General features: G+C 68.4%; 112 protein-coding genes and 1 pseudogene (2 of these 113 cut by a window edge). 53 read left to right on the forward strand and 60 right to left on the reverse strand.

From position 1 onward, the window contains the following. The 3 genes in view from gatB to gatC are tightly spaced (each overlapping or abutting the next) and all read right to left on the reverse strand, a layout consistent with a single transcriptional unit that may run on beyond the window. A protein-coding gene (gene gatB, locus ATK30_RS09795) for an Asp-tRNA(Asn)/Glu-tRNA(Gln) amidotransferase subunit GatB (RefSeq protein WP_101435308.1) crosses the window boundary here: on the reverse strand, positions 1-956 show its 5' portion. It extends 550 nt beyond the left edge of the window; the window shows 956 of its 1,506 coding nt (coding positions 1-956); it begins with the start codon at positions 954-956; its stop codon lies beyond the left edge, outside the window. Beyond that, the gene (gatA, locus tag ATK30_RS09800) at positions 953-2,470 is read right to left on the reverse strand and encodes an Asp-tRNA(Asn)/Glu-tRNA(Gln) amidotransferase subunit GatA (RefSeq protein WP_101435309.1); all 1,518 of its coding nucleotides are present in this window, start codon (positions 2,468-2,470) and stop codon (positions 953-955) included. The genes gatB and gatA overlap by 4 nt, the downstream gene beginning before the upstream one ends. Beyond that, the gene (gene gatC, locus ATK30_RS09805) at positions 2,467-2,766 is read right to left on the reverse strand and encodes an Asp-tRNA(Asn)/Glu-tRNA(Gln) amidotransferase subunit GatC (protein ID WP_009073996.1); all 300 of its coding nucleotides are present in this window, start codon (positions 2,764-2,766) and stop codon (positions 2,467-2,469) included. Before gatC ends, gatA begins: the two co-directional genes overlap by 4 nt. Positions 2,767-2,987: 221 nt before the next feature. Here gatC and ATK30_RS09810 point away from each other — a divergent pair, with 221 nt between their 5' ends. Next, the gene (locus ATK30_RS09810; RefSeq protein ID WP_167441874.1) at positions 2,988-3,641 is read left to right on the forward strand and encodes an ACT domain-containing protein; all 654 of its coding nucleotides are present in this window, start codon (positions 2,988-2,990) and stop codon (positions 3,639-3,641) included. 252 nt (positions 3,642-3,893) lie between these two features. Here the strand turns inward: ATK30_RS09810 and ATK30_RS09815 are convergent, their stop codons facing one another. From ATK30_RS09815 to ATK30_RS45580, 6 genes are all read right to left on the reverse strand, one after another. Then, a complete protein-coding gene (locus ATK30_RS09815; RefSeq protein ID WP_101435311.1) occupies positions 3,894-4,295 on the reverse strand; it encodes a PASTA domain-containing protein in 402 nt (133 codons plus the stop codon). A 322-nt stretch (positions 4,296-4,617) separates the two neighbouring features. Then, entirely contained in the window at positions 4,618-5,112 is a 495-nt protein-coding gene (locus ATK30_RS09820) for a GNAT family N-acetyltransferase (RefSeq protein WP_101435312.1), read from the reverse strand. Further along, on the reverse strand, positions 5,105-7,264 hold the full coding sequence (ligA, locus tag ATK30_RS09825; RefSeq protein WP_101435313.1) for an NAD-dependent DNA ligase LigA: 2,160 nt from the start codon (positions 7,262-7,264) through the stop codon (positions 5,105-5,107). Before ligA ends, ATK30_RS09820 begins: the two co-directional genes overlap by 8 nt. A gap of 11 nt (positions 7,265-7,275) precedes the next feature. Next, positions 7,276-7,986 (reverse strand): hypothetical protein, encoded by a 711-nt coding sequence (locus ATK30_RS09830; RefSeq protein WP_101435314.1) that lies wholly within the window; start codon positions 7,984-7,986, stop codon positions 7,276-7,278. Positions 7,987-8,059: 73 nt separating this feature from the next. Further along, the gene (locus tag ATK30_RS09835; protein ID WP_101435315.1) at positions 8,060-9,094 is read right to left on the reverse strand and encodes a methionine synthase; all 1,035 of its coding nucleotides are present in this window, start codon (positions 9,092-9,094) and stop codon (positions 8,060-8,062) included. After that, a complete protein-coding gene (locus ATK30_RS45580; protein ID WP_208637313.1) occupies positions 9,087-9,242 on the reverse strand; it encodes a hypothetical protein in 156 nt (51 codons plus the stop codon). The genes ATK30_RS09835 and ATK30_RS45580 overlap by 8 nt, the downstream gene beginning before the upstream one ends. Here ATK30_RS45580 and ATK30_RS09840 point away from each other — a divergent pair. The 4 genes from ATK30_RS09840 to ATK30_RS09855 all read left to right on the forward strand — a co-directional run bounded on the left by ATK30_RS09840 (position 9,241) and on the right by ATK30_RS09855 (position 13,009). Continuing rightward, positions 9,241-9,939, forward strand: a complete 699-nt coding sequence (locus ATK30_RS09840; RefSeq protein ID WP_244194571.1) for a hypothetical protein — start codon at positions 9,241-9,243, stop codon at positions 9,937-9,939. The genes ATK30_RS45580 and ATK30_RS09840 overlap by 2 nt on opposite strands. A gap of 104 nt (positions 9,940-10,043) precedes the next feature. Next, positions 10,044-11,087, forward strand: a complete 1,044-nt coding sequence (locus tag ATK30_RS09845; protein ID WP_101435317.1) for an MBL fold metallo-hydrolase — start codon at positions 10,044-10,046, stop codon at positions 11,085-11,087. Positions 11,088-11,139: 52 nt separating this feature from the next. Next, positions 11,140-11,583: a GNAT family N-acetyltransferase gene (locus tag ATK30_RS09850; protein WP_376772171.1), complete on the forward strand. Its 444-nt coding sequence runs from the start codon at positions 11,140-11,142 to the stop codon at positions 11,581-11,583. A 151-nt stretch (positions 11,584-11,734) separates the two neighbouring features. Continuing rightward, positions 11,735-13,009 carry a DUF222 domain-containing protein gene (locus tag ATK30_RS09855; protein ID WP_244194572.1) on the forward strand — a complete coding sequence of 425 codons (1,275 nt, stop codon included), beginning with the start codon at positions 11,735-11,737 and terminating at the stop codon, positions 13,007-13,009. 5 nt (positions 13,010-13,014) lie between these two features. On the opposite strand, the gene mnmA is transcribed toward ATK30_RS09855, so the two are convergent. The 3 genes from mnmA to ATK30_RS09870 form a co-directional block, all read right to left on the reverse strand. After that, entirely contained in the window at positions 13,015-14,109 is a 1,095-nt protein-coding gene (gene mnmA / locus ATK30_RS09860; protein WP_101435319.1) for a tRNA 2-thiouridine(34) synthase MnmA, read from the reverse strand. Positions 14,110-14,113: 4 nt separating this feature from the next. After that, positions 14,114-15,310, reverse strand: coding sequence for a cysteine desulfurase family protein (locus ATK30_RS09865; RefSeq protein ID WP_101435320.1), 1,197 nt, complete (start codon positions 15,308-15,310; stop codon positions 14,114-14,116). 64 nt (positions 15,311-15,374) lie between these two features. Further along, a complete protein-coding gene (locus ATK30_RS09870; RefSeq protein WP_101435321.1) occupies positions 15,375-16,739 on the reverse strand; it encodes an MFS transporter in 1,365 nt (454 codons plus the stop codon). 401 nt (positions 16,740-17,140) lie between these two features. Between ATK30_RS09870 and ATK30_RS09875 the strand changes: the two genes are divergently transcribed. After that, on the forward strand, positions 17,141-18,046 hold the full coding sequence (locus ATK30_RS09875) for an NADP-dependent oxidoreductase (protein WP_101435322.1): 906 nt from the start codon (positions 17,141-17,143) through the stop codon (positions 18,044-18,046). A 430-nt stretch (positions 18,047-18,476) separates the two neighbouring features. On the opposite strand, the gene ATK30_RS09880 is transcribed toward ATK30_RS09875, so the two are convergent. The 4 genes from ATK30_RS09880 to ATK30_RS09895 all read right to left on the reverse strand — a co-directional run bounded on the left by ATK30_RS09880 (position 18,477) and on the right by ATK30_RS09895 (position 22,090). Continuing rightward, the gene (locus ATK30_RS09880) at positions 18,477-19,361 is read right to left on the reverse strand and encodes a lysophospholipid acyltransferase family protein (RefSeq protein ID WP_101435323.1); all 885 of its coding nucleotides are present in this window, start codon (positions 19,359-19,361) and stop codon (positions 18,477-18,479) included. Further along, entirely contained in the window at positions 19,358-20,140 is a 783-nt protein-coding gene (locus ATK30_RS09885; RefSeq protein WP_101435324.1) for a GNAT family N-acetyltransferase, read from the reverse strand. The genes ATK30_RS09880 and ATK30_RS09885 overlap by 4 nt, the downstream gene beginning before the upstream one ends. A gap of 176 nt (positions 20,141-20,316) precedes the next feature. Further along, positions 20,317-21,276 carry an electron transfer flavoprotein subunit alpha/FixB family protein gene (locus ATK30_RS09890; protein ID WP_101435325.1) on the reverse strand — a complete coding sequence of 320 codons (960 nt, stop codon included), beginning with the start codon at positions 21,274-21,276 and terminating at the stop codon, positions 20,317-20,319. A 28-nt stretch (positions 21,277-21,304) separates the two neighbouring features. Continuing rightward, on the reverse strand, positions 21,305-22,090 hold the full coding sequence (locus ATK30_RS09895) for an electron transfer flavoprotein subunit beta/FixA family protein (RefSeq protein ID WP_101435326.1): 786 nt from the start codon (positions 22,088-22,090) through the stop codon (positions 21,305-21,307). A 243-nt stretch (positions 22,091-22,333) separates the two neighbouring features. Here ATK30_RS09895 and ATK30_RS09900 point away from each other — a divergent pair, with 243 nt between their 5' ends. Beyond that, entirely contained in the window at positions 22,334-23,173 is an 840-nt protein-coding gene (locus ATK30_RS09900) for a DegV family protein (protein WP_101435327.1), read from the forward strand. Here ATK30_RS09900 and ATK30_RS09905 read toward each other — a convergent pair. Further along, positions 23,151-23,582: a hypothetical protein gene (locus ATK30_RS09905; RefSeq protein ID WP_101435328.1), complete on the reverse strand. Its 432-nt coding sequence runs from the start codon at positions 23,580-23,582 to the stop codon at positions 23,151-23,153. The genes ATK30_RS09900 and ATK30_RS09905 overlap by 23 nt on opposite strands. 53 nt (positions 23,583-23,635) lie before the next feature. On the opposite strand from ATK30_RS09905, the gene ATK30_RS09910 reads away from it, so the two are divergent. Genes ATK30_RS09910 through ATK30_RS09920 form a run of 3 tightly spaced genes read left to right on the forward strand, consistent with a single transcriptional unit; the run spans position 23,636 to position 26,444 of the window. Next, positions 23,636-24,409 carry a class I SAM-dependent methyltransferase gene (locus tag ATK30_RS09910; RefSeq protein ID WP_101435329.1) on the forward strand — a complete coding sequence of 258 codons (774 nt, stop codon included), beginning with the start codon at positions 23,636-23,638 and terminating at the stop codon, positions 24,407-24,409. Then, the gene (locus ATK30_RS09915) at positions 24,406-25,935 is read left to right on the forward strand and encodes a 1,4-alpha-glucan branching protein domain-containing protein (RefSeq protein ID WP_101435330.1); all 1,530 of its coding nucleotides are present in this window, start codon (positions 24,406-24,408) and stop codon (positions 25,933-25,935) included. The genes ATK30_RS09910 and ATK30_RS09915 overlap by 4 nt, the downstream gene beginning before the upstream one ends. A gap of 17 nt (positions 25,936-25,952) precedes the next feature. After that, on the forward strand, positions 25,953-26,444 hold the full coding sequence (locus tag ATK30_RS09920) for a glutathione peroxidase (RefSeq protein WP_101435331.1): 492 nt from the start codon (positions 25,953-25,955) through the stop codon (positions 26,442-26,444). Between the two features lie 511 nt (positions 26,445-26,955). Here the strand turns inward: ATK30_RS09920 and ATK30_RS09925 are convergent. After that, the gene (locus ATK30_RS09925) at positions 26,956-28,770 is read right to left on the reverse strand and encodes a glycoside hydrolase family 2 protein (RefSeq protein WP_101435332.1); all 1,815 of its coding nucleotides are present in this window, start codon (positions 28,768-28,770) and stop codon (positions 26,956-26,958) included. Between the two features lie 514 nt (positions 28,771-29,284). Between ATK30_RS09925 and ATK30_RS09930 the strand changes: the two genes are divergently transcribed. Beyond that, positions 29,285-30,538: a glycosyltransferase family 4 protein gene (locus ATK30_RS09930; RefSeq protein ID WP_101435333.1), complete on the forward strand. Its 1,254-nt coding sequence runs from the start codon at positions 29,285-29,287 to the stop codon at positions 30,536-30,538. Between the two features lie 65 nt (positions 30,539-30,603). On the opposite strand, the gene ATK30_RS09935 is transcribed toward ATK30_RS09930, so the two are convergent. From ATK30_RS09935 to aceA, 6 genes are all read right to left on the reverse strand, one after another. Continuing rightward, positions 30,604-31,065 (reverse strand): MarR family winged helix-turn-helix transcriptional regulator, encoded by a 462-nt coding sequence (locus tag ATK30_RS09935; protein WP_101435334.1) that lies wholly within the window; start codon positions 31,063-31,065, stop codon positions 30,604-30,606. A 195-nt stretch (positions 31,066-31,260) separates the two neighbouring features. Further along, positions 31,261-32,052 carry an alpha/beta fold hydrolase gene (locus ATK30_RS09940; protein ID WP_101435335.1) on the reverse strand — a complete coding sequence of 264 codons (792 nt, stop codon included), beginning with the start codon at positions 32,050-32,052 and terminating at the stop codon, positions 31,261-31,263. 143 nt (positions 32,053-32,195) lie between these two features. Then, positions 32,196-32,600 (reverse strand): DMT family transporter, encoded by a 405-nt coding sequence (locus tag ATK30_RS09945; protein ID WP_279629987.1) that lies wholly within the window; start codon positions 32,598-32,600, stop codon positions 32,196-32,198. 34 nt (positions 32,601-32,634) lie between these two features. Continuing rightward, positions 32,635-32,952, reverse strand: coding sequence for a DMT family transporter (locus tag ATK30_RS09950; protein WP_101435336.1), 318 nt, complete (start codon positions 32,950-32,952; stop codon positions 32,635-32,637). Positions 32,953-33,790: 838 nt separating this feature from the next. Continuing rightward, positions 33,791-35,395, reverse strand: coding sequence for a malate synthase A (gene aceB, locus ATK30_RS09955; RefSeq protein ID WP_101435337.1), 1,605 nt, complete (start codon positions 35,393-35,395; stop codon positions 33,791-33,793). 68 nt (positions 35,396-35,463) lie between these two features. Then, entirely contained in the window at positions 35,464-36,753 is a 1,290-nt protein-coding gene (gene aceA, locus ATK30_RS09960; protein ID WP_100266719.1) for an isocitrate lyase, read from the reverse strand. A gap of 229 nt (positions 36,754-36,982) precedes the next feature. On the opposite strand from aceA, the gene ATK30_RS09965 reads away from it, so the two are divergent. Together ATK30_RS09965 and ilvA are read left to right on the forward strand one after the other, a co-directional pair. Beyond that, complete coding sequence (locus ATK30_RS09965; RefSeq protein WP_101435338.1) at positions 36,983-38,407, forward strand: short-chain fatty acyl-CoA regulator family protein; 1,425 nt, start codon at positions 36,983-36,985, stop codon at positions 38,405-38,407. A 61-nt stretch (positions 38,408-38,468) separates the two neighbouring features. Then, positions 38,469-39,725, forward strand: a complete 1,257-nt coding sequence (ilvA, locus tag ATK30_RS09970; RefSeq protein WP_101435339.1) for a threonine ammonia-lyase IlvA — start codon at positions 38,469-38,471, stop codon at positions 39,723-39,725. Between the two features lie 237 nt (positions 39,726-39,962). On the opposite strand, the gene ATK30_RS09975 is transcribed toward ilvA, so the two are convergent. After that, complete coding sequence (locus tag ATK30_RS09975; RefSeq protein ID WP_101435340.1) at positions 39,963-40,307, reverse strand: nuclear transport factor 2 family protein; 345 nt, start codon at positions 40,305-40,307, stop codon at positions 39,963-39,965. 65 nt (positions 40,308-40,372) lie between these two features. Continuing rightward, on the reverse strand, positions 40,373-41,128 hold the full coding sequence (locus tag ATK30_RS09980) for an acyltransferase (protein ID WP_101435341.1): 756 nt from the start codon (positions 41,126-41,128) through the stop codon (positions 40,373-40,375). A 52-nt stretch (positions 41,129-41,180) separates the two neighbouring features. Between ATK30_RS09980 and ATK30_RS09985 the strand changes: the two genes are divergently transcribed. Continuing rightward, entirely contained in the window at positions 41,181-42,128 is a 948-nt protein-coding gene (locus ATK30_RS09985; RefSeq protein ID WP_101435342.1) for a nucleoside hydrolase, read from the forward strand. Positions 42,129-42,981: 853 nt separating this feature from the next. After that, positions 42,982-44,070 (forward strand): C40 family peptidase, encoded by a 1,089-nt coding sequence (locus tag ATK30_RS47680; RefSeq protein WP_101435344.1) that lies wholly within the window; start codon positions 42,982-42,984, stop codon positions 44,068-44,070. Between the two features lie 165 nt (positions 44,071-44,235). On the opposite strand, the gene ATK30_RS10000 is transcribed toward ATK30_RS47680, so the two are convergent. After that, positions 44,236-45,228, reverse strand: a complete 993-nt coding sequence (locus tag ATK30_RS10000; protein ID WP_244194573.1) for an SDR family NAD(P)-dependent oxidoreductase — start codon at positions 45,226-45,228, stop codon at positions 44,236-44,238. 25 nt (positions 45,229-45,253) lie between these two features. Here ATK30_RS10000 and ATK30_RS10005 point away from each other — a divergent pair, with 25 nt between their 5' ends. Continuing rightward, complete coding sequence (locus ATK30_RS10005) at positions 45,254-45,778, forward strand: TetR/AcrR family transcriptional regulator (protein WP_101435346.1); 525 nt, start codon at positions 45,254-45,256, stop codon at positions 45,776-45,778. A 3-nt stretch (positions 45,779-45,781) separates the two neighbouring features. Here the strand turns inward: ATK30_RS10005 and ATK30_RS10010 are convergent, their stop codons facing one another. After that, a complete protein-coding gene (locus ATK30_RS10010) occupies positions 45,782-46,390 on the reverse strand; it encodes a TetR/AcrR family transcriptional regulator (RefSeq protein ID WP_101435347.1) in 609 nt (202 codons plus the stop codon). 92 nt (positions 46,391-46,482) lie between these two features. Here ATK30_RS10010 and ATK30_RS10015 point away from each other — a divergent pair, with 92 nt between their 5' ends. The 3 genes from ATK30_RS10015 (at position 46,483) to ATK30_RS10025 (ending at position 48,863) form a co-directional block, all read left to right on the forward strand. Next, positions 46,483-47,226, forward strand: coding sequence for an SDR family oxidoreductase (locus ATK30_RS10015; protein ID WP_101435348.1), 744 nt, complete (start codon positions 46,483-46,485; stop codon positions 47,224-47,226). Between the two features lie 103 nt (positions 47,227-47,329). Beyond that, complete coding sequence (locus ATK30_RS10020) at positions 47,330-47,956, forward strand: TetR/AcrR family transcriptional regulator (RefSeq protein WP_101435349.1); 627 nt, start codon at positions 47,330-47,332, stop codon at positions 47,954-47,956. Between the two features lies 1 nt (position 47,957). Continuing rightward, on the forward strand, positions 47,958-48,863 hold the full coding sequence (locus ATK30_RS10025; RefSeq protein ID WP_101435350.1) for a carboxymuconolactone decarboxylase family protein: 906 nt from the start codon (positions 47,958-47,960) through the stop codon (positions 48,861-48,863). Here the strand turns inward: ATK30_RS10025 and ATK30_RS46835 are convergent. Then, entirely contained in the window at positions 48,847-48,972 is a 126-nt protein-coding gene (locus ATK30_RS46835; RefSeq protein WP_279629988.1) for a hypothetical protein, read from the reverse strand. The genes ATK30_RS10025 and ATK30_RS46835 overlap by 17 nt on opposite strands. A 385-nt stretch (positions 48,973-49,357) precedes the next feature. Between ATK30_RS46835 and ATK30_RS10035 the strand changes: the two genes are divergently transcribed. Next, positions 49,358-50,221 carry a 3-hydroxyacyl-CoA dehydrogenase family protein gene (locus ATK30_RS10035; RefSeq protein WP_101435351.1) on the forward strand — a complete coding sequence of 288 codons (864 nt, stop codon included), beginning with the start codon at positions 49,358-49,360 and terminating at the stop codon, positions 50,219-50,221. Positions 50,222-50,289: 68 nt separating this feature from the next. Here ATK30_RS10035 and ATK30_RS10040 read toward each other — a convergent pair whose 3' ends face one another. From ATK30_RS10040 to ATK30_RS10050, 3 genes are read right to left on the reverse strand one after another with little or no spacing between them, the layout of a single operon-like run. Next, positions 50,290-50,784: an SRPBCC family protein gene (locus tag ATK30_RS10040; protein WP_101435352.1), complete on the reverse strand. Its 495-nt coding sequence runs from the start codon at positions 50,782-50,784 to the stop codon at positions 50,290-50,292. After that, positions 50,738-51,124: an ArsR/SmtB family transcription factor gene (locus ATK30_RS10045; RefSeq protein WP_101435353.1), complete on the reverse strand. Its 387-nt coding sequence runs from the start codon at positions 51,122-51,124 to the stop codon at positions 50,738-50,740. Before ATK30_RS10045 ends, ATK30_RS10040 begins: the two co-directional genes overlap by 47 nt. 30 nt (positions 51,125-51,154) lie before the next feature. Beyond that, positions 51,155-51,745 carry a helix-turn-helix domain-containing protein gene (locus ATK30_RS10050; RefSeq protein ID WP_183125498.1) on the reverse strand — a complete coding sequence of 197 codons (591 nt, stop codon included), beginning with the start codon at positions 51,743-51,745 and terminating at the stop codon, positions 51,155-51,157. Positions 51,746-51,835: 90 nt separating this feature from the next. Here ATK30_RS10050 and ATK30_RS10055 point away from each other — a divergent pair, with 90 nt between their 5' ends. Next, the gene (locus ATK30_RS10055; protein WP_101435355.1) at positions 51,836-53,419 is read left to right on the forward strand and encodes a bifunctional NAD(P)/FAD-dependent oxidoreductase/class I SAM-dependent methyltransferase; all 1,584 of its coding nucleotides are present in this window, start codon (positions 51,836-51,838) and stop codon (positions 53,417-53,419) included. A gap of 231 nt (positions 53,420-53,650) precedes the next feature. Then, positions 53,651-54,442 (forward strand): hypothetical protein, encoded by a 792-nt coding sequence (locus ATK30_RS10060; protein WP_101435356.1) that lies wholly within the window; start codon positions 53,651-53,653, stop codon positions 54,440-54,442. Positions 54,443-54,450: 8 nt separating this feature from the next. Here the strand turns inward: ATK30_RS10060 and ATK30_RS10065 are convergent, their stop codons facing one another. Next, the gene (locus ATK30_RS10065) at positions 54,451-54,636 is read right to left on the reverse strand and encodes a hypothetical protein (protein ID WP_183125499.1); all 186 of its coding nucleotides are present in this window, start codon (positions 54,634-54,636) and stop codon (positions 54,451-54,453) included. A 25-nt stretch (positions 54,637-54,661) separates the two neighbouring features. Between ATK30_RS10065 and ATK30_RS10070 the strand changes: the two genes are divergently transcribed. From ATK30_RS10070 to ATK30_RS10080, 3 genes are all read left to right on the forward strand, one after another. Continuing rightward, a complete protein-coding gene (locus ATK30_RS10070; protein ID WP_101435357.1) occupies positions 54,662-55,099 on the forward strand; it encodes a MarR family winged helix-turn-helix transcriptional regulator in 438 nt (145 codons plus the stop codon). Between the two features lie 51 nt (positions 55,100-55,150). Next, complete coding sequence (locus tag ATK30_RS10075; protein WP_101435358.1) at positions 55,151-55,705, forward strand: dihydrofolate reductase family protein; 555 nt, start codon at positions 55,151-55,153, stop codon at positions 55,703-55,705. A 119-nt stretch (positions 55,706-55,824) separates the two neighbouring features. Beyond that, entirely contained in the window at positions 55,825-56,802 is a 978-nt protein-coding gene (locus ATK30_RS10080; protein ID WP_167441875.1) for a chitinase, read from the forward strand. A 55-nt stretch (positions 56,803-56,857) separates the two neighbouring features. Here the strand turns inward: ATK30_RS10080 and ATK30_RS47685 are convergent. The 5 genes and pseudogenes from ATK30_RS47685 to ATK30_RS10105 form a co-directional block, all read right to left on the reverse strand. Next, positions 56,858-56,938, reverse strand: a pseudogene (locus ATK30_RS47685) (HAD family acid phosphatase); the annotation flags it as partial. Between the two features lie 46 nt (positions 56,939-56,984). After that, positions 56,985-58,193: a class I SAM-dependent methyltransferase gene (locus ATK30_RS10090; RefSeq protein ID WP_101435360.1), complete on the reverse strand. Its 1,209-nt coding sequence runs from the start codon at positions 58,191-58,193 to the stop codon at positions 56,985-56,987. A gap of 1 nt (position 58,194) precedes the next feature. Beyond that, positions 58,195-59,160, reverse strand: a complete 966-nt coding sequence (locus ATK30_RS10095) for a class I SAM-dependent methyltransferase (RefSeq protein ID WP_101435361.1) — start codon at positions 59,158-59,160, stop codon at positions 58,195-58,197. Further along, positions 59,157-59,936, reverse strand: a complete 780-nt coding sequence (locus tag ATK30_RS10100) for an enoyl-CoA hydratase/isomerase family protein (protein WP_101435362.1) — start codon at positions 59,934-59,936, stop codon at positions 59,157-59,159. Before ATK30_RS10100 ends, ATK30_RS10095 begins: the two co-directional genes overlap by 4 nt. A 72-nt stretch (positions 59,937-60,008) precedes the next feature. Further along, on the reverse strand, positions 60,009-60,821 hold the full coding sequence (locus ATK30_RS10105; protein WP_101435363.1) for an ABC transporter ATP-binding protein: 813 nt from the start codon (positions 60,819-60,821) through the stop codon (positions 60,009-60,011). A 282-nt stretch (positions 60,822-61,103) separates the two neighbouring features. On the opposite strand from ATK30_RS10105, the gene ATK30_RS10110 reads away from it, so the two are divergent. Then, complete coding sequence (locus tag ATK30_RS10110) at positions 61,104-61,649, forward strand: cysteine dioxygenase (protein WP_101435364.1); 546 nt, start codon at positions 61,104-61,106, stop codon at positions 61,647-61,649. Beyond that, positions 61,646-62,041 carry a rhodanese-like domain-containing protein gene (locus ATK30_RS10115; protein WP_101435365.1) on the forward strand — a complete coding sequence of 132 codons (396 nt, stop codon included), beginning with the start codon at positions 61,646-61,648 and terminating at the stop codon, positions 62,039-62,041. Before ATK30_RS10110 ends, ATK30_RS10115 begins: the two co-directional genes overlap by 4 nt. A gap of 96 nt (positions 62,042-62,137) precedes the next feature. On the opposite strand, the gene glgP is transcribed toward ATK30_RS10115, so the two are convergent. Continuing rightward, positions 62,138-64,681, reverse strand: a complete 2,544-nt coding sequence (glgP, locus tag ATK30_RS10120; RefSeq protein WP_101435366.1) for an alpha-glucan family phosphorylase — start codon at positions 64,679-64,681, stop codon at positions 62,138-62,140. Between the two features lie 128 nt (positions 64,682-64,809). On the opposite strand from glgP, the gene ATK30_RS10125 reads away from it, so the two are divergent. Then, positions 64,810-66,252: a neutral zinc metallopeptidase gene (locus ATK30_RS10125; protein ID WP_101435367.1), complete on the forward strand. Its 1,443-nt coding sequence runs from the start codon at positions 64,810-64,812 to the stop codon at positions 66,250-66,252. A gap of 95 nt (positions 66,253-66,347) precedes the next feature. On the opposite strand, the gene ATK30_RS10130 is transcribed toward ATK30_RS10125, so the two are convergent. After that, complete coding sequence (locus tag ATK30_RS10130; protein WP_220817566.1) at positions 66,348-67,283, reverse strand: tetratricopeptide repeat protein; 936 nt, start codon at positions 67,281-67,283, stop codon at positions 66,348-66,350. Positions 67,284-67,438: 155 nt separating this feature from the next. Between ATK30_RS10130 and ATK30_RS10135 the strand changes: the two genes are divergently transcribed. After that, positions 67,439-67,846, forward strand: a complete 408-nt coding sequence (locus ATK30_RS10135) for a hypothetical protein (protein ID WP_167441876.1) — start codon at positions 67,439-67,441, stop codon at positions 67,844-67,846. A 1-nt stretch (position 67,847) separates the two neighbouring features. Here the strand turns inward: ATK30_RS10135 and ATK30_RS10140 are convergent, their stop codons facing one another. Next, positions 67,848-68,153, reverse strand: a complete 306-nt coding sequence (locus ATK30_RS10140; protein WP_101435369.1) for a thiamine-binding protein — start codon at positions 68,151-68,153, stop codon at positions 67,848-67,850. Positions 68,154-68,225: 72 nt separating this feature from the next. On the opposite strand from ATK30_RS10140, the gene ATK30_RS10145 reads away from it, so the two are divergent. Then, positions 68,226-68,726 carry a MarR family winged helix-turn-helix transcriptional regulator gene (locus ATK30_RS10145; protein ID WP_101435370.1) on the forward strand — a complete coding sequence of 167 codons (501 nt, stop codon included), beginning with the start codon at positions 68,226-68,228 and terminating at the stop codon, positions 68,724-68,726. Positions 68,727-68,776: 50 nt separating this feature from the next. Here the strand turns inward: ATK30_RS10145 and ATK30_RS10150 are convergent, their stop codons facing one another. From ATK30_RS10150 to ATK30_RS10160, 3 genes are all read right to left on the reverse strand, one after another. Beyond that, positions 68,777-69,145 carry a DUF3817 domain-containing protein gene (locus ATK30_RS10150; protein ID WP_101435371.1) on the reverse strand — a complete coding sequence of 123 codons (369 nt, stop codon included), beginning with the start codon at positions 69,143-69,145 and terminating at the stop codon, positions 68,777-68,779. Positions 69,146-69,458: 313 nt separating this feature from the next. Continuing rightward, positions 69,459-71,846: a GH92 family glycosyl hydrolase gene (locus ATK30_RS10155; RefSeq protein WP_101435372.1), complete on the reverse strand. Its 2,388-nt coding sequence runs from the start codon at positions 71,844-71,846 to the stop codon at positions 69,459-69,461. Between the two features lie 81 nt (positions 71,847-71,927). After that, positions 71,928-75,185 carry a GH92 family glycosyl hydrolase gene (locus ATK30_RS10160; RefSeq protein WP_101435373.1) on the reverse strand — a complete coding sequence of 1,086 codons (3,258 nt, stop codon included), beginning with the start codon at positions 75,183-75,185 and terminating at the stop codon, positions 71,928-71,930. Between the two features lie 318 nt (positions 75,186-75,503). Between ATK30_RS10160 and ATK30_RS10165 the strand changes: the two genes are divergently transcribed. The 11 genes from ATK30_RS10165 to ATK30_RS10215 all read left to right on the forward strand — a co-directional run bounded on the left by ATK30_RS10165 (position 75,504) and on the right by ATK30_RS10215 (position 86,689). Next, complete coding sequence (locus ATK30_RS10165) at positions 75,504-76,487, forward strand: LacI family DNA-binding transcriptional regulator (protein ID WP_101435374.1); 984 nt, start codon at positions 75,504-75,506, stop codon at positions 76,485-76,487. Further along, on the forward strand, positions 76,484-77,530 hold the full coding sequence (locus ATK30_RS10170; RefSeq protein WP_101435375.1) for a class I mannose-6-phosphate isomerase: 1,047 nt from the start codon (positions 76,484-76,486) through the stop codon (positions 77,528-77,530). Before ATK30_RS10165 ends, ATK30_RS10170 begins: the two co-directional genes overlap by 4 nt. Then, complete coding sequence (locus ATK30_RS10175) at positions 77,527-78,291, forward strand: ATP-binding cassette domain-containing protein (protein ID WP_101435376.1); 765 nt, start codon at positions 77,527-77,529, stop codon at positions 78,289-78,291. Before ATK30_RS10170 ends, ATK30_RS10175 begins: the two co-directional genes overlap by 4 nt. A gap of 73 nt (positions 78,292-78,364) precedes the next feature. After that, positions 78,365-79,408 (forward strand): ABC transporter permease, encoded by a 1,044-nt coding sequence (locus tag ATK30_RS10180; RefSeq protein WP_101435377.1) that lies wholly within the window; start codon positions 78,365-78,367, stop codon positions 79,406-79,408. A 31-nt stretch (positions 79,409-79,439) separates the two neighbouring features. Then, entirely contained in the window at positions 79,440-80,441 is a 1,002-nt protein-coding gene (locus ATK30_RS10185; protein ID WP_101435378.1) for an ABC transporter substrate-binding protein, read from the forward strand. Between the two features lie 150 nt (positions 80,442-80,591). Beyond that, on the forward strand, positions 80,592-81,641 hold the full coding sequence (locus ATK30_RS10190) for a sensor histidine kinase (RefSeq protein ID WP_101435379.1): 1,050 nt from the start codon (positions 80,592-80,594) through the stop codon (positions 81,639-81,641). After that, positions 81,638-82,393 carry a LytR/AlgR family response regulator transcription factor gene (locus tag ATK30_RS10195; protein WP_101435380.1) on the forward strand — a complete coding sequence of 252 codons (756 nt, stop codon included), beginning with the start codon at positions 81,638-81,640 and terminating at the stop codon, positions 82,391-82,393. Before ATK30_RS10190 ends, ATK30_RS10195 begins: the two co-directional genes overlap by 4 nt. Before the next feature lie 106 nt (positions 82,394-82,499). Then, positions 82,500-82,850, forward strand: a complete 351-nt coding sequence (locus ATK30_RS10200) for a DUF485 domain-containing protein (RefSeq protein ID WP_101435381.1) — start codon at positions 82,500-82,502, stop codon at positions 82,848-82,850. Position 82,851: 1 nt separating this feature from the next. Next, positions 82,852-84,564 (forward strand): sodium/solute symporter, encoded by a 1,713-nt coding sequence (locus tag ATK30_RS10205; RefSeq protein ID WP_101435382.1) that lies wholly within the window; start codon positions 82,852-82,854, stop codon positions 84,562-84,564. Between the two features lie 72 nt (positions 84,565-84,636). Next, positions 84,637-84,987 (forward strand): DUF485 domain-containing protein, encoded by a 351-nt coding sequence (locus ATK30_RS10210; protein ID WP_101435383.1) that lies wholly within the window; start codon positions 84,637-84,639, stop codon positions 84,985-84,987. Between the two features lie 70 nt (positions 84,988-85,057). Beyond that, entirely contained in the window at positions 85,058-86,689 is a 1,632-nt protein-coding gene (locus tag ATK30_RS10215) for a solute symporter family protein (RefSeq protein WP_101435384.1), read from the forward strand. 56 nt (positions 86,690-86,745) lie between these two features. On the opposite strand, the gene ATK30_RS10220 is transcribed toward ATK30_RS10215, so the two are convergent. From ATK30_RS10220 to ATK30_RS10240, 5 genes are all read right to left on the reverse strand, one after another. Continuing rightward, positions 86,746-87,486 carry an isocitrate lyase/PEP mutase family protein gene (locus ATK30_RS10220; protein ID WP_101435385.1) on the reverse strand — a complete coding sequence of 247 codons (741 nt, stop codon included), beginning with the start codon at positions 87,484-87,486 and terminating at the stop codon, positions 86,746-86,748. Beyond that, positions 87,483-87,941, reverse strand: coding sequence for a carboxymuconolactone decarboxylase family protein (locus ATK30_RS10225; protein WP_101435386.1), 459 nt, complete (start codon positions 87,939-87,941; stop codon positions 87,483-87,485). Before ATK30_RS10225 ends, ATK30_RS10220 begins: the two co-directional genes overlap by 4 nt. Positions 87,942-88,007: 66 nt before the next feature. Continuing rightward, positions 88,008-88,748: a peptidylprolyl isomerase gene (locus tag ATK30_RS10230; RefSeq protein WP_101435387.1), complete on the reverse strand. Its 741-nt coding sequence runs from the start codon at positions 88,746-88,748 to the stop codon at positions 88,008-88,010. A gap of 127 nt (positions 88,749-88,875) precedes the next feature. Then, positions 88,876-89,838, reverse strand: coding sequence for a methylmalonyl Co-A mutase-associated GTPase MeaB (gene meaB, locus ATK30_RS10235; RefSeq protein WP_101435388.1), 963 nt, complete (start codon positions 89,836-89,838; stop codon positions 88,876-88,878). 1 nt (position 89,839) lies between these two features. Further along, positions 89,840-91,027: an acetyl-CoA C-acetyltransferase gene (locus ATK30_RS10240; protein WP_101440735.1), complete on the reverse strand. Its 1,188-nt coding sequence runs from the start codon at positions 91,025-91,027 to the stop codon at positions 89,840-89,842. 140 nt (positions 91,028-91,167) lie between these two features. Here ATK30_RS10240 and mce point away from each other — a divergent pair, with 140 nt between their 5' ends. After that, entirely contained in the window at positions 91,168-91,632 is a 465-nt protein-coding gene (mce, locus tag ATK30_RS10245) for a methylmalonyl-CoA epimerase (protein ID WP_101435389.1), read from the forward strand. Between the two features lie 226 nt (positions 91,633-91,858). Here the strand turns inward: mce and ATK30_RS10250 are convergent, their stop codons facing one another. Both ATK30_RS10250 and ATK30_RS10255 read right to left on the reverse strand, forming a co-directional pair. Beyond that, positions 91,859-92,452 carry a TetR/AcrR family transcriptional regulator gene (locus ATK30_RS10250; protein WP_101435390.1) on the reverse strand — a complete coding sequence of 198 codons (594 nt, stop codon included), beginning with the start codon at positions 92,450-92,452 and terminating at the stop codon, positions 91,859-91,861. Between the two features lie 33 nt (positions 92,453-92,485). Beyond that, the gene (locus ATK30_RS10255; protein ID WP_101435391.1) at positions 92,486-92,854 is read right to left on the reverse strand and encodes an SPW repeat domain-containing protein; all 369 of its coding nucleotides are present in this window, start codon (positions 92,852-92,854) and stop codon (positions 92,486-92,488) included. 199 nt (positions 92,855-93,053) lie between these two features. Between ATK30_RS10255 and ccrA the strand changes: the two genes are divergently transcribed. The 4 genes from ccrA to ATK30_RS10275 all read left to right on the forward strand — a co-directional run bounded on the left by ccrA (position 93,054) and on the right by ATK30_RS10275 (position 97,466). Then, positions 93,054-94,394, forward strand: coding sequence for a crotonyl-CoA carboxylase/reductase (gene ccrA, locus ATK30_RS10260; RefSeq protein ID WP_101435392.1), 1,341 nt, complete (start codon positions 93,054-93,056; stop codon positions 94,392-94,394). A 129-nt stretch (positions 94,395-94,523) separates the two neighbouring features. After that, positions 94,524-95,837, forward strand: coding sequence for a chromosome segregation protein (locus tag ATK30_RS10265; protein WP_312878235.1), 1,314 nt, complete (start codon positions 94,524-94,526; stop codon positions 95,835-95,837). A 56-nt stretch (positions 95,838-95,893) separates the two neighbouring features. Then, on the forward strand, positions 95,894-96,343 hold the full coding sequence (locus ATK30_RS10270) for a universal stress protein (protein ID WP_101435394.1): 450 nt from the start codon (positions 95,894-95,896) through the stop codon (positions 96,341-96,343). Between the two features lie 4 nt (positions 96,344-96,347). Next, positions 96,348-97,466: an adenylate/guanylate cyclase domain-containing protein gene (locus ATK30_RS10275; RefSeq protein ID WP_101435395.1), complete on the forward strand. Its 1,119-nt coding sequence runs from the start codon at positions 96,348-96,350 to the stop codon at positions 97,464-97,466. 629 nt (positions 97,467-98,095) lie between these two features. Here the strand turns inward: ATK30_RS10275 and paaE are convergent. From paaE to paaZ, 6 genes are read right to left on the reverse strand one after another with little or no spacing between them, the layout of a single operon-like run. Next, positions 98,096-99,172, reverse strand: coding sequence for a 1,2-phenylacetyl-CoA epoxidase subunit PaaE (paaE, locus tag ATK30_RS10280; protein WP_101435396.1), 1,077 nt, complete (start codon positions 99,170-99,172; stop codon positions 98,096-98,098). Then, a complete protein-coding gene (gene paaD / locus ATK30_RS10285; RefSeq protein ID WP_183124002.1) occupies positions 99,173-99,700 on the reverse strand; it encodes a 1,2-phenylacetyl-CoA epoxidase subunit PaaD in 528 nt (175 codons plus the stop codon). After that, on the reverse strand, positions 99,697-100,554 hold the full coding sequence (gene paaC, locus ATK30_RS10290) for a 1,2-phenylacetyl-CoA epoxidase subunit PaaC (RefSeq protein WP_101435397.1): 858 nt from the start codon (positions 100,552-100,554) through the stop codon (positions 99,697-99,699). The genes paaD and paaC overlap by 4 nt, the downstream gene beginning before the upstream one ends. 13 nt (positions 100,555-100,567) lie before the next feature. Next, a complete protein-coding gene (paaB, locus tag ATK30_RS10295) occupies positions 100,568-100,852 on the reverse strand; it encodes a 1,2-phenylacetyl-CoA epoxidase subunit PaaB (protein WP_009073848.1) in 285 nt (94 codons plus the stop codon). Beyond that, positions 100,849-101,874, reverse strand: coding sequence for a 1,2-phenylacetyl-CoA epoxidase subunit PaaA (gene paaA, locus ATK30_RS10300; RefSeq protein ID WP_244194574.1), 1,026 nt, complete (start codon positions 101,872-101,874; stop codon positions 100,849-100,851). The genes paaB and paaA overlap by 4 nt, the downstream gene beginning before the upstream one ends. After that, positions 101,871-103,898, reverse strand: coding sequence for a phenylacetic acid degradation bifunctional protein PaaZ (gene paaZ / locus ATK30_RS10305; protein ID WP_101435398.1), 2,028 nt, complete (start codon positions 103,896-103,898; stop codon positions 101,871-101,873). The genes paaA and paaZ overlap by 4 nt, the downstream gene beginning before the upstream one ends. Positions 103,899-104,098: 200 nt before the next feature. On the opposite strand from paaZ, the gene paaI reads away from it, so the two are divergent. The 3 genes from paaI to ATK30_RS10320 are packed head-to-tail and all read left to right on the forward strand — an operon-like array spanning position 104,099 to position 106,367. After that, positions 104,099-104,494, forward strand: coding sequence for a hydroxyphenylacetyl-CoA thioesterase PaaI (gene paaI / locus ATK30_RS10310; RefSeq protein WP_101440737.1), 396 nt, complete (start codon positions 104,099-104,101; stop codon positions 104,492-104,494). Beyond that, a complete protein-coding gene (paaK, locus tag ATK30_RS10315; protein WP_101435399.1) occupies positions 104,491-105,780 on the forward strand; it encodes a phenylacetate--CoA ligase PaaK in 1,290 nt (429 codons plus the stop codon). The genes paaI and paaK overlap by 4 nt, the downstream gene beginning before the upstream one ends. After that, positions 105,777-106,367 (forward strand): TetR/AcrR family transcriptional regulator, encoded by a 591-nt coding sequence (locus ATK30_RS10320; protein ID WP_101435400.1) that lies wholly within the window; start codon positions 105,777-105,779, stop codon positions 106,365-106,367. The genes paaK and ATK30_RS10320 overlap by 4 nt, the downstream gene beginning before the upstream one ends. Before the next feature lie 4 nt (positions 106,368-106,371). On the opposite strand, the gene ATK30_RS10325 is transcribed toward ATK30_RS10320, so the two are convergent. Next, complete coding sequence (locus ATK30_RS10325) at positions 106,372-107,376, reverse strand: saccharopine dehydrogenase family protein (RefSeq protein ID WP_101435401.1); 1,005 nt, start codon at positions 107,374-107,376, stop codon at positions 106,372-106,374. Between the two features lie 72 nt (positions 107,377-107,448). Here ATK30_RS10325 and ATK30_RS10330 point away from each other — a divergent pair, with 72 nt between their 5' ends. Continuing rightward, positions 107,449-108,396 carry a GlxA family transcriptional regulator gene (locus ATK30_RS10330; RefSeq protein WP_101435402.1) on the forward strand — a complete coding sequence of 316 codons (948 nt, stop codon included), beginning with the start codon at positions 107,449-107,451 and terminating at the stop codon, positions 108,394-108,396. Here ATK30_RS10330 and ATK30_RS10335 read toward each other — a convergent pair. Further along, positions 108,393-109,427: an Lrp/AsnC family transcriptional regulator gene (locus ATK30_RS10335; RefSeq protein WP_101435403.1), complete on the reverse strand. Its 1,035-nt coding sequence runs from the start codon at positions 109,425-109,427 to the stop codon at positions 108,393-108,395. The genes ATK30_RS10330 and ATK30_RS10335 overlap by 4 nt on opposite strands. A gap of 119 nt (positions 109,428-109,546) precedes the next feature. Here ATK30_RS10335 and ATK30_RS10340 point away from each other — a divergent pair, with 119 nt between their 5' ends. Next, positions 109,547-110,773, forward strand: a complete 1,227-nt coding sequence (locus ATK30_RS10340) for a M20 metallopeptidase family protein (protein WP_101435404.1) — start codon at positions 109,547-109,549, stop codon at positions 110,771-110,773. Further along, a complete protein-coding gene (locus tag ATK30_RS10345; protein WP_101435405.1) occupies positions 110,770-112,083 on the forward strand; it encodes an MFS transporter in 1,314 nt (437 codons plus the stop codon). The genes ATK30_RS10340 and ATK30_RS10345 overlap by 4 nt, the downstream gene beginning before the upstream one ends. A gap of 97 nt (positions 112,084-112,180) precedes the next feature. Here the strand turns inward: ATK30_RS10345 and ATK30_RS10350 are convergent, their stop codons facing one another. Next, positions 112,181-112,393, reverse strand: a complete 213-nt coding sequence (locus tag ATK30_RS10350) for a hypothetical protein (protein WP_416332643.1) — start codon at positions 112,391-112,393, stop codon at positions 112,181-112,183. A gap of 236 nt (positions 112,394-112,629) precedes the next feature. Here ATK30_RS10350 and ATK30_RS10355 point away from each other — a divergent pair, with 236 nt between their 5' ends. Further along, positions 112,630-112,680 carry the beginning of a TetR/AcrR family transcriptional regulator gene (locus ATK30_RS10355; protein WP_101435407.1) on the forward strand. 573 nt of this gene lie beyond the right edge of the window, so 51 of the gene's 624 nt are visible here — the first part of the coding sequence; it begins with the start codon at positions 112,630-112,632; its stop codon lies beyond the right edge, outside the window.

Below are 112,680 nucleotides of genomic sequence, written 5' to 3' on the forward strand. Positions count from 1 at the left end.
GTCGCGCGCAGTTCCTCGACCCACTCGCGCGACGGCGCGATCGGCACGAGGTCGGGCTCCGGGAAGTACCGGTAATCCTCCGCGGTTTCCTTGGCACGCCCGGACGACGTGGTGCCGTCGGCCTCCTGGAAGTGCCGCGTTTCCTGGCGGATCGACCCGCCTTCGGCGAGAATTGCCGCCTGGCGCGTCATCTCGTACCGCACCGCGCGCTCGACACTGCGCAGCGAGTTGACGTTCTTCGTCTCGGTGCGCGTGCCGAATTCCGTCGCGTCCTTGGCCATCAACGACACGTTCGCGTCACAGCGCAGCGAGCCCTGGTCCATGCGCACGTCGGACACGTCAAGCGCGCGCAGCAGGTCGCGCAGCGCGGTGACGTACGCGCGCGCCACCTCGGGCGCGCGTTCGCCGGTGCCGGTGATCGGCTTGGTGACGATCTCGATCAGCGGCACGCCGGCGCGGTTGTAGTCGAGCAGCGAGTGCTCGGCACCGTGGATCCGGCCGGTCGCGCCGCCGATGTGCAGCGACTTGCCGGTGTCCTCTTCCATGTGCGCGCGCTCGATCTCGACGCGCACGACCTCGCCGTCGTCCAGCGTCACGTCGAGGTAGCCGTCGAACGCGATCGGCTCGTCGTACTGCGACGTCTGGAAGTTCTTCGGCATGTCCGGGTAGAAGTAGTTCTTCCGGGCGAACCGGCACCACTCCGCGATCTGGCAGTTGAGCGCGAGACCGATCCGGATCGCGCCCTCGACCGCCTTGCCGTTCACGACCGGCAAGGAGCCGGGCAGGCCGAGGCAGGTCGGGCACGTCTTGGTGTTCGGCTCGCCGCCGAACTCGTTGACGCAGCCGCAGAACATCTTCGTGTTCGTGCTGAGCTCCACGTGGACCTCGAGCCCGAGCACGGGGTTGAACCGCTCGATGACCTCGGCGTAGTCCATCAACTCGGCCACGGCAGTCACTTCGTTCCTCCCAGCTCCGGAACCTGGTGCACGAGCGAGCCGCCGGCAGCGGCGTCGCGCGCGGCCTCGTACGCGGCGCCGACGCGGTACAGCCGGTCGTCGGCGAGCGCCGGGGCCATGATCTGCAGGCCGACCGGCAGCCCGTCCTCGTCGGACAGTCCGCTCGGGACGCTCATGGCGGCGTTGCCCGCGAGGTTCGACGGGATGGTGCACAGGTCGGCGAGGTACATCGCCATCGGGTCGTCCACGCGCTCGCCGAGCTTGAACGCCGTCGTCGGCGTCGTCGGCGACACGAGCACGTCGACCTTCTCGAAGGCCTGCGTGAAGTCGCGCGTGATGAGCGTGCGCACCTTCTGCGCGGAGCCGTAGTACGCGTCGTAGTAGCCCGACGAAAGCGCGTACGTGCCCAGCATGATGCGACGCTTCACTTCAGCGCCGAAGCCCTTCTCGCGGGTCAGCGACATGACTTCTTCGGCGCTGTGCTCGCCGTCGTCCGAGACGCGCAGGCCGTACCGCATCGCGTCGAAGCGCGCGAGGTTGGACGACGCTTCGCTCGGCGCGATCAGGTAGTAGGCAGGCAGCGCGTACGTGAAGTGCGGGCACGACACCTCGACCACTTCGGCGCCGAGAGCGCGAAGCTGCTCCACGGCGGCCTCGAATGACCGCAGCACGCCTGACTGGTAGCCGTCGCCGCCGAACTCCTTTACGACGCCGACGCGTACGCCGGACAGGTCGCCCTGCGCGCCTTCGCGCGCCGCAGCGACAACCGGCGGCACCGGTGCGTCGATGGACGTCGAGTCCATCGGGTCGTGGCCAGCGATCACTTCGTGCAGCAGTGCGGCGTCAAGCACCGTACGCGCACACGGCCCGGCCTGGTCGAGCGACGACGAGAACGCCACGAGCCCGTAGCGCGACACTCCGCCGTACGTCGGCTTCACGCCCACAGTGCCGGTGACAGCGCCGGGCTGACGGATCGAGCCGCCGGTGTCCGTACCGATCGCGAGAGCCGCCTCGAACGCCGAAATCGCCGCGGACGAGCCACCGCCCGAACCGCCCGGGATGCGCGCGTGGTCCCACGGGTTGTGCGTCGGCCCGTACGCCGAGTTCTCCGTGGAGGAGCCCATCGCGAACTCGTCCATGTTCGTCTTGCCGAGGATCACGACGCCGGCTTCGCGCAGCTTGCGCGTGACAGTCGCATCGTACGGCGGCAGCCACCCCTCGAGGGTGCGCGACCCGCAGGTCGTCGGCACGCCCTTCGTGGTCAGCACGTCCTTCAGCGCCAGCGGGACGCCCGCCAGCGGCGACGCCGGCTGCTCTCCCGCGGCCAGCTGCTCGTCGACCGCCTTGGCCGCGCCGAGCGCGCCTTCCGTGTCGACGTGCAGGAACGCGTGCACGTGGTCGTCCACCGCGGCGATGCGGTCCAGGTGCGCCTGCGCGACCTCGACCGCGGACACCTCGCGCGCGTGGATTTTCGCCGCCAGCTCGGCGGCAGTCAGCTTGACGAGTTCGCTCACTGTTCTTCTCCCAGGATCCGCGGCACCCGGAACCGGCCGTCCTCGGCGGCCGGCGCCGCGGCCAGCGCGTCCTGCTGTTCGAGGCTGGGCCGGACGGTGTCCTCGCGGAAGACGTTCGTCAGCGGCACGGCGTGCGAGGTCGGCGGGACGTCTTCCGCGGCGACTTCGCTGACCTTCGCCACCGAGTCCAGGATCTGGTCGAGCTGGCCGGCGAAAACGTCCAGCTCGTCGTCGGTCACGGCCAGCCTGGCCAGCCTGGCGAGGTGCGCGACCTCGTCTCGGGAAATGTTGGGCACGCGGGTGACTCCCGGGGTGTGCTGTGCGGGTGCTCTCGGAAGCTGCAAGTCTATGGTGACGGCGTCGGACGGTTCGACCGGGTTATCGGGCCGCGGGCGCCGGGCAGGGCGTCCCGCTTGCCGGACAGCGGGCCCCCGCGGGTACCCGGTCTGTCACAATCGGCGCCCGGCAAGCGCGTCCCACGACAGGGCTGGGACGCCTGAGGCGAGAGGGGCGCGTGGTGTCGTTCCTGATCCGGGTCCAGCTACCGGACTCCCCCGGCACGCTCGGCGCGGTCGCGACCGCGCTCGGCACGGTCGGGGCTGACATCCTGAGCGTGGACGTGGTGGAACGCGGCGGCGGGCTCGCGATCGACGACCTGGTGGTCGAACTCCCGTCGGGCCGGCTCCCGGACGCGCTGATCACCGCGGCCGAGAGCGTGGAAGGCGTCGAGGTCGACGCGGTGCGGCCGTACGCGGGCATCCTCGACACCCATCGCGAGCTCGAACTGGTCGAGGAGATCGCCGCGCAGCCGAAAGCCGGACTGGACTTGCTGGCCGAAGGTGTGCCGAAGATCATCCGCGCCGGGTGGGCGGTGATCGTCGAATATTCGGAATCGGGATCCCGGCGCTTGGCTTCGTCGAGTGCGGCGCCGGAGAACCCGTTCACGGACTTGCCCTGGCTGCCGCTGGAGCGCGCGACGGTCTTGGACGGCGAGGATTCGTGGGTCCCGGACACGTGGAAGGAACTCGGTACCGAGCTGGCCGCGACTCCGCTGGGCAAGCCGGGAAAGGCGATGCTGGTCGCGCGGCCGGGCGGGCCCAACTTCCGTGCCGCGGAGGTCGCCCGGCTGGCGCATTTCGCCGGGATTGTCGCGGTGGTTCTGGACGGGTGACCCCAGGTTTGGGTCAGCTGTCCTGACAGTTAGAGGGCGGCCGAGCTGAGCATCGGGCCGACCTCTCGGTTGCCGGTAATCGGCTAATCAGCCTGGCGAACGCCGTAGTCGCCAGCGGCCATGACTGGTCCACCGTTCTTTGCACCCGCCTCCAGCCGCCACCAGCGGTCCTCAAGTGCAGACAATCTCCCTCATGCAGGTGACTTTGCCCGTCATGGCGACCGGTTGCGCCGGCATGCCAGGCGTCGGTAATCAGCACTTGTCGGCATAGAGAGTCACGACCGTGCCAGCAGAAACCACGGTTCCGGGCTTGGGATCCTGCCCGGTCTGACACCAGTTCCGGTCGATGATCATCATCCGCTTCTTCCCGGACGAATCGACCTCGCGCAGGTTGTACAACCCAGCCGCCTGCATCGCGTCCTGTGCGTCCTGATGATTCATGCCGGACACGTCAGGGACCTTGACCGTCGCCGGCTGCGCAGCGCTGGCCGGCGCACTCACGGTCGCCGTCGCCGACTCGGTTGCCGTCGCGGTCACGGTCTCCGTCGCGACCGTCGTTGAGGTGCCACCGGGCTGTGGTGCTGCGTTGCACGCGACGGCAAGAAACGCGGCAACGCCAACGACCGGAACGGCAGTTTGAACGAACTTCGCCATGATCACGCTTCCTCGATCCGAGTCGGTACTTCACGCGTGACAACTTGAGTCGAAGCCAGACATCTAGCCGTTACAACCCATACACAGTTGAAGCTCGCCAAACAGACGCACCCCGCACAACCGTCCACCACCGACGGGCCTGACCGCCTCACACTCGGCCCGACGCTCACCGCCAGGCCCCTAAGCGCCCCATCAGTGCCCGGCGGGAGCCGGGACGAGATCCGCCGAACCGTCGCCGTTCAACGGCGAATACCGGAGGCGAACCCCGCCCAACGCTTTCGCCAAAAAACGGCAAAAGCCGCCGACCTGCAAGAATGGGGCGTCAGAAGCCGTATTCGTAGGCGATCAGGTTGACCCCCGGATGCGGATGCCAATCCCGCCCCGGCAAGCGCCGGAACCCGAGCCGCTCGTAGAGCCGGTGCGCCTTCCGCATCACGTCGAGGCTGCTCAGCACGACCCGCTCGACGCCGAGTTCCCGGCCACGGTCCAGCACTGCCTGGGTAAGCGCCTCGCCGACCCCTCGCCCGCGCGCCGCCTCCGCGACCGCCAACATGCGGAACTCCAACTCCCCCGGCTGGGAAATCTCGGACAGCTCGCTCCCCGGCTGAACGATCGCGACCGACCCCACGACCTGACCGTCCGGATCGACCGCGACCAGCAACTCGGCGTGCTCCGCCCGCCCCGAGACGTCACGAAGCTTCGCCTCGTACGCGGCATCAGTCTCGAAGAACCCCTCGATCCGGTAAGCCTCGACGGTCACCTCGCCAACCGCGTCGAACTCCTCGCGCCGCGCCGGCCGGATCTCCACCTCACTCATCGCCGCCCTCAGCTTCCTCGTCCGCACCGGTGTCGAGCGCCAGTTCCGCAGCCGCTTCCGGTCCGCGCTCCAGCAACGCGCGGAACCCGTTCTCGTCTAGCACCGGCACTTTCAACTGCACAGCCTTGTCGTACTTCGAGCCCGGCGAGTCGCCCACCACGACGAACGCCGTCTTCTTCGACACAGATCCCGCCGCCTTGCCACCGCGCGCCATGATGACTTCTTTCGCTTCATCACGGGAAAATCCTTCAAGGGAACCAGTCACGACGATCGACAGGCCTTCCAGGTTCCGCGGGATGGACTCGTCGCGCTCCTCCTCCATCCGCACCCCGGACCGTCGCCATTTTTCGACGATTTCCCGGTGCCAGTCGACCTCGAACCATTCCTGCACGGCGTGCGCGATGGTCGGCCCGACGCCGTCGACGTTCGCGAGTTCCTCCTCGCTCGCGTCCTCGATCCGTTGCAGCGAACCGAATTCCCGCGCGAGCGCCTGCGCCGCGGTCGGCCCGACATGCCGGATCGACAGGGCGACGATCACTTTCCACAGCGGACGGTCCTTCGCCGAGTCGAGGTTCGCCAGAAGCTTCCGCGCGTTCGCCGACAGGTCGCCCGCCTTGGTGCGGAACAACTCCACTTCGGCGAGCGACTCCTCGTTGAGGTCGAACACGTCGCCCTCGTCAGCGACCACCCTGGCGTCGAGCAGCGCGACCGCCGCCTCGTACCCGAGCACCTCGATGTCGAACGCACCGCGCCCGGCCAGGTGGAACAGCCGTTCCCGCAGCTGCGCGGGACAGAAGCGGGTGTTCGGACAGCGGATGTCCTTGTCGCCTTCCTTTTGGTAGGCGAGTTCCGTGCCGCATTCCGGACATTCGGTGGGCATCACGAATTCGCGCTCGTCGCCGGTCCGCGAGTCGACGACGGGACCGAGCACCTCGGGGATCACGTCGCCGGCCTTGCGGATGACGATCCGATCGCCGATCAGCACGCCTTTGCGCTTGACCTCTTCCTGGTTGTGCAGGGTCGCCCGCGCGACCGTCGAGCCCGCGACCTTGACCGGCTCGGTGACGGCGAACGGCGTGACCCGTCCCGTGCGGCCCACTCCGACCTGGATGTCGAGCAGCGTCGTGATCGCTTCTTCCGGCGGGTACTTGTATGCGATCGCCCACCGCGGCGCGCGCGAGGTGGTGCCGAGGCGTCGCTGCAAGGCGACCTGGTCGACCTTGATCACAACGCCGTCGATCTCGTGCTCGGCGTCGTGCCGATGTTCACCCCAGTAGGCGATGTGATCGGTGAGTTCCTTGCCGGTCCGCAGCACTCGCGTATGCGGCGACACCGGCAATCCCCAGGCCGCCAGGGCGTCGTAGGCATGCGACTGCGTGACCGGCTCGAAGCCGTCGCGCTTGCCGAGGCCGTGGCAGATCAGCCGCAGCCGGCGTTCCCTGGTGATTTTCGGGTCCTTCTGCCGCAGCGACCCGGCAGCTGTGTTGCGCGGATTCGCGTACGGCGGCTTGCCCGCCTCGACCATCTTCGCGTTGAGCTCGAGGAAGTCCTCGACGCGGAAGTAGACCTCGCCGCGCACCTCGACAAGCTTCGGAACCGGGAACTCGTCGGTGCCGGTGAGCTGGTCGGGCACCTGGTCGAGGGTCCGGATGTTGAGCGTGACGTCCTCACCCGTACGCCCGTCGCCGCGGGTGAGCCCCCTCGTGAGCTTGCCGTTTTCGTAGAGCAGGTTGATAGCCAGGCCGTCGATCTTCAGTTCGGCCAGGTACTCCGCGGACCCGATTTCCTTCTCGACGCGCTCGACCCAGGCGAGAAACTCGTCGGTGTCGAACACGTTGTCCAGGCTCAGCATGCGCTCGAGATGGTCGTGCGCGGTGAACTCGGTGGAGAACGTCCCGCCGACGTTCTGGGTCGGCGAATCCGGCGTGACCAGCGCCGGGTACTCGTCCTCGATCTGCTGGAGGTCGCTGAGGAGCGCGTCGAACTGGCCGTCGGAGATGATCGGCGAATCCAGCACGTAGTACCGGAACTGATGGCCGCGGATCTCCTCGGCGAGCGCGCCGTGCCGCTCGCGCACGTCGGCCGGTACGTCGGTCACGTCCTGGGCGGCCTCCACGGCCACCTCGTCTGGGGGAAGGTCGGTGCTGCTCACAGATGGTGAGCCTAGCCGGAGGCACCGACACTTTCGTCCGGTTGCTCCGTCAGCCCGCGGACCAGCTCTCGGAACTCCAGCAGATCGATCGTGCCCTCGGGCGCGGCCTCGGCGGTCTCGACCCGGCGCAGCCGCTCGGCGGCCAGACGCTCGCCCAGCGTCGCGTCGAGCGGCAGGAACGTCATCGTGGTGCGCGAATCCTCGTCCAGATCCGCGAACGCGGGATGGTGGACCGCGACGTCAACCACGCCGTCGTCCACCTGCGCCACAACCCGGACGTCAGCCAGGGAGATCCGATGCTCGCCCAGGTTCACCGTCACCTCGGTCGGATCCGGGACCGGAGGGACGGAATCGTGGTACTCCCAGATCGCGTCGTCTGGCGGTCCAGCCGCTTTCCACGCGTCCGTGTACGGGCGCAGCTCCGGGTCTTCCTGCCCGCTGACGACCAAGGCGTAGATGGCGGTCCGACCGCGTTCGAGCGAGAAGTGCAACCGCGGGTGCAGCGACTCGACGAGCACGCACAGGTCATGCTCGACGCGATGCGGCTCGCCTTCGCCCAGCGCAGCACTGACCTCGGGCAGGAGGTCATACCACCCTTCCCAGAACGCAGCGGCCGCAGCGGCCGCGTCGGACGGCACCTGCTGCTCAGGCCATGGCGTACGGGGATCTGGCGGCGCGGCTTCGGTATCTGCTTCCGAGCGGCGACGACGGAACAAGCGCATGATTCGGAATTTCCCCCGGTTGTTTCACTTCATCAGCCACGGTACTCGTCACAACAGCCGCACGTCCGCGGAATCACCAGTTCTCGGGTGGCTCCACGAACGCTTTGCCCAGGTCGCGACTAAGAGCGAGTGCGCGGCGCATCCACTCGTTCGTGGCACCGGCAAGACCACAGGCAGGCGTCGGAACAGCCCGCTCGGCCAGGATCGACCGATTGAACCCCAGCCGGTCCACGAGCCTGAGCGCCGGAGACGCGACCTCCTTCAGGCCCGGAGCTGTCACCGGGTCAGTGGCCGGCACGAGGCCCAAGAAGAACGAAATGCCGCTGTCCCAGGCCTCGCCGATCTCGTCCAGAAGCTCGGCGGACGCCCCGGCGAGCATGCTGATGTCGAACGCGACAGCCCCGGCGCCCGCCGCACGGAAGAGCGCGATCGGCGGCCGCGGAGCGCAGCAGTGGACGATGACCGGCTGACCGGTCATCGCGCCGATTCGTTCGATTGTCGTCGCAAGCAGCTCCCGAACCTCGGGCTCAGGCACTGCCGGGACGTTGCCGTATCCCGACGGAGTAGACAGACTTCCCGCGAGAACAGCGGGTAACGACGGCTCGTCGAGTTGCACGACGACCGGCGCGTCAGTCCTCGAAGTCAGCTCCGCGACATGCTGAGAAAGCCCGTCGAGCAGCGACGAGGTGAAGTCCCGCAAGGCCCCGCGGTCGGTGAGCACCCGATGTCCGCGGGCAAGCTCGATGCCCGCGCCGAGCGTCCAGGGTCCCGCGATCTGGGTCTTGAGGACCGTTGGCGCGCCAGTGTTCTCTCGGGCGGCTTGGACCGCGTCTAGGTCCCATTGGAGCAGGTCACGACCGCGACGATGGTCATGACCGGGCCGCCCGGCGACGCGGTAACCGCTGGGGACGACCTCGATCGCGAGGTCCACAAGCAACGCCGCGGTCCGGCCGACCATATCGGCACCCACGCCGCGCGCCGGCAATTCGGGCACATACGGGAAGCCGGGAAGCTCTCCGAACACCACGGCAGCGGCCTCGACGGGATCAGTCCCCGGCATAGACCCGATTCCCGTCGCCGCGCCCGCAGGCCAAGGTCGTTCACTCACAGGCCGGATTGTCGCGGAACCGGCGGGTGCCGTCTGCACCGCCCCTGCGGACAAGCTTCACCCGACCGCGCGGCAATAGCCGGACATTCGCCGCATATCCCTTTGCCCGCACCGAATTCGCGGTCACCGCGTTAGTCTGGATCGTCATGACCAGCTCCGCCCCGCCACCGCCCGGCAAAACACCCGGTGACGCATCCGCCCGGGAGCCGCGGCGGGGCAGCATGCCCGGAACACCGGGCCGCCGGGCCTCAAGCCGCTCCTTTGAGCGGACTCTCTTCACTGAGCCCGTCCTTTACGTCAGCCGGGAGGCGAAGCCGACCACCGCTGGCCAGGAGTACGGCGTGTTCGACCGCCACGGCATACAGATCGGCGGAGTTGCCGTCACAACGCCCAGTCTTCTGCGCAAGGTCATTCAGCTTCTGTGGAAATCCGACCAGTACGTCAGCCGCAGGTTCGAGGTCCACGACGCGAACCAGAGCATTGTCCTCAAGGTCGAGAAGCCATCGAAGGACCCGCTGGCCCGCTTCGTGGTCACCCGCGCGGACGGCACTCCGATCGGCGAAATCATCCCGACCGACGCCGGCCGCGTCCGTTTCACCCTGCGTGCCGAAGGCAAGACGATCGCGACCGTCGTCGCCAGCGGCCGGCAACGATGGGAAGTCACGGTCGAGGATCCGGTCGGCACCGAGGTCGCCCACGTCGGACCCCCATCGCCGGACCTTTCGCCGATCAGCGGCAACACCTGTCTCGTCGAAATCCCGCTGCAGGTCCCCGAGCCCCTGGCCAGCATGCTCGTCGCGACAACGTTGACTATCGACATCGCACTCACCGCGCAACGCGGCTGATCACGTGACCGGTGTCTCAGCCCCGCCAGGTGGACAGCGACCGGAATACGGCCCAATGTAAGGAAAGTCCGGGACGCCGAGGTCCCGCCTGGACGGAGGTCGCCGTGGAGCCGTTGCCCGAAGGCAGTAACCCGAACTGGGCCGATCCCGGGGTCTACGAAGTGGCCGCGGGCGTCTACCGGATCCCCTTGCCGTTGCCGAACGACGGGCTGCGTGCGGTCAACGTCTATGCCGTCACCGACGGCACGAATCTCGTGCTCGTCGACTCCGGGTGGTCCCTCACCGAATCTCGCCAGTTGCTGGCCGACGCGCTCAAGGCGATCAATGCAGAACTCGGCGATGTCCGCGAGTTCCTCATCACCCACGTCCACCGCGACCATTACACGCAGGCAGTGGCGCTTCGACGCGAATTCGGCAACCGGATCGCCCTAGGCAAGCTCGAGCAGCCTTCACTCGACGCGAGCGCCAACCCGAACCAGTTCCCCATGCAAGCCCAGCTCGACCTCCTTCGCCTCAGCGGCGGGCAAGAGGTCATCACCGCGCTCAGCAAGCTATTCGGTTCGGAGCCTCGCCACACCGAGGCGAATCTTTGGGAAGAGCCGGACGAATGGCTGACGCCTGGCAGACGAGCAGTGCTGCCCGAGCGCGAGTTCGATGTGGTCCACACCCCAGGACATACCAACGGCCACGTGGTTTTCGTCGACGGCGCGGCCGACCTGTTGTTCTCCGGCGACCACGTGCTTCCGCACATCACTCCGTCGATCGGCTTCCAACCGGTTCCGGCTGAGTTACCGCTGAACGACTATCTCGACTCCCTCCGTCTGGTTCGCGGCATGCCGGACAGGCGCATGTTGCCGGCTCACGGCCCAGTCACCGACAGCGTGCATGCCCGCATCGACGAACTTCTCGAACACCACCGGCAACGCCTCGAAACGATGGCGGCCCAGATCGAAGCCGGAGCAAGCACCGCTTTCGAAGCTGCCAACCGCCTCGGCTGGACCCGCCGCGGCCGCAAACTGTCCGAAATGGACGCGTTCAATCAGATGCTCGCTGTCCTGGAGACAGGAGCGCACCTGGATCTGCTGGTAGCGCAGAACAAGCTCGCAGCCGAAGACGTCGACGGCATTCGCCGCTACAAGGCCACGTAGCAGCCAACTGTCCGGCACTTGCTCGATGGCATACTGATCCGCCGTGCCTCCTATCACTGTGCGACGAGCTCGCGCTGACGACGTCGAAGCAATCGTCCAGATGCTCGCGGACGACCAGCTGGGCGCAACCCGCGACTCGCCGGCCGACCTGGAGCCCTACCTGCGAGCGTTCAAAGCCATTGAGGCAGACCCAAATCAGCTGCTGGTCGTCGCAACGTCGAATGACCGACCGGTAGCCACGCTTCAGCTGACGATCATCCCCGGCCTCGCACGGCGCGGGGCACTTCGCGGGCAAATCGAAGCTGTGCGCGTACACCGCGATCACCGTGGCTCAGGCATTGGCGCACAACTTGTGCAGTGGGCCATCGACGAATCGCGGCGACGCGGCTGCAACCTAGTCCAGCTCACGTCGGATACATCGAGGACTGCAGCGCACCGCTTCTACGAACGGTTGGGCTTCGTCGCGAGTCACACGGGTTTCAAGCTGCATCTCTGATCACCTCCTCCGCGCAGCTTCAGTCGTCATGCACTCGATCGCCCGGCTTTCACCGTGCCAGAGCTGTCACGCAAAAGCCAAGCGATTGCACGATGGGTCCCTTCGCGCAATTTAGCTGACTGTGCTCGAATCGATGCGTATCGTGACGATCATGAGCAAGTCGACCTCTCCGGCGGAGCACGCCGGACAGACCAACAACACCACCGAAACGGCAGATCTCGCTTTCCTGCTTCGCGCCATGCACGCGAACCTCAGCCTTTTCGATCGCCTGCAACCAGATCAGCTGATGGCGGCGGTGAAGGACGCGAACCGCCAGATCGCCCGCCTGCAGGCCTTGCAGCTGCATTGCATCGCGGGCATGCGAAGACGAAGATCAGACCCGCACGAACTGGCATGCGAGCTCGCGATTGCCTTGCACATCACCGATACCCGAGCCGGAACGATGATCGCCGCAGCTGAAGCCCTGTCTCAGCGGCTGCCTCGAACCTTCCGGCTGATGGATCAGGGCAAGTTCGATCTCTACCGCGCCATGAAGGTCACTGATGGCACCAGCCAGCTGTCCGACCGACATGCACGAATGGTCGACTGCCTGCTCGAACACCGGCTGGAAGACAAGAATCCAACCCAGGTCCGCAAGGCAACCGCTTACGCCGCAACGAAAATCGACCCAGACGGTGCGATGAACCGGCTAGCTCAGCGGAAAGCTGAGCGTCGCGTCGTCCTGCAGCACCAGAGCGAAGGCATCTCGCGGCTCTGCGTCGACAACGCGTCGGCTGACAAGGCTGCAGCGGCCTATCTCCGTGTCGACAAGATCGCTCGATCGCTCAAGACGGGTGACGAGAAGCGAACTCTCGACCAGCTGCGCGCTGACGTCGCGATCGATCTGCTGCTCAGCGGCAAGGGCGGCGTTCCAGAGCAAACCGAGGTGTACCTCTATGTCGACCTGAAGACATACCTGGGCCTCAACGACAATCCCGCCGAACTGGCTGGTCACGGTCATATCCCCGCCGAGCTCGCGCGCCACATCGCCACTGGTCCCGACACGATCGTCCGCCGGGTCATCACCGATCCGCTGACTGGGCAAGTGATCGAGGTCGGCAAGTTCCGGTATCGGCCGAGCATCGATGTCGAAGAGTTCGTGCGGGTCCGCGACCGTGAGTGCCGACAGCCCGGCTGCCCGCGGCCCGCGCAGAACTGCCTCACGGAACCCACCGGTCCTGATTCCGCGGACGCGGACTCGACGTTGAGCTACTGCCTACGCCACCGTCGGCTCAAGAATCGAGCTGACTGGAGCTACGAGGTCATGCAGGACGGAAAGCTGATCGTCACGACACCAACGGGTGAGAAAGCTGAGAGCGCACCTCCGCCGCTGCACGATCCCCAACCCACGCCGGATCAACCAGAGGAGGAACGTCTAGGCGCTTAAGGAGATCAGCGCGTGCCAGAAATCTTGGCGCTGCCGAGCACGAGGTCGCCAGCCTGGTCGTCTTGCCGATAAAGGACAACTACCTGACCAGGTGCCACACCGCGCAATGGCTCGCGCAACTGGATGGAGACTCGTCCGTCTTCATCCGCTTCGGCGACTGCATCGGCGATGCCTCCGTGCGCGCGGACCTGAACGGTGCATTCGGTCGGACCGTCCAAGGGTCGTCCGCTCGGCCAGATCGCCCGGTCCGCGTCGATCGCCTGGACACCGAGGTCTGCCGACGACCCGACCTTCACCGTGCCCGAAACAGGTTCGAGCGACAGGACGTACCGCGGTCGCCCATCAGCGGCCGGCGCATCGATACCGAGGCCCTTCCTCTGGCCGACGGTGAACCCGTGCACGCCGGTGTGGTGCCCGAGCACCGCTCCTGTCTCTGCGTCGACAAGTTCACCAGGACGCTCGCCGAGCCGCTTCTCCAAGAACTTCTTGGTGTCGCCGTCCGGGATGAAGCAGATGTCGTGGCTGTCCGGCTTCCGCGCGACGGAAAGTCCACGCTGCTCCGCCTCCGCACGCACGTCCGACTTCCAGGAGTCGCCCAGCGGAAACATCGCATGACGAAGCTGCTCTGGCTGCAGTGAAGCCAGAACGTACGACTGATCCTTACCCTCATCCGCGCTCCGGCGAAGTTCCAGCTCGCCGTCAACAGTCGCTAGGCGCGCATAGTGGCCGGTCGCAACAGCGTCGAAGCCGAGAGCGAGCGCCTTCTCCAGCAGCGCCTCGAACTTGATCTTCTCGTTGCAGGTCACGCAAGGGTTCGGCGTACGCCCGGCCGCGTACTCGCCGACGAAGGTCTCGACGACCTCCTCGGTGAAGCGCTCCGCGAAGTCCCAGATGTAGAACGGGATGCCAAGGATGTCAGCAGCCCGGCGAGCGTCGTGCGAATCCTCGATGGTGCAGCAGCCGCGGGAACCCGTCCGCAGCGTGCCAGGTTGAGCCGAGAGCGCCAGATGCACTCCGACGACGTCGTGGCCGGCGTCCACTGCGCGCGCCGCGGCGACGGCCGAGTCGACTCCTCCGCTCATTGCGGCCAAAACCCGCATTTCCTTACACCTCTTGCTTCTGAGTCTGCTTGCGCATGCCGGCGAGGCCGGCCTGTCGGGCACGGGTGACGACGCCGCCGATCTCGCGAGCCAGGGTGTGCACGTCATCCAGGGTCGACGTGTGGCCAAGCGAGAACCGGAGCGAACCGCGCGCTGCGGCGGCGTCTGCCCCCATCGCCAGGAGGACGTGACTTGGCTGCGCGACACCCGCCGTGCACGCCGAACCGGTGGAGCACTCGATGCCCTTGGCGTCCAGAAGCATCAGCAGGCTGTCACCCGCACAGCCGGGGAAAGTGAAGTGAGCGTGGCTCGGCAAACGCTCTCCGTCGCGACCGTTAAGAATCGCGTCCGGGACCTCGCGCAGAACCGCGGCGACAAGTTCATCGCGCAGCTTCTCGACCCGGTCGGCGTACTCCGCGCGCCCGCTGATCGCCGCTTGCACCGCAGCGGCGAAGCCAGCGATCGCCGGGACGTCGAGAGTGCCCGAGCGAACACTGCGCTCCTGGCCACCGCCGTGGAGGACAGGGACGCACGAGGTATCGCGGTCGAGGAGAAGTGCGCCGACGCCGTACGGGCCGCCGAGCTTGTGACCGGTCAGCGTGAGTGCGGCTGCGCCGGATGCGGTGAAGTCGACCGGAACTGCACCGACCGCCTGGACGGCATCGGTGTGCAGAGGAACCCCGTATTCGTTGCAGACTTCAGCGAGAGCGGCGACCGGATTGACAGTGCCGACCTCGTTGTTCGCCCACATCACCGTTGCCAGCGCAACGGTCTCCGGTGCCGACTCGATCGCAGCGCGGAGCGTTTCCGGCGCAACCCGGCCCTGGTCGTCTACTTCGAGCCAGGTGATCTCGGCGTCGGAGTGCTGCTCCAGCCACTCGACTGTGTCGAGGACCGCGTGATGCTCGACCGTGCTGCAAAGGATTCGACGTCGAGCCGAGTCCTCGCCGTGGCGGGCCCAGAAGATGCCTTTGACCGCGAGGTTGTCACTCTCCGTACCACCGCCGGTGAAGATAACCTCCGACGGCCGCGCGCCCAATGCGGCGGCGATCACTTCGCGTGCTTCCTCGACCGCGCGTCGAGCTCTGCGGCCCGAAGAATGCAACGCAGAGGCGTTGCCCACGGTGGACAAAGCCTCAGTCATCGCCGCAATGGCTTCGGGCAGCATCGGAGTCGTTGCCGCATGGTCGAGATAGGTCATCGCTCTATCAGGGTAGACCGATGCGGCCTGTGACGAAGCTCGCCCCAGGCCGCGGAGTGGCACGTCACACCTGTTTCGGCCACCTGCTCGTGAGGCGGACGCCGAGCAGCGCCAGCAGGACGAGGGCGATACTGAGCAGTCCCATCGCGGCAGAAGGCTGGGCAGCGGACGCGACGGCGGCCAGGAGCACCCCGCCGAGGCCGATGAGCAGCGCGGATCCGACCCAGTCGGCGAGCTGCATGGCGGAGGTGTTGAACCCCCGTTCCCCTTCCGGCGAGTAGCGCAGCAACAGGACCGAGATGGCGGGCATGGCGATTCCCATCCCGGCTCCTCCGACCGCGCAAACAGCGAAGGCCACCCAGGCGGGGAACCACGATTGGGCGACAAAACCGAAGCCGACCAGGCCAATCGCGACGAGCGCGAAGCCGGTGCGCAGCGATGCCTCGCGGGACCAGTCGAGGAACCGGCCTTGGAGGGCTGACGCGGCCGACCAGCCGAGCGCGGTGATGGTCAGCGGCAGGCCAGCGAGCGCAGGGCTGTAACCGTGAACGGTGGTCATGGTCAGCGGGAGGTAGGCCTCCATGCCCGCATATGCGCCGGCGATCAGGGCGCGAGAGGTAACCACCGTGGGCAGTCCGGGGCGAGAGGTCATAGTTCCGGCAGGCAGGAGCTTGCGCAATGCGACGGCTAGCCCGACCAGGCCCAAGGCCCCGTACGCGATCGCGGCGGGCGATGGGTGCTGAGCGGCCCAGCTCAGGGCAGCGACTCCAAGTGCCGCGACAACAGCGGCGACGACACCCGCGCGACGTCCGGCTGGCAGCGGCACATGGGCGGGCAAACGGCGAGTGATCTTGTAGAGGAGGACGACACCGATCCCGACCAGCGGAAGCAGCCCGAGGAAGACCCACCGCCAGCCCACGGTCACGGTCACCACGCCGGCGACCGACGGGCCGATGACCGCCGGAAGTACCCAAGCAGCCGCGTTGGCCGCGTAGATGACGGGACGTTCGCGGTCGGTGAACGTCACGGCGATCAGGAGCGAGACGGACACCAGCAGGAACCCCGAGCCGAAGCCCTGGAGCGCGCGGCCGACCAGAAGCATCGGCATCGTCGTGGCGATACCGGCGACAGCTAGTCCCGCAGCGAACAGCACCGGCCCCACCAGGAGGGCGGGTGCCGGTCCTCGGCGGTCGCCCAGTCGTCCGGACAAGACAGTGGCGACCACGCTGGCCACCAGGAACGTGGTGAACGGCCAAGAGTAGAGCGCGAGACCGTGGAGTTCGGCGACCAGCGTGGGCATCGCGGTGGCGACGCCCATGTTTTCAAAAGCCACCAGCGTGACCACAAGCAACAGGCCGACGGTGACAAGGCGATGTTCGCGACTCCAGAGGACGCTTTTTCGAGGCTGTGCTTCGACGGTCTGGCTCATGATCGCGAGCTTGCAACCTCCAGCGCTATGGAGGTCAAGCCGCCATCTGGCCTTTCGGGGTGAGCGGCGGGGTGCATCGCGTCCAGGTGGAAATTCGAGGCCTCAGGATGATGGTTCGCGGCTCAGGCTGGATCTGTTGATGCCACATCCGGGCAATGGAGGAGCGCTCGCCGCAGGAAGTCGATGACGCGGGGTAGCAGGCGACGTCGTGACGGTCACCAGACCGATGAATCAGCCACCCTTGCGGCTATGGGGCGCACTGTCTGCGTCACAGGGCGGTCGAGCGCGACGGGGGTGCGAGCGTTTCCGTTGACTGGCGAATCGAGCGTGCGGCTCGGAATGCGCCGGAGGCTGGTTGGCTTTAAGTAGGACGTACCGCGACCAAAGGAGAGCGAACCGAGATGCGAGCCATCACATTCGCCGAGTACGGCGGGCCTGAAGTGCTGCAACTGAAAGAGGTTCCGGTGCCGGAGCCCGGCCCGGGCCAGGTCCGGGTCGCAGTCCGGCGAGCGGGGATCAACCCGATCGACTGGAAGATTCGTTCGGGAGCGATGGCCGGAGGTGCGGCGCTCGAAGGTCCGCGGATCCCAGGGCTGGAGATCGCCGGAGTGGTCGACGCGGTGGGCGACGGAGCTGAGTTCAGCGTCGGCGATGAGGTGTTCGGTTGGTCGGCGACTGGCGGATACGCGGAGTTCGCGCTCGGCGGGGCGATCGTTCGCAAGCCGGCCGATCTCTCGTGGGATGACGCGGCGGCGTTGCCGGTTGCTGGCGAAACTGCGTTGCGCGTATTGCGGCTGCTCGACGTCAAAGCGGGCGAGCTGCTGGTTGTCCACGGAGCGAGTGGCGCTGTCGGTCGTTTCGCGACACAGATCGCGGTCGCGTTGGGCGCGACGGTGATCGGAACGGCTGGGCAGCACAATCTCGATGAGGTGAAAGCTCTGGGCGCGATTCCGGTGCGTTACGGCGACGGGTGGCTGGAGCGTGTCCGTGAAGTGGCGGACCGACCGGTCGATGCGGTGTTCGATGCCTCCGGTCATGGTGTTTTGCCGGAATCTATCGAGCTTCGCGGGTCGAAGGATCGCATCGTGACTATTGCCGACGGTGCGGCGTTCCAGCTCGGGCTCCCGTTCTCGTCTGGTGGCCAGGACGGGCAGACCCAAGAGGTACTGAACGAGATCCTCGGGTATGTACATAATGGACTGCGGATTGCGCAGGGGAAGACCTTTCCGCTAGAGGAAGCAGCAGCTGCACAGGAAGAGAGCCGGAACGGCCACCCCGGAGGGAAGCTAACTATTGCCGTTTCCTGACCACGTTCGTCGACTAAGCTGGGGAACGGTGCAGCTTTAGGTACCAGTTGGTGTCGCCATTTCGTGGCAACCGCGGCAAGCGGGTCGTTGCCGCTCAGTGGCGAAAAGGCTGAGCGCCGCGAGCAGACGCGCCGAGGCAACGGTGTCGCCACTCAGCGGCGACAAATCCGGAGCGCAGAAACCAGGCGCGTCGGCGTAAGTGATTCTTGTCGTGAGGCGGGCGCGGATGACCCGGCGACGGTTACCGGCACCGAGCCGGATAGCCGTAGCCATTCAGCGGAGAGGCAAGACGGGTGGCTGTCGCCGCTGAGTGGCGAAAGAGCTGGCTATGGCCAGCCGCAAGGCGAACCGGCGGGGGGTCGGACAGCTGTGGAGGGGTGTCGCCAAAAAACGGCAACACCCGTCCACGGCCCGCTGACCAGGGCGTTCGTCAGTGTGCGACCGGCTGGGAGGACGCCGGACGGCCGACCAGAACCCGGCGACGCTGCGGCGGGATGCGAACCGTGCCGAGGGCCGAGTGGACAGCCGCCTCGGCAAGAGCCGCCAGCGAACGGCGGTCTTCGGCGCGGCCCGGGGCGATCTCCGGGCACACGTGCACTTCCAGGACCAGACCGCGCAGCGCGGCGACCCGGCGCAACGACGCGATGAGCGACTCCGGTCCGATGAACGCCGGCTGGCTGGTTTCGCGACCGTCGGCGAGGCGGTAGCGCAAGGCGATCGGCCGGACCGGCACGCCGCCGTCGATCGCGGCTTGGAAGGTGGCCGTTGTGAAGCGGCCGGAGGCCAGGCCGCACCAGGTGGTGCCCTCCGGGGTGACGTTGACGAGCGCGCCGGCGCGGAGGCTGTCGGCAAGTTCGACCATGGTGCCCGGCAGGGTGCGCAAACGGTTGCGGTCCAGGAAAATGCTGCCGCCACGACGCACGAGCGTGCCCAGGACCGGCCAGGAACCGATCTCGATCTTCGCGAGCGCACGCATCGGGCGCAGTGCATTGATGGCGACGATGTCCAGCCACGAGATGTGGTTGTTCACCACGAGCGCGCCGCGGCCTGCCGGAGCGGCGAGGAAGTCCGCACCGCCCACGACAGACATCCGCACGCCAAACGCCCTCAGCACGGCTCGGAAAATCCGGCGCACCAAGCGTTCCCGGCTCCGGCCGCTGATCACCAACAGCGCCGGCGCGAGCAGCAGCGCTGCGAAGACTACCGAAATCGCTGCGGTGAAACGCAAAATCCGCCGAGGCAAGCCGACTGTCGGCGCGCCCTCGGTGAGGCAGCCGTCACCGCAGGGCGACGTCGGCATCCATGCGTGACTCATCCTTGCGCTCCGAGGAAGAACTTCAAGTACCGCTCGTCGACCTGCTGCAAGTCGAGAAGGACAAAGAAGTCCGCGACACCGAAGTCGGCGTCGAGGGCCGGCGGGCCGCACACTTTGGCTCCGAGCCGCACGTAACCCTTGATCAGCGGCGGAAGCACGGCCCGGTCAGGACGCGCGATCGCGCTCGGGTCCCACGGGTTCAGCGGCGAGACGCGCAACGAGTCGTCGGCGTGATGCTTGGCGCGGAGGACATCCCAGACGCCAGCGGCGTAGCTGCCGCCATCGTTCAGCGGGACCGAAGCGCAACCAGCGAGATAACGGTGTCCGGACAGGAGCATGTAGCGAGCGATCCCGGCCCACACCAGGCTCACGACGGCACCGCTGCGGTGGTCGGGGTGAACGCAGGACCGCCCGGTCTCGACCAAGGACGGCCGCAGATCGGCGAGCGTCGTCAAGTCGAATTCGCTGTCGGAATAGAGCTTTCCGGCCTGCGCGGCACGCTCCGGCGGGAGCATGCGGTAGCAGCCGACGATCTCGCCGTTGTTGTCGTCGCGGACCACGAGGTGGTCGCAGAATTCGTCGAAGTAGTCGACGTCCCGGCCGGGCTCCGGGGAATGCAGTTCCGCCCCCATCTCCTCGGCGAAAACCCGGTATCGCAGTTTCTGTGCGGCGAGCACTTCATCGTTCCCGTTGGCGACCAGAAGCGAATACCGCGGCGCGCCTGCGGGAAGGTCGGCACCCGCCTGATCAGTACTGACGAGGAGCTGTGACGACGTCATGGTCAAGGTGTACCTGCCGGTAAGCGGCCTCGGAGAGTGCCAATCGATGACCGGTCAGTGCACGTTGAGTTAATTGCGGGTTCTCAGGTTCTTCTCAGGCTGCCGAGAAGCTTCCGGAGAACGCGGAAGGCCGCCGCGTGGCGAGCACGCGACGGCCTTCCGAGCTAACGAGAACGTCAGCCCTTGCGCTTGTCGACAGCCTCGGTCAGCTGCGGCGCGACGTTGAACAGGTCGCCCACCACACCGAAGTCGGCGATCTCGAAGATCGGGGCCTCGGCGTCCTTGTTGACCGCGATGATCGTCTTCGACGTCTGCATGCCGGCGCGGTGCTGGATCGCGCCCGAGATGCCGAGGGCGATGTACAGCTGCGGCGACACCGTCTTGCCGGTCTGGCCGACTTGGAACTGCGCCGGGTAGTAGCCGGAGTCGACCGCGGCACGGGAGGCGCCGACAGCCGCGCCGAGCGAGTCGGCCAGCTTCTCGACGACGTCGAACTTCTCCGCCGAGCCGACGCCGCGACCACCGGACACGACGATCGACGCCTCGGTCAGCTCCGGACGGTCCCCGCCGACAACCGGCTCGATGCCGGTGATCTTGGCGGACTTCGCCGGGTCCTGCGCCGGGATCTCGACGGTCTCCTCGGCGGCCGCGCCATCGGCGGCCTCCGCCTCGACCGCACCCGGACGCACCGACACGACCGGCGCGCCCTTGGCGGCCTTGGACTTCACCGAGAAGGCGCCACCGAAGATGGACTGTTCCACAGTGCCGTCGGCGTTCACGCCGACCGCGTCGTAGAGCAGACCGGAACCCAGCCGCAGCGCGACCCGCGCGGCCACCTCCTTGCCCTCGGCGCTGGCGGCGACGAGCACCGCGGCCGGGGAGACCTGCTCGGCGAGCTTCGCGAGCACGTCGACCTTCGGGGTCACCAGGTAACCGGCAGCGTCGTCGCCCTCGGCGACGTACACCTTCGCCGCGCCGTGGCCGGCGAGCGCTTCCTTGGCCTTCGCCGCGGTGCCGGTCGGGCCCACCACGACGGCGGAGGGCTCGCCGAGGGCGCGCGCAGCGGTCAGCAGCTCGAGCGTGACCTTCTTGACATCACCGTCGACGTGGTCGACGAGGACGAGTACTTCAGCCATTTTCCGGAATCCTCCTCGAAACCGTGTCTCAGATGAGCTTCTGCGCGACCAGGTACTCGGCGACCTTCGAGCCGCCGTCGCCCTCGTCCTCGACCTTCTCGCCCGCGGTGCGCGGCGGCTTCGGCGAGGCCTCGACGACAGTCGACCACGCGTTGGCGAGACCGACCTCGCCCGCGTCGATGCCCAGGTCGGCGATGGTCAGCGTCTCGACCGGCTTCTTCTTCGCGGCCATGATGCCCTTGAACGACGGGTAGCGCGGCTCGTTGATCTTCTCGCTCACGCTCACCAGCGCCGGCAGGTTCGCCTCGAGGTGCGTGATGCCGTCCTCGGTCTCGCGGTCGGCCTTCACGGAGGAACCCTCGACGGTCAGCTGGCGCACGTAGGTCAGCTGCGGCACGCCGAGCAGCTCGGCGAGGATCGCGGGCACGGCGGCACCGCGGCCGTCGGACGCCTCGTTGCCGGCCAGGATCAGGTCGAAACCCTCAACCTTGCCGACGGCGGCGGCGAGGACCTTCGCGGTGGCGATCGCGTCGGAGCCGTGCAGTGCCTCGTCGGACACGTGGATGGCCTTGTCGGCGCCCATGGAGAGCGCCTTGCGGATCGCGTCGGTCGCGCGGTCCGGGCCGACCGAGATCACGGTGACCTCGCCCTCGCCGGCTTCCTTGATCTTGAGGGCCTCTTCGACGGCCTTCTCGTTGATCTCGTCGAGCACGGCGTCGGCGGATTCGCGGTCAAGGGTGTTGTCGGAACCGGAGAGCTTCCGCTCCGAGTAGGTGTCCGGTACCTGCTTGACCAGGACAACGATGTTCGTCATGGGTCTTGTTCGACCTCCCGGTTGGGGCCGGCTCTCGGCCGCGGGACAGTGCTCTACTGAGCGGTAGATTAGGGCCAATTCCGCGGCCGGACCCCTCGAGGTGACGGCATTCACCTGGATGAGCAATCTAATGGGACCATCGCCCTAGTATTTGCTCGGTTAGCCCGTCCAGCGCGCCGCTCGCCCGATCGGACCAACGGTCACTTACTCGCAGTAGGCCGTCAGGGGTTACGCTCCGGCACCATGTCCGCGCACATCGCCGTAGTCACCGACTCGACCTCGTGCCTGCCCGAGCAACTCGCCGCTCAGTGGCGAATCAGTGTCGTCCAGGTCCAGCTGCACGTCGGCGACCAGACGGACGACGAGCACCGCTTCGACCGGAGCGAGCTCATCCAGACGATGAAGTCCGGCGCGGCCGTCACGACTTCGCCGCCCGATCCGGGCGCGTTCTTCTGGAGCTACCAGGACGCGGCCTCCGCCGGCGCGTCCGCCATCGTGAGCCTGCACATCTCGGGACGGCTTTCGCAGACCGTCGAAGCCGCCCGCGAAGCCGCCCAGCAGGTCCGGATTCCCGTGCACATCCTCGACAGCGGGACGGCGAGCATGAGTCTCGGCTACGCAGCGGTGTCCGCCGCCCGCGTCGCCGGGGCCGGCGGACAGCTCGAGCGAGTCCTCGATGCCGCGGAACGGCGAGTGCGCAGCTCGACCGAACTGATCTACGTCGACACGCTTGAGTACTTGCGGCGATCGGGACGAATCGGTGCCGCCCAGTCGATGCTCGGCAGTGCGTTCGCGATCAAGCCGCTGCTCACCGTCCGCAATGGAGAAGTGAGCCCGCTCGCCCGCGTTCCCGGCACTAAACGAGCGATGAACCGGCTCGTTGACCTGGCGGTGAAGGCCGCCGGCGACCAGCCGGTCGACCTCGCGGTGACCCGTTTCGGTTCCGACGAGAGCGAGATCGTCCAGCGGCTGCGAGAGCGCGTGCCGGGCGCGGGCGAGATCGTTGTGGGCGACGCAAGCACCGTCATCGGCGCTCACGTCGGCCCGGGTGCGCTCAGCATCACGGTGTCGCCGTCGAACTGACCGCGTTTCGCCGCGCCGGGACCACAAGCACCACGAGCGGCAGCAGGACCGTCACCGCCAGTCCGCCGATGATGAGCATCTGGTCGAGCTGCGGATAGTGCCCGACGTGCCCCGCGTGGTAGATGAGGTGCGGAACGGCGAACAGCAGCGCCGCAACCGCCACCAGCCGCGCGACAATTGTGGTGCCCATCACGGCAGCGCCGACCAGCATCGCGCCAAGCGCCAGGCTGAGGCCGCCGAAATCGATGATGAAGTGCTCGTTGTAGGGCCCGTCCATGGAGACCCAGCCGTGCCGGAAACCGGGAAAGTCCTGGTAGAACCCCATCGGGTCGAGCAGCGGCCACAGCCCCTGCACCAGGGTGTAGAGACCGAGCAGGATCAGGAGGATGCGCGTGATCGTCCGTTGCATACGGCTGGAACGAGACGGCTGCGCGAAACGTGACAGGCGCTAGGGTCGCGCAGGTGACCAACGCAGCCACCCGGGCCGAGGCACTGCACCTCACCGGCGAACGGACCGTCCCCGGCATCCCCGAGGAAAATTACTGGTTCCGCCGCCATGAAGCCGCCTACCTCGCCCTCCTCCCCCACTGCGCCGACGCGACCGTGCTCGAAGCCGGCTGCGGCGAGGGCTACGGCGCCGGGCTCATCGCCCAGCACGCCCGGCGAGTGCTCGCGCTGGACTACGACGTGCCGACCACCGAGCACGTCGCGCGCCGGTACCCGGATGTCGCCGTCGCGCGGGCAAACCTGGCGTACCTCCCACTGCGCGACGGTGCGGTCGACGTGGTCGCGAACTTCCAGGTGATCGAGCATCTCTGGGACCAGGACGGTTTCCTCGCCGAATGCTTCCGCGTCCTGCGCCCGGGTGGGAAACTGCTGGTCACGACCCCGAACCGGCTCACCTTCACGCCGGACAGCGACACTCCGCTCAACCCGTTCCACACGCGCGAACTGTCACCGTCCGAAATGGACGGCCTGCTGCGCGCAGCCGGGTTCACCGTCGCGGCACTGAACGGGCTGCACCATGCGGAATCCCTGCGTACCACGGAATCCCGCTACGGCGGCTCGATCATCGACGCTCAGCTGGACGTCGTCATGGGTTCCCTTCCCGGACAGGCCACCTGGCCCGCCGACCTCCTCGCGGACGTCGCGGCGATCCGGGCCGACGACTTCGCCGTGCACAGCGACGACCTCGACGCAAGTCTCGACCTGGTGGCCGTGGCGGTGCGCCCGTGAGCGCCGGGAACTCCGCCCACGAAGGCACGTTCTGCCTCGTCCTGCACAGTCACCTGCCGTGGCTGCCGCACCATGGCAGCTGGCCGGTCGGCGAGGAATGGCTGTACCAAGCGTGGACACATTCCTACCTGCCGGTCGTCGACCTCCTGCGCCGTTTCGCCACTGAGGGGCGACGCGACGTCTTGACGCTCGGCATGACGCCAGTTCTCGCCGCACAGCTCGACGATCCGTACGCCATCCGCGCCTGCCACGACTGGGTCGGCCACTGGCAGCTGCGCACGCAGCACGCATCGACGCTCTGGCACGGCGATCCGTTGCTGCGCGACCTCGCCGCCGCCGAGCACCAGGCCGCGATGAGCGCGACCGAGGAGCTGGAAACGCGCTGGCGGCACGGCTTCTCGCCGATCCTGCGGTCGCTTGTGGACAGTGACACGATCGAGCTGCTCGGCGGACCGCTCGCGCATCCGTTCCAGCCATTGCTGGACCAGCGGGTGCGACGGTTCGCCCTCCAGGCGGGGCTGGAGGACACCGCACTGCGCATCGGCCGTGCGCAAGAAGGTATTTGGGCACCTGAGTGTGGTTATGCACCGGGAATGGAACGAGATTATCACGACGCTGGCGTGCGACGCTTCCTTGTCGACGGCCCTTCACTCCATGGTGACACCTCGGCCGCCCATCCCGTCGGCGATTCCGACGTCGTCTGTTTCGGCCGCGATCTCGAAGTCACCTACCGGGTTTGGTCGCCGAAAGCTGGCTACCCAGGCCATGCGGCGTACCGCGATTTCCACACTTGGGCGCACGAAGTCGGCCTGAAAGCATCGCGCGTCACCGGGAAAACTGTTGAGCCACAAGACAAAGCTCCCTATGACCCCGCGCTCGCCGCGGACGTTTTAGGTTCGCACGTCAAGGATTTCGTCGAAACAGTCGTCGCGCGGCTGAGGTCTCTCCGCGAGCAACACGGCAGCGAGTCACTGGTGGTTGCCGCCTACGACACGGAGCTCTTCGGACACTGGTGGCATGAAGGCCCCGCATGGCTCGAGGGGATCCTGCGCGCACTGCCCGAAGCGGGCGTCCGAGTGACCACATTACGCGGCGCGCTGGAGGCCGGCCATCTAGGCGAACCGGTCCAGCTGCCCGCGTCCTCATGGGGCTCCGGCAAGGACTGGCGAGTCTGGGACGGCGAACAGGTCGCGGACATGGTGCAGGACAACACCGCTCTGCAGACCCGCCTGCTCGACCTGGTCGACCAGCAGGACGGGACCACTCGCGACGCCGTTGCCGATCAGGCCGTCGCTGAGGCGATGATGGCGCTGTCCAGCGACTGGGCGTTCATGGTCACCAAGGACTCCGCTGCCGACTACGCCCGTCGGCGCGCCCGGGTGCACACCGAACGATTCGACGCCCTGGCAGGGTTGCTGCGCAGCGGGGATCGTGCTCGAGCGCTTGCCCTGGCCGAGGAATACCGCCGGGCCGACGGCCCGTTCGGACATCTGGACGCGCGCGCCCTGCGCCGTCCTCGCGCATAACGATCGAAGGGAATTCCATGGGAATCCGCGACCTGCCCCTCAAGACCCTCTCCGGCGAAGACGCCACTCTCGAAGGACCGCTGGCCGGCAAGACACTGCTCGTGGTGAACGTGGCGTCGAAATGCGGCTTGACGCCGCAGTACTCCGGTCTGGAGCGGCTGCAGGAACGCTACGGTGACAAGGGCTTCTCGGTAGTCGGGTTCCCGTGCAACCAGTTCGCCGGTCAGGAGCCAGGAACGGCGGAGGAGATCCAGACGTTCTGCTCGACCACTTACGGTGTGTCGTTCCCGCTGTTCGAGAAGATCGACGTCAACGGTGAAGGCCGGCACCCGCTCTACGCAAGCATCACGGAAACTCCTGACGCGGACGGCAAAGCCGGCGATGTGCAGTGGAACTTCGAGAAGTTCCTGATCAGCCCGGACGGCGAGGTGCTCGGTCGTTTCCGTCCGCGCACAGAGCCGGAAGACGAGACGATCGTCGCGGCGATCGAAGCGGCTCTGCCTGCTTGAGCTTCGGCCTTGCTCTCCGGTCTGCGTTGTCGCGGCCGGAGAGCATTCGCCGTTTTTCGGCAACTGCCAGCGAACGCAGATGGCGACTGGCGTCTGACGGAAATGGCACTATCCGTTGGTTTGTGCCGTTGCCGTCAAGTGGCGAAACGCCGGGCGTTCATTTGCTGCCGCTCGCCCCGTGGCGTTGTCGCCTCTCAGCGGCGACAACCGACTAACGCCGTGAGTCGCCGCGAGCGGACGTCACCACGCACCACAACGTCAGCCCGGTGCCACTGGCCAAGGATGCTGTTGCCGTCCAAAGGTGAGTTCGGCACCACGGCGCTATAGCCGCTGACCGGCGACGGTGAAGCAGCAAGTTCGGGCTGGACGACATCGCGCACGCTTCGAAACGCCGTCGACCAGTTCGTCGCCAGTGAGCGGCGAATCGCAAGTCGGCCTGGTTCGTCCCCCAGGCCGCAGTCCCCGTGCAGGACTGCATATCTCGCGTTGCCGCTCAGTGGCGAATCGCAGGTCAACGGCTATCCGAAGCCTCGCCAGCCGGCTCGGCAACGGACTTCACCTCGGGGTGCGAACCACGCGCGATCACCGCTCGGTTGTGGTTCGCGGCATCGGCGAAGTCGAGCTTCTGCACTCGGCGATCGTAGGTGAGGAGACCGTTCACTTCGTTCTCTACATCAGTGGTCTGAGTATAGATCGCACCGGACAACCCCAGACCGGAAACCAACCCTTCGAGGCGTTCGCTCACCTGCGCGTACCGACGTGTGAGGTGGGCGGAATCGGTCGTCATCTCGTAGGCATTGGGCGGACCTGGCCAAACGTGGCCTTCGAGGATCAAGCCCAAGCCGCCGTATTCGCCGTCCACCAACGCGCGATGGTCCCCCTCATGCGGCTCGCCCGGTCCGACGTATGTGTGATCGTCGTAGATGTCGCCCGCACCAGTGTCCGGACGAGAGAAACAGCAGTTCACGCCGCTGTTGGCGATCACTAGCCGCGTCGGGTCGAGGTCTTTTACGAATGCCGCGACACGGGCGGTGTCGAATTCTCCCCAGCCTTCGTTGAACGGCACCCAGGCGACGATCGACGTGACATTGCGCAGCTGCGCGACCATTTCCCGCAGCTCGGCTTCGAATCGTTGTTGTCCTTCGGGCAACGGATCCGGCGCGTGCCCAGGAGGCCCGGCGAACGAGACGACCAGCGACGGCATGTCCTGCCAGACAACCAGACCCAGCCGGTCCGCCCAGTAGTACCAGCGCGCGGGCTCGACCTTGACGTGCTTGCGGACCAGGTTGAACCCGAGTTCCTTCGTCTTTTCGAGATCAAACCGAAGCGCCTCGTCGGTCGGCGCGGTGTAACCGCCGTCCGGCCAGTAACCCTGGTCGAGTGGTCCGTGCATGAAGGTGATCCGGCCATTCAGAGCGATCCGTGGCCGTCCGTTGACATCCGGGACGATTTCTACCGTTCGCAGACCGCAATAGCTGGCGACTTCGTCCAATACATCACCGTGCGCATCCAGCAGCCGGACAGTGATGTCGTAGAGAAACGGATCGTCAGGAGACCACGGATGCGGCTCCGGAAGGTTGGCCCGCAGCCGCGCACCGGCGCTGCTCTGAACGCGCGCCACCTCGTCGCCGTTTGGCGGCGAAACGATCAACTCCACCTCAGTGCCGCCGGTGACCTGCGGGAACACTGACACGCCCGAGAGGTCCGAGGTGATCTCGAGGGAGGATATGCGCTCGTTCGGCACCGGCTCGATCCACACCGTCTGCCAAATTCCCGACGTCGGAGTGTAGCAGATACCGCCAGGTTCGTTGCGCTGCTTGCCGATCGGGTACGGCTCGATGTCCGTGCGGTCCTCTGCGCGAACGGTAATTTCCTGCGGGCCCGATGCACGGAGCGCGTCCGTGATGTCCGCCGAGAACGCCGTGTACCCGCCCTCATGGGTGACCACCGACTGGTTGTTGACCCGCACCTCGGCTTTCTGGTCGACTGCACCGAAATGCAGCAGCACCCGTCGCCCGCTCCAGCTTTCCGGGACCTCGAACAGCCGTCGGTACCACAGCACTTCGTCGCGTCGGCCGATGCCAGAGAGCGCTGATTCAGGCGAGAAAGGAACCAGGATGTGCTCGCTGTACCCGACGGGTCGCGGCTCCGCGGGCGAAGCAGGCCATCCTGCGTACTCCCAGATGCCGTTGAGGCTCAGCCATTCCGGTCGGCAAAGCTGGGGCCGCGGGTACTCGGGCAGCACCGCGGCCGGGTCGACTCGGTCGGTCCACGGGGTAGTCAGTGGCGGATCCGCGCGCTGCCATTCGGGCTCTGTTGGAGTCATCACTGGCCATGGTGGCAGAGAATCGCGGTCTGCGGCATAGCTTGCGGGCTGTTCGGAGGCCGGTGAGCGGATGCTGCTCGACGGTCACGTCGGCTGCTGATCGTCGATGGCTGGCAACTGGTCGCCGTGGGTTCCCCAGGCGAAGCAGCGGGATGGCCGTCGGCGACCTCTTCGCCGCTCAGTGGCTAATAGCTGGTCAGCCACTGGTGAGCGGGCTCCAGCTCAGGACGCCGAGGGGGTGTGGCTGTGCGTGAGGGCTGCTCGTAGCGGCAGAGCAACTCGTGGTTCCGTCTAGCGCTCGCTACTGGTCCACGGCAAGGGGCTGAGCTGCGGGGATGCGATCGCCGCGAGCTGGCGAGACAACCAGGCGGTGCTGTTGCCGTTTTTCGGCAAAACGCTCTGACCAGCTGATTCTTCCCTGCTCATGCCCTCTTTCGCCGGCTGGCGGCGACGCTTTCCGCCGGTCGTTCGGGCGGGCGACCCAGGGTAAGCGACTGGCGAGTAACCTCGGGCCATGCGCGTGCTGATGTTGTCCTGGGAGTACCCGCCGGTGGTCATCGGCGGGCTGGCCCGGCACGTTCACGCGCTGGCGAGGCACCTCGCGCAGCAGGGCCACGACGTCGTCGTCCTTTGCCGGCACACCGCGGGCACCGACGCCTCGACGCATCCGCGCAGCGATCGGGTCATCGAGGGGGTACGGGTCGTTCGCGTGGCCGAGGACCCGATGCACCTGACTTTCGAGCGGGATCTTGTCGCCTGGACGCTCGCCATGGGCCACGCCATGGTCCGGGCGGCGCAGGATTTGCTCCGCACGTGGCAGCCCGACGTCGTGCACGCCCACGACTGGCTGGTCACGCATCCGGCGATCGCGGTCGCCGAGGCTGCTCGCGTGCCGCTCGTCGGGACGATCCATGCGACCGAAGCGGGTCGGCATTCCGGTTGGCTGTCGCATCCGCTCAACCAGCAGGTGCATTCGGTCGAATGGTGGCTGGCCAATCGCGCCGACGCGGTGATCACCTGTTCGCAGGCCATGCGCAAGGAGGTCGCGCATCTCTTCGAGATCGACCCGGCCGACGTCGCGGTGATCCACAACGGCATCGAAGGACGCAGCTGGCGCGTGTCGACCGGCGAAGTCGCGCGGATGCGGGAGCAGCACAGTCCGGACGGTTCGCCGTTCCTGCTGTTCTTCGGCCGGTTGGAGTGGGAAAAGGGCGTGCAAGACCTGCTGGCCGCGTTGCCCCGGATCCGCCGCCAGTTCCCGGGGACCCGGGTGGTCGTCGCCGGAAAAGGGCGACATCACGACGAACTTGTCGCGCAGGCTCGCAAGCTGCGGATCCGCCGGGCGGTGGACTTCGTCGGGCATCTCTCCGACCGCGACCTGCGAGCTCTCCTCGCAGCTGCCGACGCAGTCGTGCTGCCCAGCCGGTATGAGCCGTTCGGCATCGTCGCGTTGGAAGCCGCTGCCGCAAAAGCACCGTTGGTGGCGTCGACCGCCGGTGGGCTCGGCGAGGTCGTCATCGACGGCGAGACCGGCCTGGCTTTCGAGCCTGGCGACGTCGCTGGCCTCGCGTCGGCCGTAGCGACGGTCTTGAGCGACGTTCCGGCCGCGACCCGGCGCGCGCGTGCGGCGCAGGCCCGGCTTGGCGCGGATTTTGATTGGGGCCGGATCGCAGAGGCGACCGTCGAGGTTTATCGGCGGGCCCGAGTCGGTGAGCCGGTAGAATTGGGGCGACCGAAGATCGCGACGGGCAATGCGTTCGAGGTGTAAGACACGCGTCGGTCAGCGGCTTGCGAGATTCGCCGTTCAGCGGCGAATGCCTGGTCAGAGTGCTGTCAGCGAGGGTCGACGGCGGCGATGAGGTCGCGGTAGCCGGGGTCTGCTGCTACTCGGTCGAAAGCGCTTGCCAACGCGGCTTCGTAGACTGGGACAGCGTTGCGCAGCATGACTCGGCCGGCGTCGGTGATTCCGGTGTAGACGCCGCGGCGGTCGTATTCGCAGAGACGTCGTTCTGTCAGGCCGGTCCGTTCGAGCCGGCCGACCAGGCGGGTCGCGGAACTCTGGTTGAGTGACGTCGCGTCAGCGAGCTCCTGCATGCGGAGTTCGCCGTCGGGGTGATCGGCCAGCGACATCAGAGCGACGAATTCCGAGAAGCCGAGGTGCAGCTGCCGTTGCAGGGCCTGTTCGACCTCGTGGTCGATGCGGCTGCGAAGTGCCATCATGCGGGGCCACATCGCGCCGAGCGCGGTGAGTTTCGCCCCTGCCTGCTTGCGGTCAGGGGAAGGTGTGGTGGTCACGCGAACGACCTCTCCGGCAAAGCCTTGTCCGGCATCGAGAAATGACGCCGAGACCTCTTGTATAGCACATGTGCGTGCATGCAATTGAGTCCTCGTCAGCGTCTCGCCAGCGGAGGACCGTGGTTGATCGGCACGCCATCACACTGCGAGGAGACGTTCTGTTGCGTAAGAACCTGGACGGCTTGGCGGAACCGGTCAGGCCAATGTTCGCAGGAACTGTCGCAGCAATGGGTTGACCTGCTCTGGATGAGTCAGGGTCGGCGTGTGGGCCGCGCCGCGGATTACGTGCACGTCGCTGGCGTTCGGGAGGCGTTCGCTCAGCAGGTCCATACGGTCGCGAGGGAGTGAAACGTCGTGTTCGCCCCACATCAGCAGCGTCGGGCAGGTGATTTCATTCAGGCGGCCCGAGACGTCGTCTCGCTCGATCAGGCAGTGCGCAGCAGGGCCCAGCGGGAGCGCGGCTGCGGCACGCCATCGCGCACGTAACTCGTCGCGCAGGTCGGATTCTCCGAGCAGTTGCGTCGACAGGGGTACGGTCAGGTCGTCAATGGGGCCGTATTCGCGCAGAGCTGCGAACATGTCGCCGTAGCCTGCCTTGTCGACCGGATCGCACGGTGTTGCTTCCGTGTCCCAGAGCACCAGACCGGCGACTCGTTCCGGTGCCAGCAACGCAATCCGCAGTGCCGTGAAGCCGCCTTGGGAGAGTCCACCTGCGACGGCGCGTTCAACGCCCAGGTGATCCAGGAGGCCGAGCGCGTCCCGAGCCTGGTCCCAGTAGGTGTATGACGTGCCGGGTTCGGTGTCCGGGGTTTGGCCGTGGCCGCGGGCGTCCCAGGTGATCACGCGCCACTCCGGCGCGAGCATCGCTGCTTGCGGCGAGAAGGTCGAGTGGTCCAGGAAGTAGCCGTGACCTAGAAGCAAGGCCGGTCCGTCTCCCCCGCTGTCCGCGAAGAAGATCGGGCGATCGTTCACGGTCGCGATGGGCATTTGGCTGGCCTCCAGGTTCGTCGCAAACAATGCTGCCGCGCCGGTGCAGCGTACTGACGAAAACGTGAGCACGGTGCCCGCGACCAGGACTAGGCAGGTTCGCCGCCAGCTGGCGAATTCAGCGGGACGCAGGCCGGATACGGTCAGTCGTCGGTCGTCGCCGAATCGGTTGACCCACCGGCGAGTTTGAGGCAGATGACTCCGGCGATGATCACTACCAGGAACAGGATTCGCAGGGGTCCCAGACTTTCGCCGAAAATGATCGCGCCGAAGATCGCGGCACCGCTTGCGCCGATGCCGGTCCAGACCGCGTAGCCGACGCCGACATCGATGGTGCGCAAAGCCAGGCTGAGCGTGAAAATCGTTGCGGCGGCGGCAATCACGGTGGCGATCGACCACGGCAGGTTGGTGAAGCCGCGGCTGCCGTCCGTGCTGACGGCGAACGCGATTTCGCAGACTCCGGCGAAGAGAAGAATGCCCCACGCACGGCGAGTGGTCTGCGTCTTCCCTGGCGCGATGGCTGGTGCTGCTTCGGGCTGAACGGACACGGCGGAAATCCTTTCGGGAGAAGGAAGACGAGGGTCAGGCACCGGTCAGCTGGAGGTCGATGATGCCGCAGATCACCAGGCCGAAGCCGATGAGCTTGCGCCAGTCGAGCTTCTCTTTGAAGATCAGCGCGCCCAGCAGCACGATGCCGACCGAGCCGAGACCGGTCCAGATCGCGTAGCCGACGCCGACGTCGAGGGTCAGCAGAGCGCGGCTGAGAAAGAAGATGCCGCCGGCCGCCATGACCAGCGTGAATACCGACGGCCACAGCTTGGTGAACCCGTCCGCGGCGTTGGCTCCGAGCGCGAAGGCGATCTCGAAGAACACGGCGATGCCGAGATAAAGCCAGTGCATGGTTTCTCCGGGTGCGCATGAGGTCGGAAGCTGCTCGGCACCCTTGCCGGCGACGCTCCCCCAGTTAGTTACTTGTGCAATATATGTATGTCAAATCAAATAGGCAAGAGGGACATCGGGGTGCTGGAGCGGCTGACGCGGAACTGAGTTGCGGTGGCCAGCAGAGGGCTGGATGCTCAGAAAGGGGCGTTGACCAGGTATTCGCCACTGAGCGGCAACGGCAGTGCGGGCAGGGCGAGGGCCCGAGAGTTTGTGGTGCCGACCATGGCATCAACCAGTTGGAGAGGGCGAGGAGCCGGGCTCTCGGAGGGATCGTGAGGGAGTGCGACGGCTGGGTGTCGCCAGGATCTGGACACCGGTTGAACAGCGCAGGGCGATGTCGACCTGGCATGGATTTGGCACGGGCCTCGCAGGCGACTGGGCCTGGAGGTCACGTCCGGACCGGTTCATGCGGGCCGAACCATCTGCAGGAGCAGAAGGCCCGAGCGGGGCGGGAGCAAACGAGCCCTAGGGCCATGTAGGGATTCGCCACTGAGCGACCACGGCGGCGCGGCTCCGAACAGCAGCCCCGTTCCGCGGGACGCACAGGCACGAACAGCGGCCGAGCACGCGCGGAAGCGGGCGAGACCCAAGCAGGGCCCAAGCCCGAAGCACTGGAAACTCCGTGAAACCGAAAACCCGCGCCCCTCGCCTCTCAACGGCGAAAGAGCGCGGGTCCGGAAAGACCCGGGCCCGGTGGCGGGGAGCCTCCGCCACCGGACCCGTCCCCAACACCATCCCAAAATGTGGTGCGGGGTAACCGGTCGCCGGTGGTCAGGTCACTGGCGACCGGAGCCTGTCACCGCTCGGTCAGGTAGCGGGCGTAGGCGACAGTCGTGAGGAAGCTCGGCAGCTTCTCGCCGAGAGCGGTCTCGGTGAAGATCGCGCGAGCGTCGTCGAGGCGGGCCGACAGGCCGAGGTCCGCGCGGACCTTCGCCAGTTCGTCGTCCAGGAATTCGACGGCCAGCTCGTGGGTCAGCGCCGTGCCGTCCTCGAGCTTCGTGCCGTTGCGGATCCACTGCCACACCTGGCACCGCGCGATCTCGGCCGTCGCGGCGTCTTCCATGAGGTTGTGGATCGCCGCGGCACCGGTGCCGCGCAGCCAGGAGTCGATGTAGCGGAGGGCGACGTTGATGTTCGCTCGCACGCCCGCTTCGGTGACCTCGCCGCCGGCGCTCGCGACGTCGAGCAAGTCCGAAGCTTCGACCGTGACGTCTTCGCGCAGCTTGCCGAGCTGGTTCGGCCAGCCGCCGAGGACGCGGTCGAACACCTCGCGGCACACCGGGACCAGGCCGGGGTGCGCGACCCACGAGCCGTCGAAACCGTCACCGGCCTCGCGTTCCTTGTCCTGGCGGACCTTCTCCAGCGCGTTCTCGTTGGTGGCCGGGTCCTTGCTCGGGATGAACGCCGCCATCCCGCCGATCGCGTGCGCTCCGCGGCGGTGGCAGGTGCGGACGAGCAGTTCGGTGTAGGCACGCATGAAGGGGACCGTCATCGTGACCTGAGCGCGGTCCGGCAGCACGAAGTCGGCACCGTGCGCGGAGAAGTTCTTGATGACGCTGAAGATGTAGTCCCAGCGTCCGGCGTTCAGGCCGGCCGCGTGTTCGCGCAGTTCGTAGAGGATCTCGTCCATCTCGAAGGCCGCGGTGATCGTCTCGATCAGCACGGTCGCGCGGATGGTGCCGCGCGGGATGCCGAGTTCCTTCTGCGCCAGCAGGAACACGTCGTTCCACAGTCGCGCTTCCTGGTGGCTTTCCAGCTTCGGCAGGTAGAAGTACGGGCCGCTGCCGCGCGCCAGGAGCTGCCGGGCGTTGTGGAAGAAGTACAGCCCGAAGTCCACGAGGCTCGCCGAAACCGGGCGGCCGTCGATGCGGATGTGCTTCTCGACCAGGTGCCAGCCGCGGGGGCGGGCGACGATCGTCGCCGGGTCGTCGCCGATCGTGTAGCGCTTGCCGGCCTCGGTGGTGAAGTCGATGTTGCGGCGGATGGCGTCGAACAGGTTGAGCTGGCCGTCGATAACGTTGTGCCAGGTCGGCGAGGTCGCGTCCTCGAAGTCCGCCAGCCACACCTTCGCGCCGGAGTTGAGCGCGTTGACCGTCATCTTCCGGTCGGTCGGGCCGGTGATCTCGACGCGCCGGTCCTCCAGACCGGGCGCGACCGGGGCGACGTGCCAGCTCTCGTCCGACCGGATCGACCGAGTCTCGGGCAGGAAGTCCAGCTGCTCCTCCCCCGACTGCAGCCGCTCGCGACGACGGCGGCGTTCGTCGAGCAGTTCGCGGCGGCGTCCGGCGAAGGTGTTGTCGAGTTTGGCTACGAAGTCCAGTGCTGCCGGGGTGAGGATCTCGGCGAAGCGGCCATCGGCGGGCCCGGTGACCTCGATGCGGGTGTTCAACGTGCTAGCCATCTCGTACCTCCGCGAAGGGGGAAAGGAAGGGGCGGGCCGGCGACCGGAATCGCCGGCCCGCGGGTGCGTCAGTGGAACTGGTCTTCTTCGGTCGAACCCTTGAGCGCGGTGGTCGAGCTCTCCGGGTTCAGCGCGGTGGAGACCAGGTCGAACCAGCCGGTGCCGACCTCGCGCTGGTGCTTCGTCGCGGTGTAGCCGCGCTCCTCCGAAGCGAACTCGCGCTCCTGCAGGTCGACGTAGGCGCTCATGCCGTTGCGGGCGTAGCCGTGCGCCAGGTCGAACATCGAGTAGTTCAGCGCGTGGAAACCGGCCAGCGTGATGAACTGGAACTTGTAGCCCATGGCGCCGAGTTCGCGCTGGAACCGCGCGATGGTGTCGTCGTCCAGGTGCTTCTTCCAGTTGAACGACGGCGAGCAGTTGTAGGCCAGCATCTGGTCCGGGTACTGCGCCTTGATCGCCTCGGCGTACTTGCGGGCGACCTCGAGGTCCGGCGTCGAGGTCTCCATCCACAGCAGGTCGGCGTACTGCGCGTAGGCCAGGCCGCGGTCGATGCACGGCTCGATGCCGTTGTTGACCTCGTAGAAGCCCTCGGAGGTGCGGCCGCCGGTGAGGTACTTGCGGTCGCGCTCGTCGACGTCGCTGGTCAGCAGGGTCGCGGCCTGCGCGTCGGTGCGGGCGACGACCAGGGTCGGCACGTTCAGCACGTCGGCGGCGAGACGGGCGGCGTTCAGGGTGCGCTCGTGCTGCTTGGTCGGGATGAGGACCTTGCCGCCGAGGTGGCCGCACTTCTTCTCGGACGCGAGCTGGTCTTCCCAGTGCACGCCCGCGGCGCCCGCCGCGATCATGCCCTTCATCAGCTCGAACGCGTTCAGCGGACCGCCGAAGCCGGCTTCGGCGTCGGCGACGATCGGGGCGAACCAGTCGATGTCGCCGTTGCCCTCGGCCCAGTTGATCTGGTCGGCGCGGCCCAGCGCGTTGTTGATGCGGCGGACGACGGCCGGGACCGAGTTGGCCGGGTAGAGGCTCTGGTCCGGGTAGGTCTGGCCGGCGAGGTTGGCGTCGGCGGCGACCTGCCAGCCGGACAGGTAGATGGCCTTCAGGCCGGCGCGCACCTGCTGCACGGCCTGGTTGCCGGTGAGGGCGCCCAGCGCGTGGACGTAGTCCTCGCTGTGCAGCAGCTCCCACAGCTTCTCGGCGCCGCGGCGGGCGAGGGTGTGCTCTTCGACGACAGAACCGCGAAGCTTCACCACGTCGGCGGCGGAGTAGGTCCGCTGGACACCCGCCCAGCGGGGGTCGGTCTTCCACTGCTCGGCCAGCTCGGCCGCCGCCTGCTCGAGCTGATTGGCCTGCTCGGTCATCGGACTCTCCCGTGTTGCGAAGTTTGCGATTGCTCGCCTTGCCTGGTCACAACCCTGACACGAGCCTGAAAACCCGGTCTACCGCTCCAATTTGCCAATTTCTGCGAAGGTTACCTAGCATGTTGCAAAGGTTGCGAATCTGTGGTTCGCAACCGCAGCGAAAATTCGCGGGCTTGATCGTTCACGTAATCGTTCAGGCCGGGAAACCTTCCGGCCGGATGGAGCACCCATGGACAAAACTTTCGCCGGGGCGCGGTTGCGGCATCTGCGCGAAAGCCGGTCGATGAGCCAGGCTGACCTCGCCCGTGTGCTCGAGATCTCACCCAGTTATCTCAATCAGATCGAGCACAACTCGCGCCCGTTGACTGTGCCGGTCCTGCTGCGGATCACGCAGGCGTTCGGGGTCGACACCGAGTTCTTCGCCAACAACGACACCTCGCGGCTCGTCGCTGACGTGAAAGAAGCCCTGCTCGACGAGGCCGTGGGCATCGAAGCGACCACGAGCGAGCTGAACGACCTGGCCAGCAACCTGCCGTCCATCGCCCAAGCGCTGGTGAAACTGCACCGCAGCTACCGCAACGCGGTCGAGAGCACGGCCGCGCTGACCACCGAAAACGGGCTCGGCCTGCACGGGAGCGCCGCCGCGCCGCTGCCGCACGAGGAGGTTCGCGACTTCTTCTACGAGCGGGAGAACTACGTCGCCGAGCTGGACGAGCGGGCCGAGAAGATGGCCGCGCAGATCCCGCTGCGCCGCGGCTCGGTGCTCGGGTCGCTCAAGGAACGGTTGTGGCAGCGCTACGGCGTCGACGTGACGAACGAGGGCATCAACGAATCCGCAGGTGAGCAGCATCGGTACGAGCCGGCGACGCGGGTGTTGCGGCTGGCGCCGAGCCTGCGCGTCGGACAGCAGGCGTTCCGGATGGCGTCCCAGATCGCGTTGCTGGAATACGACGACTTGATCACCGAACTCGCCGATTCGTGGGCGTTTTCCGGCCCAGCCGCGCGGACGCTCGCGCGCGTCGGCCTGGCGAACTACTTCGCCGGCGCGCTGATCCTCCCGTATGGCCCGTTCCTGGCCGCGGCCGAGGAGTTCCGATACGACATCGAGCGGCTTTGCGACCACTTCGGCGTCGGTTTCGAGACCACGTGCCACCGGCTGTCGACTCTTCAGCGGCCAAAACAGCGCGGCGTGCCGTTCTCGTTCGTGCGGGTCGACCGGGCCGGGAACATGTCGAAACGCCAGTCGGCGGCGGGGTTCCACTTCTCGCGCGTCGGTGGCGCCTGCCCGTTGTGGAACATCTACGAGGCCTTCACCTCGCCGGGCAAGATCCTCACGCAGATCGCGGCGCTGCCCGACGGCAAGCGGTACTTCTGGGTCGCACGGACGGTGTCGCGCAATATCGGCGGGTACGGCAGCCCGGGCAAGACGTTCACCGTCGGCCTCGGCTGCGAGCTGCGCCACGCTGGTCGCCTGATCTACTCGACCGGTCTTGACCTGGACGAACCCGCCGCCGCGACGCCGATCGGCATGGGCTGCAAGGTGTGCGATCGGCCCGCTTGTTCGCAACGCGCGTTTCCGGCAATCGGCAAACCGCTCACGGTGGACGAAAACACCAGCACGTTCGTCCCGTACCCGGCCGTCCCGAAGACGTGAACGCAACCTGTGACCTGAGTGCCTCGGACGTGTTCACCGGGTGCGAAGTACATTCACCCGAGTGCACGACATCGACACGGTGAACGCAGAACTGGTCGAGCAGGCCGCCGAACGGCTCGCGGGCGTGGTCACACGCACGCCCCTCGAGCCCAATGCGCGTCTCTCGTCCCGCGTAGACGCGCGCGTCTGGCTTAAGCGCGAAGATCAGCAGACGGTCCGGTCGTACAAGATCCGCGGCGCGTACAACTTCATCGTGCAACTCGACGCTGAGACGCGGGCGCGCGGTGTCGTATGCGCGAGCGCTGGTAACCACGCACAAGGCGTCGCGTACGCGTGTCGCCGTTTAGGGGCGAATGGTCGCGTGTACGTGCCGGGTACGACGCCTCGGCAGAAGCGCGAACGCATTGCGACGCTCGGCGGCGCGCACATCGAGGTCATCGTTGTCGGCGAGACATACGAAGACGCCTTCGCCGCGGCTAAAGACGACGCCCACCGCACTGGAGCCACGCTCGTGCCGGCGTTCGACGACGTCCGCACTGTTGCCGGTCAGGGCACTGTCGCGCTTGAAGTGGTTTCGCAGCTCGGGTTCGTGCCCGATGTCCTGGTCGTGCCAGTTGGCGGCGGCGGGTTGCTGGCTGGGATCGCGACGTGGGTTCGCGAGCGGCATCCGGACATCCGGGTCGTCGGCGTCGAACCGGCGGGCGCGATGTGCATGGCAGCGGCTCTCGAAGCGGGTGAACCGGTGCGGATCGACGCGGTGGACCCATTCGTGGACGGTGCCGCGGTGCGCGAGGCCGGTCAGGTGACGTTCCCGTTGATCCGGGACAGCGGCGCGGAACTGACCTCCATCGCCGAGGGCGCGGTGTGCACGGAGATGCTGTCGATGTACCAATCGGACGGCATCATCGCTGAACCCGCGGGTGCGCTCGCGGCCGCTTCGCTCGGGGCGAGCGTGCAGGTCGAGCCGGGGCAGACCGTGGTGTGCATCGTGTCCGGCGGCAACAACGACGTCAGCCGGTACAGCGAGATCCTCGAACGCTCGCTGATGCACGAGGGGTTGAAGCACTACTTCCTCGTCAGCTTCCCGCAGGAACCTGGTGCGCTCCGGCGATTCCTTGACGAAATCCTCGGGCCAGAGGACGACATCACGCGGTTCGAGTACGTGAAGCGCAACAACCGGGAGATCGGCCCGGCGCTGATCGGCGTCGAGATCCCCCGGCGCGCGGATCTGCCGGGGCTGTTGGCACGACTGGAGAAGAGTCCGCTGCAGGTGGAGCAGGTGGAGCCGGGGAGTCCGTTGTTCCACTTCCTGCTCTGAGGTGTCGCTGGTCTGGCCTGCCTCGGCAAGACGGTTGAGCACCTGCGCGGCTGCGGCTTGGCGGGATTTGCCCGTTGGCCGACCACGCAGTGGCAAAGGCGCTGCCGGAACCGTCTGACTGCGGCGTCGAGTGAACTGTTCAGACGGTTCGATCCCTGCCGAGGACCGGCTCACCGAGCCCTGCAAGGGGTCGTTTCCGCAGGTCAGCGTGATTCGCCAAAAAACGGCAACAGCCGCTCAGCCGAGTTCGGCGCTTCCTTCGCGGTAGATCTTCGCCGACCTGATGCGGTCTCCGGCCAGCCGATAGAAGCCGGCGATGGCGAAAACGTGCTCCTCGCCGTTATGGGTGAGCCGCTCGGTCAATTGGGCGGCAACCTGGTCACCGTCCGCGAGAACGTTCTCGACCGTCAACGTCGGGAGAAGTTGTTCCATGGCACCGCTGAACAGTTCGGTCAGTTCGTCGCGTCCGCGCGCGACGCTGTTGCCGGTGATCCAGACCGCGTCCTCGGTGAAGCCGTCGAGGAGGGCTTGAAGATCACGGTTGTTGAAGGCGGCGACGTGCCGATGGAGGGCTTCGCTCATGAGGCGAGGCGATCGGCGCTGTCAGGTCATTTTCGCCGCCGAACTCAACGTGCGGCGCGCCGACGTCAGCTGTCGCCGAGCGTTTTCTGCAGTGCCTTGTTCGCCTTGCGCGCCATGTCAGCGACAGCCTCGCGCCGGGCCGCATCCGCCGCGTAATCGTCCTCTCGGTTGCGGACCACCCGGGCCGGTGAACCAACCGCGATCGAGTAGTCCGGGATGTCACCGCGGACCACCGCATGCGCGCCGAGCACGCTGCCGCGGCCGACGCGCGTGCCCTTGAGGACGCTGACCTTCGTGCCGAGCCACGTGTCCGGGCCGATCCGGACCGGCGACTTGACGATGCCCTGGTCCTTGATCGGCACGTGGATGTCCGCGGTCACGTGGTCGAAGTCGCAGATGTACACCCAGTCGGCGACAAGCGTCGCGGCGCCGAGCTCGATGTCGAGGTAGCAGTTGATCACGTTCTGCCGCCCGAACACCGACTTGTCGCCGATGCGAAGGGACCCCTCGTGACAGCGGATGGCGTTGCCGTCACCGATGTGCACCCAGCGGCCGATCTCCATCCGGCCGTAACCGGGACGGCAGTGGATCTCGACGTTCTTGCCGAGGAACAGCATGCCGCGCAGGATGATGTGCGGGTTCGCGATGCGGAATTTGAGCAGCCGGTAGTACCGCACGAGATACCAAGGCGTGTACGCGCGATTGCGCAGTACCCAGCGCAGCGAGTCGGCCGTCAGGAACTTCGCCTGGTGCGGGTCCCGCCGGGCCCGCCGCCAGGCGCGCACGCGCGACAACGCGGGCGCACCCCACATCGACGTCATGCCCTTGACCGTAACCTGTGGACGACGGCCGGCCACACGCAAGGGGAGCAGGATGGGGACCAAGCTGATCATCGACACCGACCCCGGAGTCGATGATGCTTTCGCGATCGCACTGGCCGCGAGGTCGGCGGACGTCGACCTGCTGGCCGTGACAACCGTATTCGGCAACGTGCCGCTGACCACGACGACCTCTAACGCGCGCCGGCTGCTGCAGTTGTGCGACCGCCCGGACGTGCCGGTCGCCGCGGGCGCCTCGCGGCCGCTCCTCGCTCGCGAACTGCACCGGTTGAGCACCGTTCACGGCTCCGACGGGCTTTCCGGGCACGCCGCTTCGCTGCCCGACGCCACCCGCCCGCTCGAGGATTCCGACGCGGTCAGCCTGATGGTCTCGCTGCTCGAAGCCTCGGACGAGCCGGTGACCATCGCGCCGATCGGTCCGCTCACGAACATCGCCGCCCTGCTCGCGGCCCACCCCGGCGTGCGTTCGAAGATCGCGCGCATCGTCCTGATGGGCGGCGCGATCACCCTCGGCAACTCGACCGCCGTCTCCGAATTCAACATCTGGGCCGACCCGGACGCGGCGCGGCGCGTGATCGCCGAGGACGACGTCCCGTGCGTGATGGTCCCCCTCGACCTCACTCACCGGTGCGCGGTCGACAGCACGTGGCTGGCGAAACTCGCCGCGTCCGGACCGATCGGGCAGGCGCTGAACTCGTTCACTCCGGACTACCTCGCGCACTACCGTCAGGTGCTCGGCTACGAAGGCATCGTCATGCACGACGCGGTGGCCGTCGCCGAAGCGATCCGCCCAGGCCTTCTGCGCACGGAGACCTACCCGGTCGACATCGACTCCGGCCACGGCCCGACCCGCGGCATGACGATCGTCGACCGGCGAGCGGTCCCGAACAGGTCGACGGGGCGGCCGATCGAGGTGGCGGTGGACACGGAGCTGGACGTCCTGCGCGAGTTCGTGTTGTCCAGACTCGCCGGGGGCCGGTGATGGACGGGGCTGGGCGATCGCCGCTGGATGGCGAATCGCAGGTCACGCATGGTGCGGGAGCGGGCGTGGGCGGCGGGGAGCCTCGAGAGACGGTTCGTTGCCGGTGAAGGGCGAATCGATCAGCTCCGGTGAGCCGTCTGCTGGCGGGGCGTCGCCGATGAGCGGCGAATCTGTCAGCTCCGGTGAGCCGTCCGCCGGCAGCGCGTCGCCGATGAGCGGCGAATCTGTCAGCTCCGGTGATCCGTCCGTGGACGGCGCATCGGCGGGGAGCGGCGAACCGGTCAACTCGGGCGAACCTTTCGCGAGTGGAGCGTCGCCGATGAGCGGCGAAACGGCTCGCTTCGATGATCTGTCCGCGAGCGAGGAGACGTCGGCGGGCGGCGGATCGGCCGACTTGGGTTATACGTCTGTCGGTGAATCGTCGTCGGCGGGCGGCGAAAATCCTGGGTCGACCGGGGTGTCGCCGCTGAGTGGCGAAACCTCCGGGCGGGCCGATGAGTCGTCGCGGGGCGGAGACTCGCCCGCGTTAACCAGTGAGTCGCCGCTGAGTGGCGACGCAGCAGACTTGGCCAGCGTTTCGCCGTTGAACGGCGACGCCTCCGAGCCGGGCGAGGTCTCGCCGGTGAATGGTGGTGCGACCTCGTCTGGTGTTTCGCCATCGAATGGCGAGACACTCGAGCCCACCAGGGTGTCGCCGTTGAGTGGCGAAACCTCCGGGGTGGCTGACGAGTCGTTGCGGGATGGAGACGCGGCCGCGTTGACCAGCGAGTCGCCGTTAGATGGCGACGAGCTCCAGCCGTCGGGGCGAGAGGGTTCTGCGGGGCAGGGTTTTCTCGCGCGGAATCGGCGGGTTGTGGTGGCGTTGGCGGCGGCTGTGGTGGTCGTTGCGGCGTTGGTCGTCGCGGTGCAGGTTTTGCCGGGTGGCGGTGCCGGGGACGCGAATTCCGGGAACGTGGCGGCGACGTCGTCATTGGTGCCGGGTACCTCGAAGACGGCCGCGCCGGCGTCGGTGGTGCCGACTCAGCCTGGGGTGCCGCGGGCTGGGGAGTTTGGTGCTTGGGCGTCGCGGACCAGTCAGTGGCTTGATATTCCGTTGCGGGCGATGAACGGATACGCGCAGGCGACCGTCACGCTCGGCAAGGAACAGCCCGGCTGTCACCTGTCCTGGATCACTCTCGCTGCGATCGGGAAGATCGCCAGCGATCATGGGCGGGCACAGGGTAATCGAGTCGGGGAAAACGGGACGCTCGCGAAACCGCTTGGCACGGTGGAGGTTTTCGACTTCTATCACCGGCCCGTGTCGACGCCGGGAGCGGCGGGGCCGTTGCAGCTCTCCCCCGCGGTGTGGAGCAAGTGGCAGCGCAGTGCGTCCGGCGGTAAACCTGACATTCAGAACATCGATGACTCGGCGCTCACGGCCGGGCGCGCGCTCTGTGCGAATGGCCGCGATCTGGCGACGGACTGGTGGAACGGGGTCGCCACGCTGGAGCCGGCGCCGGTCGTTCTGCATCGGACGTTGGCGACGACCAACGTTTACGGCACGGTCGGCCAGAGCGATCAGCCGCCCAACCCCGCGGTGCTCACGGCGGTCGACTTCGCGATTGACCAAATTGGACTGCCGTACGTCTGGGGCGGCAACGGCACTCGCGATGCCGACCCTGGGTTCGACTGTTCCGGTCTGACGACCGCGGCTTACGCGAGCGCTGACATCAAGCTGATGCGCACGGCGGACACGCAATTCCGCAGCGTTGCCCATGTGAGCGAACCCCAATTGGGCGATTTGATCTTCTACGGGGAGCCCGCTTCGACGATCCACCACGTGGGGATTTACATCGGAAACCAGCAGATGATCGACGCGCCGCAGACTGGGCAGGCGGTGCAGGTTCATCCGTATCGGAAGCCTGGCGACGATTACGCGGGGGCGGGCCGGCCGACGGCGTGATCTGTGCCGCAGCTTCCGCTCAGGACTGTGGGTGCTCCCGGATGGATCCCGAGTCGGGGCGGCGCTTTCGCCGTTCAGGGGCGAGGGCGTGGGTGATCGTGATCGCCCGGGTTGGTCAGCGGCGGCAAGCTGCTTTGCGTTGACCGTGTTGGGAAGTGGACCTGATCAGGGTTGGCGGACCAGGTCGAGGGACAGCTCCCACAGTTGCCGCGCGGCCGTGCCGTCGCGCGCCCAGCGTTTGACGGCGTGGCTGTTGCCTGCCAAGTCGACATCGTCGGGAACTGTCGCGGCTTCCTTGCCGTCGTCCAGGTAATGACCACCGTTATGGGCGAATTCCGGGGCGGTCGCGGCGACGAGAGTGGTGGCCGCGCCTTGCCCGATGGTCTTGTACGCGAAAACTCCGGCGGCTTCGAGCCGGTCTAGGTGATCCCTCATGTCTTGGGTGAAATCCCGTTGCAGGCCAGTGGAAACTCCGCCAGGGTTGACCGCGTTGGCGACGATTCCGTCGGCTGCCCACCGGCGAGTCGCTTCCACCGCGAACAACGAGTTGGCCGTTTTCGACTGCCCGTAAGCCAATTGGGGGTCGTAGGCGCGCCGGGTAAAGTGGATGTCATCGAAGACAACGGGTGAGTACATGTGCGCGCCGGACGTCACCGCGACGATCCGGGCCGCTCCACGCTGGTTCGCGCCTGCGGCTAGGGCATCGTGCAGGCCCAGTGCCAGCGCGAAATGGCCGAGGTGATTGGTCGCGAACTGCAGTTCCCAACCCTGCGGAGTGCGGCCCAGGGTCGGACGCATCACGCCGGCATTGTTGATCAGCAGGTGCAGCGGGCCGTCCCAGCCGTCGGTGAAGCGGGTGACCGTGGCGAGGTCGGCCAGTTCGAGGTGTGCGGCGCGGACGGCGCGGTTTCCGGTGGATGCGGCGATGTCATTGGTGACGCTCGCGCCGAGAGCGATGTTGCGTACGGCCAGGGTGACGTCAGCGCCAACAGAGGCGAGCGCGCGGGCGGTCTCGCGACCTAGGCCCGAGGTGGCACCGGTGACGACGGCGCGAACGCCAGTGAGATTGAGGCCCGCGACGACGCCGGCGGCGGTGCTGGCGGCGTCGAAGGCCGTACGGATCAGGGATTGTTGAGGCACCCTGCCGACTATACGCACTGAACCAAGTTTGTATAGTGTGTCTATGGGCAGCGATCGGCGCACGCAGGTACTGGACTCGGCCTTGGAGGTGTTCGCGCGCTACGGCTATCGCAAGGCGTCCATGGACGACGTCGCGAAGGCGGCGGACATTTCGCGTCCCGGCCTGTACTTCTACTTCTCGTCCAAGCCGGAGCTGTTCCGCGCCACCGTGCAGCATTCACTCGAAAGCAGCATCGAGGCGGCTCGGCTCGCTCTCGCCGATTCACGGCAACCGCTTCGCGAGCGGTTGATCAAGGCGTTCGACCACTGGGCCGGCCGCTACGCCGGGCCGATGGCCGCGGAGATCGACGCCCTGATCGACTCGAACCCCGACCTGCTCGGCACCATGCCAGTCGAATATCCGAAACGGTTCCGTGCGCTCGTCGTCGAGGCGATCGGCGGCCGCTCCCCTGCCGACGTCGCCGGGACACTGATCAGCACCGCGATCGGGATCAAGCACGACGCGGAGACCCCCGACGAGTTCCGCGCTCGGATGACCATCGCGGTCGACCTTTACTGCAGTCACTGAAACTCAGACAGGCGGCCAATTGTGCATGGCCGCGTCGGCGACTTCCTGTAGCTCTTCCCGGCTCGCACCGCTGGCAGCTTCGACGGCGATTCCGAACGCGACCGTCATAATGTAGCGGGCCAGCCGCGCCGGATCGGCATCCGGCGGCAAATCGCGCTCGTCGACGGCTCGCTGGAATCGCTCTTCGAGGGCTCGACGAGCAGCGTTGCGCCACTCGACCAACAGTTCGCGCGCAGGATGGCCGAGTTCGCCAGCCGCCAATGAGCCTTGGACGCCCAGGCATCCCGCCGGACAGTCCGGGTCGGTCGTCGCTCGGACGGCCCCGTTGAGTATCGCGGCGGCCACCTTGGCGGCGGTCGGCTCCGCCCACGCTCGCGGGCCATAGGAGGCGGGGCCTTCGTCGTAGAGCGCCAAAGCCTTGCGGAACAACTGCTCTTTGTTGCCGAAAGCCGCGTACATGCTGGTTTTCGTGATGCCCATGGCCTCGGTCAGGTCGGCCAGGCTGGCCCCTTCGTAGCCCTGCTGCCAGAAGACCAGCATGGCGCGCCGCAGCGCCTCGTCGGCGTCGAATCCGCGCGGCCGGCCGATGTGCGCCTTCTCCTGGCTGGTCATCGTGCCAGCATACCTCTTCGGTACCGATCGGTTCAGAAGTGCTACGGTCATCCTTAGGTACCGATCGGTACCGAATTATCCGGAGGTCAGCAATGGGACAGCTCGAGGGCAAGACAGCGGTCGTCACCGGCGGCAGCAGCGGGATCGGCCTGGCCGCCGCCGAACGGCTCGCCGCCGAGGGCGCGCACGTCTTCATCACCGGCCGGAATCAGGACGCGCTGGACACCGCCGCGAAGAGCATCGGGGCGGCCACTGCGATAACAGGCGACATCGCCAATCTGGCCGACCTCGATCGGCTCTATGACGCGGTTCGCGCCCGCGGCAAGGGGCTCGACATCGTTTTCGCCAACGCGGCGGCGGGATCCTTCGCAACCCTCGAAGAGACCACCGCAGAGCACTTCGACCAGATCTTCGACACCAACGTTCGCGGCACGCTCTTCACCGTGCAGAAAGCGTTGCCGCTGCTCAACAAAGGCGCGTCGGTGATCCTGAACTCGTCGGTGCGCGCGGACGACGGCCTCGAGTCGTTCGGGGCGTACTCGGCGTCCAAGGCCGCCGTCCGGTCCTACGCCCGGACGTGGGCCAATGAACTGAAGGACCGCGGCATCCGGGTCAACGTGGTTTCGCCCGGCTCCATCGACACGCCAGTGCTCGAAAAGTCGCTCGCCGCGGACAAGGTCGACGCGGCCCGGGCGAGTTTCGCGGCGCGCGTTCCGCTCGGCCGGATGGGAACGCCGCGAGAGGTCGCCGACGCCGTGCTGTTCCTCGCGTCGGAGCAGAGCAGCTTTATTCTCGGCGCGAACATCTACGTCGACGGCGGCGAAAAGCAGTTCTGAACCAGCATCCGCGCGGGGACAACGACGTTCCTGCACGGTTTCGCCCTGGCGCGGCGACTATACAAGCGTATAGCATGCTGTTCATGCGTATAGCGACGACGGCATGACCGACCCCGAGGACCTGACCGCACGCGCCCGCATCCGCGACGCGGCGATGCGGCATTTCGGCGAGCACGGCTTCGAGCGCGCCACGATCCGGGGCATTGCGGTGGAAGCCGGGGTGTCCCTGGGATTGGTGCGGCACCACTTCGGGTCCAAACAGGCACTCCGCGAGGCGTGCGACGCGCACCTGATCAAGCTCCTCCGCCAGCTCAACGACCAGGTGCCGGACGACCTGTCGGCCAGCGTCACCGCGAACCCCGTCGCGGCAGCGCGAATCGCTGTCGGGCCGTACCGGGACTACCTCGTCCGTGCGCTGGTCGACGGCGGGGTCGCGCCGTTGTTCGACGAAATGGTCGAACTCGGCACGCGCCAGCTCGTCGCCGCTGATCGGCAACGGACGGATCCGCCGACGGTCGAGCCCAAGGTCCGCGCCGCGATCGGCACCGCGATGGCGTTGTCGATCACTGTGCTGCACCAACACATTTCCCGGGCGGCCGGCGTCGACATCCTCAGCCCGGCGGGCGACACCATGCTCGCCCGCGCGCTGATCGACATCTACTCGCACCCACTGCTCAGCCTCGACGACGCGCGGGCGGCGCTCGATCGCCTGCCCGCGGAAGGAAACTGACATGCCGCACGCGACGATTCCCCGTATCCCTCCCCTCGAACTCGACGAGATGGATCCCGAGCAGCAGAAGCTGGCGAAACTCGGCGCGGACACTGTGATCCAGGTTCTCGCCCGCGCACCGGAGGTGCTGCGGGCGTCCGGCGCGTTGGGCAGTTACCTGATGAGTCAAGGAAAACTGCGTCCGCGGATCCGCGAGCTGGCGATCCTGCGCGTCGCGCTCCGGTGCGACGCTCCGTACGAATGGGCGAACCACGCGCCCGCCGCGCTTGGCGGTGGCGCGACCGAAGCGGAGATCACGGCTCTCTCCGACCCGGACGCCACTTGGCCGCCCGAGGACGACGCGGCGCTGCGCGCCGTCGACGAACTGTGCGCGAATGCCTTTGTGTCCGACGAAACCTGGGCAGCTCTCGCCGCGACTCGCGATCATGCCGAGATCATCGAGATCCTGTTCCTCGTCGGCTATTACCGGATGATGGCGGGATTCCTGAATTCCGCGGGCGTTCCGGTGAAACCCGGGCAACCGGCCCTCGGCGAACCACCGGTGCCAGTCGCTCGCCCGGACCAGCAGGTTCGGCACGCCAGCGGGAAAACCGGTCCGGACGGAAGCTGGAAAGTCACGTTCACCCATCCCACGGGAAGCAAAGATCTGCTCCTCGACCTCGCCACCGACGGCACTCAGGTGTCCGGGTCCATCTTCGACACTCAGCTGAAGGTCACAGTCCCCATCGTGTCGGGAACCGTCGACGGCCAGGAGATCGCTTTCACGGCGCTGGTCACCGATCCAGTGCGCTTCGAGGTGAGCGTGACCGCCACGGTCGACGGCGACGCGTTCTCCGGCTCTGTCACGGTGTCCGGCGGCGGCACCTTTCCGCTGTCCGGGCTTCGGGAGGTCAGTCCCAGTAATTGAACAGGGCTTCGCCGAGCGTCGCCGACTTCCAGTAGGCGACGTCGGACCGAGTGCGGTGTGGCCAGTTTTCGGCGACAAAGGAACGCTCGAGGTCGGCGGGGGTGAGCACCTAGAACTGACCCGTTTCCGCCAGCACGGCGGCCAGTTCCGGTTCGTCGGCGAACTTCAGCGACCCCTACTCGCGTGCTGGCGCGAAGGCGAACGCGCGAGGACGGGCGAGCGCGACCACCGGCACGTCGTTGGCAGCGACGACCGAGAGCCTGCGGTCGGGATACTCGATGACAGCTTGCCAGAAGTTCGGAGTGACAGTCGGAACGCGGAAGTCGGCCAAGATTCCGCCGGTGCGACGGGCGAAGCCGTAACAGAGACGGCGAACCTCGCGAACCTCGACGACGTCGCATTTTACACGGCCAGTCCCCCGGCGGTGGACGCGGAATTGCGACGGACGAGGCCGGATGGTCTTCTTGGCGCGAGATCGAAAGGGTGAGCCCGCCATGCCGTACGCGTACACATTCGACCAGATCCGCGACCGGCCGGTCACCGTGTTCGGTGCCGGAACGTTGGGCAGGCGCATCGCGCTGATGTTCGCCTCCCGCGGCGGGACTGTGCGGATCAGCGACCCGAGCTCCGAACAGGTCGACGCGGCGGCAAAGTACGTGGCGGAGACGTTGCCCGTCCTGATCGAAAAACGCGGCAGCGGCGAGATCGGCCGGGTGGAGGACGCGACGTCGATCGAGGAAGCGCTGCGCGACGCGTGGCTCGTCGTGGAGGCGGTGCCCGAGCGGCTCGACATCAAAATCCCGCTGTGGGGCGACATCGACAAAGCCGCGCCCGCCGACACCATCTTCGCCACGAACTCGTCGTCGTATCCGTCGCGGATGATGGCCGAGAAGGTGCGCGACAAATCGCGGCTGTGCAACATCCACTTCTACATGCCGCCGACGGCGAACGCGGTCGACCTCATGTCCGACGGCGAAACCGGCCGTACCGTGCTCGACACCCTGCTCGGCGTGCTGCCGGAGTTCGGCATTCATCCGTTCGAGGCGCGGAAGGAAAGCGTCGGCTTCATTTTCAACCGCGTGTGGGCGGCGATCAAACGGGAATCGCTGGCCGTCGTCGCGGAGGGCGTCGCCCGGCCGGAGGACGTGGACGGGATGTTCAAGATCAACTGGCATCTGCCGTACGGGCCGTTCCAGATGATGGATCAGGTCGGCCTGGACGTCGTACTGGACATCGAAAACCATTACGCGGACGAGAATCCGCACCTGCCGACCGGACCCCGGGAGCTGCTGCGCAGCTACGTCGAGGCGGGGAAACTGGGCATCAAGACCGGCGAGGGCTTTTACTCGTACGGCTGACTCGGGACAGCCCGCGCTGGTGCGGGCGGCCCGGGCAGGGGAAGACCGGGCCGCCGCCCCGGGACCGTTCACTCCAACGAGACCGCGACTTCCTCCAGTGCGTCCATCGACTCCTGCATGCCGCCCTCCATGCCGGATTCCAGGATGGCGTCGCGGAGTTCCTTGCTGTGCGTTTCGGTCAGCATGGTCACTCTGGTGCGGTCGCCCGATTCGGCGAACGTCACCGTGACCACGGGTGCGCCGACGTCCGAGGCACCTGGGGTTTCGTAGACCTCGGTGTGGACCAGGCGTTCGTTGGGCGTTATCTCTCGATACTCACCGTGGAAAGCGACCTCGAAATCGCCGTTCGCGATCATCACGTAGCGCCATTGGCCGCCGACGCGGAGGTCGATGTCCACCGACGTCACCGTGCCCCGCTTGCCCGCCCACCAGCGCTTCACCAGGTCCGGCGTGGTCCAGGCGCGGTAGACGTGCTGCCGCGGGGCGGCGAAATCCCGGGTGATCAGGATCTGGTCGTCAGCGGGCAGCGTCACCTTCGCCGTGCCGGTCGTCGTGTCCGTCATGGTCTTCCTCCTCGGTCGAACCCATTTCTTCCAGCACGGCGTCCAGCGAGGCGAACCGTTCCTCCCAGGAACGTTCGTACCGGCGCACCCAGTCGTGGATCGGTTTGAGGGCGCGGCCGTTCAGCCGGTACAGGCGTTGCCTGCCCTCGTCCCGCACCTCGACCGCGCCGACCTCGCGCAGCACTCGCAGATGTTTCGACACCTGCGGTTGCCCCAGGCCCAGCAGACGGACGAGGTCGTTCACCGGCCGTTCGCCCTCGGCGAGGACGTCCAGGATTTCCCGGCGCCGTGGTTCGGCGACGGCGTTGAAGACGTCCGCGGTGGTCGCTGCCCGTGCCATGCGGCAATCATATGCCGATATGGGTATGCGTCAAGAGGCAGGCCGGGCTCGGACGTGGAAGCGCTCGCCTTGCGGACCGAAAAGCGCCAGGACCTCGCAGACCTGGTCGCCGGCGTTGCCGAACCAGTGCGGAACGTGGGTGTCGAACTCGGCGACCTCGCCCGGCCGGAGGGTTACGTCGTGCTCGCCGAGCATCAGGCGCAACTGTCCGGACAGGACGTACATCCACTCGTACCCCTCGTGGACCCGCTGGTCCGGGGGTTCGGCGGAACGCTCCGGCGGCAGGATCATCTTGTAGGCGCGCAGGCCGCCCGGACGCCGGGTGAGCGGCACATAGGTCCGGCCGTGCCGGACGAACGGTTTCGGGTGCAGGCGCGGATCGCCGGTCGGGGGCGCGCCGACCAGTTCGTCCAGCGGGACCTGGTAGGCGCGGGCCAGCGCGAGCAGCAGTTCCAGGGTGGGTTTGCGCTGCCCGGCTTCGAGCCGCGACAGGGTGCTCACCGAGATCCCGGTCGTTTCCGAGAGACCGGTCAGCGTCGCGTTGCGCTGCTTGCGCAGGGCGCGCAGCCTCGGGCCGACCGAGTGCAGGATCTCGCCGAGGTCCTGATCGTCTTCGCTCATGCCGCTCAATTTGCCACTTCGGCAAAGAACTTTGTCAAGTCGGCGCGTTCTCCGGATAGTCCGAAGGCACGGGGACTACAGGAGGATCCAGTGGACGAGAAGTACGACGTGGTGGTGGTCGGCGGCGGTGCGGCCGGGCTGAGCGGAGCGGTGGCGCTCGCGCGGTCCCGGCGGTCGGTGCTGGTCGTGGATTCCGGCGAACCGCGCAACGCGCCGGCCGGGCACGTGCACAACTACCTCGGCCGCGAAAGCACACCGCCTGCCGAACTCCTCTCGCTCGGCCGCGCCGAGCTCGCCGGATACGGCGGCGAGGTCGTCGCGCAGACGGTGACGTCGATTGCCAAGGGAGACAACGGGTTCGAGATCTCGCTGGCCGACGGGCGGCGCACGCACGCGCGGCGGGTGCTGGTCGCGACCGGTCTCGTGGACGAACTGCCCGACGTCGCCGGGCTGGCGGCGCGCTGGGGGCGGGACGTCCTGCACTGCCCGTACTGCCACGGCTGGGAGGTGCGCGACCGGGCGGTCGGCGTGCTGTCGAGCGGTCCGCTGACCGTGCATCAGGCGTTGATGTGGCGGCAGCTGACCGACGACGTGGTCGTTTTCCGGCACACCCACGGCGATTTCGACGAGACTCCGCTGCTGGCCCGCGGGGTCCGGATCGTGGACGGCGTGGTCGCCGCGGTCGAGGCCGAGGACGACCAGCTGACCGGGGTCCGGCTCGAATCGGGCGAGGTCGTCGCGCGCGAGGCGCTGGCGGTCGCGGCGCCGGCCAAGACGCGGGCGGACTTTCTCGCGCCGCTCGGGATCGAGCCGGAACCGGTGGAGTTCAACGGGTTCGTGATCGGGACGCGGGTTCCCGCGGACGCGACCGGACGGACGTCCGTGCCCGGCTTGTGGGTGGCGGGGAACGTCACGGACATGCGGGCGCAGGTCGTGGTTTCGGCCGCCGCGGGGTTGATGGCAGGGGCGGCGATCAACGGCGAGCTGGTCGAGGAGGAGGCCGAGGAAGCCGTGCGGCTGCGGGAAATGCCGTTCTCGCACGAGATGGAGCGGGAGGTCGCGCGGGCCAACCACGCGGACGCGCCACCGTTCGACCGTGCCTCCTGGGAGGAGCGGTATCGCTCGCAGGACGAGATGTGGAGCGGGCGGCCGAACGATCAGCTCGTGACCGAGGCTCGCGACCTCGAACCGGGCCACGCGCTGGACGCGGGCTGCGGCGAGGGCGGCGACGCGATATGGCTCGCGCAGCAGGGCTGGCGCGTGACGGCGGTCGACTTCTCCACGACCGCCATCGAACGAGGGCGCGCGCAGGCAGGGAAACTCGGGGTCGCGGACCGCATCGCCTGGGTCGCCGCGGACTTGGCCGAATGGGTGCCGGAATCGAAGTTCGATCTGGTGACGACGCATTTCCTGCACGTGCCGTCGGCGGCCCGGAAGGTGGCGTTCGCGCGGCTCGCGGACGCGGTGGCACCGGGCGGGACGCTGCTGGTGGTGGGCCACGACCCCGCAGATCACCACGCCGGGCGGCCGCACATGCCGGACATGATGTTCACGGCTGAGGAAGTGGCGGAGACGTTGGACCAGTCGTGGGCTTCGGTGGCCGCAGAGGTCCGGGAGCGGACGGCGGCGGAGAGGTCCGTGCGGGACACGGTGCTGGTGGCCCGGAAGAAGTGACGGCGCGACGACCCCAGCTTGGTCGGGACGACTCGGCCGGGCTGGGGTTCGCCGCTGGTTGAGCCAGCAGCGGGGCGCAGCCGTCTCGCGCGAAGGTTTCGAAACGGTCCGGACCGTCAGCTGCGAGCAGACGCGCAAGGGTGAGAAGCCCTCTGCCTGGGAGCCGAAAAAGCGGCTAAAGTCTCCCTCCTGCTCCGCAACCGCGGAGCAATCGCAGCAGAGGAGACGCGGATGCGCAGGACCATGCTCGCTCTCGCGATGGTCGGCTTCCTCATCGGAACCGCTGGAGTCGCGGAGGCCGCCCCCGGGGTCGAGGTCGGCGGGACTGTCGCGAAGCCCGGGGACCGGACCGCCGCGCAACTGGACGGGGCACGGCTTGACCAGGTCGTGAACGACGCGGCTCCTGTGTTGCCGCCCGGGAAGAACACCGCGTTGCGGGTAACGGTGCGAGTTTACGGGGCGGGTCATCGGGCCGTGACGTTCGCGCTCGCCGAGCTGAGTCCGTCGTTCGGCAATCATCCAGCGGTCTTCCGGGGCGGGCGGCGCGGTGTCGACCTGACCGTGCCGGGCGACCGCGACGGGTCGCGGACGATTCGGGACGTGCGAAGTGTTTCCGTCGCGGTTTCCGCCGCACAGCCTGCCGCACAACCGGTGCGGATCACCGCGCACGGCCGTTCGGTGACGCTGCCGCCCTCGTTTCTGGCGAAGCTGCCACGGCAGACGGTGACCGCGCGGTTCGGCTCCGACGCAGGGACGCAGACCCACCAGGAGTCCGGGCCGCCGCTAGCGCTCGTGCTCGCGCTGGCGTGCGTGTTTCCGAAGTCGGACACTCCGGTGGTCGCGGTGGGAGCGGACGGCTACGGCGCGGCAGTAACGCTCGCCGAGGCGCGGACGGGCGGGCGACCGCTGCTGCTGTCCACCGTGGAGGACGGGAAACCGCTTACGGCGCCTCGTTTGGTGCCACTGGGCGACGTGAAGGGCGGACGCTACGTCTCCGGGGTCACCGCGCTGGCGGTCGGCTGACCACCAGGTCAGGCGTGGTGCACAGACTCCACCGTGTACAGGTGCGGGTCGTGCTCGGCCAAGGCCGCGGCGGCGGACAGGTGTTCTCGGCATTGCGGGTCGGCGAGCATGGATTCGAAGGCCTCGACGCTGGACCACTGGACGTAGTTCACCACGCGGGTGCAGTCGGTGCTCGCGTGAATGTTCGCGGACAAGGGCCTTGTGTGTAAGGCTCCTGTCATGGGTCAAGAGACGACGCGTCGGCCGGGGTATCTCGTCAAGCGGGTGCAGCAGGCGTTCCGCCAGGCGTCCGACGAGTTGTTGCGTCCGATCGGGTTGTCGATGGCGCAGTACGCGGTGCTGGTGGCCCTCGCGGAGAACCCGGGGGCGTCGTCGGCCGAGTTGGCGCGGCAGTGTTTTGTGACGCGGCAGTCGTTGCGAGACGTGTTGACCGGGCTGAAGACGGCTGGACTGGTCGCGGTTGCGGAGGTAGCGCCGACGGGGCGGGCGCGGCCGGTGCGGCTCACGGCGTCCGGTGAGGCTCGGTTGAGCGAGGCGCATCGGGCGGTCGGCGAGGTTGAGGAGCGCATGCTGGCCGGGATGTCGGAGCCCGAGCGGCGGCGGCTGGCTGGGCTGTTGAGCACCTGTGCGGAGAACCTGACGCCTGCGGACCGATGAGTTTTCGCGACTCCGCCGGTCTACCTCGTATCAAGCGAACGAGGAGGGCTCATGGGCAAGGTGTTGTGGCACGTCGCGATGTCGCTGGACGGGTTCGTCGCCGCGGACGGGCATGCGATGGACTGGATGTCGGGCGTGCACGTCACGCCGGGAGTGCACGAGGAATCCATCGCGCGGGTCGGGGCGATTTTGGGCGGGCGGAGCGGGTTTGACGCACTTGCCGCACGCGCGCCCGGGAAGGTCGCCAGGCAGCCGTACGGCGGAGCGTGGAGCGGCCCGGTTTTTGTGCTCACTCATCATCCCGAGGACGCCCAGCCGGAGGACGGGGTCACATTTCTCGACTGCGACGTCCGGGAAGCGGTCGAGATCGGGCTCGCGGCGGCGGCCGGGAAGGATCTTGAGCTGCACAGCCAGGATATCGCGCGGCAGTGCGTTGAGCTGGGGATTGTCGACGAGTTCGTCGTGCACCTCATGCCGGTGATGCTCGGCTCCGGGGTCCGGCTGTTCGACAATCCGGGCGGGAAGCCGGTTCGGTGGGACCGGGTGCACGACGGGGATCCGGCACTCGCGGTCGACCTGCGGTACCGGCTCGCCGCGAAACGCTAAATCCCGGTCAGCGGGACGGATCGGCCTACTAATGGCGTATGGCGACCACGGAGTTATTGGTCTATACCATTTGGACAGGGGTTCACCGCCCCTCGGTCCTCACCGTGGAGGTTCCACCCATGCGTCTGTCCTCACCCCGGAAACTGGCCGCCGCGCTCGGCGGGCTGCTGGCCGTCGCCGGACTCGCGATGCCGCAGGGCACCGCGGCGGCAAGCGGCTCGTCGATCGCGCTCGCGCCCTATGTGGACATGGGCGCGTGGCCGTCGCCCGTGTTGTCGTCGATGTCCGAGCAGAGCGGCATCAAGAGTTTCACCCTCGGCTTCGTCACCGGAGCTGCGTGCAAGGCCAGCTGGTTCGCTGCTTACGACCCCCGCCAGGGCTGGCAGTCCGATGAAATCGCGAAGATCCGCGCGGCTGGCGGCGACGTCAAGGTTTCCTTCGGCGGCGCGTCCGGCGTCGAGCTCGCACAGGCGTGCAGCGACGTCACTTCGCTGGCCGGCGAGTACGAAGCGGTGATCAACGCCTACCACCTCAAGTACATCGACGTCGACATCGAGGGCTCGGCGGTCGCCGACCCCGCTTCGATCGCACTTCGTTCGCAGGCACTGAAAAAGGTGCAGGACGACAATCCCGGACTCAAGATCTCCCTGACGCTGCCGGTGCTTCCCACCGGCCTCACGTCTGACGGCCTGAACGTCGTGACCTCGGCGCGGGACGCGGGCGTCGACCTCGACCTGGTGAACGTCATGGCGATGGACTACTACCAGGGCTCCGGCGATCAGGGGGCCAAGGCGATCCAGGCGGCGCAATCCACGCAGGCGCAACTGAAATCGGCTCTCGGACTGTCCGATGCGGACGCTTGGCGCAAGGTCGGGCTCACGCCGATGCTGGGCGTCAACGATTCGCAGAACGAAATCTTCTACCAGAAGGACGCCAGCGCCGTGGTGAGTTTCGCGCAGAGTGTCCACCTGGGAATGCTGTCGTTCTGGGAACTCGGCCGCGACGCGAACGCGTGCAGCGGACCGCTTTACCGGTGCACCGACGTTTCCCAGCAGCCGTACGAGTTCTCGAAGATCTTCGCCGGGTACTCCGGCTGACGAATACGGAGCAGCCCGGGCCCGGCGCGGGACCCGGGCTGACTCCGGCACGAGATCAGGGCAGGTAGTACATCGGGTTCGGCAGCTTCACCGGGTGATCCGCGTAGCCGCCTTCGAGGTCGCTGAACTGGTCGCCGTAGTACGCCTTGACGTCGTTCTTCACCTGGCCGATGTTGGCCGGTTCAACCCGCAGAACTTACGCCGCGCTCCCCGGCTTGAAAACCCTCCGATGGGATGCGTTCGGCCCGGCAGACGAATGCCACCGGCGACCGGCCGATCCGCGTCAGCACCACAGTGGACTCTTCGCGCCCGCGCGGTTTCAACTTGCGACGCAAGGCGTCCGGGTCCACGTCGAGGCCGCGGACGAGGATTTCCAGCCGTCCGACGTCGAGCTTCTTCAACGCCTGCCCGAGCGTCTTTTCGCGGTACGGCAACTGGTCCAGCACTCGGAAAGCACGCACCCCGGGCGGCGGCGTGTCGCCGGTGAGGTAGGCGATGCGTTCGTCCAGTTGCCACAAGCCATGCCGCGCTGCGTAATGGCGCACGAGACCGGCGCGTACGACCGCGCCGTCCGGGTCGACCAGCCACTCCCCCGCTGCTCGCACGGGAATGTCGTCCGGCTCCGCGTCAGTGAGAGTCCACTGTGCACCGTCCGAACGCAACACGGTCGCTCGCCGGGTGACGCCGGACGAAAGCCCTCGCCACAAGCAAGCCTCGCGGACTTGGCCGTCGAGCGACACAAGTTCCACCTCGTCCGCCCACGGCGCGATGGAGAAATCCATACCAGGCGCGCATTTCACCGACAGGATCCGGCCGGGATAGGCAGCCACGAGTTCGTCGAGCGGCGGCAGGAAGTCGGCCGGACGCCACACCCGGCGGCCAGCGGAGTCGCGGCGAGCGGGATCGGCGACCACGGCTGTGTCCCGGGAAACCGGACGCAAGGCGTCGGCCCGCCCGACGAGCGGTGTGACTCCAGCGACGGAAGCGTTGTGCCGGGCCATTTCCAGCCGTACTGGGTCCACGTCGGACCCGATCGCCGACGAAGCGACCCGGGACAGCTCGACCAGGTCCGCGCCGACCGAGCACGTGACGTCGTGCACGGCGAGACCGGCCAGCCGGGAGGCCCGATGCCGAGCCACTGGAGTAGCACTCGCCTGCTGCAAGGCGTCCGCGGTGAACAGCCAATCAGCGGAAGCAGCCAGTTTCAGAACCGATTTACGCCGCAACGCAACGGTTTCCAGCACCGGTGCGGCGTGCTCGCCGACCAGGCGACGAGCCGCGGTGACGTCCGCGATCCGCGAACCGTCCAAAGTGGAGCACTCGGCGAGCGCCGCCCGTCCCGCGGCGGAGCGCAGGAAGGCGACGTCGTCGAGCGTGAAACTGTAGGGCAAGTCAGGACGGCCGCTTGGTCCCGGTGATCATCACGTTGTAGAACAGCTCGCGCGGCAGCACCTTCGACAGCACCTTCTTGTCCAAAGCGGACAGTCGCAGCCACAGGTGGTAGGCGAACAGCCGCCAGCGCACGGTGAGCTTCTCCTGCGGCACCGCGGCCTCGAAGGTGCGGATCGGCCAGCCGGCCAGCGCCGCCGAGAACTCCTCGGTGACCGCGCGGACGTCCTGGGCTCCGGCGCCGCGAGCCATCGCTTCCAGCTCCGACGGGTCGAAGGTGTGGATGTCGACCACGGCCTCCAGGGCCGCCGCGCGCGAGGATTCGTCCAATTCGGACTGCGGACGCCGCCAGCCGCTCAGCGCGGGCAGCTTGGTGATGTTCGTGGTGAGGTACCAGGTGAGCTGGCCGAGCCGGCGCGCGTAGCGGTCGCCGATTTTCGTCGGCTCGCCCGCGAACACGAACCGCCCGCCCGGCTTGAGCACGCGCAGCACCTCGCCGAACGCCTGGCGCACGTCCGGGATGTGGTGCAGCACCGCGTGCCCGACCACGAGGTCGAACGTGTTGTCGTCGTACGGGATCCGCTCCGCGTCGGCGACCCGGCCGTCGACGTCGAGGCCGAGGCCCTCGGCGTTGCGCAGCGCGACCTGCACCATGCCCGGCGACAGGTCGGTGACCGAACCCTTCTTCGCGACGCCGCCCTGCATCAGGTTCAGCAGGAAGAACCCGGTGCCGCTGCCCAGTTCCATCGCGTGCTGGTACGGCTGGCCGTCCTCGCCCGCCACCGCGTTGAACACGTCGGTGGCGTAGGAGATGCAGCGCTCGTCGTAGGAAATGGACCACTTCTCGTCGTACGTCCCGGCTTCCCAGTCGTGGTAGAGGACGTTCGCGAGCTTCGGGTCGGCGTAGGCCGCCTTGACCTCGTCTTCGGTGGCGTGCGGATTCGGGGCCGGGTCGGACACGGAAGTCACTTCCCCTCGAAACTGGCTTTGCCGGGACCGTTGTCGATGAACGACTGCATGCCGTTGCGCTGGTCCTCGGTCGCCCACAGCGCGGTGAACAGCTGCGTCTCGATCTTCAGGCCGGTGGCCAGGTCGACGTCGAGGCCGGAATCGATCGCGGTCTTGGCCGCCCGCAGCGCCACCGCCGGGCCGTTCGCGAACTGCGAGGCCCACTTCCGCGCCGCCGCGTACACGTCGTCCGGGGCCACGACCTCGTCGACGATGCCCAGCTTGAGCGCCTCCTCGGCCTTCACGAACCGGCCGGTGAAGATCAGGTCCTTGGCCTTGCTCGGGCCGATCAGCCGGGTCAGCCGCTGCGTGCCGCCCGCGCCGGGGATGATGCCGAGCTGGATCTCCGGCTGGCCGACCTTCACGTTGTCGCCGGCGATGCGCCAGTCCGCGGTCAGCGCGAGTTCGAGGCCGCCGCCGAGGGCGTAGCCGGTGATCGCGCAGACGACCGGCTTCGGGATGTTCGCGACCCGGGCGAGCGACGCGGTCAGCTCGGCGCCGAACTTCGCGATCTCCGGGTACGTGCGGGAGGCCATCTCCTTGATGTCCGCGCCGCCGGCGAAGGTCTTCTCGCCGCCGTAGAGGATCACCGCGCGCACGTCGTCGCGGTCGGACGCCTCGCGCGCGGCCTCGGCGAGCTCGGCCTGCACCTGGTTGTTCAGCGCGTTGACCGGCGGCCGGTCCAGCCGGATCGTGCCGACCCCGCCCTCGACCTCCAGGGTTACGAACTCTCCCACGGGATTCCTCCTCCTAGACAAGCGCTGTCGAACTGTCGGCACGCTACCGGCCGGTAAAACACCCTAGTCAAGCTACCTGCGGCGGGCGAAGAACCGCTCGCCCGAACGCTCCAGCACCAGGTCCTGGTCGAAGGTCTTGGACAGGTTCTCGCTGGTGATCACGTCGTCCACCAGCCCGGACACCACCGCGCGGCCCTCGCGCAGCAGCAGCGCGTGGGTGAAACCGGGCGGGATCTCCTCGACGTGGTGGGTGACCAGCACCATCGCGGGCGCGTCCGGGTCCATCGCGAGCACCGACAGCCGGGCCACGAGGTCCTCGCGGCCGCCGAGGTCGAGGCCGGCGGCGGGCTCGTCGAGCAGCAGCAGCTCCGGGTCGGTCATCAGCGAACGGGCGATCAGCACGCGTTTGCGCTCGCCCTCGCTGAGCGTGCCGAACGTGCGCTCGGCCAGGTGCGCGATGCCGAGGGTGCCGAGCAGTTCGGTCGCCCGGTCCAGGTCCATCCGGTCGTACTGCTCGCGCCAGCGGCCCATCACCGCGTACCCGGCGCTGACCACGACGTCGGCGACCCGCTCGTCGCCGGGCACGCGCTGGGCGATGGCGGCGGAGGTGAACCCGATGCGCGGGCGGAGGTCGAAGATGTTCACCTTGCCGATCCGGTCGCCGAGCAGGTCGACGGTGCCGGAGGTGGGGTGCAGTTCGGCGGCGGCCAGGCGCAGCAGGGTGGTCTTGCCGGCCCCGTTGGGCCCGAGCACCACCCATCGCTCGTCCAGCTCGACCGCCCAGTCGAGGGCCGCGAGGAGGTCGTTTCCGGTACGGCGGACGCCGACACCGGACATCCGCACGACGAGGTCGTCAGGATCGCTGGGCAGGATCGGCTCGCTCACGCGCCCATTGTGGCGGTCGCCCGGGCGCGGGCGCGCACCCGCCCGGGGGTAACGGCGCGCCGGGTGTCCAGCGGATGGGACGAGCGGCCGTGATCTCGAGGCTGTGGCAGCATCCCGGGCATGTCCAGGTCCGCGCGCCCCGTGTTCTGGCGCCGTCGCGCGATCGACCTGCTCCTGGTGGCTTCCAGCGGATGTAGCCGGGCGCGGCACGCACGCTGATCCTTCGTCGGCGTGCCGCGTCGCTTCGCGTCCCGACCCCGACTCGTCCCAGGAGCATCTCCGTTGACCACGTCCATCGTCCGTCCGGATGTCGAAATCCACCCGCAGCTGACCGATCCGCTGCTGCCCGAACTGCTGCACCCGTCGCGGCTGCTGTGGACGCCGCGCGAGCTGGCCGACCTGACCCGCACGGTCACCACCGAACTGACCACCGGCCTGCGCGACGTCCTGCGCTTCGACGAGGACCGGCGCTGGTGGGCCCGCCTCGCGCTGACCGACGGCGTCGAGCTGTGGCTGCTGTCGTGGCTGCCCGGCCAGAGCACGAAACCGCACGACCACGGCGGCGCCTCGGGTTCGTTCACCGTGCTGCAGGGCGAACTCGGCGAGGAGTACCGCTACCCCGGCGGCCCGGTGCGCCGCCGCACGCACCTCGCCGGGCAGGGCATCGGCTTCGGCGCCGGGCGCGCACACCAGGTGCTCGGCGTCGGGAGCGAACCGGCGGCCAGCGTCCACGCCTACTCGCCGCCGCTGGTGCCGACCCGCGAATACGCGAGTCTCGCCGACGTGCCGAACGAGATCCCGCCGCTGCCTGCCATTGTGCGGTCATGACCGCACTTGACCGCTTTCTCGCCGATGCCCGGTCCACCTTGGACCGGGCGGACCCGGCGCGCGCCGCCGACCTGCAGGCCGAGGGCGCGCTGATCGTCGACATCCGGCCGTACGCCAACCGGGTCGCCGAGGGCGAGATTCCCGGGTCGGTGGTCGTGGAGCGGATCCACCTGGAGTGGCGGCTGGCCCCGGAGAGCGAGTGGCGGCTGCCGGGCGTTTCGGCGGAGACGGTCGCGGTGGTGGTGTGCAACGAGGGGTACGCGTCGAGCCTGGCGGCGGCGGATCTGCGGCGGCTGGGGCTGACCAAGGCGACGGATCTCGCGGGCGGCTTCCGGGCTTGGGCGGCGGCCGGGCTGCCGGTGCGAAAGGGCGGCTCCCCCGCGGTCGACTGAGCTCTTGGGGCGTCCCGACGGTCCGTGAAGGACTCCTTGAGGGAATCTGATTCCCTCAAGGAGTCCTTCACGGACCGACTCTGGGGTGTTCGTGAGTCAGGCGAGCACGACGCGCGCCAGCTCCGCCGGGCTGGCCAGCAGCGGGTGTTTCGGCAGCACCCGCACCGTGTAGCCGACCGAGCCCGCGCGCGGCAGGCGCAGGGTCGCGGCGAACGCGCCGATCCCGTCCGGCACCATCGGGACCAGCACCGAGTCCGCGAGTTCGTCCCCGTCGCCGACCTGGCCCACCACGGCTTGGATGTCCACTTCGGACGGTTCGAGTCCGGCAAGGTCGATCCGGGCGCGGATGGTGACCTCGGTGCCCACCACGAGCCGTTCGGTGTGGTCGTACTGGAGTTCGGCGTCGAAGATCCGCACGCGCGGCCACGCGACTTCCAGTTTGGTCCGGTAGTCGGCCAGCGAAAGCGCGCCCTGGTGGCCGTTGTCGGTGGCGGCGGCGACCATCCGCGAGGCGGGCAGGTAGCCGGAATCCACGTACTCGCGCACCATCCGCGACGCCTGCACCCGCGGGCCCAGCGTTTCGAGCGTGTGCCAGACCATCGCGAGCCAGCCGGTCGGCACGCCGTCCTCGCCGGTGTCGTAGTAGAGCGGCGCGATCTGCTGGCCGAGCAGGTCGTACAGCGCCGCGGCTTCGAGGTCGTCGCGGCGGAGCGGGTCGGTGACGCCGTCCGCGGTGGGGATGGCCCAGCCGTTCGAGCCGTCGTAGCACTCGTCCCACCAACCGTCCTTAATAGACAGGTTGAGGCCGCCGTTGAGCGCCGACTTCATCCCCGACGTGCCGCACGCCTCCAGCGTCCGCACGGGGTTGTTGAGCCACACGTCGCAGCCGCGGTAGAGGTAGCGGGCCATGGACATGTCGTAGTCCGGCAGGAACACGATGCGATGGCGCACCGCGGGATCGTCGACGAAGCGCACGATCTGCTGGATCAGCTGCTTGCCGTTCTCGTCGGCGGGATGCGATTTGCCGCCGATCACGATCTGGATCGGCCGCTTCTCGTCCAGCAGCAGCGCGCGCAGCCGGTCCGGGTCGCGCAGCATCAGCGTGAGCCGCTTGTACGTCGGGACGCGACGGGCGAAGCCGACGGTCAGCACGTCCGGGTCGAAAACGCGGTCGGTCCAGCCCAGTTCCAGCGCTGACGCACCGCGCTGCATCCACGCCGCGCGCACCCGTCGCCGGACCTCGCCGACGAGCTTCTCCCGCAGTTCCCGGCGCAGCGCCCACAGCTGCTCGTCAGTGACGCCGTCGCGCAGCGAACTGTCCGGCGTGCGGCCCTCGTGGCCGAACTCCTCGTGGTTGCCGCCGAGCAGCGCGCTCAGCTCGCGCGCCACCCAGGTCGGCCCGTGCACGCCGTTGGTGATGGACGCGATCGGCACCTCGGCGTCGTCGAAACCGGGCCACAGCCGGGAAAACATCCGGCGCGTGACGCGGCCGTGCAGTTTGGAGACGCCGTTCGCGCGCTGTGCCAGCCGCAATCCCATGTGCGCCATGTTGAACAGGCCCGGGTTGTCCTCCGCGCCGAGCTGCAGCACGCGGCGGACGTCGACGTCCGGGACGAGCCTGCCGTCGGAGAAATAGCGCTGCACCAGGTCGACCGGGAAGCGGTCGATGCCCGCGCTGACCGGCGTGTGCGTGGTGAAGACGGTCCCGGCGCGGACCGCGGGCAGCGCCTCGTCGAAGGCCAGGCCATCGGACTGGATGATCTCGCGGGCCCGCTCCAGCCCGAGGAACCCGGCGTGACCCTCGTTGGTGTGGAACACCTTCGGCTGCGGATGCCCGGTCAGCTCGCAGAACTTCCGCACCGCGCGGAACCCGCCGATGCCGGCCAGGATCTCCTGGCGGATGCGGTGGTCGGCGTCGCCGCCGTACAGCCGGTCGGTGACCGAGCGGAGGTCCTCGTCGTTGGCCTCGATGTCGGTGTCGAGCAGCAGGAGCGGGATCCGGCCGACGCGCGCGCGCCACATCTGCGCGCGCAGGTCGCGCCCGCCCGGCATGGCGACCTCGACCAGCACCGGACGGCCGCCCTCGGTGACCAGCTCCAGGGGGAAGGCGTTCGGGTCGATCACCGGATAGTGCTCGACCTGCCAGCCGTCCAGCGACAGGCCCTGGCGGAAGTAGCCGGACCGGTACAGCAGGCCGACGCCGACCATCGGCACGCCGAGGTCCGAGGCCGCCTTGAGGTGGTCGCCGGCGAGCACGCCGAGGCCGCCGGAGTAGTTGGGCAGCGCCTCGGTGACCCCGAACTCCATCGAGAAGTACGCGACCGCCTGCGGCAGGCCCTCGTCGGTGCGCCGCTGGTACCAGCGCGGTTCGGTGAGGTAGCGCTCGAGGCCGGCCGCGGCCTCGCGGGTGCGGCGCAGGAAGTCCTCGTCCTTCGCCAGCTCCTCGAGCCGCTCCGGCGGCAGCGCGGTGAGCATCCGGAGCGGGTCGCGGATCTTGTTGAACAGTTCGGCGTCCATCGAGGCGAACAGGTCGCGCGTCGGCGGATGCCAGGTCCAGCGAAGGTTGGTCGCGAGGGCGCCGAGTCCGGCGAGCGGCTCGGGCAGGCTGGCGCGGACGGTGAACCGGCGGACTGCACGCATGGTCAGCGACGATATCCGGCCCGCTCCGCGCGCGCTCGCACCCCACTTCGGGGATTGTCCGCACACTGCGCCATCCGGGTCAGTAATGTCCCGGTTCGTTGTCGGACGCGGAAGTGGAACGAGGGAACATGAGCCGAGGGGGACGCCGGTACGCGCTGGTCGCGCTGGTCGCGGCGACCGTGCTGGGGACAGCCGCGTGCGGGGACAAGGCTCCCGCGGCGACGCCGGGCGCCGGGAACGTCGCCGGGCTGCCGGTCACGCATTTCGACAGCGGGCTGCGCACCGGCGCGCCGAGTCCCGATCTGCCGGTGAAGAACGCCAGCGGCGGCGAGGACGACCAGCTCGCCACCGCCGCGATCGCGGACGTGCAGGCGTACTGGAGCGAGGCGTTGCCCGCGGAGTTCGGCGGCAAGCGGTTCGAGCCGGTCAAATCGCTGCTGTCGTACGACTCGAAGCGCGACACCGAGGACACCGCGTGCGGCAGCGTCAAGCAGCTGGTGAACGCGTTCTACTGCGCGGGCGACGATTCGGTGGCATGGGACCGCGGCGTGCTGCTGCCGATGCTGCGCAAGCGATTCGGGCCGATGTCGGTGGTGACCGTGCTGGCGCACGAGTTCGGCCACGCGATCCAGTACCGGCTCGGGTCCGCGGCGGGGATCTCGAAGTCGACGCCGACCGTCGTGAAGGAACAGCAGGCGGACTGTTTCGCCGGTGGCTACTTCCGGTGGGTCGCCGAGGACAAGAGCAAGTTCTACCGCGTGTCCACCGCGGAGGGGCTGGACCAGATCCTGGCGGCGATGTTCTTCATCCGCGACCAGGCCGGGACCAGTGCGACGGACCGGCAGGCGCACGGCACGGCGTTCGACCGGACGTATGCGTTCCAGGCCGGGTTCGAGAAGGGGCCGAAGGAATGCGCGGGGATGAACGCGCAGAACGTGCAGAAGCGGCTGACTGAGCGGCCGTTCGACTCCGGGGACAAGGGGAAGGGCGACGCGAAACTCGACGAGACGACGCTGTCGGACCTCAAGGCCAGTCTCGACGAGGCGTTCAAGGGCGCGGGGGTGCAGGGACCGCGGTTCGCCGCGGGCTCCGGCAGCTGCCCCAGCGGGCCGAGCACGCCGCCCGCGTCTTATTGCCCCAACGACAACACGGTGAGCTTCGACCAGCAGGCGCTGGAGAAGCTGGCCGAACCGGTGGACCAGGAGGCCGAGATGGCTGGCCGGGCCGGGGGCGGATTGGGCGACTTCGCCGCCTTCGCCGAGCTGGCGTCGCGGTATGCGGTGGGGATTCAGAAGGGGGTCGGGGCTTCGATCGACACGCCTAACGCCGGGCTGCGGACGGCTTGTCTGGTCGGGGCATGGGCGGCGTTCTCGAACCATCCGACCGGCGGAGTGAAGCTGCGGTTGTCGTCCGGGGATCTGGACGAGGCGATCGCGGACCTGCTGCGGCCGGACGGGCTGGTGTCGGCGAATGTGAACGGGGATCGCCCGGACAGCGGATTCGACCGGGTCGAGGCGCTGCGGCGGGGGTATCTCGAGGGGTCGTCTTCCTGTTCGAAGCAGTACGCCTGAGCCTTTGGCGGGGCGGCGTCCGGTGGTCCGTGAAGGGCTCCTTGCGGGAAACAGATTCCCTCAAGGAGCCCTTCACGGACCTACGAACAGGCGGCTCAGAACAGGGCGCTCGCCAGGTCCCGGCGGGCCTTGGCGACCCGCTCGTCGGCGGGGTCGAAGAGTTCGAACAGCGCGACCAGGTGTTCGCGGACCCGGTTGCGGTCGTCCCCGGCGGTGCGGCGGACGACGTCGATCAGGCGGCGGAACGCGCCTTCCACGTCCTGCTCCGCGATGTCCAGGTCGGCGGCCGCGAGCTGGGCGTCGAGGTCCTTCGGGTCGGCTTCGGCCTTGGCGCGGGCGCTCGGGTCGATCGACTCGGCGCGGGCGGTGAACTTGACCTGGGCCAGGGCGTTCTTCGCCAGCTCGTTGGCCGGTTCGGCGTCCAGGATGCGCTCGTACGCGGCCTGTGCGGCGGCGTAGTCGCCCCGTTCGAAGGCTTCCTCGGCCTCGGTGAAGCGCGGGTCTTCCGGCTCTTCCACCGGGCCTCGGGCTTCTTCGGCGGCGCGGATGCCGGGCAGCCGGTCGCGCAGGGCGTCGAGCAGCGAGCCGAGCCACTTGCGGATTTCCGGCTCCGGCAGGGCGCCGGAGAAGGCGTCCACGGGCTGGCCGCCGGCGATCGCGACGATCGTCGGGATCGACTGGGCACCGAAGAGCTGCGCGATGCGCGGGTTGGCGTCCACGTCGACCTTCGCGAGGACCCAGGCGCCGCCCGCTTCGCCGGCCAGGCGTTCCAGCACCGGGCTCAGCTGCTTGCACGGCCCGCACCATTCGGCCCACAGGTCGACGACCACGAGCTGGTTGAGCGAGCGTTCGACGACGTCGGCCTGGAACGTCGCCTCGGTGACCTCGAGCACCGCGTCCGACGGCGGCCCGGAGGCGCCCGCCTCGCCGCCGGCCGCGGGCGCGGGCGGGGCCTGCGGCTGGTTCCGGTTCGCCTCCGCCCTGGCTTTGAGCGCGGACAGATCGACCGCGCCGGACAACGCGGCGGACATCGCCGCTGAGTTCGCTGCAGATCCGCGTGGGTGTGTCACGCCCTCCATCCTGGCACGCCTCGCCGCGAGAGTTCAGCAGCAGCCCCGGGGTTCGCTTTTGGCATGCGCGCTCCCCTGAGGCATGCTCTCGGCGAAGACAACGAGGAGGCCCGAGGATGCTCAGCCGGCGCAATGCCACGGTGGCCCTCGCGGTGGTGGTCGCGGTGGCGTGGATCGCCAGCATCACGGTGACCGTCTCGCACCAGGACCCGCCCGGCGCGGCTTCCCCGCCGGAACTGCGCACGGAGCTCGCCGCCGCGCTGAGCGGACGGGACGCGGACGCGCTCGCCGGGCTCTTCGACGTCCCCGGCTCCGGTGGCGACGACCTCGCCAAGGACTACGTCAGCGTCCTCAAGGACAGCAGCGCGCGCGACATTTCCGTGCAGCTCGCGCCGGACGAGCACTCCCCCGCCACGGCCGTCGTGCGCGGGAAAACCGGCACGGGCGAGCAGTTCAGCTACCCGCTCGCGGTGACCAGCTCCAAGGGCCGCTGGACGATCGCGTTCACGCCGCCGATCCCGTAGCTCAGTCCTCGCGCAGGTGCGCTTCGACCCGCTCGACCTTCGCGGCCAGCTGGCCGGAGTCGTAGCCGGGGCGGATGTCGGCCTTCAGCACCAGCCCGACCCTCGCCGAGCCCTCGCCGGCGGCTTCCACCGCCTTCTTCACCACCGCCATGACCTCGTCCCACTCGCCCTCGATCTCGGTGAACATCGAGCTGGTCGAGTTCGGCAGGCCGGATTCGCGCACCACCTTCACCGCGCGCGAGACGGCCTCGCTGACTCCGCCGTCCGGCTCCGCGGCCGAGGGGCTCACGCTGAACGCGACGATCATGCTGGCTTCCTTTCCCTGTTCTGCCCAGGGCGACCCCCACGACCGGGGTACCCGCTGGTAGCTTCGGTTGCCATGAACCGTCCGCTGCCGTTCGATCCGATCGCCCGTGCCGCGCAGCTGTGGGAAGACCGGATCGGCCCGGCCGGAACCATGGCCGCGGTCACCGGTGTGATGCGGGTGCAGCAGATCATCCAGTCGGCGGTCGACGGTGCGCTGAAGCCGCACGGCCTCACCTTCGCCCGCTACGAGGCGCTCGTGCTGCTCACCTTCTCCCGCAACGCGCGGCTGCCGATGCGGGTGATGGGCGAACGGCTGCAGCTGCATCCCACCAGCGTCACCAACATAGTGGACCGGCTCGAGCGCGACGGGCTCGTGAAGCGCGTGCCGCACCCCACCGACCGGCGCACCACGCTCGTCGAGATCACCGACGAGGGCCGCGCGCTGCGGGAAGCCGCCACCACCGCGGTCACCGACATCGATTTCGGGCTCACCGGCCTGACCGAGCGGCAGGTGGAGCAGCTGACCGAACTGCTCACCAAGGTCCGCAAGTCCGCGGGCGACTTCACCTCGTAAACGCACGAAGGGCCCGCGCTTGTCGCACGGGCCCTTCGGAAAGCGGGAGATCAGACGCCGATCGGCTCCTGCGAGCGGACGAACAGGCCGACGCCGCCGTGGGACAGCCGCTGCGGGCCGTCGAGCTTGCCGTTGCGCAGCGCCCACTTCTCGAACAGCCAGGTGAACAGCGGCGGGATGCTCGCGAGCAGCGCCAGCACCAGCGTCTTGCCGCGCCAGCCCAGCGGCTTCGCGACGGACAGGGAGGTGATCACGTACAGGACGAAGACGACGCCGTGCACCATGCCGAGGACGGGCACGCCGCCCTCGTTAGACGCGTCGACGACGTACTTGAGAAACATCCCGATCAGCAAGCCGAGCCAGGACAGAGCCTCGGCGACTGCGGCCACGCGGAACACGAGAGCGGCCTTGCTGGACACGACATCCTCCTGTGCGTCACCTGGTGCGTGCTGACTGCACACACAAAAAACACGTCCGACAGACTGTCCACGGCGGACGGAAACCGCCTGGCGTCAACAGCACTGTCGAACGGGTATGAGACCAGTGTGAGGCGTGACCGGCCTCACCGGAACACCGGGGCCCGTGACTCTGGTCACGAGCCTTCCGGACAGTGGTCTGCACCAATCAGGGCGACGACCGGAAACGGGCGGGAAATGCCCGGTTAACGGGAAAGACCACCTCCGGATCCCAAGATCCGGGAGGCGGTCTTCACCGACTGTCCACGATCGAACACTAACCGGCACAAGGAGATGCCGGCGCGGAGGAGCGTGACGTTCCCCACGTGGCCCGCGCCGAGTCGCCGGTCAGCGCGAAGTCCAGAGTGGACCCGCGGCGCAGTTGTTCGAGGCTGACGAACGTGTTGTCCGACGCCGCGCCGTTGACACGCAGCCCGGAGACGTACTGCAGCCGCGCCCCGTCCGCACCGCGCGCGTTGATGGTGAAGTCGCGGCCGTCCGGCAGGTGCAGCACGGACTTGGCGAACCGCGGCGCGTTGAGCACGAAGTTGCCGGTCCCCGGGACGGCCGGGTAGAGGCCGAGCGCGCTGAAGACGTACCAGGCGGACATGGTGCCGAGGTCGTCGTTGCCGGTGACGCCGTTGGGGGCGTTCGTGAACAGCGTGTGCGCGGCCCGCACCACCGCGGAGGTCTTCCACGGCTGCCCGGTGAGCGTGTACATCCACGGCGAGTGCAGATCGGGCTCGTTGTTGGGGTTGTAGCGGAACTGGCGGTAGTAGTCGTACGGGCCGACGACCCACTCCTCGTGCGCGGTCTTCGCCGGGTCCTTCACCAGGTCGTCGTAGGCGAAGAAGTCGTCGAGCCGCTTGCCCGCGTTGGCCGCGCCGCCCATCTTCGCGACGAGCCCGGGCACGTCCTGCTGCACCAGCCACTGGTACTGCCACGCGGTGCCCTCGTGGAAGCCGTCCTGGCCCTGCGGGCTGTACGGGCCGTCCGCCGGGGTGTACCAGCTGCCGCCGGCGACCTTCGGGCGGAAGTAGCCGGTGAAGCCGCGGTCGGTCACGGACGGATCCCACAGCGTCGCGTACGTCCGGCCCTTGGCCGCCAGTTGCTTCGCGTCTTGCTTACGGCCGAGCGCGGAGGCCATCACCGAGAGGGAGCAGTCGCCGAGCGCGTACTCGAGGGTTGCGGAGGCACCGTGCGCCGGGTCGGTGTCCTGGCCCTTCTTCGGGAAATTCGGGTCGTACTGGACGAATCCGTCGGCCTGGTAGCTCGCGTTGCCGGAACGGCCTTGGAACGGCGACGACGCGGGCGGGATCTCGCGGGAGTTCTGCAGCAGCGCTTGGTAGGCGTGCGTTTCGTCGCCGCTCAGCGCACCGAACCGCCAGAGGTCGACCAGGAACGGTGTCACCGGGTCTCCGGTCATGGTGTTCGTTTCCTGACTCGCGTACGCCCAGCGCGGGAGCCAGCCGCCTTGGTCGTGGATGGCGAGAATGCTCTTCGCGATGTCGCGGGCCCGGTCGGGTTTCACCAGGGCGAGCAGCTGGTTCTGCGAGCGGTAGGTGTCCCAGAGGGAGAAGAAGTCGTAGTACGTCCAGCCGACCGCGCGGTTGATCTTCTTGTCGAATCCGTAGTACCGGCCATCGGCGTCGTTCGCGGTCAGCGGCTGCAGGAAGGCGTGGTAGAGCGAGGTGTAGAAAACCGTGCGGTCGTCCGGGGTGCCGCCGGTGATGTCCACACTGGACAGTTCACGTCGCCAGGCGCGCTGGACGTCGTTTTTCACGGCATCGAATGGAAGGACGCGCGAGGCGGCGAGGTTCGTGTCCGCGCCGCGAGCGTCCACTTGGGAAAGCGACGTGGTGGCGGTGACTTGGCCGCCCTTCGGGAAGGTCAGCCACGCGCCGCGCAGGCCTGCGCCGCCTTGTGCCGAGCGGCTGCCGGGCGTGCCGCCGTCCGGTGACCAGGTGCCGTAGGACGAGAACGGCTGGTCGAATTTCGTGGTGAAGTATGTAGTGTACGGCTTGCCGCCGCAGAAGGCCTGTGATTCGACGGTGCCCGCGATGGTGTGGTCGTCGACGATCCGGACGCTGCTTCCGCTGACCGGCTCCTTCGCGTTGGCCTGCCCGACGTTCACGAAAACGTTGGCCGGACCGGGTTTCGCGAACGAGTACCGTTCGACGCCGCTGCGCGTGCTCGCGGTGGTTTCGACGTCGATGCCGCCGTAGCCGGTGAGATGCACCTTGTAGTAGCCAGGTTTGCCGACTTCGCCTTCGTGCGTGTACGGCGCGGCATACTTGGCTTGGTCGAAGGTTTCGGACTTGCTGGTGTCGAACGCCGCGCCCGGGCCGACGTCACCGGTGGTGGGCAGCATCGACACCAGGCCGCCCTGTTCCCAGCAACCCGCGCCGGACAGGAAGAAATGGCCGAAGCCGCGGATCGCGGTGTCGGTGTAGAGGTATCCGGCGTAGTGCGTGGTGATCGGACTGGACTGGACCATGCCGAACGGCGCGGACGCACCGGGGAACGTGTTGCCCTCGTCCTGCGTGCCGATGAACGTGTTGACCGCGTCCAGCGCATCGGCCGGACGTGCTTGCGCCGCCACGGGCGTCAGCGCCGCGGCGGCGACCGCGAGCGCCATCGCGCCCGTCAAAACTCTGCTCCTCATGGGACTCCTCTGGGAAAAGTCCGTGAAGGGCTCCTTGCGGGAATCAGATTCCCGCAAGGAGCCCTTCACGGAACGAGTGGATCAGCCCGCGGCGATGGCGAAGACGTGCAGGTCTCCGCCGCTGACTCCGCTCGGCAGCGTCACGCTCGCGACGGTTTTGCCCGCGTCCAGCGTGATCGGCGCGGTGGCGAACACCATCGTGCGGATCTGCTGCGGGTCGCCGCCCGCGGAGTTGCGGTACGGGGTGGACAGGACGATCCGGTTGCCGAACGCCGGCTGCGCCCCGCCCCCGCCGAGGGTCCAGTCGGAGAACCCGATGGCGGCGGTGGACTTGCTGCCGTCGGTGTAGGTGACGGTGAGCGTGCCTTGCGCGTTGCCGTTGCTGGCGGCCCCGAGCAGCGCGAGCCGTCCCGAGCCGGACAGGTTGATCGTCTGGCCCGCGGCCACGACGTTGTCCGGGTCGCCCACCGGGTACGACGGCCAGGTGAAGTTCAGCCCGTCGCTCGACACCGTGCTGCCCGGCTTGGCTCCGGCCGTGGCCAGCGCGTCCGCGGAGTAGCTCCAGCCGCCGCCGTCGAAGTTCCCCGCCGCCGGGTTCGAGTCCGGCGACAGACCGGTGTTGTCCACTGTGGCCAGCCAGCTGTTCGGCTTCGCGACCAGGACGGTCAGCACCGCCTGCACGTCCGCGAGACCCGGCGAGGAGAAGGTGACCGGGATCCGGCGCGGACCGTCGGAGGTGCCCGCGGGAACGCTCACCGTCACCTGAGCACGGCCCTTGCCCGCCGCCGGGACCTGGACGGAACCGGTCGCGGGCGTCAGCGTGATGCCGTCCGCACTACCCGCCGAGTAGGTCCAAGTCCTCGCGGTGCCAGACAGATCCTGCACGCCCACCGAAGCCGTCGAGGTCGTGCCAGCGGGCACCACCGCGCGTGCCGGGTCCACAAAGGACAGGCTCGGCTTCTCCTGCTCGCGGAACGACGGCGGCGCGTCGGCCGGAGCGGAACCCCACGCGGTCGCGGTCGCCGACCGGGTGAAGTCCAGCTTGCCGCCCTGCGAAAGCAGGCCTTCCGGCAGCCACGCCTTGCTGGCCGCACTGCCGTTCACGTTCAGGCTGCTGGTGTATTCGCCGGTGCCGGGAGCATTGACGGTGATCTTCTTGCCCGCTCCGGTGGTCACCTCGGCGTGCGCGAAGCGCGGCGTGGTCAGCACGGTTTCGGCGCGGCCCGGGATCTCCGGATAGACGCCGAGCGCGGACCAGACGTACCAGGACGACATCTGCCCGAGGTCGTCGTTGCCGATCAGGCCTTCCGGACGCGGGTTGTACAGCTCGTCCATCGCCCGGCGCACGATGTTCTGCGTCTTCGCCGGGGCACCGGCGAACGAGTACACGTACGGCGCGTTCGAGTTCGGCTCGTTGCCCAGGAACGCATACGGCTCATGGGGTCCGGCGTTCAGCTTCGTGAAGAATGTGTCCAAACGCGACTGCGTAGCGGTGTTGCCGCCGAAGGCGGTCACGAGACCGGCGAGGTCGTACGGAACCATCCAGTCGTACTGCGCGCCGTTGCCCTCGACCCAGCCCTGCGAGCTGGACGGATCGTAGTTCGCGGAGAACGAGCCGTCCGCGTTGCGCGGCTGCAGGTGTCCGCTGCCCGGGTTGTAGAGGTTCTGCCAGTACTGCGCCCGCTTCATGAACGTCGTGTACGTGGCGCTGTCGCCGAGGCGCTTCGCGAACTGCGCGATGGCGAAGTCCGCGCTCGTGTATTCCAGGGTGTCCGCCGCCGCGCCGGGCACGTAGCCGAGGCGCTGGTAGTCCTGCAGACCTGGCCGTTCGACGTAACCCTGCGTCGGCTGCGTAGCGCCCTTGATCATGAGCAGCAACGCTTTCTGCGCGTCGAAGTCACGCGCGCCGAACGCGTAGGCGCTGGAAACGATGATGTGGTACGGATCCCCGTTCATCACGCCGGTGTAGTCGTTCGCCACGGTCCAGCGGTCCCACGAACCGCCCTGTTCGGCGAAGGCCATCATCGAGCGCACGAGGTCTGAGGTCTGTTTCGGAGCGATCGTGGCCAGCAGAGGGACCTCGGAACGGTAGATGTCCCAGCCGGAGATGTTGGTGTACATCGCGTGGCCGCGTTCGGCCTGGTGGATCCGGCCGTCGAAGCCTGGATAGCGACCGTCCGCATCGGAGAAGACGTTCGGCTGGATCAGCGAGTGGTACAGCGAGGTGTAGAACGTCGTGGTGTCGGCGTCGCTGCCGCCGCTGACCTGGATCTTGCCGAGCTGGTCGTTCCACGCCTGCCGCGCGGAAGCGGCCACCGCGTCGAACGGCTTCGTTCCGTTGTTCTCCGCCTTCAGGTTCGCCTTCGCCCCGTCGACGGACACAAAGGACAGTCCGACCTGGACGTTGACCTGTGCGCCGTTGAGGTTCGGGAACGTCACGTATCCGCCGCTGCCCGGGCCGCTGACGGTCGTGTCCTGCGGTTTCGCCGCCGCCGGGCGCGCCAGGGAAGCACCGATGCCGTTGGGCTGCGTGACCTTCGCCCTGGCACCGCCGGTCTCCGCGGTCCTGCCCGGCGTGACCGCGCCGTTCTTCCACGTCCCGACGGACTCGAACGGAGTGTCGAACTTCGCCGAGAAGTAGACCCGGTACGAGTCCTTCGCGCCGCAGAACCGGCCGCTGGTCGCCCAGCCGCTGATGGTGTCCTTGCCGATGGTGATCGACGCGTCGTCGGTGCCGTTGACCGAGCCGGAAGTGTTGACCAGCAACGTGGACGCCGCGCCCGCCGGGTAGGTGAACCGTCCGGAACCGGTGCGCTGCGTCGCGGTCAGCTCGACCTTCGCGCCGTTGTCGAGGGCGACGTCGTACGCGCCGGCGGTCGCGTGCTCGTTCTTGTGGTCGAAGGTCGAGGTGTAGTGGCCCGGATCGGTCGCGGGCGACGTGCTGATCTCGCCGACGTACGGCATGAACGGCAGGTCCTGATACGTGGTGCAGCCCGCGCCGGAAAGGTGCGTGAGGCTGAACCCGGTGATCGTGTTGTCGTCGTAGAAATACCCGCCCGGCTGGGATTTCTTCGTGTCCGGGCTCCACTGCACCATCCCGAACGGCACCACCGCGCCGGGGAAGGTGTTGCCCGCGCCGCCGCCGGTTCCGTGGTCCGCGCCGCCGGGCCGGGTGCCGACGAACGGGTTCACCCACTTCGCCAGGTCAGCGGGTTTCGCGGCGCTCGCCGCGGGATCGGCCAGTGCGGGGGCGGCGGGGGCCAGGGACGCCCCTGTCGCCACGACCGCCGAGGTCAGGAAGATCAGTCCGGCTCTCCAGCGCGCTCGCGCCATCGCCATCGCCTCTCCAGTTGTCCGGCGCGAACCCGCCGTCACCGGCCTTCGAGGCATCGATGACAACCTTGTCGCGCACCGTCGATGCGGGCCACCTTGGGCAATGACTCACCGGATCGTCAAGACCGTGGTGAGAGCCTGTCCGATTCGAGACAACGATGTCCACCATCCGCACCAGCGGATTCGTCGAAGCGGGCAGCGCGGATCGGCGGGCATTGACAGCGCACCGGCGGATGGTGTCCAATCCCCCGCATTATGACAACGTTGTCTCACTCGGGCCGGGACGCGGACGGGCTTCCCCGCCCCGCCAGCAGGCGGGCCACGATGAGCGATGTGGCCCGGCTGGCCGGCGTCAGCATCAAAACGGTGTCGCGGGTCGTCAACGACGAGCCCGCGGTGCATCCGGACACCGCCGAACGCGTGGTGGCCGCGATCGAACAGCTGGGATTCCGCCGCAACCTCGGCGCCCGCAACCTGCGCCGCGGCTCGACCACCGGCACCATCGGCCTGGTCGTCGAGGACGTCGGCAACCCCTTCTACTCCGAGCTGAACCGCGCGGTCGAACGGATCGCGACGTCCTTCGGCAGGCACGTGCTGACCGGGTCGTCCGGCGAGAATTCCGACCGCGAACGCGAGCTGTCGCTGGAATTCTGCGCGCGGCGCGTGGACGGGCTGCTGATCGTGCCCGCCGGGCTGCAGCACGGCTATCTGGTGCCGGAGATGCGCGCGGGCACGCCGGTGGTGTTCCTCGACCGCCCGGCCGGCGACATCGTGGCCGACACCGTGCTCGTGGACAACCTCGGCGGCACCATCGAGGCGGTCAGCCACCTGGTGCGGCACGGCCACCGCCGGATCGCGTTCCTCGGCGACAGCCCGGACATCTTCACCGCCGCCGAACGCCTCCGCGGGTTCCGGGAAGGCTGTGTGCGCAACGGGATCTCCTACGACGAGAGCCTCGTGGCGATGCAGACGCCGACGCCGGAAACCGTGGGCCAGGCGGTGCGCAAGCTGATCGGCGGGCCGAATCCGGCCACCGCCGTGATCGCGGGCAACAACCGGGTCGCGGTGCACCTGCTGCGCGCGCTCGCGCACGCCGAGCACCGGCCCGCGCTGGTGAGCTTCGACGATTTCGAACTGGCGGACCTGCTCGACCCGCCGGTCACCGTGATCGCCCACGACGTCAGCGCCCTCGGGCACGCAGCGGCCGAGCTGCTGTTCGCCCGCATCCAAGGCGATCAATCCGCCCCGAGAAAGGTAGTTCTGCCTGTGCACCTCGTCGCCCGCGGTTCCGGTGAGGCCGCCCCGTGACCAAGCACCTCGAACCGGTCGCGCTCCCGGCCAACCAGCCGCCGCAGTTCTACCGGGGCGGCGACGCGATCGCCGCCCTGCGCGGGGCCAGCGGCACCGACTCGAAGTTCGGGCCGGAGGACTGGGTCGGTTCCGTCACCACCATGTTCGGCCAGGAAACGAACGGTCTCACCAAGCTGCCCAGCGGGATCTGGCTGCGCGACGCGGTCCGCGCGGACGCCGAGGCGTGGCTGGGCGCGGCGCACGTCGCGAAGCTCGGCGACTCGACGGGCCTGCTGGTCAAGCTGCTCGACGCCGGACAGCGGCTTCCGGTGCACTTCCACCCCTCGGATTCCTTTGCCCGCAAGCACTTCGACTCGCACTTCGGCAAGACCGAGGCGTGGATCGTGGTCGGCACCTACGGCGACGACCCGCGCGTGTACCCGGGTTTCCGGGAGACGCTGAGCAAGGAAACCGTCGCCGAGTGGACTCGCGAACAGGACGCACCGAGCATGCTGGGGGCGCTCAACAGCATCCCGGTGCGGGCCGGGGACACGGTCTACATCCCAGCCGGGCTGCCGCACGCGATCGGCGAGGGCGTGTTCGTGGTCGAGCTTCAGCAGCCGACGGATTTCTCGCTGACTCTGGAGTGGCGTGATTTCCTTGCCTCGCCGGAAAAGGGCCATCTCGGGATCGGCTTCGACACCGCGCTCGAAACGCTCGACACGTCAGGCTGGGACGACGACCGGCTCAAGACGATCGTGAAGCACACCTCCGGCGACGAAGCGACCACAGTGGACTTGCTCGCGCCGGACTCGGCGGAGTTCTTCCGCGCCGACCGGATCCAGCTGTCCGGCAACGCCTTCTCCCTCGAACCGTCGTTCAGCGTGCTCGTCGCGCTCGACGGCGAGGGCACCCTGCGCACCGAGCACGGCGGCGAGTTCCCGGTGGCCAAGGGCGACACCTACGCGGTGCCGTTCTCCGCGGGCCAGACGGAACTGTCCGGCTCGCTCACCGTGGTCCGGTGCCGTCCGCCTTCCCCGGAAAGGAGCCATGCCGGATGAGCGAAATCCTGCTCGACGCGGTGGACCTGACCAAGCACTACGGTTCGGTGGAAGCCTTGCGCGGCGCGTCTTTCCAGGCGCGCGCGGGCGAGGTCACGGCGTTGATCGGCGACAACGGCGCGGGCAAGTCGACGCTGGTCAAATGCCTGTCCGGGGCCGAACAGCCGACGTCGGGCCGGATCCTGCTCGACGGCACTGAAGTCCACCTGGACTCGCCGGTGGCCGCGCGGCGTCTCGGCATCGAGACCGTGTACCAGGACCTCGCGGTCGCGCCGGACCTCGACCCGGCGGCGAACCTGTTCCTCGGCCGGGAAATCCCGCGCAAGGGCCTGCTGGGCAAGCTCGGCATGCTCGACAAAGCGGAGATGCGGCGGCAGGCGGTCACCGAGTTCGAGAAGCTCGGCGTCACGCTGCAGAGCACCGAAGTGTCGATCGGCTCGTTGTCCGGCGGGCAACGGCAAAGCGTCGCGGTGGCCCGGTCGGTGGCGTGGGCGTCGAAGGTCGTGTTCATGGACGAGCCGACCGCGGCGCTGGGCGTGCGGCAGCGCGGACGCGTGCTGGACGTGATCAAGAAAGTCCGGGACAAGGGCATCGCGGTGGTGCTGATCAGCCACAACATGCCCGAGGTGCTGTCGGTGTCGGACCGGATCGAGGTGCTGCTGCAGGGCAAGCGCGTCGCCCGGTTCGCCGGTGCGGACACGAAACTCGAGGACTTGGTCGCGGCGATGACCGGCGCGCTGGTCCAGGAGGAGGCGGCATGAGCACACCATCGCGCCGGCCTGCTCGTGCCGCCGACTGGGTGCGGGTATCCCGCAAGACACGGGAGGCGGCCTGATGAGCGCTCCGGCCAAGGACATTCAGACCACTGTGGACGGCGAGTTCGCCAAGCCTCCGCTGGGGAAACGGCTCGTCGGAGCCAACACATTCTGGATCGCGCTGGTGCTGATCGCGCTGATCGCGGTGTTCACCGCCATCGCACCGGCCGAGTTCGCGACCCTGTTCACCTTCCAGACGCTGCTGATCGAAACGTCCGTGCTGCTGGTGCTTTCGGTCGGCATGACGTTCGTGATCATCACCTCCGGCATCGACCTGTCCGTCGGATCGGTGCTGATCTTCGCCGGCATGGTCGCGGGCAAGACCATGGAAGCGCTCAGCGGCGGCGACGCCTCGCACGCCGGCTGGGGCGTGATCACCGCCGGGCTGGTCGCGGCGGTGCTCGCGGGAGCGGTCTGGGGCCTGATCAACGGATTCCTCATCGCGGTGGCGGGCATCCCGCCGCTGATCGTCACGCTCGGCACCATGGGCGCCGCGCTCGGCGTGTCGCTCCTGCTCAACGGCGGGTCGGACGTGCGCAGCGTGCCGACCGAACTGAACAAGGTCCTCGGTTACGGCACGTCGTTCGGCGGGATCCCGAACCTCGTGCTGGTGGCCGTGGTGATCACGCTGATCGGCGCGTGGCTGCTGCACACCACGCGGTTCGGCCGCTACACGTTCGCTGTCGGCTCGAACGCCGAAGCGGCGCGACGGTCGGGCATCGGCGTGACCGCGCACCTGCTGAAGGTGTACCTGCTCACCGGTTTCCTCGCCGGGATCGCGGGTTTCATGTCGCTCGCCTACTACGCGTCGACCACGATCTCGGCGCACACCACCGACAATCTCAACGCCATCTCCGCGACGGTGATGGGCGGCACCAGCCTCTTCGGCGGCGTCGGCTCGATGCTCGGCACGGTGATCGGGGTGTTCATCCCGGCGGTGCTGAACAAGGGCTTCAACATCACGCACGTGCAGGACTTCTGGCAGATGATCGCGGTCGGCGCGGTCCTGATCGCGGCGGTGTGGTTCGACCAGCGCCGCCGTCGCAAGCGCAACTCCCGCTGAATCGGTCCCCGAGTACAAAGAGGTGCTTACGATGAAATTCAGCAAAACCGTCCTCGCCGCGGGGACGCTCGCGTCCGCGGCGATGCTGGTGGCCGCGTGCGGCTCCGGCCAGGTGGGCCAGAGCGGGTCCGGGGACAAGCCCGGCGGCAACTCCGCGAACAGCAAGAAGCTGGCACTGGTGCCGGGCGTGCAGGCGGAGCCCTTCTACATCTCGATGCAGTGCGGCGCGGAGGCGGAAGCGAAGAAGCTCGGTTACGAGCTGACCACGCAGGCCCCGCAGAAGTTCGACGCGGCCATGCAGACGTCGATCGTCAACGCGATGGGTTCCAACCCGCCCGCCGCGCTGCTCATCGCCCCGACCGACGACCAGGCGATGCTCGCGCCGATCGAGCAGGTGAAAAACCGCGGCGCGAAGATCGTCGAGGTCGACACCTCGCTCAAGGACAAGAGCGTCGCGGTGTCGTCGGTTTCCTCGGACAACGCCGAGGGCGGCAAGCTGGCCGCGCAAACGATGGCGAAGCTCGTCGGCGACAAACCGGGGTCGGTGCTGATCCTCGACACCATCGCGGGCACGTCCACCACCGCGGCCCGGGCGAAGGGCTTCGAGGACGAGCTGAAGAACCACCCGAACCTCAAGTCGGCGGGCATCCAGTTCACCCAGAACGAACCGGAGCAGGCCGCGTCGAAGGTGACCGCGGCGCTGGTCTCGACGCCGGACCTCGTCGGGATCTTCGCCACCAACCTCAACACCGGCGAGGGCGCGGCGACCGGCCTGCGCAACGCCGGCAAGATCGGCAAGGTCAACCTGGTCGGCTTCGACGCCAGCCCGTCCGAAGTGGACGGTCTGAAGAAGGGCGAGTACCAGGCGCTCATCGCACAGGACCCGGCGCAGATCGGCACGAAGGGCGTCGACCAGGCGGTGGCCGCGCTCGAGGGCAAGCCGACCGAGCGGAACTTGACCGCGCAGCTGCACTCGATCACCAAGGACGACCTGGACGCCAATTCGCAGTACTTCTACAAGCAGAGCTGCTAGCCGCCGGGCTGGCCGAAGGGGACTTTCCGCACGGAAAGTCCCCTTCGTCGTGTTCCCCGCTAGGCCCAACCTTCTTCCCACCTCCACCCTCAACGGACAAGCTTCGCTAGACTGCACTATTTTCCCCAGGTACCCGAGGGGAGGCCGTCGATGACCGAGAGTGCCCGGCTGCCGTGGCGCTCCCGCCCGGATGCGGTCGGCGTGCTCGGCACGGCGCGGAAGGTCGCCGACGACCTGAAAGACGGCCTGTCCGGAGTCCGCGCCCGACGGGCCGCACACGGACTGCGACGGCTGTTCGACGTGGCCGGATTGGGTCTCGCGGATCTCTCCGGCTCGCTGATGTGGTCCGGCCGCCCCGGTGCCGACGACGCGGTGTCCCAGATCCTGGACGACGTGCTGCACCAGGAAGAGCCGATCACCGCGGGCGGCGTGACGGCGGTTCCGCTGCACGTCCATGACGAGCTGGCGGGCGCGTTGGTGCTGGTCGGCGAGGTCCCTGGCGCGGTCACCCGGCAAGCGGCCGACCTCGTGGTGCAGGCCCTGGAACGGGGTCGGCTCGAAGCTTCGGCGGACCAGGCCGCGCAAGCCGAGCTACGGGCGCTGCGGGCGGAGATGTCGCCGCACTTCGTCTACAACGCGCTCACCGTGATCGCGTCGTTCGTCCGGTCGGAACCGGACCGCGCCCGCGACTTGATGCTCGATTTCGCCGACTACACCCGCTACAGCCTGTCGCGGCACGGCGAGTACACCGTCGTCGCCGAGGAGTTCCGCGCGGTGGAAACGTACCTCGCGCTGCAGCGGGCGGTGCTGGGCGAAAGACTGAAGGTCCAGGTGCGGGTCGCGCCGGAAGTGCTTGCGGTGGCGGTGCCGTACCTGGTACTCGAACCCCTCGTGGAGAACGCGATCCGGCACGGCATCGAGCCGCGGTCGGGCACCGGGCTCGTCCAGGTGCACGGACAGGCGGAAGGAAACGACTGCGTGATCAGCGTCGAGGACGACGGGGTCGGCATGGAGCCCGAACGCGCCGCCGCCATCCTCGCGGGCAGCGGCGACGGCACCGGGCTCGGACTGGCCAATGTGGACAGACGATTGCGCACGGTCTACGGGGCCTGGTACGGGCTGACGGTGGAAACGGCGGTCGGCGAGGGCACCCGGGTCGTCCTGCGGGTGCCGCGGTTCCAGCCGGGGGTGCTGCCGTGAGCGGGCTGCGGGTGCTGGCGGTCGACGACCTCGCGCCGGCCTTGGACGAACTGTGCCGGATGCTGCGCGAAGCGCCGGAAGTCGGCGAGGTCGTCGGCGCGAGCGATGCGTTGAAGGCACTGAAACTGTTGCAGGCAGACCATTTCGACGCGGTCTTCCTCGACATTTCCATGCCGGGCTTGGACGGGCTGGAACTCGCGTCCCTGCTGGCGAAACTGTCCGAACCGCCGGTGATCGTGTTCGTCACCGCACACGACGGGCACGCGGTGACCGCGTACGGCATCGGCGCGGTGGATTATCTGCTCAAACCGGTACGCGCGGAACGGCTTTCCGCCGCGCTGGCGAAGGTGACCCGCCTGGTGCCGAGCGGACGGCGACAGGCCGCACCGGACGCGATGGCCGCGCTGCCAGTCGATTCCGGCGGCCGCACGCGGTATGTCCGCCGCGACGACGTGCTGTTCGCCGAAGCCAACGGCGACTACGTCCGGCTGCACACCCGCAGCGGCGTGCATCCGGTGCGGATGCCGATCTCGCGGCTCGAAGAATATTGGGAAGGCACCGGTTTTACCCGGGTGCACCGCGGATTCCTGCTCGCGGTCAGCGCGGTGCTGGAACTGCGAAGCGATACGACGGGCGGGCTGCTGGCGCACACCGAGGCTGGCGACGTGCCGGTGAGCCGACGGCATGCGCGGGAGCTTCGGGACCGCTTGCTGGAGGCCGCGCAGCGCGGGCAGCTCGGGAGCGCCCGGTGAGGGGCACCACGAGGGCCGAGCCGCACCCGCCACTCTCCACGTCTCGTGCGCGTTCACCCCGGTTAGAACCGGGATCGCCCCGCACGACGGTTGCGCAGGACGTCCGGTGAGCCGCACCAAACGCGTCGCCGTCACCAGTCCGCAGACGAGGCTCGCCCGCTCGCGGCGCCTCGAACGCGGCCGGTGGCGGATGCCCCGCCTGCGCGCGCCGGAAGCGGAACGCGCGGCCGTGCTGTACCGGATCCAGCGCCGCCGCGGAATCCCCGCGCTGGTGGCGATGTTCGTGCTGGTGCTGGGTTTGCCGGTGCTGTTCTCCCTCGCCCCGTCGCTGGACAGCGTGCGGTTGTGGGGAATTCCGCTGTCCTGGCTGCTGATCGCGGTCCTGCCATACCCGGTGCTGGCCGGGCTCTCGTGGTGGCAGCTGCGCCGCGCCGAGAAGACCGAGGACGATCGGTGAGATGGACGTCGCGCTCGCGGTAGCCCCGGTCGTCCTCGTCACGCTGCTCATCGGCGTGCGCGGGGTCGCCGCCATGCGGACGACGTCCGACTTCCTCGTGGCGTCCCGGCGAATCTCGCCCTTCGTCAACTCCGCCGCGGTGTCCGGCGAATACCTGTCCGCGGCGTCGTTCCTCGGTGTCGCCGGGCTGATGGTGAAGGACGGCATCGGCGCGCTCTGGTACCCCGTCGGCTTCACCGCGGGATACGTCGCGATGCTGGTGCTCGTCGCCGCGCCCATGCGCAGATCCGGCGCACTCACCGTCCCCGACTTCGCCGAAGCGCGGCTCGCCTCTCCCGCACTGCGTCGTCTGGCCGCGGTTGTCGTACTCGTGATCGGGACCATTTACGTAGTCCCCCAATTCCGTACGGCCGGGCTGGTGCTCACCGCGGTCGGCGGAACTCCGTACTGGGTCGGCGTGGTCATCGCGGGCACGGCGGTCAGCGTCACGCTCGCGCTCGGCGGAATGCGCGCGGCGACGTACGTCCAGGCGTTCCAGTTCTTCCTGAAGCTCGTGCTGTTCCTCGTCCCCGCGCTGTGGCTGGTGCTCCACATCGGCACCGAAACCCGCGACGCGAGCCTCACTCCGGTCGAGTTCACCCGCTTCTCGCACGCCACCCCGGTGCAGTTCGACCACGACGTCACCCTCACCTTCCGCGAGCCCACCGCGACCGAGGACCGCGGCACGCTGCCGCCCGGGCAACTGGTGGTGCACAAGGGAGAACAGCTCACCTTCGCCGCCGGCGCGCAGGTCCCCGGCGTCAGCGGAGAGGTCGCGCTCGGCGGGCCGGACTGGCAGCGTCCGCTGCTGGAAATCGACAAGGGCTACCCGCTGCTCGGCACCTGGGCGGTCCTCATCGCGACTGTCCTCGGCACGATGGGCCTCCCGCACGTCCTCATGCGCTTCCACACCAGCCCGGACGGCCGCGCCGCGCGCCGCACCGCCGCGATCACCGTGGCGCTGCTCGGAGTCTTCTACCTCTTCCCTGGCGTCTACGGCGTTCTCGGGCGTGTGCTGGTGCCGCAGCTGTACCTCTCCGGCAACACCGACACCGTGGTCGTCGCATTGCCCTCCCAAGTCGACCACAGCTGGGCCGGGCAGTTGTTCACCGCGTTGCTCACCGCGGGCGCGTTCGCCGCGTTTTTGGCGACCTCGCTGGGGTTGCTGCTCGTAATGTCCGGCGCGCTGGCCTACGACCTGATGCCCGGCGGCCTGCGCCGTCTGCGGGTGACAGTCGTGTTCGCCGCGATCGCGATGGTGCTGCTCGCGCTGCCGTCCGCGCGGCTCGACGCCGGAGTGCTCGTGACGTGGGGGTTCACCGTCGCCGCGTCCACGTTCTGCCCGCTGCTCGTGCTCGGCATCTGGTGGCAGCGGCTCACCGCGGCGGGCGCGATCGCCGGAGTGCTGACCGGCCTGGCTGCCTCGTCCGGGTCAATCCTGTTCGCACTGGCCGGGCCGCCGATGCGAGGCTGGGTGGCGATCTTGGTCTCGCAACCGGCACCCTGGTCGGTACCGCTGGCATTCGGCGTAATGCTCGCGGTGTCGCTGCGCGGGCGCCCGCCGTCCTGGGCCGGAGCCGCGATGTTGCGGCTGCACCTCGACGAACGCCCTTCGTCCGCTCCCGGTGACCGTTCGTCAACCGTTCGTCGTGCCGCGAGGCGTTTGAGCCGCTGACGGTTCCCTCGCCCCGCCGCCCTCCCTACTGTGTCGCGGACCACATCCGCAGCGTCGCACAAGGGAGTTCCCATGAGCGCAGGCGACCCGTCCGGCGCGCCGCCGGACTCGACCTGGGAGCAGGTGCACGACAGCGCCGAGTTCCGCCAACTCCGCGGCAGGCTCCGCCGGTTCGTGTTCCCGATGGCCGGACTCTTCCTCGCCTGGTACCTGCTCTACGTCCTGCTCGCCGACTACGCGCACGGCTTCATGAGCACGAAGATCTCCGGCAACTTCACCGTCGGCCTCCTCTTCGGGCTGCTGCAGTTCGTGTCCACGTTCCTCATCACGTGGCTGTACGTGCGCTACGCCAACAAGAACCTCGACCCGCTGGCCGAGCGGATCAGGGACGACATCGAGAACCCGGCGAAGGAGGGGGCATGAGCACACAACCGCGACAGCTTGCTCGTGCCACCGACTGGCTGCGGGTATCCCGCAAGACACAGGAGACGCAGTGAAGACTCTCGCCGCGAGCGTCGAGGGCAGCAACCCGGCGCTCAACATCACGATCTTCGCGCTGTTCGTGGTCATCACCCTGGTGATCGTGTTCCGCGCGAGCCGCAACACGAAGACCGCGTCCGACTACTACGCGGCCGGCCGCGCGTTCACCGGCCCGCAGAACGGCATCGCGATCTCCGGCGACTACCTGTCGGCGGCGTCGTTCCTCGGCATCGCCGGCGCCATCGCGGTGTACGGCTACGACGGGTTCCTGTACTCGATCGGCTTCCTGGTGGCGTGGCTGGTCGCGCTGCTGCTGGTGGCGGAACTGCTGCGCAACACCGGCAAGTTCACCATGGGCGATGTGCTGGCGTTCCGGATGAAGCAGCGTCCGGTGCGCGCGGCGGCGGCGATTTCGACGCTCGTGGTGTCGTTCTTCTACCTGCTGGCGCAGATGGCGGGTGCGGGCGGTTTGGTCGCGCTGCTGCTGGGCATCGAGGGCAAAGCCGCGCAGTCGCTGGTGATCGCGGTGGTCGGCGTGATCATGATCGCCTACGTCCTCATCGGCGGCATGAAGGGCACCACCTGGGTGCAGATCATCAAGGCGGCGCTGCTGATCGTCGGTGCGCTGGCGATGACGCTGTGGGTGCTCGGCAAGTACGGCTTCAACTTCTCCTCGCTGCTGCAGGGCGCGGTCGACAAGGCGGGCAAGGCCGGCGAAGCGCTGCTCGGGCCGGGCAAGCAGTACGGCAAGGACGGCACGACGAAGCTGGACTTCTTCTCCCTCGGCATCGCGCTGGTGCTGGGCACCGCGGGCCTGCCGCACGTGCTGATGCGCTTCTACACGGTGCCGACCGCACGCGAGGCGCGTCGTTCGGTGGTGTGGGCGATCGTGCTGATCGGCGTGTTCTACCTGTTCACCCTGGTACTCGGCTACGGCGCGGGCGCGCTGGTCGGACCGGACGCGATCAAGAAGGCGCCGGGCGGCGTGAACTCCGCGGCTCCGTTGCTGGCGCTGAACCTCGGCGGACCGGTGCTGCTGGGGTTGATCTCGGCGATCGCGTTCGCCACGATCCTCGCCGTGGTCGCGGGTTTGACGATCACCGCGTCCGCCTCGTTCGCGCACGACGTCTACGCGAACGTGCTGAAGAAGGGCAAGGCCACCACTGGTTCGGAGGTCCGCGTCGCGCGGATCACCGCCGTGGTGATCGGCGTCGTCGCGATTCTCGGCGGCATTCTGGCGAATGGGCAGAACGTCGCGTTCTTGGTGGCGCTGGCCTTCGCGGTGGCGGCTTCGGCGAACCTGCCGACGATTCTCTACTCGCTGTTCTGGAAACGGTTCAACACCCAGGGCGCGCTGTGGAGCATTTACGGCGGGCTGTTCGTGACGATCGTGCTCATCGTGTTCTCGCCCGCCGTTTCCGGGAAGCCGGTCGACCCGAAGACGGGCAAGAGCGCGTCGATGCTGCAGGGCGTCGACTTCCACTGGTTCCCGCTCGACAACCCGGGTCTGGTGTCGATTCCGATCGCGTTCGTCCTCGGCTGGCTGGGCACGATCCTGTCGAAGGAACACAACCAGGCGAAGTACGTCGAAATGGAGGTCCGGGCGCTGACCGGTGCGGGCGCGGAAAAGGCCGTGCAGCACTGAGTTTTTGCCCGCTGAAACCGCTGGGTGCCGCTTCGCCGCGGCACCCAGCGGTTTTTTCAATACGGCAGCTTCCCCTGCGCGATCTCGCCGAGCGTGCCTTCCAGCACCCCGCGCAGATATCGCCACAACCCGGCGCCGAGCGAAATCCGGGCTACCCCCAGTTCGGCGAGCCCGGCCAGCCCCGGACCGCCGGGAAGCGCCGAAGCGTTGACCGGACCGCCCACCTGACGGACGAATTCGGCCAGCACTTCGGGCGAACGCACGAGAATCGGGTACACGCAGTCGGCGCCGGCTTCGAGGTACGCGCGACCGCGAGCCACGGCGTCGTCCAGCACCGCCTGCTCGTCCGGTGCCCCGAGGAACGAATCCACGCGTGCGTTGACCACCAGCCCGTCGCCAGCCGCGCGACGCAACCCGGCGAGCCACTCCGCTTGTTCCGCTGCCGGTCGCTGGCTGCCCTTGCCGTGGTCGGTGTCCTCGATGTTGCAGCCGACCGCACCGATTTCCTTCAGCCGGGCGGCGAGATCCGCTGGAGCCAAGCCGTATCCGGCCTCAGCGTCGACGGTCACCGGCACCGAGACCGCGTCCACGATCCGCTTGGCCGCCGCGAGCATCTCGTCCGCCGACGCACCTTCGTGGTCCGCTTGCCCGAGCGCCGCCGCTACCGCCGCGGAACTCGTTGCCACCACGGGGAATCCGGCCGCTTCTACCGCCTTCGCGGTATCCGCGTCCCAAGCGTTCGGCAGGACCAACGGCTTCCCGGGCACGTGCAGCGTCCGCAGCGTCCCGGCGGTCACTCCGCACGCTCCGGCAACGGGGCGTGGCTCGCGACCATGAGCCGGTTCCAGGTATTGATGGCGACAACGCACCAGGCCAGCGCGCGATACTGGTCCTCGGTGAACACGCGGACCGCCTCGGCGTAGACGTCTTCCGGGACGTCTTTGTGGTCCGAAATCCGGGTCATCGCCTCGGTGTAGGCGAGCGCGGCGCGTTCCTGTTCGGTGAACAGCTCCGTCTCGCGCCACCCCTCGAGCACGTACAGCCGCCGCGGCGATTCCCCGGCCGCGACGGCCTCCGCCGCGTGCATGTCGAGGCAGTAGGCGCATCCGTTGATCTGCGACGCGCGCATCTTGACCAGCTCGATGAGCTTCTCGTCGAGCCCGGCGTTCGCGCTGGCCTTCTTCACCTCGCCCTGCAGGTGGGACATCGCTTGGTACAACCCGCCCGTGGCGAGCGCGATTCGCTTCGTCATGCCACCCACGCTAATCCGGAGTGGCCTAGCCGGGTGGTCCAGTTCGACGTGGGTGGTGTGGGCCAGTCAGCGGCCGCAGAACAGGCAGAGCGGCAGGACCAGCTCGAGGTCCGTCTTCCGCACCGGCTTCCCGTCCACCGGCGTCTTCCCCGGCGGGGTGTCCGCGTCCGGCTGGATGCCGCCCGCCGCGACGCGGTCCAGCGTGCGCAGCCCGGCCGGGCCGACCGTGCCGAAGACCGTGTAGTTCGGAAGCAGGCTGGAATCCCCGTACACCACGAAGAACTGCGAACCGTTCGTGTCCGGTCCGGCATTCGCCATCGCCAGCAGGCCGCGCGCGTACGTCCGGCGCTTCCCGGAAGGGTCGGACGGGGCGGGCGGAAGCGTCGTCGGAAGCTCGTCGCGGAACTTGTAGCCCGGGCCGCCCTCGCCGGTGCCGGACGGATCGCCGCACTGCAGGACCCTCAGCGTCGGGTACGCGGTGAGCCGGTGGCAGGTCGTCCGGTTGTAGAAGCCGCTGGCCGCCAGGTGCAGAAAGCTCTGTACCGTGCACGGCGCCTCCGCGCGGTTGAGCCGCAGCGGGAGCGGGCCCTGGTTGGAGAACACGGCGACGTCGACGCTGCCGTGGTCCGGTGTGTGCTTCGGATCGCGAGGAAGGGACACCGGGCGGACTGCGGGATCGTCCGGAGTTTCGGTGTACTGGCACGGCCCCGACGTGACCTTCGGCGGCGCCGCTTCCGCCGCCGAAGCCGGTGCTGCCACGGCGACCAGCGACAACGCGGTCAGCACGGACACGAGCAGTCTTTTCATTCCGGTTCCCCTCCCAGTGCACGGAAGATCGCAGTATAGGGACGGGAAACTGCCCGCGCTTCCGGCGAAAGTCGCATCCTGGCCGGTGGTGGGCGCCCGCGTCGGGTGCCTTGGAGCGGCGAGGGCGCTAGCCCTTCAGCTCCGCGATCAGCTGGTCCGCCGCCGCGAACGGGTCCAGTTCCCGGGCGACGACTCGCGCCGCCAACTCGCCCAGCCGGTCGCCGTCCCGGAGATCCGCCAGCTCCGCGTGCAGCCTCCGCAACGCGATCGCGGCGACTTCCTCCCGGGCGCGAGCGGCGCGGCGGCGGTCCAATTCCCCGTGCGCGACAAGCCATTCATGGTGCGTGCGCAACGCCGACACCACCTCGTCGACGCCCTCGCCCTTCGCCGCGACCGTGCGGACGATCGGCTGCCGCCAGCTCGGCCCGCGCAGTTCCCGGCGGGCCAAGGCGATCATCTGCTTGAGGTCGTGCACCGTCGCGTCGGCGCCGTCGCGGTCGGCTTTGTTGACCACGAACACGTCCGCGATCTCCAGCACGCCCGCTTTCGCCGCCTGGATGCCGTCGCCCATCCCCGGGGCCAGCAGCACCACCGTGGTGTCAGCCAGTTTCACGACGTCCACTTCGGACTGTCCAACCCCGACAGTCTCGATCAGCACCATGTCGAATCCGGCGGCGTCCAGCACCCGCACCGCCTGCGGGGTCGCCCACGAAAGGCCGCCGAGGTGTCCCCGGGTGGCCATCGAGCGGATGAAGACGCCGGGATCGGTGGCGTGCTCGGTCATCCGGATCCGGTCGCCGAGCAGCGCGCCGCCGGTGAACGGCGACGACGGGTCGATCGCCAGCACCCCGACGCGCAAACCCTCGCCGCGCAAGGCAGTGAGCAGCGCGGAGGTCGACGTCGACTTGCCGACCCCCGGCGGACCGGTGAGCCCGACGACGCGGGCGCGCCCGGTGTAGGGCGTCAACGCACGGGCGATGTCCGGCACTCGCGGCGAGGAGTCCTCGACAAGCGAAATGAGCCGGGCGACCGCGCGCGGTTGTCCTTCCCGCGCGCGGCCGACCAGCTCATCGAGGTCCGGGCCGGGCACCTTACGCCGACGGAACGCGGATCAGCAGCGCGTCGCCCTGACCGCCGCCACCGCACAGCGCCGCCGCGCCGAGGCCGCCTCCGCGACGGCGCAGCTCGTGCACCAGGTGCACGGCCAGCCGCGCACCGGAAGCGCCGATCGGGTGGCCGAGCGCGATCGCGCCGCCGTTGACGTTCACCTTCGACTGGTCCAGGCCGAGCTTCTCGCTCGACACGAGACCGACCGCGGCGAACGCCTCGTTGATCTCCACCAGGTCCAGGCCGCCCACGTCCAGCTTCGCCTTCTTCAGCGCGGCGCGGATCGCGTTCGACGGCTGCTCGTGCAGGCTCGCGTCCGGACCGGCGACGACCCCGTGCGCGCCGATCTCGGCCAGCGGCGTGATGCCCAGTTCGGCCGCCTTCTCCGGGCTGGCCACGATCACCGCGGCCGCGCCGTCGGAAATCTGCGACGCCGAACCCGCGGTGATGGTGCCGTCCGAGGCGAACGCCGGACGCAGCTTCGCGAGGCTCTCGCCGGTGGTGTCGGCCCGCACGCCCTCGTCAGTGGAGAACACCACCGGGTCGCCCTTGCGCTGCGGGATCGACACCGGCGCGATCTCCTCGCGGAAGAATCCGGCCTCGATCGCCGCCGCGGCGCGCTGGTGCGACCGCGCGGAGAACGCGTCCTGCTGCTCGCGGGTCACGCCGTAACGGCTGTTGTACTTCTCCGTCGACGAGCCCATCGCGACCTGGTCGAACGCGCAGAACAGGCCGTCGTAGGCCATGTGGTCGACCAGCGTGGTGTCGCCGTATTTGAAGCCGGAGCGGGACTTCGGCAGCAGGTGCGGCGCCTGCGTCATCGACTCCTGGCCGCCCGCGACGACGAGGTCGAACTCGCCCGCGCGGATCAGCTGGTCGGCGAGCGCGATCGCGTCGAGGCCGGACAGGCAGACCTTGTTGATCGTCAGCGCCGGGACGTCCATCGGAATGCCCGCGGCGACCGCGGCCTGGCGCGCCGGGATCTGGCCCGCGCCGGCGGTGAGCACCTGGCCCATGATCGTGTACTGGACCTGGTCCGGGGAGACGCCGGCCCGTTCGAGCGCGGCCTTGATCGCGATCCCGCCCAGCTGGGCTCCGGAGAAGTCCTTCAACGAGCCGAGCAGTCGCCCGATCGGGGTACGGGCAGCGCCCAGGATCACGGAACCGGACACGACGTCCTCCAAAGCATCGGTGCACTGGCAGTGTTCCCACGATACGGCCTTCGCGGTGTTCCCGGCTCGTCTTGATGGAGCCAGTGTGAGGGGGCGCACGCGGGGTTCCGCCCGCCGCTTCGAGGCTTATCCTCGCCGGTATGGACACCGAGCCCAGCGCATCCGTGCTCAAGCCGTTCGTGACCGCGATCGACCACGTCGGGATCGCCGTGCCCGACCTCGACGCGGCCATCGCCTTCCACCGCGACCACTTCGGCCTGGAGGTCGCGCACGAGGAGGTGAACGACGAGCAGGGCGTGCGCGAGGCGATGCTGCGCGCCCCGGGTGCCGCGGGGACCGAGACGATGATCCAGCTGCTCGCCCCGTCCCGGGACGATTCGACGATCGCCAAGTTCATCGGCCGCAACGGACCGGGCCTGCAGCAGCTCGCCCTGCGAGTGTCCGATGTGGACGCTGCCGCGGCGGCGCTGCGGGAAAAGGGACTGCGGCTGCTCTACGACGCGGCCAAGCGCGGGACCTCGAACAGCCGGGTGAACTTCGTGCACCCGAAGGACGCGGGCGGGGTTCTGGTCGAGCTGGTGGAGCCCGCCGCCTCCGCGCACTGACCGACTCCAATGCCGCATTGGGTGCATGCGACGCACCCAATGCGGCGTTCGGCGCGTTGAGCGCACCCCATGCGGCGTTGGGGCGCGCGACCGGAGCGCGGGGATGGCGGGTGCTTCTGCCGCGGGACCGCAGCGGGCCGACGCGAGTTGCCGACAGGGCTAGTCGCGTCCAGGCACGGCGGTGGGGTCGTGGGTTCTCCCCCGGCCTAAGCACGCACGAGCGCCGTCACACCGCTGAAGCAGGCGGCGTCCCCTTCGGCACCCGAGCCGACAGCGCGTTCGCCACGAACGTCAGCTCCCCGTCGAACTCCGCCGGGCGGTCGTCCCCGGTGTGCCGGGCCGTCGCGTGCCGGTGGGTGACCGCTCGGGCCAGCAGTCCGGACGCGTTGTCGATGTCCGCTCCGGGGAGCCGTCCGCCGGTCGCGGCCACGATCACCGATCGCATCAGCCGGACCAGTTGCTGGAACCGTTCGGACAGCGCGTCGCGGACGACGTGATGGGTGTCGGCCTCGCGCCACAGCAGGTGCGAGAGCCCGAGGGAGCCGGAAAACCGGCGGTCGAGTTCGCCGACCAGCCTGCGCAAAGAACCCGCCAGGTCCCCGGGAACGACGACCGCGGCGGGTTCGATGCGTTCGTCCGGCAGCCGGTCGACCAGAGCGGCCAGCAGGTCGGACTTGCGGCGGAAGTAATAGTGGACCAGGCCCTTCGGGACCCCGGCGCGCTCCGCGATGCGGGACGTCGGGGTCGCTTCGAAGCCGGACTCGGCGAACAGTTCCTCCGCCGCGCACAGGATCCGTTCTTTCGCCGAGTCGTCGGTCATGTCACCTTTCCCAACCAGGGCTTCGCTGCCCCGTCAGTGCTGGCCCGCCATCCGGTGGGCGGCGTTGGCCTCCGGCATCGCGGCCGCGCCGGCGATGATCGTCAGCGCTCCGCCGACCCAGGACGTCCACGACGCCCCGTTGAATTCCGTATACCCCATCACCCACGGCGCGATGAACAGCAACGCGCCGAGGACGATCTGCACGCCCTCGCCGTAAACCATGCTCGGCGCCGCGAGCGACACCAGGCCGTCGATCGCGATCAGCGCACCGAGGACCACCATCGTCCACACCATCGTGGTGTTCGTGCTCAGCCAAAGGGGTGAAAGAGCGGCGACAACGCCAATGACGACTTCGGCCCAGTCGTAGGGCCGCGTCCAGGCGCGCGTCGAGACTTCACTCATTCGTGCTCACCTCCGCCGGAAAAGAGCCGTTCAGGGAGATTTCCCACTTCCGACTATGCGCCTTGACTGGCCAGCCGGTCAAGATCCGTGCGTCACACTTCGACTCGTCTACCCGGCCCCTGTCTCGTACAGTGAGGCCCCCGGTTACCGACGAGTAATTTCGTCCAGTCGCGCCGCGACCGACCCCTGGAGGTTCCCGATGACGCACCTCGACGAGATCCAGCAGGCGATCCTGAACGACCGCCTCGACGCGATCGCCGAGCTGCCCGTGCCCGAGAGCTACCGGGGCGTCACCGTGCACGCCGACGAGGTCGACATGTTCGAAGGCCTCGAAAGCCGCGACAAGGACCCGCGCCGCTCGCTGCACGTCGACGACGTCCCGACGCCGGAACTGGGCCCGGGCGAGGCGCTGGTCGCGGTGATGGCCAGCGCGATCAACTACAACACCGTCTGGACGTCGATCTTCGAGCCGATCCCGACGTTCAAGTTCCTCCGCAAGTACGGGAAGCTCTCGCCGCTGGCCAAGCGGCACGACCTGCCGTACCACGTCGTCGGCTCCGACCTGTCCGGCGTCGTGCTGCGCACCGGCGCGGGCGTGCACAACTGGAAGCCCGGCGACGAGGTCGTCGCGCACTGCCTGAACGTCGAGCTGGAAGGCCCGGACGGGCACAACGACACGATGCTCGACACCGAGCAGCGGATCTGGGGCTTCGAGACGAACTTCGGCGGGCTCGCCGAGATCGCGCTGGTCAAGGCGAACCAGCTGATGCCGAAGCCGGGGCACCTCACCTGGGAGGAAGCCGCCTCCCCCGGGCTGGTGAACTCGACCGCGTACCGGCAGCTGGTGTCGCGCAACGGCGCGGACATGAAGCAGGGCGACGTCGTGCTGATCTGGGGCGCGTCGGGCGGCCTCGGCTCGTACGCGACGCAGTACGCGCTCAACGGCGGCGCGATCCCGGTGTGCGTCGTGTCCAGCCCGGAGAAGGCGAAGATCTGCCAGAAGCTCGGCGCGGAGCTGATCATCGACCGCACCGCCGAGGGCTACCAGTTCTGGAAGAACGAGAACGAGCAGGACCCGAAGGAATGGCAGCGGTTCGGCGCGAAGATCCGCGAGCTGACCGGCGGCGAGGACCCGGACATCGTGTTCGAGCACCCGGGCCGCGAGACCTTCGGCGCGTCCGTCTACGCCGCGCGCAAGGGCGGCACCATCGTCACCTGCGCGTCCACCTCGGGGTACATGCACCAGTACGACAACCGCTACCTGTGGATGAACCTGAAGCGGATCATCGGCTCGCACTTCGCGAACTACCGCGAATCGTGGGAGGCCAACCGGCTGATCGCGAAGGGCCTCATCCACCCGACGCTGTCGAAGACGTACTCGCTCGAAGAAACCGGCCAAGCCGCCCTTGACGTGCACCGCAACGCGCACCAGGGCAAGGTCGGCGTGCTCGCGCTCGCGCCCGAAGAAGGACTCGGCGTGCGCGACGAGGAGCTGCGCGCGAAGCACCTTGAAGGCATCAACGCCTTCCGCGGTGCGTGAAGGCGGACCACCGGCCCCAGCGGTCCGGCCGCTCGGCGCACGGGCGGCCGGACCCCGTGGGTGCTCACCCGTCCGTGACCGCGGAGCGACTACGGTGGTGTCATGAGTCTTGGCGATGAACGCGAACTCGTGCCGCTGGGAGCCGGCTTCGACGTAGCGAAGCGGGGATACAGCCGGGCCCAGGTCGACGAACACCTGGAACGGCTCGACGGCGACCTGAAGATGCTCACCGCCGACCGCGACGCCGCCATCGCCCAAGCCGGCGATTTGGCCCGTCAGCTGGAAGTCGCGCGCGGCGAGATCGCCGACCTGCGCGGTCAGGTGGACCGGCTCGCGCAGCCGCCGACGAGCGTCGAGGGCTTGTCCGAGCGCCTCCAGCGGATGCTGCGGCTGGCGCAGGACGAGGCCGCCGACACGCGGGCCCGCGCCGAGGCCGAGGCGGGCCACATCCGGGCCAAGGCGGAGACCGACGCCAGCGCCATGCGCGCCCGGTACGAGCAGCTGCTCACCGAGCTCGACCTGCGCCGCAAGGAGATGGAAGCCGAGCACCGGAAGGTGCTCGAGGACGCGCGCGCCGAGGCCAAGCGGATCACCGACGAGGCCGAGGCCGAGCGCAAGAAGCTCGACGCGGAGTCCGAGGCCCGCCGCACGCAGGTCGAGGAAGACTTCGAGATCGCGATGGCGACCCGCCGTGCCGAGGCGATGCGCGTGCTGGCCGAGCAGGAGGCGGCCAGCAAGGCGGAAGCCGAGCGCCGGGTCCGCGAGGCCGCCGAGGACGCGGCCGCGATCCGCGCGAAGGTGCTCGAGGAGGAGACGGCCGCCAAGGCCGACATCGACCGTCGCCAGCGCGAATCGGTCGCCGACGCGAACAAGCGCCGCCAGGACTCGATCACCGAGGCCAACGCGCGGCTCGCGGAGGCCGCCGACGAGGCCCGCCGCCGCGTCCGCACCGCCACCGACGAGTCCAACCGCCGGATCACCCAGGCCAACGAGCGGGTCGAGGCCCTGCGCGCGGTCCGGGCGGGCCTGGCCGAGCAGGTCCGGGCGGCGCGCACGGTGCTGGCCGAGGCGCAGCACGTCCTCGGCGAGATGGACGGCGAGGTGCCCGCGGACATCAAGGCCGCGGTCGAGACGGCCAACGGCTCCGGGCCGAAGTCCGGCACGAACGGCAGCACCGCTTCCGGTCCGCAGAGCGGCGGCAAGCCTGCCGCTCAGGGCAGCGGCGGCGCGACGGCCGCGCAGAGCGGCAAGGCGGCCCAAGGCGGCCCGGCCAACGCTCCGGCCGGACAGAATTCCGCTGGTCAGAGCGGCAAGAACGCCCCGGCGAACAGCGGAAAGCCCGCGGCGGGCGGCGACGTCGAGCAGACCGTCCGGCTGCGGACCTCCGACGTGCCCAAGCCGCAGCCGCAACCGCGCCCGGCGGGAAAACCGACTGGCGAGTAACCTTCCCCCGCGAAGGGGCCGCGCCGCCCCGCTGACCGATCGCCGGGAGGTTGTGGATGGCTGTCTATCGGACTGTGGTGGTGGGCACGGACGGGTCCGACTCGTCCTTCGCCGCGGTGGACAAGGCCGCCGGGGTGGCTGCCGACGCCGGGGCGACGCTCGTCGTCGTCTGCGCGTACCACCCGGCCAGCCGCCAAGACGTGGAACGCGCGCAGGACGAGCTGGGCGACGAGGCCTACCAGGTGGTCGGGTCCGCGCCCGCTGAGGACACGCTGCAGTCCGCGCGGGACCGCGCGGCGAAGGCCGGGGCCACGGACATCGAGACGGTCGCGCTGGAGGGCCAGCCGGTCGACATGCTGCGGAAGGTCGTGAAGGACCGTTCGGCCGATCTGCTGGTGGTCGGCAACCGCGGCCTCAACACGCTGGCCGGGCGGATCCTGGGCTCGGTGCCGTCGGAGGTGGCCCGGAAGTCGGGCGTCGACGTGCTGATCGTGCACACCACCTGAGGCCGTGGCGGATTCTTCCCGGGACCTGCAGCAGCGGCTGGAACGCGCCCTGCTGGGCGGGCCCCGCCGCTACACCCGGCTCGACGTCGCGCACCGGGCCGAGGTGCCCGAGGAACGCTCGCGCCGGCTGTGGCGGGCGCTCGGTTTCGCCACCGTCGAAGACGACGAGGTGGTGTTCACCGACGCGGACGTCGAAGCGATGCGCATCGCCGACGGGTTGGTGAGTTCCGGGCTCGTCGCGCCCGGGATGGAAGTCGCGGTGACCCGTGCCCTCGGCCAGCATCTGTCCCGGCTGGCCGAGTGGCAGGTGCACATGCTGTGGGAGCTGATCACCGAAAGCCCGGAGCTGGCCCGCAGCGACCGCCAGGTCACCCGTCTGGTCGAGCGTCTGCTCCCCGAACTGGAGCAGGTGCAAAGCTACGTCTGGCGCCGCCACCTGGCCGCTTTCGCCGGGCGCGCGTTCGCCAGCCCCGACGAAGACCTGGAAACTCGCGCCCTGGTCGTCGGCTTCGTGGACATGGTCGGCTACACCCGTTTCACGAGGGAAGCCGACGAGGAAGAACTGACCCAGGTCCTGGACGGTTTCGAATCCCTGGCCACCGAGGTCATCGCCGAACACCACGGCCGGGTCGTGAAAATGATCGGCGACGAGGTCCTGTTCGTCACCGACTCCCCCGCCGACGGCGCGGAAATCGCCCTGACGCTGGCCGAACGCACCGGCGAAGACGGCGGTCTGCCCCCGGTCCGAGCCGGAATGGCCTCCGGCCGGGTCCTGTCCCGCTTCGGCGACGTCTACGGCTCGGTGGTGAACCTGGCCGCGCGGCTCACGTCAGCCGCCCGGCCCGGGACCGTACTGGTCGACCGGGAACTGGCCGGGGAACTGGAACCGTTGCCGCAGTTCGACCTCCGCACCCGCCGCCCGATCGCGGTCCGCGGCTACAACCGGCTCCGCCCCTCCGCCCTGCGCCGGGCGAAAGACAAGCCCACCGGCCGCTTCGCGTCGTCCCAGCAACTGGCCGCGGAAATGCTCGGCCTAGGCGACCCCACCCCGCCCGAAACCCCCGAACCGGACGACTTCCCGGCTCCTCCCGCCACGCCGCGCAAACGCCGCCGACGCCGCTGAGACCGTCCGTGAGGGGCCCCTTCACGGACTCAGGTTCCTGGGCGGTTCGGGGGGTGTGGGTGTTTGGTGAACGGGGTGCGCGGGCTGCGGTTCGCGGTGGAGACGCGGCTTGGGTGCTTGATGAGCGGGGTGCGCGGGCTGCGGCTGGTGAGTGGAGACGCGGCTTCGGTGCTTGATGAGCGGGTGCGCGGGCTGCGGCTGGTGGGTGAGAGCGCGGCTTCGGTGCTTGATGAGCGGGGTGCGCGGGCTGCGGTTGGTGGGTGAGAGCGCGGCTTCGGTGCTTGATGAGCGCGGTGCGCGGGCCGCGGCTGGTGAGTGGGGACGCGGCTTGGATGCCTGGTGAGTTTGGGTGCGCGAGCTGCGGTTCGCGGTGGGACTAGCGCCCCAATGTGGCATTGGGTGCGAGGAACGCACCGAACCTACGTTGGGTGCGCCACGGCAGCAGCGGGGCACCGCTGCACCCAACCCACCAAGCACCCCCACCACCCCCGCACCCCGATACGAAGCCAAAAACACGGCGCGGGGGTGCTTGTCAAGGCATCTTTCCCGCCTGACAAGCACCCCCGCGCCGTAGTCACACTCAGCTTCGGGGTGCCCCACGCAACCACCCCACCTACGAACCGGAACGATCAAGCATCGAAATCCACCGTCACCCGCTCAGAAACCGGATGAGACTGGCACGTCAACACGAACCCAGCCTCCACCTCGGCCTTCTCCAACGCGAAATTCCGCCGCATATCCACCGAACCCTCGGTCACCCTCGCCCGGCAAGTCCCGCACACCCCGCCCTTGCAGGCGAACGGCAGATCCGGCCGGAACCGCTGCGCCCCGTCCAGCACCGACGACTCCCGAGGCAGGTTCATCGTCGTGGACCGGCCGTCCAGCACCAACGTCACCTCGGACGAAGCCCCGGCCACCGCGGGATCGACGTGCTTCACCGGCTCCGGCGGCACATCGTCCACATAGAACAGTTCCTGGTGAATCCGCTCCCCCGGAACCCCCAGCGACGCCAGAAGATCCTGCGCCGAGGTCACCATCCCGAACGGTCCGCACAACCAGAAGTGGTCGACGTCCTCGACCGGCACGATCGACTCGAACAGGGCGCGCAGCTTGTCCGCGTCCAACCGCCCGGTGAACAGTTCAGCCTCACGAGGCTCCCGGGACAGCACATGCACAAGCTCCAGCCGAGCCGGATAACGGTCCTTCAAATCAGCCAGCTCGTCAGCGAACATCACCGTGTCCGTACGCCGATTCCCGTACAGCACAGTCACCGTGGCGTCCGGCGTGGCCAGCAACGAAGCCGCGATCGACAGCACCGGCGTGATCCCGGAACCGGCGGCGATCAGCACGTGGTGGCCGCCCGCGGTGAGATCTGGCGTGAACGACCCGGTCGGCGCGGAAACTTCAACCGTGTCCCCGGGACGCACCTCGTTGACCAGCCACGACGAGAACACCCCGTCCGGCACCAACCGCACGCCAACACGCGGCCGCTCCCCGACCGGGGCGCAGATGGAGTACGACCGCCGTTCGTCCCGCCCGTCGACGAGACGGCGCAGGGTAAGCGACTGCCCAGGCGCGAAGGCGTAAACCGAGGCCAGTTCGTCAGGCACGTCGAAGGTCACGGCCACAGCGTCGTCGCAGAGCCGCTCGACCTCGACTACCCGCAGCGGATGGAACCCGGCACGGCGGGAAACGGTGGCAGTCACTCAAATCTCCTTGACGTGTTCGAACGGTTCCCAGCAAGACCGGCACCGCCGCAACGCTTTGCACGCGGTCGCGCTGAACCGGGACTGCTCCTCAGTGTCGAGCGACCCGCAATGCGGACAAGCGACCCGCCGCACGGAAGGCCCGAGCGTCAACGGAATCGGTCCGGCCGCCCGACGAGGCGCGGACCCCGGCGGCGCGATCCCGGCTTCGGCCAGCTTCCGCCGCCCGTCCTCGCTGATCCAGTCCGATGTCCAGGCCGGTTCCAGTACCGTGCGGATGTCGATCTCGGTGTATCCCGCATCGCGCAGCGCGTGCTCCAGGTCGTCGCGCATGGTGTCCATGGCCGGACAACCGGTGTACGTCGGCGTGATCGACACGGTGACCCGACCGTCCTCTTCGGACACCTCGCGCAGCACGCCCAGATCCGCGAGCGTCAGCATCGGCAGCTCGGGATCCGTGACCGTCGAAGCCACCGCGACCGCGGTAGTGGATGCCGCCTCCGCGGGAAAGAACACGTCGGCGGTCACCACGACGCCCCCGGCATGGCCCGAGCGACGCTTTGCATCTCGGCGAGCAGGAAGCCCATCTGTTCCGTGTGCACGCCGTCGCGCCCGGTCCGACCGGAAACCCCGGCGATGGCACCGGTTTCCGGACGCTCCAACGTAGCCGCCGCCAACGCCTGATCCAGAATCGCGTCGAACTCCGGCCGCAACGAAGCAGCATCCACCAGCTCGTCCGGATGCGTCGCGAACAACTCCTCGACATACGGCCACACCGCGGCCAGCCCCTCGGCCATCCGCTCGTGCGACAACGGCGTCCCGTCGCCCAACCGCACCAGCCACTGCGCGGCATAGTCCCGGTGGTAGGCCAATTCCTTCACGCCCTTGGCCGCGATCGCCGCCAGCACCGGGTCCACACTGGACTCCAGCTGCTGGAACAACGCGAGCCGCCAGGTCGAGAACACGAACAGCTGCGCGATCAAGTGCCCGAAATGCGCGCTGCCCAACTCGGCCAGCCGCACGTTCCGGAACTCGTTCTCGGCGCGCAAGAACGCGAACGTGTCCTCGGACCGATCAGTACCGTCCGCCTTGCCGGAGCGCGCCAGCAGCAACCGGGCCTGACCGAGCAGGTCGAGCCCGATGTTCGCCAGCGCGACCTCGTCCTCCAGCTCCGGCGCGCCCGCGACCCACTCCTGCAGCCGGTGCGAGAAGATCAGCGCGTCGTCGCCCAGCATCAGGCAGTACGCGGCCAGCTGCGCACCGTCCACTCCGGACGGCACCGAAGTGTCCACACCGGACAGCGGATCGGCGAACCCGGTACCGAAGGCCCACCGGGCATCATTGTCTTCGGTGATGGCTTCGTAGACGTTATCAAAGGACACGGCAAGACATCCCTTACATGTGGGGAACGTTGTCGGGAATGTCGTAGAACGTCGGGTGCCGGTACACCTTGTCCCCGCTGGGCGCGAAGAACGGGTCCTTCTCATCCGGCGACGACGCGGTGATGTCCGAGGCGCGGACGACCCAGATCGACACGCCTTCGTTGCGGCGGGTGTAGAGATCGCGCGCGTGGTGCAGCGCCATCTCGTCGTCCGCCGCGTGCAGCGAACCCACGTGCACGTGGTTCAGTCCCCGCTTCCCGCGGACGAACACCTCGTACAGCGGCCAGTCGTGCTTCATGCCGAAACCTCTTTCTGCGCTTTCTGGGGCCGAGCCCCAGACCCCGGCCGGTGGGCAAGCCCCCCTGGACCCCCCGACTGCAGTTTGGCCGCGTGCGCCGCAGCGGCCTCCCTGACCCAGGCACCTTCTTCGTGGGCGCGCCGGCGGTGCGCGATCCGGTCCGCGTTGCACGGGCCGTTGCCCTTGAGCACGTTCTTGAACTCGTCCCAGTCCACCGCGCCGAAGTCGTAATGCTGGCGTTCTTCGTTCCACCGCAGCTCCGGGTCCGGGAACGTCACGCCGAGCGCCTCGGCCTGCGGCACGGACATGTCGACAAAGCGCTGCCGCAGCTCGTCATTGGTGTGCCGCTTGATCTTCCACGCCATCGACTGCGCGGTGTTCGGCGAATCCGCGTCCGGCGGGCCGAACATCATCAGCGACGGCCACCACCAGCGGTTCACCGCCTCCTGCACCATGTCCCGCTGCTGCTGCGTGCCCTTCATCATGGTCATCAGCAGCTCGTAGCCCTGCCGCTGGTGGAAGGACTCCTCCTTGCAGATCCGGATCATCGCCCGCGCGTACGGCCCGTACGACGACCGGCACAGCGGCACCTGGTTGCAGATCGCCGCGCCGTCCACCAGCCAGCCGATCACGCCGACGTCGGCGAAGGTCAGCGTCGGGTAGTTGAAGATCGACGAGTACTTCTGCTTGCCGGTGATGAGCTTGTCGGTGAGGTCCGCGCGGTCCGCGCCGAGCGTCGCCGCCGCGGAGTACAGGTACAGCCCATGGCCCGCCTCGTCCTGCACCTTCGCGAGCAGGATCGCCTTGCGCCGCAACGACGGCGCGCGCGTGATCCAGTTGCCCTCCGGCTGCATGCCGATGATCTCCGAATGCGCGTGCTGCGCGATCTGGCGGATCATCGTCTTGCGATAGCCCTCGGGAATCCAGTCGCGCGGTTCGATGCGCTGGTCCCGTTCGATGGTGTGCTCGAACTGGGCTTCCAGTTCCTCCAAAGGTTCGGCGCTTTCCACTGTCTGAGTCACGGCTGCTCCTTCGAGACGAGGGTGAGCACGTCGTACTTCGCGACCGAGTCGCCGTCCTGGTTGGTGACGTCGGCGTCCCAGCGGACTTCGCCGTACTCCTGGTCGATCCGCGGCGTGATCTGCTTGGCGGTCAAGGTGACCGTCAGGGAATCGCCCGCCTTCACCGGCGTGAGGAAGCGCAGGTTCTCCAGGCCGTAGTTGGCCAGCACCGGACCCGGCTCGGGCGAGACGAACAGGCCCGCCGCGAACGACACGACCAGGTATCCGTGCGCCACGATGCCGCCGAACAGCGGATTCGCCGCGGCCGCCGCCTCGTCGGTGTGCGCGTAGAACGTGTCGCCGGTGAACTCGGCGAAGTGGTCGATGTCCGCGCGGGTGACGGTGCGCGGACCGGCCACCACGGTGTCGCCGATGCTCAGCTCCGCCAGCGACTTCCGGAACGGATGCTCGCCCTCGACCCGCGGTCCGCCCGCGACCCAGCGGCCGGTGACCGCGCCGAGCACCTTCGGGCTGGCCTGCACGGCCGTGCGCTGCATGTGGTGCAGCACGCCGCGGATGCCGCCCATCTCCTCGCCGCCGCCCGCGCGACCGGGGCCGCCGTGCACCAGCTGCGGCATCGGCGAACCGTGCCCGGTGGATTCCTTCGCGTCGTCGCTGTCGAGCACGAGCAGCCGGCCGTGATACGGCGCTACGCCCAGCACGATCTCGCGGGCGAACACCGGGTCGCCGGTCACGACCGACCCGGCCAAGCTGCCGCCGCCGCGCGCCGCGAACTCGATCACCTGCTTGACCGACGTGTACGGCATCAACGTGGACACCGGCCCGAACGCCTCGACCTCGTGCGGCTCCGCGCGCTCCGGGTCCGCCTTGAGCAGGATCGGCGACATGAACGCGCCGGTCGCCTCGTCGCCGTCCACGACGTCGACGTGCTCCGGGTCGCCGAACACGACGCTGCCCGCGTCGAGCAGCGCCTTCAGCGAACGGCGCACCTCCTCGCGCTGCTCCAGGCTGGCCAGCGCGCCCATCCGCACACCCTCAGCACTCGGGTTGCCGACGGTCACCTTCGCGAGCCGGGCGCTGACCGCTTCGGCGACGTCGTCCAGCATCTCCGCCGGGACGAACGCGCGACGGATCGCGGTGCACTTCTGCCCCGCCTTCACCGTCATCTCCGTGGTCAGCTGCTTGACGAACAGGTCGAACTCCGGCGTGGACGGCCGGGCGTCCGGGGCGAGGATCGAGCAGTTCAGCGAGTCGGCTTCGGCATTGAACCGCACCGAGTTCCGCACGATCGCCGGATGCGCGCGCAGCTTCTGCGCGGTCGACGCCGAACCGGTGAACGACACCAGATCCTGTGCGGTGACGTGGTCGAGCAGATCGCCGACACTGCCCGCGACGAACTGCACCGTGCCCTCGGGCAGGATGCCGGATTCGACGATCAGCTCCACCAGCCGCGCGGTCAGGTACGCGGTCTGGCTGGCCGGCTTGATCAGGCTCGGCACCCCGGCGAGGAACGCGGGCGCGAACTTCTCCAGCGGACCCCACACCGGGAAGTTGAACGCGTTGATCTGGATCGCGACACCCTGCAGCGGCGTCGCGATGTGCTGCGCGACGAACGTGCCACCGCGCGACAGCGGCTCCACCGCGCCCTCGACGTACACGGTGTCGTTCGGCAGCTCGCGCTTGCCCTTCGAGCCGTAGCTGAACAGGACGCCGATGCCGCCGTCGATGTCGAACTTCGAATCACCGAGCGTCGCACCCGTGCGCGCCGACAACGCGTACAGCTCTTCGCGGTGCTCACGCAGGTGCGAAGCGAGCGCCTTCAGCAGCGCCGCCCGCTGATGGAACGTCAGCTTCCGCAGCGCCGGACCGCCGACACTGCGGCCGTACTCCAGCGCGGCCGCGAAGTCGATCCCCTCCGACGAAATCCGGGCCACTTCCTCCCCGGTCGCCGCGTCGTGCAACGGGACGCCCTCGCCAGGCGCCGTGTGCCATCCCCCGGAGACGTAGCTGCGGAGCAGAACCATGCCGACCCTCTCGCCGAATTACCAACCGGACGTTCAGTAATTCGCAGGATAGCCGTTCTCCGCACTGATCGGAAGCCCCGCATTGCTTGACACCGCCCGAGTCGCGGCCTTTACTGTGCTCCAGCCGGGATTACCGGCCATTCGGTCAGTAAGTCACCGTCCCGGAGGGCTAGCTCGTGACCCGCAACGCCGCGCACGCCATGTTCGACACCGACGAGGCGTCCCGTGCCCTCGGCATCGAACTCGTCGAGGCGGCCGACGGCAGGGCGGTGGCCACCATGAAGGTCACCGACACGATGGTCAACGGGCACGACATCGCCCACGGCGGTTACGTGTTCCTGCTCGCCGACACCGCTTTCGCCCTCGCCTGCAACACGCACGGGCCGGTCACCGTCGCCGCGGGCGCGGAGATCTCGTTCGTCGCCGCCGGGAAACTGGGCGACCACCTCGTCGCGACGGCCGCCGAGCGCACCCGCTACGGCCGCAACGGCATCTACGACGTCACGGTGCACCGGGAGACCCCCGAGGGGCCCGAGGTCGTCGCCGAATTCCGCGGCCGCAGCCGCGTCATCGAGAAAACCCGGGAAACACAGTGACTGCCGAGACTGCAGACCTCGCCGAAACCCTCAGCGCCGACGAGCTGGCGTCGCTCCAGCTGGAGCGGCTGCAGTGGACCCTGCGGCACGCGTACGAGAACGTCCCGCTGTACCGCAAGAAGTTCACCGAAGCCGGCGTGCACCCCGACGACTGCCGCGAACTGGGCGACCTGGCGAAGTTCCCCTTCACCACCAAGGCCGACCTGCGCGAGAGCTACCCGTTCGGGATGTTCGCCGTGCCGCAGGAGAAGATCCGCCGGCTGCACGCGTCCAGCGGCACCACCGGAAAGCCGACCGTCGTGGGCTACACCGAGGACGATCTCGACACCTGGGCCACGGTGATGGCGCGCTCGATCCGCGCCGCGGGCGGGCGGCCGGGGCACAAGGTGCACGTGGCGTACGGCTACGGCCTGTTCACCGGCGGGCTCGGCGCGCACTACGGCGCGGAAAAGCTCGGCTGCACGGTGATCCCGGCGTCCGGCGGGATGACGGCCCGGCAGGTCCAGCTGATCACGGACTTCCAGCCGGAAATCATCATGATCACGCCGTCGTACATGCTGACGCTGCTCGACGAATTCGAGCGCCAGGGCGTGGATCCGCGGGCCAGCTCGCTGAAGGTCGGCATTTTCGGCGCGGAGCCGTGGACCGAGCAGATGCGCGGCGAGATCGAAGAACGGTTCGCGCTGGACGCGGTCGACATCTACGGCCTGTCCGAGGTGATGGGTCCCGGTGTCGCGCAGGAATGCGTGGAAACCAAGGACGGCCTGCACGTCTGGGAGGACCACTTCTTCCCCGAGGTGATCGACCCGTTCACCGAGCAGGTGCTGCCCGAGGGCGAACGCGGCGAACTGCTGTTCACGTCGCTGACCAAACAGGCGCTGCCGATCATCCGCTACCGCACCCGCGACCTGACCCGTCTGCTGCCCGGCACCGCGCGCCCGGCCTTCCGCCGGATGGAGAAGGTGACCGGCCGCAGCGACGACCTCATCATCTTGCGCGGGGTCAACGTCTTCCCCACGCAGATCGAGGAAATCGTGCTGCGCACCGAGGGATTGAGCCCGCATTTCCAGCTGGTCCGCTCGACCCGCGGCCGCCTGGACCATCTCACGGTGCGCGTCGAAGCCCGCGCGGACGCCACCGCCGAGGCCCGGACCGCCGCCGCCGCGATGGTGGCCGCCGGGGTTAAGGACGGCGTCGGCGTGAGCGTTTCGGTGGAGGTCGTGGACCCGGACACGCTGGAGCGCTCGCTCGGTAAAATGCGCCGCGTGCTGGACGAACGCTCGTGACCGCCCCCGCCCGCCGCGGCCGGCCCGGCTACGACCTGGAGTCGCTGCTCCAGGTCGCGGTCAAGCTTTTCAACGACCGCGGCTACGACGGGACCAGCATGGAGGACCTGTCGCGCAAGCTCGGCATCACGAAATCCGCGATCTACCACCACGTGCCGAGCAAGGAAGAACTGCTGCGGCTGGCGGTGGACCGGGCGCTGGACGGGCTGTTCGAGGTCGCGGAGTCGACGGAAGCGCTCGACGGGCGCGCGATCGACCGCTTGGAGCATCTGGTGCGCGGAAGCGTGCTGGTGCTGGCGGATCGCCTGCCGTTCGTGACGTTGCTGCTTCGGGTGCGGGGCAATACGAAGGCCGAGCGGGCGGCGTTGGCGCGGCGGCGCGAGTTCGATCATTTGGTGACGGATCTGGTGAAGCAGGCCGAGGCCGAAGGGGATGTCCGGCCGGACATCGACCCGGCTATCGCGGCACGGTTGCTGTTCGGCACGGTCAACTCGCTGATCGAGTGGTACCGGCCGCGGCGCGGGTCGTCGCCGGAGGAGCTGGCGGACGCCGTGTGCAAGATGGCGTTCGACGGGTTGCGCGCCTAGCGGGTCATCGCCAGACAGCTTCGAAATCGGCGTCGGACTGCTGGATCGCTGCCAGGAAGTCGGCGGCGGCGAATGCCTCGCCCGGTGCCAGTGCGCCCGAGCCTTGGTACCGGCCATCGAGGAGCCGGACGGCGGCTTCGACCAGGAGCGGGGCGGTCGTGGCGTAGATGTCGCGCCCGGTCGCGGTGCCGCGGCGAGTCTGGCCACCGGAGCCGACAGCGACTTCGACGGCGAAGCGTTGAGCCGAACGTCCGTGCTCGTCGTGGGCTTGCGGGGCCGGGGTGTCCGGGTCGCGAAGGTCTTCGAGCGGGGCGGTGTTCAGCCAGGAGCGCAGTGTTCCCACCTTGAGGTGCCGGTCGATGGTGACGACCTCGGAGAACGGAAGCTCCACAGTGGACTGTGCGCCGATCGGCTCCGGGAAGTCCCACTTGCCGGCCGGAGCCGGGGCGGAGATCGGGACGAGGAGGCCGTCGCGGATCACCAGCCGGGTCGCGGTGTTGCGGACGCCGGTGGCCCGGGTTCCCTCCGTGGGCCACCACCGGTCCAGTCCGATGGCGATCTCGACCTCGGCGGCGGACGTCTCGGGCCCGAGCACGGCGGTGAGCAGCACATCGGCCAGCCCGCCGTAGAACGCCATGGCGGGCACCACGGCTGTCCCGGCCGAGCGGGCGGGCGCGTCGAGTTCGCGGTAGAGCTGCTGGACGGCTGGCTGTTCAGCGGTGACGTCCAGGTAGTGGGTGCCGGTCTCGACGGCTGCGGTCGCGAGCGGCAGCGCGGTGTCCAGGAACGGACCGGCGCAATTGATCACCACCGCGACGTCGTGCAGGAGCGCCCGCAAACCGGGGCCGTCGTCGACGCTTGCCGTGCGCTGATCCAACTCGGCGAACCGCGGCGACTGACTGCGCCCCGCGACGACCGGCCGAAGACCGCGTCGCAGCAACTCGTCGACCACGAACCGTCCGGTGTGCCCGCTGGCGCCGTAGACCAGAACACGCTGGGAATCTGCCATGACGCTGATTCTGGCGACTCTCCCGCGCGACTGGTGAGTGTCTGAAAGGACGAGTTGCGTACAGTATCGGACATGCCCCGTCTGGTGCTGGTCCTGCACGAGCACGCGATGCTGTACGAGGTCGCGATCGCGGCCGAGGTCTTCGGCGTCGACCGTTCGGACCTCTCCCCCACCGGTGCCTGGTACGACGTCGTCGTGGCCTGCCCTGACCGTTCGCCACGGCACTGGCTGCCGCATCTGCCCGCGATCGGCGTCTCGGAGATCGGCGAAGCCGCCGCCGACCTGATCGTGGTCCCGTCGACGGATTCCCCTGGCGAGGAGATCGATCCGGCGCTCGCGGCCGCTCTTCGGGAGGCGCACGCGAGCGGGGTCCGGATCGCGGCGCTGTGCACCGGCTCGTTCGTCCTGGCCGAGGCGGGACTGCTGGACGACCGGATCGCGACAACGCACTGGATGCACGCCGACCAACTGGCTCGCCGCTATCCGCGGGTGAAAGTGCGCGCCGATGTGCTTTACGTCGACGAGGGCGACATCCTCACCTCGGCGGGCAAGACGGCAGCCCTCGACCTGTGCCTGCACCTGGTGCGGCGCGACCTGGGCGCGGCGGTCGCCAACGACCTCGGCCGCCGGCTGGTCGTCCCGCCGCACCGGCACGGCGGCCAAGCGCAATTCGTGTCCCCGCCGCCTTCTCCCGACGGTTCCGGCCTGGCGCGCACCGCGGAGTGGGCGCGCTCCCGGCTGGACCAACCCCTCACGGTCGTCGACCTCGCCCGCCACGCCGGGCTCAGCTCCCGGCAACTCGCCCGCCGGATGCGCGCCGAATTCGGTTCCGCACCGCTGAGCTGGCTGCACCAGCAACGCCTCGCCCGGGCACAGGAACTGCTGGAGCGCACGGATTCCTCGGTCGACCAGATCGCCGCGAGCTGCGGAATGGGCAGCGCAGCCACCCTGCGCCGGCACTTCCGCGACGCGCTCGGCGTCTCGCCGTCCGAATACCGTGCGACGTTCCGGCTGGCCTAAGGCGCTTTCTCCGGAGAAGGAGCGGGCATGGTCACCACGAATCCCTTGCTGCGCCCCAAATCGTCCAGCAGCCACCCCATCCGCTTGACCGTCCGCAGGACCAGTGCCGAGTCCACCACCGACAGCGGCGCGAGATCCTGCTCCAGATGCTCCTGCATCCGCATCGATTCCTCGATCGACCGCATCCACGTGGTCACGAGAAGATTCGCCGGACCGGGCAAACTCGCGATCTGCCGGACAGTCGGGTTGGCACGCAACCGGTCCACGCACGTCGACACGTGCGCCACCGGCACCTGGCACCACCAGTTGACCACGACCGGCGACGGCGTCAGCCCCTGCGCGATCTCGCAGCGGAACATCAGCGCATCGGCGCTCAGCAGGTGTCCGAGCTGGCGGCGCACAGTCGAGACCGGACGTCCGGTGATCCGCGCGAGGTCCGCGGCGCTGCGCCGGCCGTCCTCGCCCAGCGCGACGGTCAGCGGGGCGTAAGGCTCTTCCCACGGCTGCAGTTTGGCCATCCGCCCGCCGCCGATTGACGGGAGTTGCGACAGTGCCTGCACGCGCCGCCGGTCCAGCGCGCCTACTCGCCACGAGCTGCCCTCGACGTGCAGCCGCGACGCCAGGTGCGAGCGCGTGTTGAGCACTCCGGGCAGGCTGGGGATCGCGTCCAGCAGCAGCGCCGACAGGTCGCGCAGGCCGAGGCCGAAAACCGTCAGCACCAGGCTGTACTCGCGCGAAGCTTCCTCGATACTGGCCACCGAAGACCACTTCGCGAGCTCACGGGTCAGCTCTCGCACCTGGCCGCTCGCGCAGCGGATTTCCACGTACGCGGCCTGCACCTGGTACAGCCCGGGCACGTGCGGATACGCCGTCACCCAGGCCGCTCCCCCGTCGCGCAGGCGCTCCCAGCGCCGGGCCAGCGTCACCGGCGACGAGTCGAGCGCCGCGGCCAGCTGCGTCCAGGTGGCGCGAGGGCGCAGTTGCAGCGCGTGGATGAGCGAAAAATCTTCCTCCTCCAGCGAGTCGATCACTGTTTCTTCTCCAGAAGGCCGGTTCGCGAGCGATTCCGACAACTCTAACGCGATATCGGACGTGAGTTCGCACACTCGACCACCAAGACGCCGTTCCCCAACGAAGAGGAGCCGAGCCGGTGGATCTCCACGAAGACGCCCGCAGCCAGCAGGACGACCTGGCGCGGCTGCGCCAGGATCTGCACCGCGAGCCCGAGATCGGTCTCGACCTGCCGCGCACCCAGGAACGGGTCCTGCGCGAACTCGACGGGCTCGGGCTGGAGATCTCCACCGGAACCGACACGACGTCGGTCACCGCGGTGCTCCGCGGCGAGGGCTCCGCCCGCGATTCGGCCGAGCCGCGCACGGTCCTGTTGCGAGCAGACATGGACGCGCTCCCGGTCCAGGAGGCGACCGGGCTCGATTTCGCCGCTACCAACGGCGCGATGCACGCGTGCGGCCACGATTTGCACACCACGTCGCTGGTCGGCGCGGCCCGGCTGCTCCACACGCACCGCGACCGGCTCAACGGCGACGTCGTGCTGATGTTCCAGCCCGGCGAGGAAGGCTGGGACGGCGCGGGCGTGATGCTGAAGGAAGGCGTGCTCGACGCCGCTGGCCGACGCGTCGACGCCGCGTACGGGCTCCACGTCTTCTCGTCGATGCTCCCCAGCGGCCAGTTCGCCAGCCGTCCCGGGACGCTGATGTCGGCCTCGCACAAGCTGCTCGTGACGGTGCACGGCGAAGGCGGGCACGGGTCGATGCCGCACCGCGCCAAGGACCCGATCTCCGCCGCCGCGGCGATGATCACCGCCCTCCAGACCATGATCACGCGCCGGTTGGACATCTTCGACCCGGCGGTGCTCACCGTCGGCGTCATCCGCGGTGGCACCAAGCGCAACGTCATCCCCGCGACGGCAGAGTTCGAAGCGACCGTCCGTTGCTTCTCCGACGACACTGCTGCCCTGCTCGACACCACCATTCGCGAGACCATCGACGGTGTCGCGCGGGCGAACGGCGTCACCGCGGACGTCGTGTTCGAGAACGAATACCCGGTGACTGTCACGGATGTCGACGAGACAGCGTTCGGGGCCGAGGTCGTCCGCGAGACGATTGGCGAGCAGTACTACACCGAACTGCCCAATCCGGTCGCCGGTTCCGAGGACTTCTCCCGCGTGCTCGCCGCGGTGCCGGGCACGTTCCTCGGGCTCGGCGCGCTGATGCCGGGCCTCGAACCGCACACCGCGCCCAACAACCACAGCCCGTACGCCGATTTCGACCCGTCCGTGCTGTCGCGCGCCGCCACCGTCTACGCCGAACTCGCCGTCCGCCGTCTCGACCGTTTCGCCGAAGGAGCACTGCGATGACAACTGTGGTCCCAGACCGTCGCCGCACCCTGTTCGGGCTCGGTGCCGGCAACGCGATGGAATGGTTCGACTGGAACGTCTACGCGACGTTCGCGTCGTTCTTCGCCTCGCAGTTCTTCAACGCCCACAGTGCGGTTTCGGCGCTGCTGAGCACGCTGGCGGTGTTCGCGGTCGGATTCGCCGCACGGCCGATCGGCGGCTGGGTGTTCGGCTGGGTCGCCGACCGCAAGGGCCGTCAGCTGGCGATGGCGCTGACCGTCGCGATCGCCGCCGCGGGCAGCCTGGTCATCGGCCTTTCCCCGACGTACGGCCAAATCGGCGTGTGGGCGTCGGTGATCCTCGTGGTCGCGCGGCTGGCCCAGGGCCTCGCGCACGGCGGTGAACTGCCGTCCGCGCAGACCTACATCGCCGAGGTCGCGCCGCCCGCCCGCCGCGGGCTGTGGTCGAGCCTCATCTACTTCTCCGGCACCTGCGGCGTGCTTGTCGGCACCCTGCTGGGCGCGGTCCTCTCCGGGGTGCTGAGCCACCAGCAGATGCTCTCCTTCGGCTGGCGGATCCCGTTCATCCTCGGTGGCGTCTTCGGGCTCTACTCGCTCTACGTGCGGCTGCGCATGCGCGAGACCGAGGTGTTCCAGGCTTCGAAGAACAATGCCGCGAAGGAAAAGGGCCAGATCTGGCAGACGATCAAGAAGAACCCGAAGCTGCTCGCGCAGGTCGTCGGGCTGACCGTCGGCGCGACGGTCATCTACTACATGTGGGCCGTCGCCGCGCCGTCGTACGCGATCACCGTGCGGGGCGTTCCCCCTACCGGCGCGCTCTGGGCGGGCGTGTTCGCGAACGTGGTCTTCCTGATCGCCTTGCCGTTGTGGGGCATCGTGTCCGACCGCATCGGCCGCAAGCCGGTGTTGTTCATCGCGATCGCCGGCCTGCTCCTGCTGAGCTTCCCGCTGAACGCGATGGTCGGGCACGAGCCGTGGCAGCTGTTCGTGGCGATGTCGATCGCGCTGCTCTTCATGGCCGGGTTCTCGTCCATCGGCCCGGCGGTCTACGCGGAAATCTTCCCGACCCGCATCCGAGCGGTCGGCGTCGGCGTGCCGTACTCGATCGCAGTCGCGGCCTTCGGTGGCACGGCGCCGTACCTGCAGACGTTGTTCGCCGGGAACGGACATCCGTCGCTGTTCATCATTTACGGGATCGTGCTGATGGTGATCAGCGCGCTGGTCACGTTCACGCTTCCGGAGACCCGGGGCGTCGACCTGAGGGAGAAGACGGAGCCCGTCGACCGGGCGGTCACCGGGTCAGGAACGTAAGCCCGCCCGTCCACAGTGGACTGCTCACGACGGCGGAAAAGTCCGTGAGGGGAACCCTGATTCCGGGAGAGTTCCCCTCACGGACCGCTGGCGTGCTTCAGCTGTCCTGACTATCGCCGAGCTGCCACCACAGCGCCTCGCGCAGCTGGTCGATCAGCGCTTCGTCGTCTTCCTCGCTCGGCTCGGCTCCCAGCGGGATCCAGCGCTCCTCCACCAGCTCGCCGTTGTCGTAGCTGCTGATCAGTATCCCCGGATACGACACCGTCAGCTCGTCCTCCGGGCAGCCGGTCGCGCAGGGCCGGTCGTCCATCCGGACGTGCCGGTGGTGCAGCCGCACCCCGACCCACCGGCCGGACGGCTCAGGCTGGTCCGTGCCGTCCATCGCCCGCTCCGCTCGCCCCAGGTCCCCCCGGCTGATGGGTCGCGGCCGGGGCGGCCCGAGTTACCGGCCGGTTGTTCCGGTTGGGTAACGGCATTCGGTGACGACACGTACGCCTGCTTCGCAACGTGTTGACAACAACCTTGCCCGGCGGAGAGGCTGGCCCGGTGAGCAGCGGACCCCGGCGGCGGCTGGACCCCGAGCAGCGGCGCGCCGAG

Origin of the sequence: Amycolatopsis echigonensis, assembly GCF_002846615.1 — a bacterium.
In the GTDB taxonomy this organism is placed as follows: domain Bacteria; phylum Actinomycetota; class Actinomycetes; order Mycobacteriales; family Pseudonocardiaceae; genus Amycolatopsis; species Amycolatopsis echigonensis.

Coding starts and splice junctions, on each gene's coding strand:
- ATK30_RS10205 (WP_101435382.1), top strand. CDS start 82,852: ATGGACGTCGCGCTCGCGGTAGCCCCGGTCGTCCTCGTCACGCTGCTC.
- ATK30_RS10025 (WP_101435350.1), top strand. CDS start 47,958: ATGCCGCACGCGACGATTCCCCGTATCCCTCCCCTCGAACTCGACGAG.
- ATK30_RS09900 (WP_101435327.1), top strand. CDS start 22,334: ATGTCCGCGCACATCGCCGTAGTCACCGACTCGACCTCGTGCCTGCCC.
- ATK30_RS09855 (WP_244194572.1), top strand. CDS start 11,735: ATGAGCAAGTCGACCTCTCCGGCGGAGCACGCCGGACAGACCAACAAC.
- ATK30_RS10125 (WP_101435367.1), top strand. CDS start 64,810: ATGAGCCGAGGGGGACGCCGGTACGCGCTGGTCGCGCTGGTCGCGGCG.
- ATK30_RS09925 (WP_101435332.1), bottom strand. CDS start 28,770: ATGACTCCAACAGAGCCCGAATGGCAGCGCGCGGATCCGCCACTGACT.
- ATK30_RS09975 (WP_101435340.1), bottom strand. CDS start 40,307: ATGAGCGAAGCCCTCCATCGGCACGTCGCCGCCTTCAACAACCGTGAT.
- ATK30_RS10135 (WP_167441876.1), top strand. CDS start 67,439: ATGCTCAGCCGGCGCAATGCCACGGTGGCCCTCGCGGTGGTGGTCGCG.
- ATK30_RS10255 (WP_101435391.1), bottom strand. CDS start 92,854: ATGAGTGAAGTCTCGACGCGCGCCTGGACGCGGCCCTACGACTGGGCC.
- ATK30_RS09820 (WP_101435312.1), bottom strand. CDS start 5,112: ATGAGTGAGGTGGAGATCCGGCCGGCGCGGCGCGAGGAGTTCGACGCG.
- paaB (WP_009073848.1), bottom strand. CDS start 100,852: ATGAAGCACGACTGGCCGCTGTACGAGGTGTTCGTCCGCGGGAAGCGG.
- ATK30_RS10035 (WP_101435351.1), top strand. CDS start 49,358: ATGCCGTACGCGTACACATTCGACCAGATCCGCGACCGGCCGGTCACC.
- ATK30_RS10190 (WP_101435379.1), top strand. CDS start 80,592: ATGACCGAGAGTGCCCGGCTGCCGTGGCGCTCCCGCCCGGATGCGGTC.
- ATK30_RS09895 (WP_101435326.1), bottom strand. CDS start 22,090: ATGACGAACATCGTTGTCCTGGTCAAGCAGGTACCGGACACCTACTCG.
- ATK30_RS10005 (WP_101435346.1), top strand. CDS start 45,254: ATGGGCAGCGATCGGCGCACGCAGGTACTGGACTCGGCCTTGGAGGTG.
- ccrA (WP_101435392.1), top strand. CDS start 93,054: ATGACGCACCTCGACGAGATCCAGCAGGCGATCCTGAACGACCGCCTC.
- ATK30_RS10225 (WP_101435386.1), bottom strand. CDS start 87,941: ATGACGAAGCGAATCGCGCTCGCCACGGGCGGGTTGTACCAAGCGATG.
- ATK30_RS09980 (WP_101435341.1), bottom strand. CDS start 41,128: ATGACGTCGATGTGGGGTGCGCCCGCGTTGTCGCGCGTGCGCGCCTGG.
- ATK30_RS10045 (WP_101435353.1), bottom strand. CDS start 51,124: ATGGCACGGGCAGCGACCACCGCGGACGTCTTCAACGCCGTCGCCGAA.
- ATK30_RS10350 (WP_416332643.1), bottom strand. CDS start 112,393: ATGGACGACCGGCCCTGCGCGACCGGCTGCCCGGAGGACGAGCTGACG.
- ATK30_RS10180 (WP_101435377.1), top strand. CDS start 78,365: ATGAGCGCTCCGGCCAAGGACATTCAGACCACTGTGGACGGCGAGTTC.
- ATK30_RS10165 (WP_101435374.1), top strand. CDS start 75,504: ATGAGCGATGTGGCCCGGCTGGCCGGCGTCAGCATCAAAACGGTGTCG.
- ATK30_RS45580 (WP_208637313.1), bottom strand. CDS start 9,242: ATGACGATCCAGACTAACGCGGTGACCGCGAATTCGGTGCGGGCAAAG.
- ATK30_RS10325 (WP_101435401.1), bottom strand. CDS start 107,376: ATGGCAGATTCCCAGCGTGTTCTGGTCTACGGCGCCAGCGGGCACACC.
- ATK30_RS10070 (WP_101435357.1), top strand. CDS start 54,662: ATGGGTCAAGAGACGACGCGTCGGCCGGGGTATCTCGTCAAGCGGGTG.
- ATK30_RS09840 (WP_244194571.1), top strand. CDS start 9,241: ATGACCAGCTCCGCCCCGCCACCGCCCGGCAAAACACCCGGTGACGCA.
- glgP (WP_101435366.1), bottom strand. CDS start 64,681: ATGCGTGCAGTCCGCCGGTTCACCGTCCGCGCCAGCCTGCCCGAGCCG.
- ATK30_RS09920 (WP_101435331.1), top strand. CDS start 25,953: ATGGGAATCCGCGACCTGCCCCTCAAGACCCTCTCCGGCGAAGACGCC.
- ATK30_RS10210 (WP_101435383.1), top strand. CDS start 84,637: ATGAGCGCAGGCGACCCGTCCGGCGCGCCGCCGGACTCGACCTGGGAG.
- ATK30_RS09930 (WP_101435333.1), top strand. CDS start 29,285: ATGCGCGTGCTGATGTTGTCCTGGGAGTACCCGCCGGTGGTCATCGGC.
- ATK30_RS10270 (WP_101435394.1), top strand. CDS start 95,894: ATGGCTGTCTATCGGACTGTGGTGGTGGGCACGGACGGGTCCGACTCG.
- ATK30_RS09865 (WP_101435320.1), bottom strand. CDS start 15,310: ATGACCTATCTCGACCATGCGGCAACGACTCCGATGCTGCCCGAAGCC.
- ATK30_RS10250 (WP_101435390.1), bottom strand. CDS start 92,452: ATGACCGACGACTCGGCGAAAGAACGGATCCTGTGCGCGGCGGAGGAA.
- ATK30_RS09875 (WP_101435322.1), top strand. CDS start 17,141: ATGCGAGCCATCACATTCGCCGAGTACGGCGGGCCTGAAGTGCTGCAA.
- ATK30_RS10175 (WP_101435376.1), top strand. CDS start 77,527: ATGAGCGAAATCCTGCTCGACGCGGTGGACCTGACCAAGCACTACGGT.
- ATK30_RS10015 (WP_101435348.1), top strand. CDS start 46,483: ATGGGACAGCTCGAGGGCAAGACAGCGGTCGTCACCGGCGGCAGCAGC.
- ATK30_RS10185 (WP_101435378.1), top strand. CDS start 79,440: ATGAAATTCAGCAAAACCGTCCTCGCCGCGGGGACGCTCGCGTCCGCG.
- ATK30_RS10145 (WP_101435370.1), top strand. CDS start 68,226: ATGAACCGTCCGCTGCCGTTCGATCCGATCGCCCGTGCCGCGCAGCTG.
- ATK30_RS10140 (WP_101435369.1), bottom strand. CDS start 68,153: ATGATCGTCGCGTTCAGCGTGAGCCCCTCGGCCGCGGAGCCGGACGGC.
- ATK30_RS10040 (WP_101435352.1), bottom strand. CDS start 50,784: ATGACGGACACGACGACCGGCACGGCGAAGGTGACGCTGCCCGCTGAC.
- ATK30_RS10230 (WP_101435387.1), bottom strand. CDS start 88,748: ATGAAAAGACTGCTCGTGTCCGTGCTGACCGCGTTGTCGCTGGTCGCC.
- paaI (WP_101440737.1), top strand. CDS start 104,099: ATGTTCGACACCGACGAGGCGTCCCGTGCCCTCGGCATCGAACTCGTC.
- ATK30_RS09965 (WP_101435338.1), top strand. CDS start 36,983: ATGGACAAAACTTTCGCCGGGGCGCGGTTGCGGCATCTGCGCGAAAGC.
- ATK30_RS10160 (WP_101435373.1), bottom strand. CDS start 75,185: ATGGCGATGGCGCGAGCGCGCTGGAGAGCCGGACTGATCTTCCTGACC.
- ATK30_RS09870 (WP_101435321.1), bottom strand. CDS start 16,739: ATGAGCCAGACCGTCGAAGCACAGCCTCGAAAAAGCGTCCTCTGGAGT.
- ATK30_RS10080 (WP_167441875.1), top strand. CDS start 55,825: ATGCGTCTGTCCTCACCCCGGAAACTGGCCGCCGCGCTCGGCGGGCTG.
- ATK30_RS09985 (WP_101435342.1), top strand. CDS start 41,181: ATGGGGACCAAGCTGATCATCGACACCGACCCCGGAGTCGATGATGCT.
- ATK30_RS09940 (WP_101435335.1), bottom strand. CDS start 32,052: ATGCCCATCGCGACCGTGAACGATCGCCCGATCTTCTTCGCGGACAGC.
- ATK30_RS09830 (WP_101435314.1), bottom strand. CDS start 7,986: ATGCGCTTGTTCCGTCGTCGCCGCTCGGAAGCAGATACCGAAGCCGCG.
- ATK30_RS09885 (WP_101435324.1), bottom strand. CDS start 20,140: ATGACGTCGTCACAGCTCCTCGTCAGTACTGATCAGGCGGGTGCCGAC.
- ATK30_RS09815 (WP_101435311.1), bottom strand. CDS start 4,295: ATGGCGAAGTTCGTTCAAACTGCCGTTCCGGTCGTTGGCGTTGCCGCG.
- aceA (WP_100266719.1), bottom strand. CDS start 36,753: ATGACCGAGCAGGCCAATCAGCTCGAGCAGGCGGCGGCCGAGCTGGCC.
- ATK30_RS10115 (WP_101435365.1), top strand. CDS start 61,646: ATGACCGCACTTGACCGCTTTCTCGCCGATGCCCGGTCCACCTTGGAC.
- ATK30_RS09880 (WP_101435323.1), bottom strand. CDS start 19,361: ATGAGTCACGCATGGATGCCGACGTCGCCCTGCGGTGACGGCTGCCTC.
- ATK30_RS10345 (WP_101435405.1), top strand. CDS start 110,770: ATGACAACTGTGGTCCCAGACCGTCGCCGCACCCTGTTCGGGCTCGGT.
- ATK30_RS10010 (WP_101435347.1), bottom strand. CDS start 46,390: ATGACCAGCCAGGAGAAGGCGCACATCGGCCGGCCGCGCGGATTCGAC.
- ATK30_RS10130 (WP_220817566.1), bottom strand. CDS start 67,283: ATGTCCGCCGCGTTGTCCGGCGCGGTCGATCTGTCCGCGCTCAAAGCC.
- paaZ (WP_101435398.1), bottom strand. CDS start 103,898: ATGGTTCTGCTCCGCAGCTACGTCTCCGGGGGATGGCACACGGCGCCT.
- mnmA (WP_101435319.1), bottom strand. CDS start 14,109: ATGCGGGTTTTGGCCGCAATGAGCGGAGGAGTCGACTCGGCCGTCGCC.
- ATK30_RS10155 (WP_101435372.1), bottom strand. CDS start 71,846: ATGAGGAGCAGAGTTTTGACGGGCGCGATGGCGCTCGCGGTCGCCGCC.
- ATK30_RS10075 (WP_101435358.1), top strand. CDS start 55,151: ATGGGCAAGGTGTTGTGGCACGTCGCGATGTCGCTGGACGGGTTCGTC.
- ATK30_RS09890 (WP_101435325.1), bottom strand. CDS start 21,276: ATGGCTGAAGTACTCGTCCTCGTCGACCACGTCGACGGTGATGTCAAG.
- ATK30_RS10020 (WP_101435349.1), top strand. CDS start 47,330: ATGACCGACCCCGAGGACCTGACCGCACGCGCCCGCATCCGCGACGCG.
- ATK30_RS10050 (WP_183125498.1), bottom strand. CDS start 51,745: ATGAGCGAAGACGATCAGGACCTCGGCGAGATCCTGCACTCGGTCGGC.
- ATK30_RS09950 (WP_101435336.1), bottom strand. CDS start 32,952: ATGCACTGGCTTTATCTCGGCATCGCCGTGTTCTTCGAGATCGCCTTC.
- ATK30_RS10060 (WP_101435356.1), top strand. CDS start 53,651: ATGCGCAGGACCATGCTCGCTCTCGCGATGGTCGGCTTCCTCATCGGA.
- aceB (WP_101435337.1), bottom strand. CDS start 35,395: ATGGCTAGCACGTTGAACACCCGCATCGAGGTCACCGGGCCCGCCGAT.
- ATK30_RS10330 (WP_101435402.1), top strand. CDS start 107,449: ATGCCCCGTCTGGTGCTGGTCCTGCACGAGCACGCGATGCTGTACGAG.
- ATK30_RS09905 (WP_101435328.1), bottom strand. CDS start 23,582: ATGCAACGGACGATCACGCGCATCCTCCTGATCCTGCTCGGTCTCTAC.
- mce (WP_101435389.1), top strand. CDS start 91,168: ATGGACACCGAGCCCAGCGCATCCGTGCTCAAGCCGTTCGTGACCGCG.